General features: G+C 58.2%; 69 protein-coding genes, 1 tRNA gene and 4 pseudogenes (1 of these 74 cut by a window edge). 51 read left to right on the forward strand and 23 right to left on the reverse strand.

Annotated elements, in window-relative coordinates; translation table 11 throughout:
• The 3 genes from BMZ63_RS07130 to cysB form a co-directional block, all read left to right on the forward strand.
• Window positions 1-86, forward strand: partial view of a general secretion pathway protein GspB gene (locus BMZ63_RS07130; protein WP_091703613.1) — the end only. The gene continues 550 nt to the left of window position 1, outside the view; only the last 86 of its 636 coding nucleotides appear in the window; its start codon lies off the left edge, out of view; it ends in the stop codon at window positions 84-86.
• Window positions 86-2287 carry an ATP-dependent DNA helicase DinG gene (dinG, locus tag BMZ63_RS07135; protein ID WP_091703616.1) on the forward strand — a complete coding sequence of 734 codons (2202 nt, stop codon included), beginning with the start codon at window positions 86-88 and terminating at the stop codon, window positions 2285-2287. The genes BMZ63_RS07130 and dinG overlap by 1 nt, the downstream gene beginning before the upstream one ends.
• 132 nt (window positions 2288-2419) lie before the next feature.
• Window positions 2420-3397 (forward strand): HTH-type transcriptional regulator CysB, encoded by a 978-nt coding sequence (gene cysB / locus BMZ63_RS07140; protein ID WP_091703618.1) that lies wholly within the window; start codon window positions 2420-2422, stop codon window positions 3395-3397.
• Here the strand turns inward: cysB and BMZ63_RS07145 are convergent.
• Complete coding sequence (locus BMZ63_RS07145; protein ID WP_091703620.1) at window positions 3369-4106, reverse strand: phosphoadenylyl-sulfate reductase; 738 nt, start codon at window positions 4104-4106, stop codon at window positions 3369-3371. The genes cysB and BMZ63_RS07145 overlap by 29 nt on opposite strands.
• 210 nt (window positions 4107-4316) lie before the next feature.
• Here BMZ63_RS07145 and thrH point away from each other — a divergent pair, with 210 nt between their 5' ends.
• Window positions 4317-4931 (forward strand): bifunctional phosphoserine phosphatase/homoserine phosphotransferase ThrH, encoded by a 615-nt coding sequence (gene thrH / locus BMZ63_RS07150; protein WP_091703623.1) that lies wholly within the window; start codon window positions 4317-4319, stop codon window positions 4929-4931.
• A gap of 107 nt (window positions 4932-5038) precedes the next feature.
• Here thrH and pabB read toward each other — a convergent pair whose 3' ends face one another.
• Window positions 5039-6391, reverse strand: a complete 1353-nt coding sequence (gene pabB, locus BMZ63_RS07155; protein WP_227663536.1) for an aminodeoxychorismate synthase component I — start codon at window positions 6389-6391, stop codon at window positions 5039-5041.
• A gap of 125 nt (window positions 6392-6516) precedes the next feature.
• Here pabB and BMZ63_RS07160 point away from each other — a divergent pair, with 125 nt between their 5' ends.
• From BMZ63_RS07160 to BMZ63_RS07205, 10 genes are all read left to right on the forward strand, one after another.
• Window positions 6517-7560: a DUF58 domain-containing protein gene (locus BMZ63_RS07160; protein WP_091703625.1), complete on the forward strand. Its 1044-nt coding sequence runs from the start codon at window positions 6517-6519 to the stop codon at window positions 7558-7560.
• Window positions 7557-9650: a transglutaminase TgpA family protein gene (locus tag BMZ63_RS07165; protein WP_091703628.1), complete on the forward strand. Its 2094-nt coding sequence runs from the start codon at window positions 7557-7559 to the stop codon at window positions 9648-9650. Before BMZ63_RS07160 ends, BMZ63_RS07165 begins: the two co-directional genes overlap by 4 nt.
• Entirely contained in the window at window positions 9647-10681 is a 1035-nt protein-coding gene (locus BMZ63_RS07170; RefSeq protein WP_091703631.1) for a DNA polymerase III subunit delta', read from the forward strand. Before BMZ63_RS07165 ends, BMZ63_RS07170 begins: the two co-directional genes overlap by 4 nt.
• Before the next feature lie 59 nt (window positions 10682-10740).
• Window positions 10741-11091 carry a PilZ domain-containing protein gene (locus tag BMZ63_RS07175; protein ID WP_091703634.1) on the forward strand — a complete coding sequence of 117 codons (351 nt, stop codon included), beginning with the start codon at window positions 10741-10743 and terminating at the stop codon, window positions 11089-11091.
• Between the two features lie 12 nt (window positions 11092-11103).
• Complete coding sequence (locus BMZ63_RS07180; RefSeq protein ID WP_091703636.1) at window positions 11104-12024, forward strand: alpha/beta fold hydrolase; 921 nt, start codon at window positions 11104-11106, stop codon at window positions 12022-12024.
• The gene (locus tag BMZ63_RS07185) at window positions 12017-12928 is read left to right on the forward strand and encodes a DUF4892 domain-containing protein (protein WP_227663535.1); all 912 of its coding nucleotides are present in this window, start codon (window positions 12017-12019) and stop codon (window positions 12926-12928) included. Before BMZ63_RS07180 ends, BMZ63_RS07185 begins: the two co-directional genes overlap by 8 nt.
• A gap of 8 nt (window positions 12929-12936) precedes the next feature.
• A complete protein-coding gene (locus BMZ63_RS07190; RefSeq protein WP_091703639.1) occupies window positions 12937-14136 on the forward strand; it encodes a patatin-like phospholipase family protein in 1200 nt (399 codons plus the stop codon).
• A 73-nt stretch (window positions 14137-14209) separates the two neighbouring features.
• Window positions 14210-15121 carry a 50S ribosomal protein L3 N(5)-glutamine methyltransferase gene (prmB, locus tag BMZ63_RS07195; protein WP_091703642.1) on the forward strand — a complete coding sequence of 304 codons (912 nt, stop codon included), beginning with the start codon at window positions 14210-14212 and terminating at the stop codon, window positions 15119-15121.
• Between the two features lie 30 nt (window positions 15122-15151).
• The gene (aroC, locus tag BMZ63_RS07200) at window positions 15152-16246 is read left to right on the forward strand and encodes a chorismate synthase (RefSeq protein WP_091703644.1); all 1095 of its coding nucleotides are present in this window, start codon (window positions 15152-15154) and stop codon (window positions 16244-16246) included.
• An 18-nt stretch (window positions 16247-16264) separates the two neighbouring features.
• Window positions 16265-17416: an MFS transporter gene (locus BMZ63_RS07205; RefSeq protein WP_091703647.1), complete on the forward strand. Its 1152-nt coding sequence runs from the start codon at window positions 16265-16267 to the stop codon at window positions 17414-17416.
• Here BMZ63_RS07205 and BMZ63_RS07210 read toward each other — a convergent pair whose 3' ends face one another.
• A complete protein-coding gene (locus BMZ63_RS07210) occupies window positions 17417-18292 on the reverse strand; it encodes a LysR family transcriptional regulator (protein WP_091703650.1) in 876 nt (291 codons plus the stop codon).
• A 541-nt stretch (window positions 18293-18833) separates the two neighbouring features.
• Here BMZ63_RS07210 and leuC point away from each other — a divergent pair.
• The 20 genes and pseudogenes from leuC to cobA form a co-directional block, all read left to right on the forward strand.
• Complete coding sequence (leuC, locus tag BMZ63_RS07220; protein ID WP_091703655.1) at window positions 18834-20252, forward strand: 3-isopropylmalate dehydratase large subunit; 1419 nt, start codon at window positions 18834-18836, stop codon at window positions 20250-20252.
• 17 nt (window positions 20253-20269) lie between these two features.
• Window positions 20270-20917, forward strand: a complete 648-nt coding sequence (leuD, locus tag BMZ63_RS07225) for a 3-isopropylmalate dehydratase small subunit (RefSeq protein ID WP_091703657.1) — start codon at window positions 20270-20272, stop codon at window positions 20915-20917.
• 19 nt (window positions 20918-20936) lie between these two features.
• Entirely contained in the window at window positions 20937-22010 is a 1074-nt protein-coding gene (gene leuB / locus BMZ63_RS07230; protein WP_091703660.1) for a 3-isopropylmalate dehydrogenase, read from the forward strand.
• Between the two features lie 131 nt (window positions 22011-22141).
• Window positions 22142-23257, forward strand: coding sequence for an aspartate-semialdehyde dehydrogenase (gene asd, locus BMZ63_RS07235; RefSeq protein WP_091703663.1), 1116 nt, complete (start codon window positions 22142-22144; stop codon window positions 23255-23257).
• Between the two features lie 262 nt (window positions 23258-23519).
• Window positions 23520-26555, forward strand: a complete 3036-nt coding sequence (locus BMZ63_RS07240; protein WP_091703666.1) for a FimV/HubP family polar landmark protein — start codon at window positions 23520-23522, stop codon at window positions 26553-26555.
• Between the two features lie 85 nt (window positions 26556-26640).
• Entirely contained in the window at window positions 26641-27549 is a 909-nt protein-coding gene (gene truA / locus BMZ63_RS07245; RefSeq protein WP_091703820.1) for a tRNA pseudouridine(38-40) synthase TruA, read from the forward strand.
• Window positions 27546-28175 carry a phosphoribosylanthranilate isomerase gene (locus BMZ63_RS07250; RefSeq protein ID WP_091703668.1) on the forward strand — a complete coding sequence of 210 codons (630 nt, stop codon included), beginning with the start codon at window positions 27546-27548 and terminating at the stop codon, window positions 28173-28175. Before truA ends, BMZ63_RS07250 begins: the two co-directional genes overlap by 4 nt.
• Window positions 28168-29376, forward strand: coding sequence for a tryptophan synthase subunit beta (gene trpB, locus BMZ63_RS07255; protein ID WP_244888388.1), 1209 nt, complete (start codon window positions 28168-28170; stop codon window positions 29374-29376). The genes BMZ63_RS07250 and trpB overlap by 8 nt, the downstream gene beginning before the upstream one ends.
• A gap of 17 nt (window positions 29377-29393) precedes the next feature.
• Entirely contained in the window at window positions 29394-30206 is an 813-nt protein-coding gene (trpA, locus tag BMZ63_RS07260) for a tryptophan synthase subunit alpha (protein ID WP_091703673.1), read from the forward strand.
• A gap of 38 nt (window positions 30207-30244) precedes the next feature.
• On the forward strand, window positions 30245-31174 hold the full coding sequence (gene accD / locus BMZ63_RS07265) for an acetyl-CoA carboxylase, carboxyltransferase subunit beta (protein WP_091703676.1): 930 nt from the start codon (window positions 30245-30247) through the stop codon (window positions 31172-31174).
• Window positions 31155-32468 carry a bifunctional tetrahydrofolate synthase/dihydrofolate synthase gene (folC, locus tag BMZ63_RS07270; RefSeq protein ID WP_091703679.1) on the forward strand — a complete coding sequence of 438 codons (1314 nt, stop codon included), beginning with the start codon at window positions 31155-31157 and terminating at the stop codon, window positions 32466-32468. The genes accD and folC overlap by 20 nt, the downstream gene beginning before the upstream one ends.
• Window positions 32469-32506: 38 nt before the next feature.
• The gene (locus BMZ63_RS07275; RefSeq protein ID WP_091703682.1) at window positions 32507-33166 is read left to right on the forward strand and encodes an SPOR domain-containing protein; all 660 of its coding nucleotides are present in this window, start codon (window positions 32507-32509) and stop codon (window positions 33164-33166) included.
• A gap of 90 nt (window positions 33167-33256) precedes the next feature.
• Entirely contained in the window at window positions 33257-33775 is a 519-nt protein-coding gene (locus BMZ63_RS07280) for a CvpA family protein (protein ID WP_091703684.1), read from the forward strand.
• Between the two features lie 82 nt (window positions 33776-33857).
• Window positions 33858-35381: an amidophosphoribosyltransferase gene (purF, locus tag BMZ63_RS07285; RefSeq protein ID WP_091703687.1), complete on the forward strand. Its 1524-nt coding sequence runs from the start codon at window positions 33858-33860 to the stop codon at window positions 35379-35381.
• A gap of 24 nt (window positions 35382-35405) precedes the next feature.
• Window positions 35406-36638 carry an O-succinylhomoserine sulfhydrylase gene (locus BMZ63_RS07290; RefSeq protein WP_091703690.1) on the forward strand — a complete coding sequence of 411 codons (1233 nt, stop codon included), beginning with the start codon at window positions 35406-35408 and terminating at the stop codon, window positions 36636-36638.
• Between the two features lie 14 nt (window positions 36639-36652).
• A complete protein-coding gene (locus BMZ63_RS07295; protein ID WP_091703692.1) occupies window positions 36653-39217 on the forward strand; it encodes a DNA translocase FtsK in 2565 nt (854 codons plus the stop codon).
• A 13-nt stretch (window positions 39218-39230) separates the two neighbouring features.
• Entirely contained in the window at window positions 39231-39881 is a 651-nt protein-coding gene (gene lolA, locus BMZ63_RS07300; RefSeq protein ID WP_091703694.1) for an outer membrane lipoprotein periplasmic chaperone LolA, read from the forward strand.
• The gene (locus BMZ63_RS07305) at window positions 39881-41218 is read left to right on the forward strand and encodes a replication-associated recombination protein A (RefSeq protein ID WP_091703697.1); all 1338 of its coding nucleotides are present in this window, start codon (window positions 39881-39883) and stop codon (window positions 41216-41218) included. Before lolA ends, BMZ63_RS07305 begins: the two co-directional genes overlap by 1 nt.
• A 236-nt stretch (window positions 41219-41454) precedes the next feature.
• Entirely contained in the window at window positions 41455-42729 is a 1275-nt protein-coding gene (serS, locus tag BMZ63_RS07310) for a serine--tRNA ligase (protein ID WP_091703700.1), read from the forward strand.
• Window positions 42730-42749: 20 nt separating this feature from the next.
• Window positions 42750-43577: pseudogene (cobA, locus tag BMZ63_RS07315) on the forward strand (uroporphyrinogen-III C-methyltransferase); the annotation flags it as partial.
• Window positions 43578-43635: 58 nt separating this feature from the next.
• Here the strand turns inward: cobA and BMZ63_RS07320 are convergent.
• The gene (locus BMZ63_RS07320) at window positions 43636-44709 is read right to left on the reverse strand and encodes a 3-deoxy-7-phosphoheptulonate synthase (protein WP_091703705.1); all 1074 of its coding nucleotides are present in this window, start codon (window positions 44707-44709) and stop codon (window positions 43636-43638) included.
• A 222-nt stretch (window positions 44710-44931) separates the two neighbouring features.
• On the opposite strand from BMZ63_RS07320, the gene BMZ63_RS07325 reads away from it, so the two are divergent.
• Together BMZ63_RS07325 and BMZ63_RS07330 are read left to right on the forward strand one after the other, a co-directional pair.
• Window positions 44932-46665: a DUF1631 family protein gene (locus tag BMZ63_RS07325; protein ID WP_244888381.1), complete on the forward strand. Its 1734-nt coding sequence runs from the start codon at window positions 44932-44934 to the stop codon at window positions 46663-46665.
• A gap of 17 nt (window positions 46666-46682) precedes the next feature.
• The gene (locus BMZ63_RS07330; protein WP_091703711.1) at window positions 46683-47099 is read left to right on the forward strand and encodes a PilZ domain-containing protein; all 417 of its coding nucleotides are present in this window, start codon (window positions 46683-46685) and stop codon (window positions 47097-47099) included.
• Between the two features lie 106 nt (window positions 47100-47205).
• On the opposite strand, the gene BMZ63_RS07335 is transcribed toward BMZ63_RS07330, so the two are convergent.
• The 7 genes from BMZ63_RS07335 to gloB form a co-directional block, all read right to left on the reverse strand.
• The gene (locus BMZ63_RS07335; RefSeq protein ID WP_091703713.1) at window positions 47206-47991 is read right to left on the reverse strand and encodes an enoyl-ACP reductase FabI; all 786 of its coding nucleotides are present in this window, start codon (window positions 47989-47991) and stop codon (window positions 47206-47208) included.
• A 67-nt stretch (window positions 47992-48058) separates the two neighbouring features.
• Window positions 48059-49657: an ABC transporter ATP-binding protein gene (locus BMZ63_RS07340; protein WP_091703716.1), complete on the reverse strand. Its 1599-nt coding sequence runs from the start codon at window positions 49655-49657 to the stop codon at window positions 48059-48061.
• A 1-nt stretch (window position 49658) separates the two neighbouring features.
• Window positions 49659-50681: an ABC transporter permease gene (locus BMZ63_RS07345; RefSeq protein WP_177187046.1), complete on the reverse strand. Its 1023-nt coding sequence runs from the start codon at window positions 50679-50681 to the stop codon at window positions 49659-49661.
• Between the two features lie 2 nt (window positions 50682-50683).
• The gene (locus tag BMZ63_RS07350; RefSeq protein ID WP_091703721.1) at window positions 50684-51769 is read right to left on the reverse strand and encodes a microcin C ABC transporter permease YejB; all 1086 of its coding nucleotides are present in this window, start codon (window positions 51767-51769) and stop codon (window positions 50684-50686) included.
• Window positions 51770-53599: an extracellular solute-binding protein gene (locus BMZ63_RS07355; RefSeq protein WP_091703724.1), complete on the reverse strand. Its 1830-nt coding sequence runs from the start codon at window positions 53597-53599 to the stop codon at window positions 51770-51772.
• Between the two features lie 12 nt (window positions 53600-53611).
• Complete coding sequence (locus BMZ63_RS07360; RefSeq protein WP_091703726.1) at window positions 53612-55318, reverse strand: lytic transglycosylase; 1707 nt, start codon at window positions 55316-55318, stop codon at window positions 53612-53614.
• A gap of 14 nt (window positions 55319-55332) precedes the next feature.
• The gene (gloB, locus tag BMZ63_RS07365; protein ID WP_091703729.1) at window positions 55333-56127 is read right to left on the reverse strand and encodes a hydroxyacylglutathione hydrolase; all 795 of its coding nucleotides are present in this window, start codon (window positions 56125-56127) and stop codon (window positions 55333-55335) included.
• Between the two features lie 73 nt (window positions 56128-56200).
• On the opposite strand from gloB, the gene BMZ63_RS07370 reads away from it, so the two are divergent.
• The 4 genes from BMZ63_RS07370 (at window position 56201) to BMZ63_RS07385 (ending at window position 60109) form a co-directional block, all read left to right on the forward strand.
• Window positions 56201-57037 carry a class I SAM-dependent methyltransferase gene (locus BMZ63_RS07370; RefSeq protein ID WP_425319891.1) on the forward strand — a complete coding sequence of 279 codons (837 nt, stop codon included), beginning with the start codon at window positions 56201-56203 and terminating at the stop codon, window positions 57035-57037.
• A complete protein-coding gene (rnhA, locus tag BMZ63_RS07375; RefSeq protein WP_091703732.1) occupies window positions 57022-57465 on the forward strand; it encodes a ribonuclease HI in 444 nt (147 codons plus the stop codon). The genes BMZ63_RS07370 and rnhA overlap by 16 nt, the downstream gene beginning before the upstream one ends.
• Before the next feature lie 32 nt (window positions 57466-57497).
• Window positions 57498-58208 (forward strand): DNA polymerase III subunit epsilon, encoded by a 711-nt coding sequence (gene dnaQ / locus BMZ63_RS07380; RefSeq protein WP_091703735.1) that lies wholly within the window; start codon window positions 57498-57500, stop codon window positions 58206-58208.
• A 200-nt stretch (window positions 58209-58408) separates the two neighbouring features.
• The gene (locus tag BMZ63_RS07385; RefSeq protein ID WP_091703738.1) at window positions 58409-60109 is read left to right on the forward strand and encodes a FimL-related protein; all 1701 of its coding nucleotides are present in this window, start codon (window positions 58409-58411) and stop codon (window positions 60107-60109) included.
• 69 nt (window positions 60110-60178) lie between these two features.
• Here the strand turns inward: BMZ63_RS07385 and BMZ63_RS07390 are convergent, their stop codons facing one another.
• Window positions 60179-60493, reverse strand: a complete 315-nt coding sequence (locus BMZ63_RS07390; RefSeq protein ID WP_091703739.1) for an SCP2 sterol-binding domain-containing protein — start codon at window positions 60491-60493, stop codon at window positions 60179-60181.
• Window positions 60494-60664: 171 nt separating this feature from the next.
• Here BMZ63_RS07390 and sohB point away from each other — a divergent pair, with 171 nt between their 5' ends.
• Window positions 60665-61723 (forward strand): protease SohB, encoded by a 1059-nt coding sequence (gene sohB / locus BMZ63_RS07395; RefSeq protein WP_091703742.1) that lies wholly within the window; start codon window positions 60665-60667, stop codon window positions 61721-61723.
• A 303-nt stretch (window positions 61724-62026) separates the two neighbouring features.
• Here sohB and BMZ63_RS07400 read toward each other — a convergent pair whose 3' ends face one another.
• The 4 genes from BMZ63_RS07400 to metH form a co-directional block, all read right to left on the reverse strand.
• Complete coding sequence (locus BMZ63_RS07400) at window positions 62027-62533, reverse strand: DUF934 domain-containing protein (RefSeq protein WP_091703746.1); 507 nt, start codon at window positions 62531-62533, stop codon at window positions 62027-62029.
• Window positions 62526-64178, reverse strand: a complete 1653-nt coding sequence (locus BMZ63_RS07405) for a nitrite/sulfite reductase (protein WP_091703749.1) — start codon at window positions 64176-64178, stop codon at window positions 62526-62528. The genes BMZ63_RS07400 and BMZ63_RS07405 overlap by 8 nt, the downstream gene beginning before the upstream one ends.
• Window positions 64179-64503: 325 nt before the next feature.
• On the reverse strand, window positions 64504-64731 hold the full coding sequence (locus BMZ63_RS07410) for a DUF2970 domain-containing protein (RefSeq protein WP_091703752.1): 228 nt from the start codon (window positions 64729-64731) through the stop codon (window positions 64504-64506).
• Between the two features lie 36 nt (window positions 64732-64767).
• On the reverse strand, window positions 64768-68466 hold the full coding sequence (gene metH, locus BMZ63_RS07415; RefSeq protein ID WP_091703755.1) for a methionine synthase: 3699 nt from the start codon (window positions 68464-68466) through the stop codon (window positions 64768-64770).
• Window positions 68467-68689: 223 nt separating this feature from the next.
• On the opposite strand from metH, the gene nfuA reads away from it, so the two are divergent.
• Complete coding sequence (nfuA, locus tag BMZ63_RS07420; protein ID WP_091703757.1) at window positions 68690-69277, forward strand: Fe-S biogenesis protein NfuA; 588 nt, start codon at window positions 68690-68692, stop codon at window positions 69275-69277.
• Between the two features lie 83 nt (window positions 69278-69360).
• Here the strand turns inward: nfuA and BMZ63_RS07425 are convergent, their stop codons facing one another.
• From BMZ63_RS07425 to BMZ63_RS07445, 5 genes are all read right to left on the reverse strand, one after another.
• Window positions 69361-69687: a TusE/DsrC/DsvC family sulfur relay protein gene (locus tag BMZ63_RS07425; RefSeq protein ID WP_091703760.1), complete on the reverse strand. Its 327-nt coding sequence runs from the start codon at window positions 69685-69687 to the stop codon at window positions 69361-69363.
• Between the two features lie 4 nt (window positions 69688-69691).
• A complete protein-coding gene (gene tusB, locus BMZ63_RS07430) occupies window positions 69692-69982 on the reverse strand; it encodes a sulfurtransferase complex subunit TusB (RefSeq protein ID WP_091703763.1) in 291 nt (96 codons plus the stop codon).
• Window positions 69983-69997: 15 nt separating this feature from the next.
• Window positions 69998-70348 carry a DsrE family protein gene (locus tag BMZ63_RS07435; RefSeq protein ID WP_091703765.1) on the reverse strand — a complete coding sequence of 117 codons (351 nt, stop codon included), beginning with the start codon at window positions 70346-70348 and terminating at the stop codon, window positions 69998-70000.
• Window positions 70345-70761, reverse strand: coding sequence for a sulfurtransferase complex subunit TusD (gene tusD / locus BMZ63_RS07440; RefSeq protein ID WP_091703767.1), 417 nt, complete (start codon window positions 70759-70761; stop codon window positions 70345-70347). The genes BMZ63_RS07435 and tusD overlap by 4 nt, the downstream gene beginning before the upstream one ends.
• Window positions 70762-70891: 130 nt before the next feature.
• A complete protein-coding gene (locus tag BMZ63_RS07445; protein ID WP_091703769.1) occupies window positions 70892-71593 on the reverse strand; it encodes a Bax inhibitor-1/YccA family protein in 702 nt (233 codons plus the stop codon).
• 263 nt (window positions 71594-71856) lie between these two features.
• Here BMZ63_RS07445 and BMZ63_RS07450 point away from each other — a divergent pair.
• The 6 genes and pseudogenes from BMZ63_RS07450 to BMZ63_RS07470 all read left to right on the forward strand — a co-directional run.
• Window positions 71857-71947: transfer RNA gene (locus BMZ63_RS07450), tRNA-Ser, on the forward strand.
• A 462-nt stretch (window positions 71948-72409) separates the two neighbouring features.
• Window positions 72410-73066, forward strand: a complete 657-nt coding sequence (locus tag BMZ63_RS07455) for a hypothetical protein (RefSeq protein WP_091703772.1) — start codon at window positions 72410-72412, stop codon at window positions 73064-73066.
• 70 nt (window positions 73067-73136) lie between these two features.
• Entirely contained in the window at window positions 73137-74882 is a 1746-nt protein-coding gene (locus BMZ63_RS07460; RefSeq protein WP_091703774.1) for a DUF6119 family protein, read from the forward strand.
• A gap of 154 nt (window positions 74883-75036) precedes the next feature.
• Window positions 75037-75573 carry a hypothetical protein gene (locus tag BMZ63_RS07465; RefSeq protein ID WP_091703777.1) on the forward strand — a complete coding sequence of 179 codons (537 nt, stop codon included), beginning with the start codon at window positions 75037-75039 and terminating at the stop codon, window positions 75571-75573.
• Between the two features lie 389 nt (window positions 75574-75962).
• A complete protein-coding gene (locus tag BMZ63_RS14870) occupies window positions 75963-76391 on the forward strand; it encodes a hypothetical protein (protein ID WP_143072200.1) in 429 nt (142 codons plus the stop codon).
• 132 nt (window positions 76392-76523) lie between these two features.
• Window positions 76524-77111 (forward strand): annotated as a pseudogene (locus BMZ63_RS07470) (transposase); the annotation flags it as partial.
• 56 nt (window positions 77112-77167) lie between these two features.
• On the opposite strand, the gene istB reads toward BMZ63_RS07470, so the two are convergent.
• Window positions 77168-77971 carry an IS21-like element helper ATPase IstB gene (gene istB / locus BMZ63_RS07475; protein WP_091703778.1) on the reverse strand — a complete coding sequence of 268 codons (804 nt, stop codon included), beginning with the start codon at window positions 77969-77971 and terminating at the stop codon, window positions 77168-77170.
• A pseudogene (gene istA, locus BMZ63_RS07480) lies at window positions 77968-79152 on the reverse strand (IS21 family transposase). Before istA ends, istB begins: the two are co-directional and overlap by 4 nt.
• Before the next feature lie 104 nt (window positions 79153-79256).
• Here istA and BMZ63_RS07485 point away from each other — a divergent pair.
• The 3 genes and pseudogenes from BMZ63_RS07485 to BMZ63_RS07495 all read left to right on the forward strand — a co-directional run.
• Window positions 79257-80315 (forward strand): annotated as a pseudogene (locus BMZ63_RS07485) (transposase); the annotation flags it as partial.
• Between the two features lie 224 nt (window positions 80316-80539).
• Complete coding sequence (locus BMZ63_RS07490) at window positions 80540-82057, forward strand: AAA family ATPase (protein ID WP_091703781.1); 1518 nt, start codon at window positions 80540-80542, stop codon at window positions 82055-82057.
• Window positions 82058-82696 (forward strand): HNH endonuclease, encoded by a 639-nt coding sequence (locus tag BMZ63_RS07495; RefSeq protein ID WP_091703784.1) that lies wholly within the window; start codon window positions 82058-82060, stop codon window positions 82694-82696.
• Window positions 82697-82755: the final 59 nt, after the last annotated feature.

The raw sequence follows: 82755 nt of genomic DNA on the forward strand, positions 1-82755 counted from the left end.
ACATCGGTGATGATGCCGTGGTTTTCCGCAAGGATGACCAGCGTTTTCGCGTGGGCACCCAACGAAACTGGGTGAGTCCGGACTGATGGCTCTGAGTGAAGAGGTCAAACAACAAATCCAGCAAGCCTACCGGGATGTCCTGGCTGGCAAGGATATTCGTGCCCGTTACGGCCAGCGGTTAATGATTGCCGAAATCGCCAAGTACATGGGCGATATTGACGAAAACGACGGTCAGCGCACGTCGCCGCCCGCCACCTGTGTGGTAGAGGCGGGTACCGGCACCGGGAAAACCCTGGCCTACCTGATTGCCGCCATCCCGGTGGCCAGGGCCCTCGGTAAAACGTTGGTGATCTCAACCGCCACTGTCGCCCTGCAGGACCAGATTGTCCTGAAGGACCTGCCGGATCTGCGCAAGCACAGCAAACTGGATTTCAGCTGGACCCTGGCCAAGGGCCGGGGCCGCTACCTGTGCATGTCGCGCCTGGAGAGCCGCCTGCACGATGAAGGTCACGGCGACAGCGACACCATGCCCCTGTTCTTGCTGGACAGTCCGCAGGACGGCGACGCCGCCGACAAGGCCACGTTTGAGCGGATGCTGGCGGCTTACGGCTCCCGTGAATGGGACGGCGACCGGGACCACTGGCCGGAACAGATTCCCGATGACACCTGGCGCCAGGTGACCACCGACCACCGCCAGTGCACCAACCGCCACTGTGCGTATTTTGACAGCTGTGCCTTCTTTGATGCCCGCAAGGAGCTGGATGAAGCCGAGGTGGTGGTCGCCAACCACGATCTGGTGTTGGCGGATCTGGCTCTGGGTGGTGGTGCCATTTTGCCCGAACCCGAAAATGCCCTGTTCATTTTTGACGAGGCCCATCATCTGCCGGACAAGGCGCTGAACCACTTTGCCGCCTCGGTTCCCCTGAACAGCACCCGGCAATGGCTGAAACAGCTGTCCCAGGGGCTCAGCAAAATGCAGCCCTGGGTGCCCGGTGGCTCCCAGGCCGCCAAAGCCATCGAAAAAATCAGCACAGCGGGTCGCGATCTGGACCAGGAACTGGCCAAAGTTTACGAGGAAGTGGAGCAAAACACTGGCTGGGACTTCAACGAAGAACGGCGCAGTGCGCAATGGCGATACCCGGAAGGGGAGTTGCCCGAAGACCTGGCCGCACTGGCGGCCGACACCCGCATTGTCACCGCCGGCCTGGTGCGCCAGCTGGGCGCACTGGTGGATGAGCTGCAGACCGCGTTTGACGAACGCAAGGACCCGGAACTGGACCGCGATACCGCTGAATCCTGGTTTCCTGTGATTGGCAGCTTTCACAGCCGGGCGGAAGACCAGTTGCGGCTCTGGGCCGCCTGGTGTGAAGGCGTGAATCAATCAGACACCGGCAGTGAATCCGGCGATCAGGCGAAAACAGAAGAAGGCGCGAAAAAACCGCGCTACGGCCCGCCACCGGCCCGCTGGGCAATTCGCCAGCGCTGGGACCATGCCGAAGATATCACCCTGTACAGCTCGCCGGTGCTGGCGGACAACCTGTTGTATGCGCGGCTTTGGTCCCGGACTTATGGCGCGGTGCTGACCAGTGCCACATTGACGGCGCTAGGGCGTTTTGACCGGCTGCGTTCCCGTGCCGGTCTGCCCGAAGCCAGCCGGTACATGGTGGTGCCCAGCTCTTTCCGCTATGCCGAAATGGCCACCGTGGAAGTGCCGTTCATGGCCGCCATGCCCACCGACGACGGCTTCGCCGACGCCATCATCCAGCGCTTGCCGGACCTGTGGGCGGGCGAAAAGGCCACGCTGGTGCTGTTCACCTCACGTCGCCAGATGCAGCAAGTGCGGGATGCGTTAGCACCCAATCATCCGGAATTGATCCTGACCCAGGACGACATGGCCCGGAATGAAGTGCTGCGCCAGCACTGCAGTCGTATTGATGAGGGCAAACCCAGCGTGCTGTTCGGCGTGGCCAGTTTTGCCGAGGGCATCGATTTGCCGGGCAAATACCTGCACCACGTGGTAATCACCCGCCTGCCGTTCTCGGTGCCGGACGATCCCATCGAAGCCAGCCTGGCCGAATGGGTAACCCAGCGAGGGGGCAATCCGTTCATGGAAATCACCGTACCGGACGCCTCCGTGAAGCTGGTCCAGGCCGTGGGTCGGCTATTGCGCACCGAACAGGACACCGGCCGGGTGACGATCCTCGACCGGCGCATCATCGCACGCCGTTATGGTCAGCTGCTGCTTGATGCCTTGCCGCCGTTTCGGCGTGTTATCGAATATAGTTGAGAGCTGTCGTTGAAAAGTGGCACTTGGTCTACACTAATGACAGTGTGATAATGTATACCGAAAAAGAATGAAAATCGCTGCCGTTATGCGTAGTATTTGCTCGTTGACTGAATCACGGAGCACCAGATCCCCATGAAATTACAACAATTGCGATACATCTGGGAAGTCGCCCACCACGACCTGAACGTTTCGGCCACGGCCCAGAGCCTGTTTACTTCCCAGCCCGGCATCTCCAAACAGATCCGCCTGCTGGAAGACGAGCTTGGCCTGGAAGTGTTTGCCCGCAGTGGCAAACACCTGACCCGAATCACCCCGGGTGGCGAGATTATCATCCGTGAGGCCGGCGAGATCCTGCGCCGGGTTGAAGGCATCAAAAAAATTGCCCAGGAGTTCAGCAACCAGCGCAAGGGCGATCTCAGTCTCGCCACTACGCACACGCAGGCCCGTTACGCATTGCCACCAGTGATTCGGGGATTCATTGAAGAATACCCGGATGTGTCGCTGCACATGCATCAGGGTACGCCGACTCAGATTTCCGAGATGGCGGCCAGTGGCGCTGCTGATTTTGCCATCGCCACTGAAGGCATGGACCTGTTCAATGACCTGATCATGATGCCGTGCTACAAGTGGAACCGGTGTGTGATCGTGCCCAAGGATCATCCGTTGGCCCAGGGCCAGGAACTGGCCCTCGAAGAGCTGGCCAAGTTCCCGCTGGTCACCTATGTGTTTGGTTTCACCGGCCGTTCAAAGCTGGACGAAGCTTTCCAGAGCAAGGGTCTGGAGCCGAAAGTGGTGTTCACCGCCGCCGATGCCGACGTGATCAAAACCTATGTGCGCCTGGGTCTTGGCGTGGGCATCATCGCCAGCATGGCGTTTGATCCGGAAGTGGACACCGACCTGGTGGCACTGGATGCCAGCAAACTGTTCCGGCCGTCCATTACCCGTATCGGTTTCCGCAAGGGCACCTTCCTGCGCGGTTACATGTACGATTTCATGCACCGCTTTGCGCCCCATCTCACCAAGGAAATGGTGGATCAGGCGGTGGCCCGGCAGGGCAGCCGGGCGGAGATCGAGGAACTGTTCAAGAACGTGGAACTTCCGACGTACTGATCAGATTGCCGGCATGGAGGCCGCACTCCTTGTGAGTGGCTTCTTCCCACCACCAGCGTCCCTCACGTTCATGCTGACCCGGCAACACCGGCCGGGTGCACGGTTGGCAGCCAATGCTGACATACCCTTGCTCGTGCAATTCGTTGTAGGGCGCCTCGGACATGCGGATGTAATCCCAGACCTCTTTTGAGGACCAGTTCGCCAGCGGGTTGAATTTCACCAGGGTTTTACCGGGCGCTGAAAACGTGGTGTCGGCCTGCACCACCGGTACGTCATTGCGGGTGCCGGGGCTCTGGTCCTTGCGCTGGCCGGTAATCCAGGCGTCAACCGTGGCCAGCTTGCGCTTCAGCGGATTGACCTTGCGAATGCCACAGCACTCGGAGTGGCCATCTTTATAGAAGCTGAACAGGCCCTTTTCACTGACCAGTTGCTGGACTTCCCCGGCATCCGGGAACAGGATGTCGATATCAATCCCGTAGTGTTCCCGTACCCGTTCGATAAAGGCATAGGTTTCCGGATGCAGCCGGCCGGTGTCCAGGGTGAAAACCTGCAAGTTGTCGGTGAGCTTGTGAGCCATTTCGATCAGTACCACGTCCTCGGCACCGCTGAAGGAAATGGCAATGTTGTCATACCTGGCCAAAGCCTCTTTCAGGATGGCTCTCGGGCTTTGGCTTTCCAGTTCTGTACGCAGTGTTTCGATATCAGTCATGGTTATCCAGGGGTTGGGATCAAGTGACTCAAGGCTAACACCAAACCTGATATGTTATTAAGAAATCAATAACTATAACTTTATGCGCTTAACCTTGTCGGTTATGGTGGATTTCAATGCATTCCGGCGCTGTTTTTCATATCATACGCGCCATAAATCGGGGATGCCGACCCGCATCCCGAACTTTTCATCATTTTTCAGGAGACCGTTGTGGAACTCGCATGTCTTGACCTTGAAGGAGTATTGATTCCCGAAATCTGGATCGCTTTCGCGGAGAAAACCGGCATTGAAGAACTCAAGGCAACCACCCGGGACATTCCTGATTATGATGTATTGATGCAGCAGCGTCTGCGTCTTCTGGATGAGCATGGCTACGGTCTGCCCGAGATTCAGGAAGTGATCGGCACGCTGGACCCGCTGCCGGGCGCCGCAGAGTTTCTGAACTGGCTGCGTGAGCGCTTCCAGGTGGTGATCCTGTCCGACACCTTCTACGAATTCGCCATGCCGTTGATGAAAAAGCTGGGTTATCCGACACTGCTGTGCCATAAGCTGGAAGTGGCTGAAAACGGCCAGATTACCGACTACCTGCTGCGCCAGCGTGACCCGAAGCGCCAGTCCGTGCGAGCCTTCCAATTGCTGAACTACCGGGTCATCGCGGCGGGGGATTCCTATAACGACACCACTATGCTGGGTCAGGCGGAGGCCGGCATTCTGTTCCATGCCCCGCAGAACGTCATCGACGAATTTCCACAGTTCCCGGCAGTGCACAATTTTGATGATCTCCGGAAGGAATTCCTCAAGGCCAGCGCGGTTCACTCCGAGTAGGCTCCAGTAATCGGGTAGGCCTTTCCAGAACACGCTGTAAAGACATCCATGTCCCGCTCGAGCTCCGCCATCCATGGCTCCGCACGGTTCTGGAAAGGCCTACCCGATCACTTCCGCGTTGAACTCGGTGTTTCCAGAAACCGCATTAACGGCTGCACCTTGGCCAGCGTTTCCTGATATTCGGCTTCAGGGTCGGAGTCGGTAACAATGCCGCCTCCGCCCCAGCAATGAATGCTGCCATCTTCCTCGCATAACAGGGTGCGGATGGCGATATTGCTGTCCAGGTGTCCGTCCAACCCGTAATAAAACACCGAGCCGCAGTAGGGCCCTCGCCAGTGGGGTTCAAGTTCCCGGATAATCTCCATCGCCCGGATTTTCGGGGCGCCGGTAATGGAGCCGCCGGGGAACGCATCAAACAGTGCCTGCAAGGGTGTAACATCGTCCCTGAGTGTGCACCGGATATGACTCACCAGATGGTGAACGTTGCGGTAGGATTCCAGTGCAAACAGCCGGTCCACCGCCACACTGCCTGTCCGGGCATGAAGGCCCAGGTCATTTCTCAGTAAATCGACAATCATCAGGTTTTCAGCGCGGTCTTTCTCTGAAGCCTGCAGGTCCGCTGCCAGTTGTGCGTCTTCCTCCGGCGTTTGTCCCCGTGGGCGGGTGCCCTTGATCGGGCTGGTGATCACCGTCCGGTGGCGTATGTCCAGAAAACGCTCGGGTGAAACCGAGATGACCGCGCGGCCACCCATGCGGATAAAGGCGCTGTAAGGCGTCGGGTTTTGCGCCGTCAGTGCCCGAAACGCGCACCATGGGGCGCCCGTGAATGTTCCTGTAAACGCCTGCGACAGGTTGGCCTGATAACAATCCCCGGCCAGAATGTAGTCCTTCACCCGACCGACTCCGGCTCGAAAGGCCTCGGGAGTTTGTTCCGGCGCAAAGGGGGAGGGCATTTGCCAGCGATCGTGCTGAGGCGTGGCGTCTGCTGACAGCCAGGCCTCAAGGGTTTTCCGGACCGGGGAAGGGCATTGCGGGTGGACCCACAGCCAGTAATCATCCGTTGTCCGGTCATGACTGGCTGTCCAGAGATAGAAGCCGGCATGGATGACCGGAAACGGGCAATCCGGCGTAAGGTTTACCAGGCGCCTTTCCCGTCGATAACCAAATTCGTAGCCCATTACCCCGAGCCAGCCGCCGGGGAACAGCGGTTTGATGTCACCGGGCAACGGGTACTGGCGTCGCAGGTTTTCCATGCGCTCGGCCAGTTCGCGGGTATCGAGTGGCGAACGCTCCGCCGGACATTCGATCTGCTCGATTGCCAGGGCGCTGAAACCGGACAGTTGACCGCGGGCCGCTTCGTTGCCCTCGCTGCCGAGATAGGCAAAATCAGGAGCCTGGCACGCGTGGGCCAGCAGTCTCTGGTAACGTGTTCTATCCAGTTGTCTCAGGCTCGAATGCACGCGGTCACCTTTTGGTTCAGCGAGAACTCCAAGGCGCTTGCCTGGAGGATTCAGCGGGAAATTTCGGGTGGCATTATAACGGATATCGCAGCTGAACTTTTTGCTATTTCAGGGGCCATAACGGCATGCTCAAAAAAACACTGGCCGGCCGTATCCGGCGATGGATCAACCGTCGGCTTCCCCGCGCTGATCGCCAGACCTTCACCCAGAAGACCATCTTCATTCTGCCGACCGGCGCGGGTGTGGTCTTCGGATTGCTGCTGCTGATCATGCTGGTGACCGGCATCAACTACCAGAACAGTCTGATCTATCTGCTGGTGTTTCTGCTCGGTGCCCTGTTTGTCGCGGCCATGCACCAGACCCACCGCAATCTGTCGGGCCTGACCCTGGCCCTGGTGTCGGCAGGAGAAGGCGAGGCGGGTGAGGGAGTCCCCTTTCGTTTCCGGATCACCAGTACCACCGCTGACAGCCTGGCCTTGGCGTTGTCAGTGGCCGATGAGCAGGGTCGTCCGGGGGCCGTCATTGAGGGTGTGCATGTGCCGGCTGGTGAAACCCGCGACGTGACGCTCACTCTACCCACTGCCAGGCGGGGCTACGTGCGACCCGAGCGTGTACGCATCGAAACCCGGTTTCCGTTCGGGCTGCTCAAGGCCTGGTCCTGGCTGCGGCCGGTATCTGCGGGGGTGGCTTATCCCCGCCCGTTACCGGCACCGGATACGGTGAGCACGGTGCAGGAGACAGACAATAACGATACCCCGGTGCGGGTGGCCGGTCAGGACGAGGCGGACCTGAGGCCCTGGCGCGAGGGCGATCTGACTCCACGGGTGATGTGGAAGCGCTACGCCCGAACCGGACAAATGGTGGTGGCCGACTGGCAGGCCAGTGGCGGCAGTCCGCACTGGCTGGATTTTTCCGCGTTTCCCGGTGCTGATACGGAATTGCGCCTGAGTTATCTGGCTTGGCAGGTACGCGACCGGGCTGCGAAAGGCGCCCGTTTTGGTTTGACACTGCCGGGTGAGGTGATCGATCCGGATGCGGGTAATCCGCATGCCCTCCGCTGTCTGCATGCCCTGGCCGTGTGGGGGCAGGAAAAGCCCCGTGATGATGATGCACATGTGCATGGTACGCGGGCTGGCGTGGACAGCGCCGGTGCAGGGAGGGCCGCATGATAAAGGCACTTTTCACACGCAAAGCAGCTTGCCAGGGCGCCCGCACAGACACCGTGCTGCCCGGTTCGGCCCTGAACTGGCTGCTGGTCAGCTTCGCCATACTGCTGGTACCCCAGTGGAACCGTTTACCGATCTGGTTGATCGGTGCCTGCGCGGGCCTCGCCGGCTGGCGCTGGCTGGCGCAAACGGGCCGGGTCCGTCTGCCGGGGCGCTGGTTGCGGGTCGGCATCATGCTGGTATTGATGGCGATCTACATTGCCACCGTGCGAGGGCACTTCTCGGTGGATACGGCTTCGTCTTTCTTTGTCCTGGCGGTGGGGCTGAAATGGCTGGAAACCCGTACGCAACGTGATTTCTACGTGGTGTTTTTTATTCTGGTGTATCTGGCCGCGGTGAACTTTCTGTTCCGCCAGGACATTCTCTGGGCGTTGATGAACTTTTCAGCGATCGGTCTGCTGCTGGCGGGCCTGCAGACTCTCAACGCGCCGGATTTGCCGCCTTCGGCGCGCAGAGGCTGGAAGCGCCTGGCGGGGATGGTGCTGAAAACCCTGCCGGTGGTCATTCTGTTGTTTGTGTTTTTTCCGCGCATGGCACCGCTGTGGAGCGTGCCCATGGTGTCTGACCAGGCGCGCACCGGTTTGTCGGACACCATGACCCCGGGGGACATTTCCAGCCTGGCCCAGAACAGCGAACGGGCTTTTCGAGTCAGTTTTGGTGGTCAGGTGCCGGCTTACCGGGACCGCTACTGGCGCGGCCTGATTCTGGACTACCTGGATGGCGAAACCTGGCGCCGCCGGGAGCAGGACGATTTCACCCGGCCGGGCCGGATTGACCTTGATGGTGGAGTCGGGGAGCTCGAACCGAATCAATACGATGTTCTTCTCGAGCCCACCGACCGTAAATGGGCCTTCACCCTGGAAAATTCCAGGGCTGTGTCGGATAACCTGGTGGAGACGCCACAGGCGCTGTTTGAGTTTCGCCGCCCGGCAGACACGTCGGTGCGCTACCGGATGGCATTGGAGCCTTCCGTCCGGATTGTGTCCGGCAGTCCGGAGACCCTGTCGTCAGCACAAAAACGCCGATACCTGCAGTTGCCCGGCGAAGGCAACCCGCAAGCCCGGGCTCTGGCCCGGGAGCTGGCAACCCAGGGTTCCGATGAGCAGGTGATCCGCAGACTGCTGGAGCGTTTCCGCGAGCAGGAGTATTACTACACCCTGCGACCGCCACGTATGCCGGAAAACGGCATTGACCGTTTGCTGTTCGAGGAAAAACGGGGGTTCTGTGCCCATTATGCCGGCGCCGCCACGTTTGTTTACCGGGCAGCCGGCATTCCGGCCCGGGTGGTCACCGGTTACCAGGGGGGTGAGCCCGGGGCCGGCGGGGAGTACCTGATCGTTCGCCAGTACGACGCCCATGCCTGGGTGGAAGTCTGGCTGGAAGGCCGGGGCTGGGTAAGAGTGGACCCGACGGCGGCCATCGCCCCTGACCGGATCGAGTCGGGCCTGCGCGATGCCATGGCCGAGGAGGGCTCGTTTCTGGAGGATGACCCTCTGTCACCCCAGCGCTACGGTGATCTCCCACTGGTTCAGTGGGCGTCCCTGCAACTGGACCGCATCAACTATCAATGGCAGCGCTGGGTGGTCGGTTACCAGGGGCAGAGCCAGATGGACCTGATGTCGCGCCTGCCCGGTGGGCTTGGACTCAAGGAACTGGGGTATCTGACGGCCGGGATTGTCGGTGCGGCCCTGCTGTTTGCTGGCGTGATCTCCGGGTGGAAGCGCCGTGGCGGGCCGAAACAGGACCGTTTCCGTCGGTTGGTGGCTGCCTGGCATCGCTTCTGCGAGCAATCGGGTGTACCGGTTCGGGCCGGGGAAACACCGGACTTTCTGGCGGGCCGTCTGGCCCGGGCCCTGCCGGAAGTTGCCGACACTGCCGCAAGCTTTGCCCGCCAGGTTAACAGGCATTACTATAGCCGGCCGGAAGGCGTGGCCACGGAACAGGAACTCCGGCATCTGAAACACTTGCTGCGCACCATGAAACGCCAGCGCCGCCAACGGCAGACCTCATCAATACGGACCCGGAACCCATGACTGACATCGCCCGCAACATGCCCTGGTTGGCCAAAGCCTGGTCAGCGGTCCAGCACCGTCTGGCGGCTGACCGGTTGCCCCACGCCTTGCTGGTAACCGGTGAATGCGGCGTGGGAAAGCGGGCCTGGGCCGAGGCAGTTGGCCAGTTGCTGCTGTGTGAACATCGCCTTGAAACCGTCTCCGGCGAGCCTGTTCCCTGCGGCCAGTGCAAGCAGTGCGAACTGATCGCCGCTGGCAGTCATCCGGATTTGCGCATTTACGCGCCGGAAAAATCCCGAATGGTTCGGGTGGACCAGATCCGGGCGCTGTCCACCTTTGCGGTAGCCTCGCCCCAGGTGGCACATCACAAAGTTGCGATCGTTGACCGGGCGGACCAACTCAATATCAATGCGGCCAATGCCCTGTTGAAAACCCTGGAAGAGCCGTTGGCGGACGTTACCTTGCTGTTACTCCAGGAGAGTGGTCGGCCGGTGTTGCCAACCATTCGCTCCCGTTGCCAGGCCCTGACCATCCCTTTGCCAAATCGCGAGCAGGCGGAAGCCTGGCTGACCGCTCAGGCGGCAAAACTGCCCGAGGAGACCCGTCCGGACAGCCAGCTTCTGGCCAAAAGCCTGATGCTGGCGGGCAACGCCCCCAGGCTGGCGCTGGAGTACGCGACGGGTGAGTTTCCGGCTCTGCGGGACAAGGCGTTCGACGCCTTCCGGCAGTTCATGAAAGGTCGGATCACGGTTGGCGAGGCTGCCCGGGAATTCAAGGCCATTGGCCTGGAAGACAGCCTGTGGCTGTTTGAATCCTGGGCAGCGGACCTCGCCCGTTGCTGTGCGGGTGGGCAGCCGAATGACGAAGAAGCCCGGGACATGCTGGCCTTTCTGGCTCGCAGTAATCCGCCGTGGCGAGCCCATGAACTGCTTCAGAAAATTCGTGAGAGCCGGGAAGCGCTGGTTTACAACGCCAGTGCCGAACTGGAGGCCAGCCACCTGTTGATGGCCTGGCAGGCGTTGATGCCACGAAAGCGGCCCGCGGGTGCTTGAGCTTTCCGGGGCAACAGCTGCTATCATTGTGAAATATCCAAGAAATCAAGGTGTTTGATATGGGGCCCGGATTCGGAGCGCGCAGCGGTATTCTTACCCTGACCATCAAGGACAAGGCTGTTCTGTATGCGGCTTACATGCCGTTCATTCGCCAGGGCGGGATGTTCATTCCGACCCAGAAGCAGTACCAGCTTGGTGACGAAGTCTTTCTGTTGCTCAACCTGATGGACGAGCCGGAAAAAATACCGGTTGCCGGCAAAGTCGTGTGGATAACCCCCAAAGGTGCCCAGGGCAACCGTGCCGCCGGCATTGGCGTGCAGTTCAATGGGGACGACGAAACCGCCCGCACCAAAATCGAGTCCTACTTGGCCGGGTCTCTCAGCTCCGATCGCCCAACCCATACGATGTAGAGTTTCCGCACCATGACAGACGCTGTGTTGGCGGCCGGAGAAGACAGCGAACTGGCTGGTGGCCGGGAAACCCGTTGGACTTTGAAGGCAATTACCCTGGCCGGCATTCACTGGCGCTGTGTCACTCAACAGCGGGTACAGCCGCCGGTTCTGATGCTGCACGGCTGGCTCGATAACGCCATGAGTTTCGTGCATCTGGGGCCGCAACTGGCGGGTTCCCGGGAGGTATACGCCCTCGATATGGCCGGCCACGGCTTCTCCGGGCACCGGCCTGAAGGGTACAGCTACTGGTTGATGGATTACGTGGCCGATCTGGCCGAATGCATTGACCGGTACTTTTACAGCAGCGGTCAGCGAACCGTCGACCTGGTCGGCCATTCACTGGGAGGGATTGTCTGCGCGCTATACGCAGCGGCATTTCCCGAGCGGGTGCGCCGGTTGGTGATGATCGACAGCCTGGGCGCCCTGAGCCGTTCGGCAGACGAAACCATTCCCCAGTTGCGCAAGGCCATCCGAAAACGTTTGAGAGGTTCGTCACCGTCGGCGGTGTATCCGGACCTGGCCACCGCCGCGCGTATCCGTGAGCGGGGATTCAGTCCATTGAGTGCCGAAGCCGCCTTGACGCTGGTGTCCCGTAGTATGCGCCGCGAGGGTGACGGATGGGTCTGGCGCACCGACCCAAGGCTTCGCCACCCCTCGGCCCTGATGATGACAGAGGAACAGGTGCAGGCATCGCTGGCTGCCGTGAAAACCCCGGCTCTGTTCATCAAGGGCGAAGATGGCCTGTTGTCTGAACGACAGAACCTGTCGGGCCGTGAACACCTGATTCCCGGGTTAACGATTGCCGAGGTTCCCGGCGGTCATCACTGCCACCTGGATGGCGACCCGCTATCCGTTGCCACCGCTATCGAGAGGTTTTTCGCCGATGCCTGAGTGCACCCGCATGTTTGTGTTCGCACCGTTGTTGTGGGCGTTGTCCCTGTTGATGGCGGCGCCGGCCATGGCCAATCCGTATGCCGAGCCACCGGAGCCTTTCAGGCAATCCAGCCTGGAAAAGTCCACGGAAATTGAGTCATCCGGCCACCTGGTTCTGTTCAGTCCGTTGCGTGAGATTCGCAGTGAGATTCGTTCCGAGGTCATGGCCCGGTTGCCGGTCAGTGGTACCGGTCAGTTGTTTGAAGTATCCGCCGATGCCAGCCGGGAAGAAGCCCGTGACCATTACCTGCAAGTTCTTGGAGAGCGTGGCGCCGCCATTCTGTTTCAGTGTGAGGGCATTGCCTGCGGACGCAGTAATGTCTGGGCCAACCAGGTGTTTCAGCAATCGGAACTCCTGGGCCGGGATACCAACCAGGATTACCTGGTGGCCGGGGCAATGGATTCCACGGGAAAACGCTGGCTGACACTGGTTTATACTGTTACCAGGGGCAACCGCCGGGAATACGTCTGGGTCGAACACCTGGGCGTCAGTGCCGGGGCGGTGGTGCCGGGCATGTCCGGCATGCCGGAGCGGATCAGTGGGCCGTTAATCGTACCCTGGGAGGGGGGCATCACTTTCCGGTTCGATCTGCCCAGCACCGAGCGCAGGCGCCTGCAGCAGTGGGCGGAAGACGAGCAGACCGAGGTTATCCTGGCCGGCTTCAGCCGTCTTGAAGACGATGAAACCTTCGGGCAGGCCCGGGCGCGGGCGGCAGACGCGGTGGATTCACTGACCGAGTTGCTGGCCAAAACCGGCGTTCCACGGGATCAGATCCGTAAACTGCCGGTTGGTCCCGGGGTGCAGGTACCAGGGCCGGACAGGCAGGGTAATCGCATTGAGATTCTGGTCATAAGGAGGTAGAGCAGATTATGTCCGGAAAACAGGAGAACACCGACACTTCCCGGGATTCGGCCGCTTCCGACGCGCCCGAGCACGGCATGGATACGGTATTGCACAGCTCCGACATCACGTCGGCACAATCGCCGGCCAGGCGGCGTAAGCCGGGCAAGGGTAAAACGGTAGCACTGACACTGGGCAGCGGCGGCGCCCGGGGCTATGCGCACATCGGCGCCATTGAAGTGCTCGAAGAACGGGGCTACGACATCATTGCCATTTCAGGCTGCTCGATGGGCGCGGTCATCGGCGGCATGTTTGCGGCTGGCAAAATGCAGGAATACAAGGACTGGGTGACAGGCCTTGGTCAGTTTGATGTGCTGAAACTGCTGGATGTCACCTTCAGCTCGGTGGGTGCCATCCGGGGCGAAAAAGTGTTTTCCGTGGTGCGGGATATTCTGGGCAAGACCCGCATTGAGGACCTGCCGCTCGCCTATACCGCAGTGGCGACCGACCTGCTGGCCCACAAGGAAATCTGGTTCCAGGAAGGTCCGCTGGACCGGGCCATTCGCGCATCCATTGCCATTCCCGGCCTGGTGACCCCCCTGATCATGGGCAACCGGGTGTTGGTGGATGGCGCCTTGCTCAACCCACTGCCGATTATCCCCACCATCTCCGCCCATGCCGATATGGTCGTGGCCGTTAATCTGGCGGGTGAGGATGAAGACATGCGCCGGTTGCCGGACGCCGTGTTTCAGGAAGAAGAGGAAGGCGCCGGCGACATGGAGGAACTGGTGGATACCCTGCGCAGCAAGGCTTCGCACTGGTTCGACTGGGACACCCTCAAGTCTCTGGCCACCCGCAAACCGGATAATGGCGACACACCCGAGGAAAAAATCACCCGCGAGGTGGCCAGAAAAGCCCAGGAGAAAGACAAGCGTCCGGTGAATGGGCCGTCTGCGGCGGACGACCATGAAACCATTGACTGGGACAAGCTGGGGATTGGCAAATTCGACGCCATGAACCTGGCCATCGAGACCATGCAGAGTGCGCTGGTGCAGTACAAGATTGCCGGTTACCCGCCGGATCTTCTTGTCAACGTGCCGAAGAATGTTTGTCGCAGCTACGATTACCACAAGGCACCAGAGCTGATTCAGCTTGGCCGCGAGCGTATGGCCCATGCACTGGATCGCTACGAGCAAAAACAGGGCGGCACCGGCGTCCATTCGCTGTGAAGCCGGGCTGCAGGTTGGCCGCCGGGTGCGTATAATGCCCGCTTCCACTTTTGTTGAATCAGGACAATCCATTGTGACCAGCCCTGTCGAAGATTTGCACACCATACGTGATCTGCTGCGCTATGCCGCGTCCCGGTTTGCCGCCTCACCCCTGTATTTCGGCCATGGCACTGACAATGTCTGGGACGAGGCCGTGCAGCTGGTGCTACGCAGCGTGCACCTGCCGCTGGAGAACAACCAGATTTTCCTGGACGCCCGGCTGACTCACGCCGAGCGGAAAACCATTATTGAACGCATCGAACGCCGCATTGATGAACGCGTGCCCATTGCCTACCTGCTTGGTGAAGGCTGGTTCATGGGCATGCCCTTCAACATTGATGAGCGTGTACTGGTGCCCCGCTCGCCGCTGGGCGAGCTCCTGGAAAACGGCCTGCAGCCCTGGATTGGCGGTACCGAGGTGACCCGCATTCTGGATCTCTGTACCGGCAGTGGCTGTATTGGCATCGGTGCTGCCTCGGTGTTCGACCAGGCCGAAGTGGATTTGTCGGACGTGTCGGAAGACGCATTGGCCGTGGCTGAATCGAATATTGAATTACACGGTCTGGAAGGGCGGGTACGAACCGTGCGTTCCGATGTCTTTGAAAGCATTGAAGGGCGCTACGATGTCATACTGAGCAATCCGCCTTATGTCGATGCCGAAGACCTGGCCGACATGCCGCCGGAGTACCATCACGAACCGGCCCTGGGGCTGGCTGCGGGGAACGATGGCCTGGACATTGCCCATCGCATCATCGCCGGCGCGGCCGACCACCTGAGTGAGGACGGTTTGTTGATTGTCGAGGTTGGCAACTCCTGGGGTGCGATGGACGACGCCTACCCGGACTTGCCCCTGACCTGGCTGGAATTTGAAAACGGCGGTGACGGCGTGTTTCTGATCACCGCCCGTGATTTGCGCGAATGGCAGGCTGAAAACGTTAAGGCCTGATCTTACAAAAACTGGTTAAAGTGCTGAAATATGTCGGGAAATACCTTTGGTAAGCTCTTCTCTGTGACCACCTTCGGTGAAAGCCACGGCGCTGCTCTGGGGTGCATTATTGACGGTTGTCCTCCGGGGCTTGAACTGTCTGAAGCCGACATGCAGCGGGATCTGGATCGCCGCAAGCCCGGCACCTCCCGTCACACCACCCAGCGCCGGGAAGCGGACGAAGTGCGCATTCTCTCTGGTGTGTTCGAGGGCAAGACCACGGGCACGCCCATCGGCCTGATCATCGAGAACACCGACCAGCGCTCCAAGGATTACTCGAAAATCGCCGAGCAGTTCCGCCCGGCCCACGCCGATTACACCTACATGCACAAGTACGGCACCCGGGATTATCGTGGCGGTGGCCGGTCCTCCGCCCGTGAGACGGCCATGCGCGTGGCCGCCGGTGCCGTCGCCCGCAAGTTCCTGGAACAGCGCCTGGGCATCCGGATTCGTGGCTACCTGTCCCAACTGGGCCCCATCAAAGCTGAAAAGCTGGATTGGAACCAGGTGCATGAAAACCCCTTTTTCTGTCCGGACGCCGACAAGGTGGCAGAAATGGAAGCCTACATGGACGCCCTGCGTAAAGAAGGCGATTCCATTGGTGCCCGCATCAACGTGGTGGCCGACGGCGTGCCCCCGGGCCTGGGCGAGCCGATTTTTGACCGGCTGGATGCCGACCTGGCCCATGCCCTGATGAGCATCAACGCCGTCAAAGGCGTGGAAATTGGCGCCGGATTTGAATGCATCGAGCAAAAAGGCACCGAACACCGGGACGAGATGACCCCGGACGGCTTTTTATCCAACAACGCCGGCGGCGTGCTGGGCGGTATTTCCTCCGGCCAGCCGATTGTTGCCAGCATTGCCCTGAAACCGACCTCCAGCCTGCGTATTCCCGGAAAGGGTATCGACGTTCACGGCAATGCCACCGAGGTGATTACCACCGGTCGTCACGACCCCTGCGTGGGTATCCGGGCCACACCAATTGCCGAGGCCATGATGGCCATCACCCTGATGGACCACTACCTGCGCCACCGGGGGCAGAACGGCGACGTTCAGGTAAGCACGCCCGTTCTCGGCCAGCTTTAAGCAAGGGGAGGAGGCAGCATCTACTGGCGGCTTTCCAACCTCTACTTCTGGTTCTTTGCCCTCCTTGGAGGGCTTTTGCCTTACTGGTCCCTTTACCTGGAGGGCCAGGGCTTTTCCTACCTGCAAATCGCCACCCTGATGGCCACTATCCAGCTCACCAAGGTAGTGGCCCCCAGTGTCTGGGGCTGGCTGGGTGACCGCAGCGGCCAGCGCGTGCGGCTGGTGCGTTTCGGCGCCATCACCGGTTCGCTGTTTTTCGCCGGCGTGTTCCTCGAACCCGGCTTTTATGGCCTGTTGCTGGTCATGCTGGCCTTCACCTTTTTCTGGAACGCCATACTCCCGCTGTATGAAGTGATCACCCTGCGCGCCCTGGGCAAGCGCAGGGACAAGTACGGCAAGGTGCGGCTGTGGGGCTCGGTGGGGTTTATCGGATCAGTGGCGTTGATTGGTGGTTTGCTGGAATTCGTGCCCATCCAGTCCTTGCCCTGGTTGCTGTTGCCGGTATTTGCGGGCATTGCGCTGTCGGCGTTTCTGGTGCCATCGGAGCGGGGCGAGCGTAAACCGCCGGCGCCCAAGGGCAGCCTGAAAGCCATCGTCACCCATCCCTCGGTGGTGGCGTTTTTCCTGATGAATTTCCTGTTGCAGGTGTCCCACGGGGCTTACTACACCTTCTTCAGCATTCATCTGGAGCAACACGGCTATGGCAAACTGGCCATTGGCCTGTTGTGGTCACTGGGTGTGATTGCGGAAATCGGGCTGTTTCTGGTGATGCACCGACTCACGGCCCGATTCACCGTGCGCCAGATTGTCATTGGTGCGCTGACCCTGACCATGATCCGCTGGATGCTGATTGCCGAAATGACCGGCCTGTTGCCGGTATTGCTGTTCGCGCAGCTTTTGCACGCGGCCTCCTACGGCGCCTTGCATGCGGTGTCCGTGCAATACATCCAGGGCTTCTTCGGCAAACATCACCACGGCCAGGGACAGGCGCTATACAGCGGCCTGACCTTCGGTGCGGGTGGAGCGCTTGGCGCCTGGTTGTCAGGCTTTCTGGTGGATGGATTCAGCACATCCGCCGCCTTCTGGGGCGGTGCTATGGCCATGGCGATTGCGACGGTGATCACCTGGCGAAAACTCCAGCCGCCACCGGCAGAAACCGCTGACGCCTGATCAGCCCCGGGTTTCCTCGGCTTCAATAATCGCCAGCATGGCCCGGGCACTGTTACTCAACTGTCGGCCGGAAAGCGCAATCGCCCCCAATACCCGGGTGACCGGATGCCCAACCTCCAACACGGTCAGACTGCTGTCCAGCATACTCACCGGCAGCACGCTCCAGCCCAGTCCCACGCTGGTCATCATCTTGATGGTTTCCAGGTAATTGGTGGGCATCAGCGGCGCCAGCGGCAGATTGGCTTCCAGGAACAGCCGGCTGACCACCCGGTAAGTGGCCGTGCTGGTATCCGGCAGCAGCGCCGGATGCCCGGCCAGATCGGCCAGTGCTGGTTTCTTCAGTCTGGCCAGTGGATGATCCGAGCCCACCACAAACGCCATCGGATCCGGCCACTGGGCGTGAATCCGGAAATCCGGGTTCATGCTGTCACTCAGGGTGACAAAGGCCAGCTCGGCATGGCGTTTGTTCATCTGATGGTAGGCGGCGTCAGACTCCATGAATTGCAGGTCCAGTGTGACTTGCGGATAAGCCTTGCGGAATCGCCGCAGCCAGTTAGGCAGGTGATGCAGACCAATGTGGTGGCTGGCAATCACTGAAAGCTCGCCTTCCACAGTGTCGGCATCTGGTGACAATGCCAGCCGGGCATTGTGGATCTCATCCAGAATCCGGCGGGCGTGTGGCATGAGCCTGGCTCCGGCATCCGTCAGGCGGATATCCCGGTTGCTGCGGTCGATCAACCGGGCGCCCAGCTGCGTTTCCAGGGCGGCCAGGCGTTTACTGATCGCCGGCTGCGTCAGGTGCAGGATCTCGGCCGCTTCCGAGAATGAGCCCTGGTCCACGATGGTGAGGAACGCTTTTAGCGAGTTTGAGTCCATGGTTTATGCCTGTGAGTTGCCTACTTCGTTTTAGCCTGCTCAGTTATGGCGGTTGTCGTGGTTTCAGGACCCTCCTCCCAAAAACCGCTACGAGCACCCGCAAGCGGGTCCGGCCAGCAATCATAGATTGCTGTCGTTCGGCTGCACATGAAGCTTCGCTTCATAAACGCTTGCCTCACCCATGTGCGCTTCTCTCAGGCCATCCATGGCCTTCGAAATTTTTGGGAGAAGGCCCCTGAAGCCGCTTTGCGGAATTGGGCGTTTCGCACTGATATCTAACAGCGGGGTGGCGGGGAACGCTTTCCAAAAGTATCGAGGGCCAAGGATGGCCCGAGTTAAGCGCATAGGGACATGCTTGTAGCGTCTTTTGGAAAGCGTTCCCCGCCGCCGCGCGTCCGGCACTTAGTCGAAAGCCAATGATTTAGGATTCCTTAATGGAATTCAATGAATAAAAAACATGAATTGAGGTTATTCAGTAACAAAGGGTAAACTCTTCGGAAAGCGTCATAAAACAGAAACCCCCAAAGAGTGAGAGAGAACCATGGCGGGCAAGACCTTATACGACAAATTGTGGGACGACCACTTGGTCAAACAGCGGGACGACGGCTCCGCGTTGATCTACATCGACCGGCAATTGCTGCACGAAGTGACCTCCCCGCAGGCGTTTGAAGGCCTGCGCCTGGCTGGTCGCAAGCCGTGGCGTCTCGACGCCAACATCGCCACCCCGGACCACAACGTACCGACCACCGATCGCGACAAGGGCGTGGAAGGCATTGTTGATCCGGTATCGCGCATCCAGGTGGAAACCCTGGACAAGAACTGCGACGAGTTTGGCATCCTCGAATTCAAGATCAAGGACCAGCGCCAGGGCATCGTGCACGTGATCGGCCCTGAGCAGGGCGCCACTCTGCCGGGTATGAGCATTGTCTGTGGTGACTCCCACACTTCGACCCACGGCGCGTTTGGCTGTCTGGCCCATGGCATCGGCACCTCCGAGGTGGAGCATGTGCTGGCCACCCAGTGCCTGGTGCAGAAGAAGATGAAAAACATGCTGGTCAAGGTCAACGGCAAGCTCGGTCCCGGGGTCACCGGCAAAGACGTGGTGCTGGCGATTATCGGCAAGATCGGCACTGCCGGCGGCACCGGTTACGCCGTTGAATTCGGTGGCGAAGCCATTCGCGGCTTGAGCATGGAAGCGCGGATGAGTATCTGCAATATGTCCATCGAAGCGGGTGCCCGTGTGGGCATGGTGGCGGTGGACGACACCACGATTGATTACGTAAAAGGCCGTCCGTTCGCGCCGAAAGGCGAGACCTGGGACAAGGCCGTGGACTACTGGCGCACTCTGCACAGCGATGACGACGCCGAGTTCGATAAGGTTGTGGAGCTGGATGGTTCCGCCATCAAGCCGCAGGTAAGCTGGGGTACCTCTCCTGAAATGGTGACCGGCATTGACGGCAGCGTGCCCGATCCCGACCGGGAAGCGGATCCCATCAAGCGTGAAGGCATTGTGCGCGCCCTGAAATACATGGGCCTCAAGCCGAATCAGAAGATCACCGACATCCAGCTGGACCGTGTGTTCATTGGTTCCTGCACCAACAGCCGGATTGAAGATCTGCGCGAGGCGGCCGCCGTGGTTAAGGGTCGCAAGGTATCCCCAAGCCTCAAGCAGGCGATGGTGGTGCCGGGTTCCGGCCTGGTGAAGGCCCAGGCGGAGCAGGAAGGCCTGGACAAGATCTTCATCGAAGCCGGTCTGGAATGGCGCGACCCGGGTTGCTCCATGTGTCTGGCCATGAACGCCGACAAGCTGGGGCAGGGCGAGCATTGTGCCTCTACCTCCAACCGGAATTTCGAGGGGCGTCAGGGCTTTGGTGGTCGTACCCACCTGGTGAGCCCGGCCATGGCGGCGGCCGCGGCGGTCACCGGCCATTTTGTTGATGTCCGCGAATTGATGCACTGATCCACAGGAGAGACACCATGCGCGCATTCACGCAACACCAGGGCGTTGTCGCCCCCATGGACCGGTCCAATGTGGATACGGACATGATCATTCCCAAGCAGTTTCTGAAGTCGATCAAGCGCACCGGCTTCGGCCCGAACCTGTTCGACGAGCTGCGCTATCTGGACGAGGGCAAGCCGGACCAGGATTGTTCCCAGCGCCCGATCAACCCGGATTTTGTCCTGAACCAGGACCGCTACAAGAACGCCAGTGTGCTGCTGGCCCGGGCCAACTTTGGTTGTGGTTCCAGCCGCGAGCATGCCCCCTGGGCGCTGGATGATTTCGGCTTCCGGGTGATTATTGCCCCGAGCTTTGCCGACATTTTCTACAACAACTGCTTCAAGAATGGCCTGTTACCCATTGTTCTTCCTGAAGAAGTGGTTGACCAGCTGTTCCGTGAAACCGAAGAGAGCAAAGGCTACCAGCTGTCGGTGGACCTGGAAGCAAAAACCGTTACCACGCCGTCGGGCGAGGTGTTCAGCTTTGAGGTGGACGACTTCCGCCGGCACTGCCTGCTCAACGGTCTGGACGATATCGGTGTCACCCTCGAGGACGCCGACCTGATCAGAGATTACGAAGAAAAGCGCAAGCAAACCGCGCCCTGGCTGTTTAACGCCGGACACTAATCAACAAGGACAAGAGACTATGCCCCGTAATATTTTGTTGCTGCCGGGTGACGGCATTGGCCCGGAAATCGTTGCCGAAGCCGAAAAGGTGCTGAGAAAGGTTAACGACGATTTCAAACTGGACCTGCACTTCGAATCTGCCCTGGTGGGCGGTGCGGCTCTGGACGAGCACGACGATCCGCTGCCGGACGAAACCCTGGACAAGGGCCGCAAGGCCGACGCCATCCTGCTGGGCGCCGTGGGTGGCCCGAAGTGGGACAGCCTGCCCATGGCAAAGCGTCCGGAAAAGGGCCTGCTGGGCCTGCGCTCCAACCTGGAGCTGTTCGCCAACCTGCGCCCGGCCATCCTGTATCCGCAGCTGGCTTCGGCTTCATCGCTCAAGCCGGAAGTGGTATCAGGCCTGGACATCATGATCGTCCGTGAACTGACCGGCGGTATCTACTTCGGCCAGCCTCGCGGCATTCGCAATCTGGAGCACGGTGAGCGTCAGGGCTACAACACCTACGCCTACACCGAATCGGAAATTCGTCGTATTGGTCGTGTGGCCTTCGAAACCGCCCAGCAGCGCGGCAAGAAGCTGTGCTCCGTGGATAAGGCCAATGTGCTGGAAGTCACTGTTATGTGGCGGGAAATCATGGAAGACCTGAAGCGCGAATACCCGGATGTGGAACTCACCCACATGTACGTGGATAACGCCGCCATGCAGCTGGTTCGTGCCCCCAAGCAGTTCGACGTGATTGTGACTGGCAACATGTTTGGTGATATTCTTTCTGACGAAGCGGCAATGTTGACCGGTTCCATCGGCATGCTGCCGTCGGCGTCACTGAACTCCGACAAGCAGGGCATGTACGAGCCGTGTCACGGTTCTGCACCGGATATCGCCGGGCAGGGCATTGCCAATCCGCTGGCCACCATTCTGAGTGCTGCAATGATGTTGCGCTACAGTCTGGATGAGGAAGAGGCTGCCAAAGCGATCGAGGCAGCGGTCAGCAAGGTGCTGGATCAGGGGCTGCGCACCGCCGACATCATGTCTGAAGGCGGCCAGAAAGTATCCACCCGCGAGATGGGTGAAGCGGTACTGAACGCCCTTTAAAACCGGTCCGGCACTACCAGCAACAACCAAGACCCGACAGTGGCGGGATGCAGCCACTGCGGGATCATCCATCCGGTCCCAGCCAGCGATAACGGCAAGGGGTCGGCACAAAAGAGGTTCAAAGGTCGCACATGAAGCGAGTTGGACTTGTAGGTTGGCGCGGCATGGTGGGCTCGGTCCTCATGCAGCGCATGCGTGAAGAAAACGATTTTGCCGATATCGATCCGGTGTTTTTCTCCACTTCCCAGACCGGGAAGCCGGCCCCGGACGTTGGCAAGGATGGCGTTCCGCCTCTGCAGGACGCCTTCGATATCGACACTCTCAAAACCATGGATGTGATTGTCACCTGTCAGGGTGGCGACTACACCGGCGAGGTTTACCAGAAACTGCGCGATGCAGGCTGGGACGGCTACTGGATTGACGCCGCCTCCACGCTGCGCATGGTGGACCATTCCGTGATCGTGCTCGATCCGGTGAACCGCAATGTGATCGACGAAGCGCTCGACAAGGGCGTGAAGGATTATATTGGCGGCAACTGCACCGTCAGCCTGATGATGCTGGCCCTTGGCGGCCTGCTGGAGCAGGATCTGATTGAGTGGGTCTCTCCGATGACCTATCAGGCGGCTTCCGGTTCCGGTGCCAAGCACATGCGTGAGCTGCTGGACCAGATGGGCGCCCTGAACGGCGCGGTGAAGCCCGAGCTGGAAGACCCGTCTTCCGCTATTCTGGAAATTGACCGCAAGGTGACCGACACCATGCGTTCAGGCGATTTCCCGACCGCCAACTTCGAGGTGCCCCTGGCCGGCAGTCTGATTCCGTTCATCGACAAGCAGCTCGACAACGGCATGAGCAAGGAAGAGTGGAAAGCGGGCGTTGAGACCAACAAGATCCTGGGCCGCAGCGATAACCCGATTCCCATTGACGGTATCTGTGTTCGTATCGGTGCCATGCGTTCCCACAGTCAGGCCCTGACCATCAAGCTCAAGAAAGACATTCCGGTGTCTGAGATCGAGAGCATCCTGGCCAAGGCCAATGACTGGGTGAAAGTGATCCCGAACGAAAAAGAAGCCACCATGCGCGAACTGACACCGGCGAAAGTCACCGGCACGCTCAGTGTGCCGATTGGCCGTATCCGCAAGCTGTCCATGGGTCCGGAATACATTTCCGCCTTCACCGTGGGTGACCAGCTGCTGTGGGGTGCTGCTGAGCCCCTGCGCCGCATGTTGCGGATTCTGCAGGAACGTTAACAGTCGGCAATTAATGCCAACTGTGTCCGGTTTTTTAAAACCGATCAGGGGCGGGTGCTGCTTTCAGTGCTCGCCCCTGTTATTTTTCAGCGAGGTTAACAAGTTCCGTCTGATATATCTCAAAACAGTGCAAGGAATGCGTCTGATTGATTGATAAAAGGGAATTAATCAACAATACTTGCTTGATCTAACAATATTTAACCTCGTCCGATTCTGTTGATATTCAGCAGTGAAGAATAACGGAGACTGGAAAGGAAAAAGCATGAAGGTACGCAAGCTTGCGGTTGCCCTGGCGCTGGCGGGAGGGCTTGGCTCCGGGATGGCAAATGCCCTGGGACTGGGCGAAATTGAACTCCAGTCATGGCTGAATGAACCCCTGGATGCGGAAATTACGCTCCGACAAAGCCAGGGCGTCAATCCTGCCGATGTGTACGTCAACGTGGCGCCGGAAGAAGCTTACGAGCGGGTCGGCCTTGATCGTGACGCCTTTCTGAGCAAACTGAAATTCAATGTGGTCACCGGCCCTGATGGTGGCCTTCGCATCGATGTGACCTCCCGCGAACCCCTTCGCGAACCCTACCTGAACTTCCTGCTGGAATTGACCTGGCCGAATGGCCGGCTGATGCGCGAATACGCGGTACTCGTGGACCCGCCGGTTTACGCGGAAGAATCCGGCATGGAGGAGTCCGTGGCCGCACCGACTGCTTCCGCAAGGGAACCGGAGCCCCGGCGCAGTGAGGAATCTCGCCGTCGTCAGGCTGAGGCCGAGAGCTCCCTGTCGCGCGGTTACGGTGATGGTGAGGCAGACAGTTACGGGCCGACCCGGGCATCGGATACCCTGTGGTCCATTGCCAGGGAGATGCGCCCCGATTCGTCCGTGTCCATGCACCAGATGATGCTGGCCATTCAGGACGAGAACCCCAATGCGTTCATGGGCGGCAACATTAACCGGCTGATGCAGGGGCAGGTTCTGCGCGCTCCGTCCGAGGAACAGATTCGCAGCCGCAGCCGTGCCGAGGCTGACCGCCTGGTAGCCCGCCAGAACCAAGAGTTCCGCGCTCCCGCACAGGAGGCCACACCGGAATCTGCTCCGGAAGGGGAAACCCAGCAAGCAGCCGGCGGGGCGGGTGAGGCCGCAGCCCAGGACAGCGAACTGAAGCTGCTGGTTGCGGAAGAGACCGAAACCGAGGCCCGCGATACGGAAGACGGTGCTTCTGCCGGTGGTGATGGTGAACAGGCCGGCGGACAGGACGCCGGTGCTGCCGTGGCGGCGGAAGAAATGGACGCTTTGCGCCGGGAAAACCAGGAGCTGGACAGTCGCCTGCAGGATTTGCAGGAGCAGGTCCAGACCCTGCAACGCCTGCTTGAGCTGAAAGATAACCAGTTGGCTGATTTGCAGGGCATGACGGCGGAAGAAGCCGAGCAAGCTGAACAGGCTGCTGCGCCTTCCGGCGCAACGGAAGAAGACACTTCCGGGCAGGCTGGGGTGTCCGGCGATGACAGCGAACAGCCGAGTGCCGACCAGCCGACCGCCGGTGAGGACGAATCTTCAGAGGCGGAAGGCCAGCCGACCCAATCCGGGGACGAGTCAGCCGCTCAGCAGGCGGATGATCAGGAAACCTTCGCTGATGAGTCTGACGCTGCAGCAGAACCTCAGGCCCAGGAGCAGCAGGCAGCTCCTGAAACCGCGCCGGAACCGGCCCAGCCCGCAGCACCGGCCCAGAAGCCATTCCCGGGCAACATTATTGACGCCATCATGACCAACCCCATGTACCAGATGGCGCTGGGTGGTGTTCTGGTGCTGCTGCTTCTGGTGTTGCTGTTGCTGCGTCGCCGGCAGGCCGCCAAGGAAAAGGAGTTCTTCGAGCAGTTTGCTGACGAGGAAGCCCAGGATACCGGTGAAGGCAATATTGATCTGGAATCCGGACAGGAAGCGGCGCCGGCGGTTGCCGAAGAGCAGCCGGATGCAATGGCGGAGGCCGACAAGTACCTGGGCTTTGGGCAGTACCCGCAGGCTGCCCAGGTGCTGGAAAACGCCATCTCCCGTGAACCGAGCCGCAGCGATCTGCGCCTGAAACTGCTCGGTGTTTACGCCGACAGCCAGGACGCCGAGTCGTTCGACAAGCAGTACAACGAACTGGCAGCGCTGGAGGATGAAGAGGCCACGGCCCGTGCTGACGAGCTGCGCAATCGCATGGAAGAGGACGAGGCAGGTCCCAGCATTGATGACCTGGAGTCCCAGCTTCGTTCGGAAAATGTATTTGAAGGTGAAGAAGAGCAGGCCCCGGAGCCGAGCCTCGAAAACGAATCCGCCGAAAGCTTTGAGAAAGATCTGGAAGAACGTACCGATGCCTCTGAGGAGTCGATGGAGTTTGATCTTTCTCTGGATGAGCTGGAGGACGAAACCTCGAAAGAAGAGGCCGAAGATTCCGATCTGGAGGAGCCGGACTTCGGTTCACTGGATTTTGATCTGAGTGACGAGGAAAGCTCTGAGAAGCCGAATGAAGGAACGGAAGCCACTGAAACGCAAGTGGCTGACGACAACGCTCTGGAATTCGAGCAGAGCTCCGAATTTGAGCTGGATGAATCGCCCGAATTGCAGGACCTGGCGTCGGAATTCGAAGAAACTGAATCGGAAAAGCCGGAGGCCGCAGAAGCCGACTCCCTTGAAGACGAGCTCTCCGTTGGTCCGCAAACCCTGGACGACTCCTTCCTGGATGAACTGGATGCGGAAATCGACAAAGTATCCGGCGAGGACGATCAGCCCTCAGGCGCCGAAGAAGTGTCGGGGTTGACACCGGAGCAGGACCAGCACGAGGAACCGGAACAGGCTGTTGAGTCCCTCGAAGACGAGTTTGACAGTCTGGACATGGATCTGTCCGAGGAAGACCTGGCAATCATGGACGAACTCTCCGACGAAGACGATATTCCGTCTCTTGATGAAGAGGTGGCAGCATCCGACGAAGGATCTGGTCAGGCCGAAGCGGAACCCGGGGAAACTGAAGAGAGCGACAACGGTGATCAGGAATCGCCTGAATCACCGGTCGAAGCCGGCTCTGAATCCGGGGAAGGTGAGCCGGCATCTCCGCTTGACCTGGATGAAAGCGATCTCGGCGACGATGACGACTTTGACTTCCTGGCTGGTACCGATGAAGCCGCCACCAAACTGGACCTGGCCCGTGCCTATGTCGAAATGGGTGACAGCGAGGGTGCCCGTGATATCCTTGAGGAAGTCGCGCTGGAAGGTAATGACGAGCAGAAAGCCGAAGCCCAGGAGCTTCTTAAAAATCTTTCCTGATTCGTTATAATCCTTCTCAGCAGGCAAAGCGCCGGCCATGGGCCGGCGCTTTGTGTTTCTGAATTTACATTTTCCGGGTCAAAATTTGTTTCTTACCCCTCAGCCCCTGATATCCGATCACGACATTGGTAATGGCCGCGTTGCGATTGCCTTCGAGTACGACGGCCGCGCTTTCCATGGCTGGCAACAGCAGAAAAGCGGCGTGCGCTCCGTTGAAGCGGAATTGTCCAAGGCCGTCGCCAGGGTGGCAGACCATCCGGTGGATCTGGTCTGTGCAGGGCGCACCGATGCCGGTGTGCATGCCAGCTTTCAGGTAGCTCACTTCGACACCCCGTCGGTGCGCACGCTGCGCTCCTGGGTGATGGGCATAAACACAGCACTGCCGGACGATATTGCGGTACACTGGGCCGGTAACGGTGTTGATGACTTCCACGCGCGTTTTTCCGCCATTTACCGCCGGTACCGATACGTTATCTACAACCATCCGGTGCGCCCGGGCATACAGCGCGGCCAGGTGAGCTGGACCTTCCGCCCGCTCGACGAGGATAAAATGCACCGCGCCGCCCAGGCGCTGCTGGGTGAGCATGATTTCTCTTCTTTTCAGGCGGCCGGCTGCCAGTCCCGGACACCGGTCCGGTATATGGAGAAGATAACGGTAACCCGTTGTGGCAGTTTTGTCGTAATAGATGTGCAGGCCAACGCCTTCCTGCACCACATGGTACGCAATATCGCCGGTGCCCTGATGGCGGTTGGTTCCGGCAAGCAGCCCGAAAGCTGGGTCGCAGAGGTGCTGGAAACCAGGGATCGGCGCAAGGCAGGGGTGACTGCGCCGGCGCCGGGTCTTTATCTGGTGGATGTTGGCTATCCCGAACAATACCGGATTCCCGCTGCTGCCTGCGGACCGGCTTTTGTTGCACCCTGGATGGGCGAGCAGGCCAATCGGCCGATTGCACCAACCCATATTCATCCCAAACGCAAGGTGACGGCGGAATGATCACACGGGTGAAAATCTGCGGGCTAACCCGCCCCGAAGACATTGATGCGGCCGTTGCAGCAGGTGCCGATGCCATCGGTCTGGTGTTTTACCAGCCCAGCCCGAGATCCGTGACTATCGATCAGGCTAAGGCGCTGGCCGCCCGCGTTCCGGCCTTTGTCACTCTGACCGGTCTGTTTGTCAATCCCCCGGTCGATGAGGTGCGGCAAGTGCTGGACCAGGTGCCACTGGATCTGCTGCAGTTCCATGGTGATGAATCCCCGCAGTTCTGTAACAGCTTTGGACGGCGCTGGATCAAAGCCGTCCGGGTGCGCGAGGCGGGCCAGATCGAGATGGCATTCGGGCAATATGCAAATGCCTCCGGTTTGCTTGTCGACGCCTGGGATCCGCAACGTTACGGCGGCACCGGGCAATCTTTCAACTGGGACCTGATACCGAAGGAAAGGCCCATTCCGCTGATATTGGCCGGTGGTTTGTCATCTGCTAACGTGGCCGGCGCCATCGGGCAGGTTCGCCCCTGGGCGGTTGATGTCAGCGGTGGAGTGGAATCCGCCAAGGGCAAGAAAGACGCCACCAAACTAACTGAATTTTTCAACGAGGTACGCCGTGTCTGTAAAACTGACTGAAGAAATGTTGAAGGCGTTTCCGGATGCCCGGGGCCACTTTGGTGACTTTGGTGGCCGTTTTGTCTCGGAAACCCTGATGGACTCGTTGATGACGCTGGAAAAAGAATACCTGCGTCTGAAAGAGGATCCCGACTTCCAGGCCGCATTCGACCAGGACCTGGCCGATTACGTGGGCCGGCCGAGCCCGCTTTATTTTGCCGAGCGACTGACCCGGGAAACCGGTGGTGCGCAAATCTGGCTCAAGCGGGAAGACCTCAACCACACGGGTGCCCACAAGGTGAACAACACCATTGGCCAGGCGCTGTTGGCCGCGTTCCTGGGCAAGAAACGTATCATTGCCGAAACCGGTGCGGGACAACATGGCGTGGCCACCGCCACCGTGTGTGCGCGATTGGGGCTGGAATGCCATGTGTTCATGGGTGCTTCCGATGTGAAGCGGCAATCCCTGAACGTGTTCCGCATGAAGTTGCTGGGCGCAACTGTTCATGCGGTTGAAAGCGGCACCAAAACCCTGAAAGATGCCATGAATGATGCCATGCGCGACTGGGTGGCGAACGTGGACGACACCTTCTACATCATCGGCACGGTCGCCGGCCCCCATCCGTATCCGCTGCTGGTGCGGGATTTCCAGTCGGTGATTGGCCGTGAAACCCGCCGCCAGTGCCTGGAGAAAACCGGCAAACTGCCGGACGCTCTGGTGGCCTGTGTGGGTGGCGGCTCCAACGCCATCGGTATGTTCTACCCGTTCCTTTCCGACGAAAGTGTTGAACTGTACGGCGTGGAAGCGGGCGGCCTGGGCATCGAAACCGGCCAGCACGCCGCGCCCCTGTGCGCCGGTCGCCCCGGTGTATTGCATGGCAACCGCACTTACCTGATGGAAGACGAGAACGGCCAGATTGCCGGCACCCATTCTGTCAGTGCCGGGCTGGACTATCCGGGGGTTGGTCCGGAGCACTCCTGGCTGAAAGACATCGGTCGTGCCAATTATGTGTCCGTGACCGACGACGAGGCCCTCGCTGGCTTCCGGACCCTGACCCGCGTGGAGGGCATCATGCCGGCACTGGAAACCTCACATGCCGTCGCTTATGCCCAGAAACTGGCCGCCGGCATGGACAAAGACCAGATCGTGGTGATCAATATCTCCGGCCGGGGTGACAAAGACATCCACACCGTCGCGGAACTCGATGGCATAGAGATCTGATTGCAACAGGAGCAGGCATGAGCCGTATTGAAGGCGTATTAAAATCCTTGAAAGAGCAGGGTCGCAAGGCCCTGATTCCCTATATCACCGCCGGTGACCCGCACCCCGATCAGACCGTTGAACTGATGCACACACTGGCGGCTGCCGGCGCGGATATTATCGAGCTGGGCGTACCATTTTCCGACCCCATGGCCGACGGCCCGGTGATCCAGCTGGCCTGTGAACGGGCCCTGAAGCATGGCACGTCGCTGCGGCAGGTGATCGGCATGGTCCGGGAGTTCCGCAAGACCGACACCAAGACGCCGGTCGTGCTGATGGGGTACCTGAACCCGATGGTGGCCATGGGGTATCGGGAGTTTGCCGATGCCGCTGCGCAGGCAGGCGTTGATGGTGTGTTGACCGTGGACTTGCCCCCGGAAGAGGCGGACGAAGTCGCGCCGCTGTTCGCCGAGCGTGACCTTGATCCCATTTTCCTGCTGGCACCGACCACCACCGACGATCGTATCCGCGCTATTGCTGAGCATTCCTCCGGATATGTGTATTATGTATCCATCAAGGGCGTGACCGGCTCCGCCAGCATTGATGTTGATGAAGTGGCCAGAAAAGTGGCCCATGTACACGAATTGACCGCCCTGCCGGTTGGCGTGGGTTTCGGTATTCGCGATGCAAAAACAGCCGCCGCTGTTGGCAAAGTATCCGATGGTGTAATTGTTGGCAGTGTTCTGGTGAATACAATAGCGGTACATCAGACAGATCCCGCAGCCCTGAATCAGGCGCTCACTGATCTGTTGCACCCGATGCGTGAAGCTCTGGACAACCAGGTCACCTGAGCAGACACCATCCAGGCTTCAAAGGACAGGATGAGAGCATGAGTAACTGGCTTGAAAAGATTATGCCGAGCAAGATTCGCTCGGAATCACGGCAACGTACCGGCGTACCTGAAGGTTTGTGGAAAAAGTGTCCCAAGTGTGGCGCGTTCCTTTACAAGCCCGAGCTGGAAAAGAACCTGGACGTGTGTCCGAAGTGTAATCATCACCTGCGCGTACCGGCCCGTCGCCGGCTGGATATATTCCTGGACGCTGATGGCCGGGAAGAAATCGGTGCAGAACTCGAGCCATACGACCGCCTGAAGTTCAAGGACAGCAAGCGCTATAAAGACCGACTGTCCGCGGCCCAGAAGGCCACCGGTGAGAAAGACGCGCTGGTTGCCATGCGCGGCACCACCATGGGTGTGCCGCTGGTGGCATGCGCGTTCGAATTCAACTTCCTGGGTGGTTCCATGGGCCAGGTCGTGGGCGAGAAATTCGTTCAGGCCGCCAACGTGGCCCTCGAACACCGCATTCCGCTGGTTTGCTTCTCCGCCAGTGGTGGCGCGCGTATGCAGGAAGCAATCCTGTCGCTGATGCAAATGGCCAAGACCTCCGCTGTCCTGGAGCGCTTGAAGGAAGAAGGTATTCCTTATGTGTCGGTGATGACCGATCCGGTGTTCGGTGGCGTGTCCGCCAGTCTCGCCATGCTGGGTGATCTCAATATTGCCGAGCCCTACGCACTGATCGGCTTTGCCGGTCCGCGGGTGATCGAGCAAACCGTTCGCGAGAAACTGCCGGAAGGCTTCCAGCGCGCTGAATTCCTGCTGGAACATGGTGCCATCGACATGATCCTGCACCGCCACCAGATGCGCGAGCGCATTGCCCACCTGCTGGCCAAGTTCAACAACCAGGAAAAGCCGGGCACTGAAGAACCCATCGAATTTGAAGTTTCCGAAAAACCGGAATCCGATGAATCCGAAGGGCAGTGAGTCCCGGGAGGCGTCGGTGTCCCGTCCGGGGGCCGGCGCTTCCGTCGATCAATGGCTTCAGTATCTTGAAGCCATCCATCCCGCCGAAATTGAGCTTGGCCTGGACCGGGTGCTGGTTGTCTTGCGCCGGTTATTCCCCCGCAATCCCGGCGCCCGGATCATCACCGTGGCAGGCACCAACGGTAAAGGTACGGCGGTAACCACACTCGAGCGGTTACTGCTGGCCGCCGGCCGAACAACCGGTGCCTATACCTCTCCCCATCTTGAGCGATACAACGAACGGGTTCGCCTGAATGGCGCTGATATTGACGACGCGTCACTGATTCGTGCCTTCGGGCAGGTTGAGGAGGCCCGGGGCAGCGTTCCATTAACCTATTTTGAATTTGGCACACTGGCGGCGTTCGTGGCATTTGCCGAGGCCGGTGTGCAGGACTGGATCCTCGAAGTAGGCCTGGGCGGCCGGCTGGACGCGGTGAACGTACTGGACGCCAACTACGCCATGATCACGGCGGTGGATATAGATCATATCGGGTTCCTTGGCGATAACCGGAACGTTATCGGCTTCGAAAAGGCCGGTATTCTGCGCCCGGGTATTGATGCAGTGTGTGCGGACCCGTCCCCGCCGCCATCGGTGCTCCAGCAGGCTTCGGCCCAGAAAGTGCAACTGCAGCTCACGGGCCGTGATTACCAGATACAGCCCCTGCCCGAGCGGGACCGGGTGGCGCTGGTGCTTGGCTCTGAGAGTTACCGGCTGCCGGCCGGCCCGCTGCCGGTCGAAAGCGTGGCCGGTGCTGTTGTGCTGGCCAGAAAACTTGTACCGCAGTTGTCGGCTGAACAGATAGAAGCCACCCTGGCCGGTATCCGTGTGCCCGGACGCTTCGAGCAGTTGCAAAACTCGCCGCTGGTGGTGCTGGATGTGGGGCACAATCCTCATGCAGCCCGATGGCTGGCCGGTAAGCTGGAAGCATTACGTGCTGATTACGGTACCGTTCGGGGTGTTTACGGTGCGCTCGCCGACAAGGATACTGCGGGAGTGATGGCCGCCATGAAGCCGGTGGTGGACATCTGGTACTTTGCTGGTCTGGATGTGCCCAGGGGGCTGAGTGCCGATGAGCTGCAGGCCAGGGCAGCCCAGTCTGAAATCGGGCCCGGTCATGCTTTTGTCAGCGTGGCGGAGGCGCTTGATCAGGCCAGACGCGATGCAGCTCCGGAAGACATTGTGATTGTCTTCGGATCGTTTTTCACCGTGGCGGAGGCCAGGGCGCTTTGCCAGCATCACGCTGAAATCTGCTAGTATCATACTGAAACAGGTTACCGACGGGAGTCTTCCTGGTGGACGGATTAAAGCAACGCATCATTGGCGCGCTGGTTCTGGTGTGTCTGGCGGTGATTTTCGTACCCATGATTTTCGATGAGCCGCATTCCGAGCGGCAGTCTACACCCATCACCATCCCCGAGGAGCCGCCTTTCCCGGAAGTGGATATGCCCGAGGAGCCCGCATCGGAGACCAGGGATTACGGCCTGGACAATGAGCCGGCAACCGTTCAGCAGAGCGGTCAGCAGCGGGACAGTGACCTTGCGGAAGCCACGGAACAAGCGCCTGTGGTCGAGACCGAAGGAGCGCCGGCCGGGCAGGAGGGCTCCGGCGACTACCGCCTGATTGAAGACCCGGAACAACTGGAAGATGCCACCGAAATGGTGGAGGAAACTCCGGCCGAAGCGCCCGGTTCCGCCGAATTTACCCGCTCGCTGGAAGGTGCCTGGGTGGTCCAGCTCGGCAGTTTTGGTAATGCTGACAACGCGCGCAACCTTCGTGATGAAGTGATTGAGCTGGGCTACGACGCCCACCTTCAGGTGAGCAATCGGGGGGATAAGCAGCTTACCCGCGTGTTCAGCGGCCCATTCGCCGATAAAGCTGACGCCGAGAAGGCCAAGAAACGCCTGGACGATGCCTTCAAGCTCGACAGCCTGGTCACTCGGGGTGGCAAATAACGGGAAATCGGCCCCGCCGCACTGCCGACAGTTTGGTGTGACCCGGTTTCCTGTTAAAATCCGCGTCTTCTCAATGCCACCAGGATTCTCATGCAAGCGCTGATCTGGATTGACTGGGTCATAATCACCCTCATTACCGTTTCCACCCTCATCAGTCTGAAGCGGGGTTTCGTCAAGGAAGCGCTGTCGCTGGTGACCTGGATTGGCGCTTTTATCATTGCCCGTGCCTTTCACCCGCAGATGCAGGGCCTGCTGGCAAGCACCGTGGAGACCCCGCTGGTGCGGTTGGTGGCGGCGTTCGCCATTCTGTTCTTCGGAACCCTGATTGTCGGCGCCATCATCAACAACATGATCGGTACGCTGGTAAAGGCCACCGGCCTGTCGCCCACCGATCGTGTTCTGGGGATGGGGTTCGGCCTGTTGCGGGGCGTGGTGGTAGTGGTTGTGGCCATTGCCTTCACCCGTTATACACCGCTGTCGGAAGATACCTGGTGGCGGACGTCGGTTATGATCAATCATCTGTCGGTGGTCGAGGATTGGTCACGCCGCACCTTCGGTGACGAGTTTGGTCGCTGGCTTGCGCCGGCGCCGGAAAGCGCCGAAGGCTAGTGGAAGTTCAGAAATAACGGGTACGTACGGCGTGCCCGCAAGCCGTTAACATTCAGTTTTACACTCGGAGATTTGTCCAGCCATGTGTGGCATTGTCGGTATTGTCAGCAGTTCCAACGTCAACCAGCTTCTCTATGATGCACTGACTGTGCTTCAACACCGTGGCCAGGACGCAGCGGGTATCGTTACCTATCAGGATAACCGCTTTTTTCTGCGCAAGGACAACGGCCTGGTTCGGGACGTGTTCCATACTCGCCACATGCGCCGGCTGGTGGGCAATGTTGGTATCGGTCATGTGCGTTACCCGACAGCCGGCAGCTCCAGCTCCGCCGAGGCCCAGCCGTTTTACGTCAACAGCCCCTATGGCATCACACTGGCCCATAACGGCAACCTGACCAATGCCGACGAGTTGAGCAGTGACCTGTTCCGCACCGATCTGCGGCACATCAATACCAATTCCGACTCCGAGGTGCTGCTCAATGTCTTCGCACACGAGCTGCAGAAACAGGGCAAGCTGAACCCCACCAAAGACGAGATTTTTACCGCGGTTCGCGCTGTCCACAAGCGTTGTCGTGGCGCCTACGGCGTGATTGCCATGATCACCGGTTACGGCATTGTCGGTTTCCGTGATCCGAACGGCATTCGCCCGGCCTGTTATGGTGTCCGGGAAGACGAGAATGGCCAGAAGGAGTACATGATCGCCTCGGAAAGCGTTGCCCTGAACGCTGCCGGTTTCACTCTGGTCCGTGATATCGCGCCGGGCGAAGCGGTCTACATCGAAACGGATGGCACCCTTTACACCGAACAGTGCGCCGAAAACCCCAAGCTGTATCCCTGCATTTTCGAGCACGTGTATTTTGCCCGGCCGGACTCCATCATGGACAAGGTGTCGGTGTACAAGGCACGGCTGCGCATGGGTGAAACCCTGGCAGAGAAGATCCAGCGTGAGCGGCCGGAACACGACATCGACGTGATCATGCCCATCCCCGACACCAGCCGCACCTCCGCTATGCAGATGGCCCATGAGCTGGGCGTAAAATATCGCGAAGGGTTTATCAAGAACCGGTACATCGGCCGCACCTTTATCATGCCGGGCCAGAAAATGCGCAAGAAGTCGGTGCGCCAGAAGCTGAACCCGATCGACCTGGAATTCCGGGGCAAGAATGTGATGCTGGTGGACGACTCCATCGTGCGTGGCACCACCTGTAAGGAAATCGTGCAGATGGCCCGGGATGCCGGTGCCCGCAAGGTGTACTTCGCCTCCGCCGCGCCCCCCGTGCGTTACCCGAACGTGTATGGCATCGACATGCCGTCCGCCAATGAGCTGATTGCCCATGGCCGCACCGTTGAGGAAGTGGGTGAGCTGATTGGTGCCGACTGGCTGGTGTATCAGGACCTGGAGGACCTGATTACCTGTGTGAACGATGTCAATGACGACATCGATGGCTGGGAATGTTCGGTTTTCACCGGCAACTACGTCACCGGCGATGTGAACGAGGCCTATCTGGGCAAGCTGGAAGACATGCGCAATGATGAGAAGCGCTCTTCCGGGCAGATGATGGATTCGGATAACGGCATCATTGACCTGCACAACGATGAAAACTGATCCGGTAACCAGCGGGAGCCTTGTATGACCTTTGGCCGTGATGAACACCAGTGGATTCCCGAATCCGACCTGGAAGATATGTCCCTGGATACCCTGGCTGTAAGGGCGGGACAGATCCGCACCGCGCAGCTCGAGCACAGTGATGCCATCTTTCCCACATCAAGCTTTGTCTATGGCAGTGCGGCCCAGGCAGCCGCGCGTTTTGGTGGCGACGAGCCGGGAAATATCTACTCCCGCTTTACCAACCCCACGGTGCAGGCTTTTGAAGGCCGCATAGCGGCGATGGAAGGCGGAGAAAAAGCCGTGGCCACGGCTTCTGGTATGGCCGCCATCCTGAGTACCTGCATGGCGTTGCTGCAGGCCGGTGATCATGTGGTCTGCTCCCGGGGCGTTTTTGGTACCACCAACGTCCTGTTCCAGAAATACATGGCCCGTTTCGGAGTGGAAACCACTTTCGTCAGCCTGACGAACATGGACGAGTGGCAGGCCTCGGTGAGACCTGAAACCCGTATGCTGTTCCTGGAAACACCCTCAAACCCGCTGTGCGAAGTCGCCGATATGGCGGCGCTGTCGGCGCTGGCAAAAGCCAGCGATGCCTTGCTGGTGGTCGACAACTGCTTCTGCACGCCAGTGTTGCAGCGGCCACTGGAGCTGGGGGCGGATCTGGTGATTCATTCCGCCACCAAGTATCTGGATGGCCAGGGCCGCTGCGTGGGCGGCGTGGTGGTGGGCCCGGCCCGCTACCTGGATGAGATCTACGGCTTTATCCGTTCCGCCGGTCCGACCATGAGTCCGTTCAACGCCTGGGTGTTCCAGAAGGGCCTGGAAACCTTACCGATCCGTATGCGCGCCCACTGCGACAATGCGTTAGAGTTGGCCCAATGGCTCGAACAGCAACCCGAGGTGGCACGTGTTTATTACGCAGGCTTGCCAAGCCACCCCCAGCACGACCTGGCCAAACGCCAGCAAAGCGGTTTTGGCGGAATAGTGTCGTTCGAGCTGGCCGGTGGTCGCGAACCGGCCTGGTGTTTTATCGACGCCACCCGGATGATATCGATAACCGCTAACCTGGGGGATGTGAAAACCACCATCACCCATCCGGCGACCACCACGCATGGCCGTCTGTCGCCCGAAGACAAAGACAAGGCGGGCATTACCGAGGGCCTGATCCGGCTGTCGGTGGGCATAGAGGCAATTGACGACCTGAAAACCGATTTGCAACGGGGCTTTCAGGCACTGCAAGACGAAACCCATTAACCAATAGAGCATCCATGGCGGAATCCGGCAAAGCGAACCAGGCAGACGCTGAACAGAACCACAAGCAGCTGCGCTTTCGCCGCCTTATGACACAGGGCGCAAGGGAAGGCGCGGTTATTGCCTTGATTGTACTGGCTATTTACCTGGTGATGGCCCTGTTCACCTTCAGCCCATCCGATCCGGGCTGGGCCAGCGTGGGTCACGAAACCCAGGTGTCCAACCACGCCGGGCGTTCCGGTGCCTGGCTGGCCAGCCTTCTCATGGACCTCTTTGGCCATGTGGCCTGGCTGTTCCCCCTCACCATTGCCGGTTGGGCCGTGGCCCTGATCCGCCTGCGCACCCGTCCGCTGGATATCCACTGGCCGCTGGTGATGGTGCGTTTTGGTGGTTTCGTGCTCATTCTGCTTTCAGCCACCAGCCTGTTGTCCTTGTATTCCGTATTTGGATTGGGTGTATCTTCCGGAGGCGTACTGGGCACCGCCGTGTCCGAATCCATGATCCGGTTTTTCAACCTTCCGGCCACCACGCTCCTGCTGATCGCTATTTTCCTGTTCGCCCTGACGGTCACCACTGGTTTGTCCTGGTTCTGGCTCATGGACAGGATCGGTGCGCTGACGCTGGCCGCCGGCAAGCGCCTCAAGGCGCTCACCGAGCGCCGGGAAACCGATGGCGAACGGCCGGAAAAGCCGATGACTCAGGAGCGCCTGGGGGTCGACCAGCCCGGAGACAGTGCCCGGGCTCTGCGCTGGTGGCAGCGTCTCCTGCGCCGGGACAGTGCTCACGGGGGGAATGACAAAACCGGCAACGAGCGTAAAGAACCGGCGTTCGGAGCCGAGGCGCCGGAACCGCCCCTGCTCGAGCGCTTCAGCGCCGTAGACATTTCCGCGGACAGTGCCGGGCACAGCACCGTGGATGATGAAGGGGCCCGAGAGGAACCGTCGACCGACAGCGCCAAAAAAGCCGGCCGTTCACTGAAGATCTCGCCATTCAAAAAAGACGACGACAAGACCTCGGCCAGGCCTGACAAGAAATCGAAAAGCCGGCAGGGGTCCCTGCTGGAAGACGTGGAGTCCACCATTCCGCCGCTGTCCTTGCTGGACCCGCCGGAACAGAACAAGCAGATGGGCTATTCCGAGGAGTCGCTCGAACACATGTCGCGGCTGCTGGAAGAAAAACTGGCGGACTTCGGGGTGTCCGTGGAAGTGGTGGAAGTCAACCCGGGCCCGGTCATCACCCGGTTCGAAATCAAGCCCGCGCCGGGGGTGAAAGTCAGCAAAATCTCCAACCTGGCGAAGGATCTGGCGCGCTCACTGGCGGTACTGAGCGTGCGGGTGGTGGAAGTGATCCCCGGCAAGTCCGTGGTGGGTATCGAAATTCCCAATGAGCAGCGGGACATGGTGCGCCTGAGCGAGGTGCTGGGCGCCCGGGTGTTCACCGAGTCCGCCTCGCCACTGACCCTGGCGCTGGGTAACGACATCGGCGGTAACCCGATGGTGGCCAACCTGGCGAAAATGCCGCATTTGCTGGTGGCCGGTACCACCGGTTCCGGTAAATCGGTGGGCGTGAATGCCATGATTCTGAGCATGCTGCTGAAAAGCACGCCGGATGAGGTGCGCTTCATCATGGTCGACCCGAAAATGCTGGAACTGAGCATTTACGAGGGCATCCCGCACCTGCTGGCGCCGGTGGTGACCGACATGAAGGAAGCCGCCAACGCCCTGCGCTGGTGTGTGGCGGAAATGGAGCGGCGCTACCGGCTGCTGGCCAGTCTGGGGGTGCGGAACATAGCCGGCTATAACAAGAAGGTCCGGGATGCGCGGGCCGAGGGCGAGCCGCTTCTGGACCCCTTGTGGAAGCCGGATGACCACCTGGCCAATGACGAACAGGAACGCCCGGAACTCGATACCCTGCCGTTCATCGTGGTGGTGATTGATGAATTCGCCGACATGATGATGATCGTCGGCAAAAAAGTGGAAGAGCTGATTGCCCGAATCGCCCAGAAGGCGAGGGCGGCCGGCATTCACCTGATCCTGGCCACCCAGCGGCCGTCCGTGGATGTCATCACCGGTTTGATCAAGGCCAATATCCCGACCCGCATCTCGTTCCAGGTGTCGTCCAAGATCGACTCCCGGACAGTCCTGGACCAGGGCGGCGCCGAACAGTTGCTGGGGCATGGTGACATGCTTTACCTGCCGCCGGGTTCCGGACTGCCGGTGCGTGTACACGGCGCATTTGTGGACGACGATGAAGTGCATCGCGTGGTCAGCGCCTGGAAAGCCCGGGGCGAACCGGAATACGTTGACGACGTGCTCAACGGGGCCGAGAGTGAGCATCTGCCGGGCGTGCCGACCCTCACCGAGGGTGGTGGTGGCGATGAAGGCGATGCCCTGTTCGATGAAGCGGTGGCGTTTGTCACCGAAGGGCGTCGGGTCTCCATCTCCTCGGTCCAGCGAAAATTCAAAATCGGCTACAACCGCGCGGCCAACCTGGTGGATGCCATGGAAGCCGCCGGCGTTGTCAGCCCCGCGGGCCACAATGGCGCCAGAGAAGTACTGGCGCCACCGCCTCCCAAAAACTAGGAGCCGAACGACCATGATTCGACGTTTCACTGCCGTGTTTGCCTGGATGCTGGTAATGCTGTCCCCGATGGCGGTTGCCGCGGAAAACGAAGCCTCCAGGGCTTCCGCCGGCCAGCTTGCCGAGATGCTCCGCGATTATGAAAGCTATCAGGCGGACTTTATCCAGATCGTTGTGGACGACAGCGGCTCCCAGGTACAGGAAACCCGGGGTGAGCTGAAAGCCAGCCGGCCGGGCCGCTTCTACTGGGAAACCGGCGCCCCACTGAAACAGTTTATTGTCAGCAATGGCGATACGGTGGAAGTGTACGACCCCGACCTGGAGCAGGTAACCATCCACCAACTGGACGACCAGGTGCAAAGCACCCCGGCGCTGCTGTTGAGTGGCGAGGTTGACAACCTGCACGAGACCTATGAAGTTTACCAGCGCGGTGTTGGCAGCCAGGTCCGGGAATTCCGCCTGGTGCCCCGTTCGGCGGATTCACTGTTTACCTCGCTTCGCCTGAGTTTCAGCGACGGCGTCTTGCAGGAAATGCGCATGGAAGACTCACTCGGTCAGCTCAGTATTCTCAGCTTCGAGAACGTCACCCTGAACGAGGCCATTGATAACGACGTGTTCCGCCTGGATTACCCGGAGGGCGTTGACGTTATCCGGGACAACCCCTGATGCAGGACAGCCTGTTCGCCCCGGACACCGGCTTCCAGCCGCTGGCAGCCCGCATGCGGCCTGCCACCCTGGACGATTATGTCGGTCAGACTCACCTCGTGGGCCCGGGCAAACCACTGCGCAAGGCCGTGGAACAGGGCCAACTGCATTCCATGATCCTGTGGGGGCCGCCGGGGGTAGGTAAAACCACCTTCGCCCGCCTGTTGGCGAATGTCGGCAACCTGTCGTACGAGACGCTCTCGGCCGTGCTCAGTGGCGTCAAGGACATTCGCGAGGTGGTCGAGCGGGCCCGCAACCGCAAGCAGTCCCACGGCCAGGACACCCTGTTGTTTGTTGACGAGGTGCACCGCTTCAACAAAAGCCAGCAGGACGCCTTCCTGCCGCACATTGAAGACGGCACCTTCATCTTCGTGGGCGCCACCACCGAAAATCCGTCGTTCGAGCTGAACAGCGCACTCCTGTCCCGAACCCGCGTGTACGTGCTGAAGAACCTGGAGCGGGACGACATCCTGCGCCTGCTGGACCGGGCGCTGAACGACCCGAACGGCTTTAACGGCAGCCTGGCCGTGGAGCAGGAGGTTCTTGAAACCATTGCCGAAGCCTCCGGTGGCGATGCCCGCCGCGCGCTGAATATCCTGGAGATCTCCGCCGACCTTGCCGAGCCGGACGAGCAGGGCCTGAACCGGGTCACCGCCCACACCCTCGAGCAGGTGCTGCAAACCAGCCTGCGGCGCTTCGACAAGGGCGGTGACGTGTTCTACGACCAGATCTCCGCCCTGCACAAATCCGTGCGCGGCTCCAGCGCCGACGGCTCCCTGTACTGGCTGTGCCGGATGCTTGATGGCGGTTGTGATCCGCTTTACATCGCCCGCCGGCTGGTACGCATCGCCAGCGAAGACATCGGCAACGCCGACCCCCGTGCCCTGCAAATCACCCTGCAGGCCTGGGACGCCCAGGAACGCCTGGGCTCCCCGGAAGGCGAACTGGCGCTGGCCCAGGCGGTCACCTACATCGCCCTGGCGCCAAAAAGCAATGCCGTCTACAAAGCCTTCAACCAGACCATGGCCGATGTACGCCTGGATCCGGATTACGAAGTCCCGGTACACCTGCGCAACGCCCCCACCAAACTGCTGAAAACCCTGGGTCACGGCGACGAATACCGCTACGCCCACGACGAGCCGGACGCCTACGCCGCCGGCGAATGCTACCTACCGGAAGCCATTCACCAGCGCCGCTATTACCAGCCGGTGAAACGGGGGCTGGAAATCAAACTGGCGGAGAAGCGCGAGCGTTTGGAAGCGATGGATGCTAAAAGTGCCAGACGGCGGTACTCCTAGGTCAGGAGGCGGTGGGTAGCGCTTTCCAAAACCGTGCGGAGCCATGGATGGCGGAGCTCGAGCGCTACAGGGATGTATTCACAGCGTGTTTTGGAAAGCGCTACCCACCGACTCCGTGCGGGCAACTCCATTGGTGAATTCAGACTCCCGCCCCCCACAGGTGGTGTTCAGGCCGTTCCGTGCAGGTATAATGCGCCTTTAACCTTACATTCGCTCACCGGAAAGTCAGGAACACCATGCTCGATCCGAAACGTGTCCGCAGCCAGACCGAAGAAATCGCCCGCCGCCTGGCCATCAAGCATTACACCTTTGAAACCGAAACTTTCGAGAAGCTGGAAGAACGTCGCCGTGCTATTCAGGTGCGCACGGAAACCCTGCAGAGTGAGCAAAACAAACGGTCCAAGTCCATCGGCAAGGCCAAAGCCGCCGGGGAAGACATCCAGCCGTTGCTGCAGGAAGTGGAAGACCTGAAGCGCCAGCGGGGCGAAGCGGAGGACGAGCTGCGCTCCGTTCAAGAATCCCTGAACGCCTTCTTTGCCGGTATTCCGAATGTTCCCGACGAAGACGTGCCGCCGGGTGAGAGCGAAGACGACAACGTGGAAATCCGCAAATGGGGTACGCCGAAGGAATTCAGCTTTGAACCCAAGGATCACGTGACTCTGGGCGAGCAGCTCAAGGGGCTGGATTTCGAGAAGGCCACCCATCTGGCCCATTCCCGCTTTGCCGTTATGCAGGGGCAAATCGCCCGCCTGCATCGGGCCCTGGCGCAGTTCATGCTGAACCTGCACACCGGTGAGCACGCCTATACCGAGGCCTACGTGCCTTACCTGGTTAATGCCAATACTCTCTTCGGTACCGGCCAGTTGCCCAAGTTCGAGGCCGACCTGTTCCGTACCGCCGGCGATAACCCGCTGTACCTGATTCCCACCGCGGAAGTGCCAGCAACCAACCTGGTGGCCGACACCATTCTGGATGATGCGGAACTGCCACTGCGCCTGGTTTGCCACACCCCGTGCTTCCGCAGCGAAGCCGGCTCTTACGGCCGCGATGTGCGGGGTATGATTCGCCAGCACCAGTTCGACAAGGTGGAGCTGGTGCACGTGGTGCGTCCTCAAGACTCCGAACAGGCACTGGAAGAACTCACCGGCCACGCAGAGAAAGTGCTGCAGATGCTGGAATTGCCTTACCGCGTCATGACCCTGTGCGGCGGCGACATCGGCTTCTCGGCCGCCAAGACCTACGACCTGGAAGTGTGGCTGCCGGGGCAGGGCAAGTACCGCGAGATTTCCTCCTGCTCCAACACCCGTGATTTCCAGGCCCGGCGCATGCAGGCACGCTGGCGTAACCCGGAAACCGGCAAGCCGGAACCGGTGCACACCCTGAACGGTTCTGGTCTGGCCGTTGGCCGAGCCATGATCGCCGTGATGGAAAACTACCAGCAGGAAGACGGCAGCATTCTGGTGCCGGAAGTTCTCAAGCCCTACATGGGCGGCATTGAGCGCATCCAATGAGCAAAAAGCCGACCCCTCCGGAGGACATTCAGTCCGGCCCTGTGGCACCCCCCAAGGGGCAGAGCAACCCGGTGACCGGCAACGCCAACGATTCCGCCGGTGAAGTGGCGTTGGTGGGGGCCGGTCCTGGTGATCCTGAATTGCTGACGCTCAAAGCCTGGCGGTTGATCAATGCCGCCGACGTCATCCTGCATGACAACCTGGTGTCAGCGGAAATCATGGCGCTGATTCCTGAACATATTGAAACCATCCATGTGGGCAAGAAGCGTTCTCACCACACCTTGCCCCAGGAACAACTGAACCAGCGGCTGGTGGAGTTGGCCCGGGAGGGTCGGAAGGTTGTCCGGCTGAAGGGCGGAGACCCGTTCATCTTCGGCCGGGGTGGCGAGGAAATTGAAACCCTGGCCGAGGCGGGTGTGCGCTTTCAGGTGGTGCCGGGCATTACTGCTGCATCCGGCTGTGCCGCTTACGCCGGCATTCCGCTCACACACCGGGACCATGCTCAGTCGGTGCGATTTATTACCGGTCACCTCAAGAACGATAGCTGCGATCTGCCCTGGTCCGATTTCGTCCAGAACAATCAGACTCTGGTGTTTTACATGGGCCTGGTGGGGCTGCCCATTATCTGTCGGCAGCTGATTGCCAGCGGCATGACGGAAGACATGCCGGTTGCACTGGTGTCCAAGGGGACAACGCCGGAGCAGCAGGTGGTTACCGGTACCCTGAAGACAATCGTCGGGAAGGTGGAAAGCGGTGGCGTGAAGGCGCCGACGCTGGTGATTATCGGGCAGGTGGTCACCTTGCGCAGCAAGCTGGACTGGCTGGGGGTCGAGCCTGCGAATTATTGATGCCAGCGCACCCTGAGGTCCTGGCCCGTGCCGGTGGACGGCCCGGGCCAGTTGCGCATCACTGGTTGCGCTTGGGCAGCACGTCTTTCAGCTTGGCGCGCATATCACGGATGGCCTTTTCCGTGGTTTCCCAGTTGATACAGGCGTCGGTAATGGATACGCCGTATTTCAGGTCTTCCAGATTTTCCGGAATCTTCTGATTGCCTTCGTTGATATGACTTTCCACCATCAGGCTCTGGATGGAGGTGTTGCCTTCCAGAATCTGGTGAGTCACATCCTGCATGACCAGCGGCTGAATGGCCGGATCCTTGTTGGAATTGGCGTGGCTGCAGTCCACCATAATGGACTTGCGCAGGCCGGCTTTCTCCAGTGCCTGTTCACACAGCGCCACACTGACCGAGTCGTAGTTAGGCTTGCCGCCACCACCACGCAGCACCGCGTGACCGTACTGGTTACCCTTGGTGCGGATAATCGCGCCTTTGCCCTGCTGGTCAATGCCCAGGAAACTGTGCGGGTGGGAGGCGGATTTCATGGCGTTGATGGTCACGTCCAGGCTGCCGTCGGTGCCGTTCTTGAAGCCGATGGCCATGGACAGGCCGCTGCTCATTTCCCGATGGGTCTGGGATTCGGTGGTGCGGGCGCCGATGGCGGACCAGGCAATGGTGTCCTGCAGGTACTGGGGGGAGATCGGGTCCAGCGCCTCGGTGGCGGCCGGCAGGCCCATCTCGTTAATGTCCAGCAGCAGGCGACGGCCAATGTGCAGGCCTTCCTCGATATCGAAGGTGTCGTTCAGGTGCGGGTCGTTGATCAAACCTTTCCAGCCGACCGTGGTGCGGGGCTTTTCAAAGTAAACACGCATCACCAGCAGCAGGGTGTCGCTCACTTCATCGGCCAGTTTTTTCAGACGCTGGGCGTAATCCCTGGCGGCTTCCACATCGTGGATTGAGCAGGGGCCAACCACAACAAACAGACGATGGTCCTTGCGATCCAGAATGTCATAAATGGCCTGGCGACCATTGGCGACGGTTTCGGCGGCCTTGTCTGACAACGGCATCTGCTCTTTCAGAGCTTCCGGCGTAATCAGTGATTCCTGACTGGCCACATTCAGGTTTTCCAGTTTCTTCCCGGACATCTAAACTCACCCGATGGATATTTGAAGACTTTTGTTGGTGGCGCCGGCGCGCAGTTGCGGCAGACCCCGGCGAGTTGGTTATACTGCGTCATTTACAGCGCCTTTTCAACGCTTCCACAGAACGGGGCCCGGATGTCATCAGCTCAAACGAAACCGCCACGCACCCGTGCAACAAGGGCGCAGGTTTCTTCCTGTATAAACAAGATACTGGCCTGTATCCGGGTGCCGGATTTGCCCTATCCGGCCGGAAAGGTGCCGCCGGAAGCCGAGCCTGAATGGCATTCCTTACTGTTGTCATGCTGGACAGAGCAGCGGGACGAGCGGGTCACCGACGTGCTCGGGTCGGTCAACGTGATCTGGACCACCCGACAGGTAAACGCGGCGTACCTTTCCGATCGCATTATGGACCTGTTTCTGAAATCCAGTGGCCTGCATGCCACACTGGTGGGACGTATCGCGCGGCTTCGTTTCTGGCTGGCCTGGCGACTGGATGTGGCCGAATCCGCCGCGTTTACGCCCGTGCTGCTCGACTGGCTGGACCACCTGCAGGAGTGGCGGGGCTGGAGCGATACCGGTGGCCGCTCCGCACGGGCCTTACTCGATCAGCTGGACGCCATGAAACACGCGGTGGCGGACAGCTTTCTGCACCAGACCGCCGAACCGGTAGACCAGTTCTGTGAACACTGGCTGATTGATTCGGAAAAGCGCATGGGCCAGGTCAGCCGTTTGCGCGAGCGTCTGCTGGAAACCGAGCAGGGAGCCGCGCGTCAGCGCCTGGCTGATCAGGTGGCCCGGGCACTCATTGGCCGGGCACTGGCCGGTCGGCACCTGCCAGTGTCCATTAGCCGGTTTGTACTGGACCATTGGTACAACGTGCTCAAACAGAGCGTGTGGCTGGAAGGCACGGAAGGCGAATTGCATCGCCATGCCAACAAGTTGATGGAATGGCTGGTGTGGGCCGGTGATCCGGAACTGTCGAAAAACGATCGTAGCCGGCTCTATCACGTGGGTGAACAGATAGAAGAGCGCATTCGCGATGTCTGGGCCCGGGCACTGGGCTCGGAGCCGCCTTCCGGCATTGTTGAGCCGGTGCAGGCGGAGATTGTCGCCCGGGTGCGGGGAGACGAGCCGGTGCTGGAACCGGCTCTGCCGGAAAACGGCGGATTCACCTGGGATGCCAGCTGGCTGTCGATGGCGCCGGTGGACCCGGCATCTGCAAAGCCGTTCACCCAGCACTGGTACGTGGAGGGAGAAGGCGCCAGGGAGCAGAGACGTTTTTTCTTCGCCCTGCTGGAACCCACCAACGAGATTCTCTGGACCAATGGCGTCGGGGCCAGGCTGGGGCTGCAATTCTGGCACAGTTTTGCCCGCAGCCTTGAGCAGGGCACCCTGAAGGCGCTACCAGAGCCCACGCCGTTTGGCGAGGTGCTGGAAGAGTCTGTCCTGGTACTGGCGCGGGTTTGCAGCAAGCAGAAAAAACAACGGGAAGCGGCCGCGGCCCAGGCCCGGGAGAGGGCAGACACCCTGCGCCGGCAAAAGGAGCAGGAAGAACAGGAGCGGCAGCAGGCTGAAGCCCGCCGTCAGGCGGAGCTGGCCGAACAGAAAGCCAATGCCGAACGCCAGCGCCTGGAAGACGAACAGGCCAGACAGGCCGAGCAACTGCGGCAGCAGGAGCAGGAGGTCGGCAAACTGGTGGGCAGCCTGGGACTGGGCGGATGGATCGCGGTTACCCGCGACACCGGTGAAGAACCGGTTCGCCTGAAACTGGCGGTCAAGATTGCCGCCTCCAACAAATTCGTATTTGTTGACAGACTCGGGCTCAACCGGACCGAATACCTCTTTGATGAGCTGGTGAGCGGAATTATTGACGGCTCCATTCGCCTGCTCGGGAAATCCGCGGAATTTGATGACACCCTCAGCCGCGTCGTCGGCCGTATTCGCGTGGGGCGAAGCTGAACCATTAGGGAAGAACCATGACGGACCAGAATTACACCTTTGGCACCGGGCCGGAGTTGCCCAGAGGACACGACGACCGTGCCTCCTACCGGCTGACGGCTCGTGCCGTTGCCGGAATTCAACTGGAAGCGCCGGAGCCTTCCTCCGTGCCTCTGGCCGGCGCAGATAAACCCCGGATTGCCCAGTGCCGGATTCGCGATATTTCCACGGATGGCTTCAGCCTGTTGGCACGGGAGCCATTAATGGCGGATTCCATCCTGGGCGCCAGCATTGATCTGGGTAACGGCAGGGCGCCGTTTCAGCTGATGATCGAAGTGGTCTGGTGCCGTCCGGTGAAGGAGGGGTACCTGGTGGGGGTGCGGGTGCTGGAATCAGACGAGACCGATTATCTGGAATGGATGGACGCGGTGGCGCAAGCACTGGCCGAAAGCTGACGCACCCGGCTCTGAAAACGACCGGATCAACCCCCGTCTCCAATAAAAAAGGGCCGGCGCTGACGCCGGCCCTTTCGGTATTGGCAGCATGAACACAGGCTGCGTATCAGTCTTCCAGCTCGCCCATGCCGGTGATGTTGAAACCACCATCCACGTACATGATCTCACCGGTGATACCGGAGGCCAGGTCGGAACCCAGGAAGGCGGCCGCGTTGCCCACTTCCTCGGTGGTCACGTTACGACGCAGCGGTGCGCGCTTGGCGTTCTCGGCCAGCATGCGACGGAAGCTGGCAATACCGGAAGCGGCCAGGGTCTTGATCGGGCCGGCGGAAATGCCGTTCACGCGGATACCGTCTTTGCCCAGGCTGGCTGCCATGTAACGAACGTTGGCTTCCAGGGAAGCCTTGGCCAGGCCCATCACGTTGTAGTTCTGCAGGACACGCTCGGCGCCCAGGTAGCTCAGGGTGACCAGGCTGCTGCCTTCGTGCATCATGTCGCGGGCACCCTTGGCCAGCGCCACGAAGCTGTAGGAGCTGATGTCGTGGGCGATCTTGAAGCCTTCCCGGGTGGTCACGTCCACGTAGTTGCCATTCAGCTCGTGGGCCGGGGCATAACCGACTGCGTGGATGATGATGTCGATGTTGTCCCAGTGCTTCTTCAGCTCGGTAAAGACGTTATCGATCTCTTCATCGCTGGCCACGTCGCACGGGAAAGTCAGCTTGCTGCCCCACTGGTCCGCGAACTTCTCAACGCGGGATTGCAGTTTTTCATTCTGGTAGGTGAAGGCCATTTCGGCGCCTTCACGGGCAAAAGCCTCGGCAATGCCGTAGGCAATGGAGTGTTTACTGGCAACGCCAACAATCAGTGCTTTCTTGCCACTGAGCATACCCATGGGTTCGAACTCCCTATGTTCTTTGGTTTCAATAAATTATCCCGGACCACCGGGGCCCGGGTAACGATCAATTGGTCGTAGACTGATGAAACAACGCCGCGCTGAGCAGATCCCGCGTATAGGCCTGCTCAGGGTTCCGGAAAATGGTCTCGGCGGTGCCATATTCGACAATCCGACCCTGCTTCAATACCAGCAGTTTGTGACTGAGGGCCCGGACCACAGCCAGATCGTGACTGATAAAGATATAGGATAACCCATATCGGGCCTGAATATCGCGTAGCAGTTCAATAACCTGCTTCTGAACCGTGCGGTCGAGCGCCGAGGTTGGTTCGTCCAACACGATGATGTCCGGCTGCAGGACCAGTGCGCGGGCAATGGCGATGCGCTGGCGCTGGCCGCCGGAAAACTCGTGGGGGTAGCGGTGCCGGGCTCCCGGGTCCAGACCGACGTCGGTGAGGGCCCGGATAACCATCGCCTCGTGTTCCGCAAGCTTGTCGGGCGAGTGAATCGCCAGCCCCTCGCCGATAATCTCGGCCACCGACATGCGCGGGCTCAGGCTGCCGAACGGATCCTGGAAGACGATCTGGATTCGCCGGCGCCACGGCCGGAACTGTTTCTGGCTCATGCTGCCCAGATCCGTGCCATCCAGGCTAATATTGCCGGTGGCGCCGGTCAGTTTCAGCAGGGCATGGCCGATGGTGGTCTTGCCGCTGCCGCTTTCACCGACAATGCCCAGGGTTTCCCCTTTGCGCACGGTAAAACTGACGTCCTGCACCGCGTGGAAGGCTTCCCTGACCCGCCCCAGCAGGTTTTTACGGATCGGAAAGCGCACGTTCAGGGTGTCGACCGTCAGCAGCTCCGAATGGCTTCCTGCAATGGTTTCCGGGCTTTCCGGCGGCTCGGCATCGATCAGTTTGCGGGTGTAGGGGTGTTGCGGGTTGCGGAACAGCGCTTCGCAGTCACCGGCCTCCACGGCTTTGCCTTTTTCCATCACCACCACCTGATCGGCGTAGCGCCGCACCAGCGTGAGGTCGTGGGTGATCAGCAGAAGGGCCATGCCCATTTTGTGCTGAAGGGATTCGAGCAGCTCCAGCACCTGCTTTTGCACCGTTACATCCAGCGCGGTGGTGGGTTCGTCGGCAATCAACAGTTCCGGTTCGTTGGCCAGGGCCATGGCAATCATCACCCGTTGCTTCTGCCCGCCGGAGAGCTGGTGAGGGTAGCTCTTCAGCCGCCGTTCCGGTTCGGGAATGCCCACAAGGTCGAGCAGTTCCAAGCAACGCTCGCGGGCCTGGGGCCCACGCAGGCCCTTGTGCAGCTCCAGGGTTTCGGTAATCTGCTTCTCCACCGTGTGCAGTGGATTGAGCGAGGTCATCGGTTCCTGGAAGATCATGCTGATTTTCCAGCCCCGGATCTGGCGCAGGCGCTTCTCGGAGGCTTTGAGCAGGTCCTCGCCGTGATACTCGATTCTGCCGGACGGATACCCGGCGTGGCGTTCATCCAGCAGGCGCAGCACTGACAACGCCGAGATGGACTTGCCAGAGCCGCTTTCACCGACCAGCGCCAGGGTCTGTCCGGGTTGCAGGGCAAACGACAGGCCGTCGACCACCGGTGGGCCGTTGTCAAAACAGATGGAAAGATCCGAGACGGTCAGCAGGTCACTCATATCAGCTCTTTCTCGGGTCGAAGGCATCACGAACCGCTTCGCCCACAAACACCAGCAGGGTCAGCATGATCGACAGGGACACAAACGCGGAAATCCCCAGCCAGGGCGCGTGCAGGTTGGCCTTGCCCTGGGCGATCAGTTCGCCTAGCGAGGGCGAGCCGGAGGGCAGGCCAAAGCCCAGGAAATCCAGCGAGGTCAGGCCGGTAATGGCGCCGGTGAGGATAAACGGCAAAAAGGTGAGGGTGGCCACCATGGCGTTGGGCAGAATGTGCCGGAACATGATGCGCCGGTTATCCAGCCCCAGGGCCCGGGCCGCTTTCACGTATTCAAAGTTGCGGGCACGCAGAAACTCGGCGCGTACCACATCCACCAGCCCCATCCAGCTGAACAGCAGCATGATGCCCAGCAGCCACCAGAAGTTGGGCTGAACGATGGCCGACAGGATGATCAGCAGGTACAGCATGGGCAGCCCGGACCAGACCTCGATAAAGCGCTGGCCGAACAGGTCCACCTTGCCACCGTAGTAGCCCTGGATGGCGCCCACGGTGACCCCCACCACGCAGCTGGCGAGAGTCAGGGTCAGGCCAAAGAGCACGGAAATACGGAAGCCGTAAATCACCCGGGCGGCCACATCCCGGCCCTGGTCGTCGGTGCCGAGCCAGTTTTCGGCGCTGGGTGGGGCCGGCGAGGGTACGTCCAGGTCGTAGTTGATGGTGTCGTAGCTGAAACGGATGGGTGGCCAGAGCATCCAGCCGTTGGCCTGGATTTCCCCGGCGATAAAGCTGTCCCGGTAGTCCGCCTCGGTGGGGAGGAAACCACCAAAGGTTTCCTCCGGGATGGTTTCCACGACAGGAAAGTAGATCTCATCCTGATAGGAGACCACCAGCGGTTTGTCGTTGGCGATCAGTTCGGCGCACAGGGACAGGCCAAACAGGATCAGGAACAGCCAAAGGCTCCAGTAACCCCGGCGGTTATTGCGGAAATTGCGCAGGCGACGTTGCTGGATTGGCGAGAGGTCAAGCAGGCTCACGCGCCCTCCCGGCTTTCAAAATCGATACGCGGGTCCACCAGCACGTAGGTGATGTCGCTGATCAGCTTCAGCACCAGCCCCATCAGGGTGAAGATGAACAGGGTGCCGAAAATCACCGGATAGTCGCGGTTCAGTGCTGCTTCAAAGCCCAATAGTCCCAGGCCGTCCAGCGAGAAAATAACCTCGATCAAAAGCGAACCGGTGAAGAACAGGGACACCAGCACGCCGGGCAGGCTGGCGATGACAATCAGCATGGCGTTGCGGAAGACATGGCCGTACAGCACCTGTTTTTCTTCCAGGCCCTTGGCCCTGGCGGTGACCACGTACTGCTTGCCAATTTCATCCAGGAACGAGTTCTTGGTGAGCAGGGTGAGGGTGGCAAAGCCGCCGATTACGTTGGCGGTTACCGGCAACGCCAGGTGCCAGAAATAATCCGCGACTTTCTGGTACCAGTTCAGCTCTTCAAAATTGGATGAGGTCAGCCCCCGTAGCGGGAACCAGTCAAAGTAGCTGCCGCCGGCAAACAGCACGATCAGCAGAATGGCGAACAGGAAGCCGGGAATGGCGTAACCCACCACAATGGCCGAGCTGGTCCAGACATCGAAACGGGACCCGTCGTGCACCGCCTTGCGGATGCCCAGCGGTATGGAAATCAGGTAGATAATTAGGGTGGACCAGAGCCCGAGGGAGATGGAGACCGGCATTTTGTCGATGATCAGCTCCACCACGGAGCGGTCGCGGAAAAACGAGTCGCCAAAATCGAAGGTGGCGTAGTCCTTGAGCATCTTCAGGAAGCGTTCATGGGCAGGCTTGTCAAAGCCGTACATCTTCTCGATTTCTTCCAGCATTTCCGGCGGCAGCCCGCGTGAACCCCGGCTGTCACCGGAGGTGGAAGCCACCTCGCCGCCGGTATCGCCGCCGCTGGCCCGGGCCAGTGCGCTGCCGCCATGGCCCTCCATTTCAGCGATCAGCTGCTCAACCGGCCCGCCGGGAGCGGCCTGCACAATGATGAAATTGAGCAGCATGATTCCCACCAGGGTGGGAATAATCAGTGCCAGCCGCCGGAGTATGTAGATGCCCATTCAGGGGGTGATCCACCAGTTATTCAGGTCAATACCGTTTTTCGGTGTGACCTCGGGGCGTTTGAGTTTGTTCCAGTAGGCAATCCGGTCCTTGCTCAGGTGCCAGTGGGGGATCACGTAGTGGCCATGCAGCAGAACACGGTCCAGTGCCCGAACCCGGTGAATGAGTGCCTGGCGATCCGGTGCCTGAATAACCTGGCTGACCAGCTCGTCAACCACCGGATCTTCAATGCCCATGTAGTTGCGTGAACCAACCACGTCGGCGTTGTCGGAGTGCCAGTATTCGCGCTGCTCGTTGCCCGGGGAATCGGATTGCGGCAGCACCTGGGTAATCATGTCGAAATCAAAATTACGCACACGCTGCACGTACTGGTTGCTGTCCACCAGCCGCACGGTTACCTCGATTCCCAAACGCTCAAGGTTACGTTTAAACGGCAAAACGACCCGTTCAAAACTCTTCTGGAACAGCAAGACCTCGAACGACAGCGGTTCGCCGGTGGCCTGGTGCACCATCCGGCCATCTTTGATGCCATATCCGGCTTCGCGCAGCAGGCTCAGCGCCTGGCGCAGATTGTCCCGGAGGGTGTTGCTGTCGCCGGTGCTTGGGGGCGAGTAGGGTTCGTTGAATACATCGGAACTCAGCTGGTCGCGGAATGGCTGGAGAATTTCCAGTTCCCGGCCTTCCGGCAAACCGGAGGATGCCAGTTCGCTGTTCTCGAAATAACTTTTGGTGCGGGTGTACTGGTCAAAGAACAGGTTGCGGTTGGCCCATTCAAAATCGAAGCCGTAGCTGAGTGCTTCGCGCACCCGCCGGTCCTGGAAGACCTTTTTGCGGGTGTTGAAAACAAAGCCCTGCATGCCAGCGGGTCGGTGGTGTTCCACGGCTTCACGGGTAATATTGCCCTGGTCAAAGGCATTGCCGGTGTAGGCGGTGGCCCAGTTCTTGGCCGAGGTTTCCTGGCGGAAATCAAAGTTGCCGGCTTTGAAGGATTCCAGCGCCACGGTGTCGTCGTTGTAGTACTCGTAGCGGATCTCGTCGAAATTGAATCGCCCCTTGCGCACGCCCAGGTCCCTGGCCCAGTAGTCGTCCACTCGATGATAGGTCACCGAGCGGCCGGCTTCGTAATCACCAATACGGTACGGGCCGCTGCCGACGGGAACGTCCAGCCCGTTGCTGCTGAAGTCACGATCCTGCCAGTAATGGGCGGGCAAAATTGGCATCTGACCGAGAATCAGGGGCAGCTCACGGTTCTCGGTGTCGCCAAAATCAAAGCGGACCCGGTGGCTGTCCTCAACGGTGACGTCACTGACTTCCGCATAATAATTGCGGTAAAACGGATGGCCCTCGGTGGTCAGGATGCGGTAGGAAAACGCCACATCCTCCGCGGTAATCGGCTCGCCATCCTGGAACCGGGCCTCTTCACGCAGGTTGAAGATGACATAGCTGCGGTCTTCGGGAACCTCAAGGCTTTCGGCGATCAGGCCGTACTCGGAAAACGGTTCGTCCGCTGAGGGCTCCAGAAGGCTGTCGTACAGATAACTTGAAACCCCGGCGGCGGCCACTCCACGCACCACGTACGGGTTGAAACTGTCGAAGCCGTTGGCCACCACGGACAGCCGCAGGGTGCCTCCCTTCGGCGCCTCCGGGTTTACATAGTCAAAATGACTGAAATCCGGCGGGTATTTCACCTCACCGTGCATGGCAATGCCATGCACCGGTTCCGGGGTGGCCAGGGCGGGAGCCGAGGAGAGCGACAGCGCCAGGGCGCCGACCAGGCCAGCGGCTGCCTGAAGCAGGGTGAGCGACGGAGCGGTCCGTTTTTTTGTCATGATTCTCGCACGTTAGGGACTGTTTCTCACATCCACGTAGAGTACCAGACTTTCACCCGGTTGCAGGTAGCGGTCGGTATTAAGATCGTTCCATGAAGCGATGTCCTGAACGTTAACGGCAAAACGATCGGCGATGGCATACAGCGAATCCCCGCTGCGAACCCGGTAGCCAACCTTCCGCACCATGTTATCGCGACCGGACGAGCGGCTGGCGACGGAGGCGTTGCTATTTTTCGACCAGATCACCAGCTCCTTGCCGGGGATCAGCGGGTCGCCTGGGGCCATGCCGTTCCAGGCCGCCACTTGCCGTACCGATACCTTGTGTTCGCGGGCAATGTCCCAGAAGGTGTCGCCACTGCGGACCACATGGCGCAGTTTGTTGCCCTCGCGCTGGCGGTTCTGTTTGCGCTGCAGGCGTTGTGACTGGCTGAGGGCATAGGCGGCATCGCCCCGGGCGGCGGATGGAATCAGCAGTTGCTGGCCCACGCGAATCAGGTCGCCATCAAGCTTGTTAACCTCGCGGATGACGCTGGCCCTGGTGGAGAAACGCTGGGCAATCGCGCCGAGATTGTCACCGGGTTTGACTGTGTAATCCTGCCAGGACACCCGCTGTGATGTCGGGAAATTGGCCAGAGCGGTACGGAAAGTGTCGGCATTCTTCGCCGGCACCAGCAGCCGGTGCGGGCCGGCCGGCCGGGTGGCCCAGCGGTTATAGGAGGGGTTCAGCAGGTAGATTTCGTCAATATCCACGCCGGCCAGCTCGGCGGCCTGGGCCAGATCCAGCTGGGAGCCGGTTTCCACCACCTCGAAGTAGGGCTTGTTGGGCAGCGCCGGCAGTTCGATGTCGTAGGCCTCCGGGTTGTCGAAGATTTTCGCCAGAGCGATCAGCTTGGGCACGTAATGGCGGGTTTCTTTTGGCAGGGACAGAGACCAGAAATCCGTCGGCCGGTTGGCGTTGCGGTTTCTGCGCATCGCGATGGACACTGTGCCGCCGCCGGCGTTGTAGGCGGCCAGCGCCAGCGTGTAATCGCCGTCAAATCGCTTGGTCAGGCGCTCCAGATAGGTGAGGGCGGCATCGGTGGCGGCCAGAACGTCCCGGCGGTCATCGTGCCACCAGCTCTGGGTCAGGCCGAAGTACTTGCCGGTGGACGGAATAAACTGCCAGAGGCCGGCTGCCCGCCCGTGGGAATAGGCGAAAGGATCAAACGCACTTTCCACGATCGGAAGCAGTGCCAGCTCCGTGGGCAGGTCACGGGCCTCAGTCTGTTCGATGATGTAATGCAGGTATCGGGCGCCCCGTTCGGCCACGCGATCAATGTAGCGTGGGTGTTTGGTGTACCAGTTCAGCTGGGCCTGTACTCGCGGGTCGTCAATATCGTGATCCATGGCAAAGCCCGCTCGCAGGCGGGCCCACAGATCGTTCTGGCTTTCGGCTTCCGCGTCGTCGGCTTTGGGCTTTTCCAGGTTTTGCCGGGCGTCTTTCGCACGGGCCCTGAGCTCCGGCGATATGGCATCGTCAAGGGGCGCCTCAACACTGTTGTCGGCATTGTTGTTCTCGACAACCGATGCTTTCAGGTTGTCGTCACCACTGGCGACCATCACTTCTCTGGAGTCCATGGGGTTGCCGGAGGCATGGTCGCTGTCGTTCTGCTGCAGGCCGGCGCAGCCGGCCAACAGGCCAGACGTGAGCACCAGCGTGGAAAAATATTTGACCGACATGATGATAGGGGTCCTCAGAAATTGTCCTTACCGTGCCTGATTGCGGCGAAAATATCGGCATCGGATGCTACCGGTAAACCGTGTTCGGCGCCATAACGCCGGGCAACGGCCATCACGGCCGGATCGTCCCAGCGCAGGAAAGGGTTCAGTGCCTTTTCTTCGGCAAGGGTGGTCGGAATGGTGGGGAGATCCTGCTCACGCATTTGCTGGCAGCGCTGCTCGAATTCGCGCAGGCCCTCGTCGTCCGGCAGCCAGCTACGGGCGAAACGCAGGTTGGCCAGGGTGTATTCGTGGGCACAGTAAACAGCGGTTTCCTCAGGCAGTTCGCGCAGGGTGGCCAGCGACCGGTGCATCTGCTCGGCGCTGCCCTCGAACAACCGACCGCAGCCGCAGGCGAACAGGGTGTCGCCGGCAAACAGTAGCGGCCGGCCACTGATCAGGTTGTCCGTGAAGTAGGCGATATGGTCCAGCGTGTGCCCCGGTACGGCCATGACGTTGAACGTCAGCCCTTGCCAGACCACTTCATCACCCGGATGCACCACATGATTCACTCCCTTGAACGGAGAATCAGCCGGGCCGGTAATGCGCACGTCCGGGAATGCCTGCTCAAGCTCCCCGACGCCGCCGGTGTGGTCAGGGTGGTGATGGGTGACCAGAATGGTGTCGGCGGTCAGCTGCTGGTCTTTCAGATATTGCAGGACCGGCCCGGCCTGGCCGGGGTCAACAATCAGCGCCCGGCCAGAGTCGTCGTGAGACAGGCACCAGATATAGTTATCGTTGAACGCTGGTATGGCACGAATGCTGAACATCGAAACCCCATGTGATCGTCGAGTGTGGCTGGTATCATAAAACATCATAGTGGCTATCCCAAGAAAGGGACGTGTGGCTAACCGCCACAAGGGGGAAATACCTGTGACCGGCTCGCTCGATAACGAATACAAAGCCCGCCACGAAAGCTTTGAACGCTGGTTTCAGAGCTCACTGGGGCGCGCCATGCTGGCCAACCAGCGCCATGTGCTGGATCAGGCAACGGCCCCGCTTACCGGCGCCCGGCAATTGCAGGTAGGGTTGAGCCACCGGCTGCCGCTGGCCAGCGGTTCGGATTTCGTCCAGAAAATCATCACCACGCCGGGCTGGCACGCCCACATGCCGGATAGTGTGGCGGTGGCCGACGCCGACGAACTGCCATTTCCCGGCGATTCCATGGACCTGGTGATACTGCACCACACCGCGGATTTCTCGCCCGACCCTCATCAGGTTCTGCGGGAATCCGCCCGTGTGCTGAGGGGGGAGGGCAAGATTGCCCTGATCGGCTTTAACCCGGTGAGTCTGTGGGGATTACGGAAGCTGGTGTCGCGGCACCACGAGGGCCCCTGGGGCGGGCGTTTCCTGTTCCGCAAACGCATGGAAGACTGGCTGCGGCTGCTGGGATTCCAGATAGACGACTCGGCCACCCATTTCTGCGCCCTGCCGCTGCAGAATAACCGTGGCCATCGCCGGACCCGGCAGAGGAATCGCGACTGGCTGCCGATCGGCGCGTATTACTGTATCCTCGCCCGCAAACGGGTGGTCGGGCGCGTGCCACCGCGCGCGCGCTGGCAGAAAGCCAAGGTGATGCCCATTCCCGGCACCCTTGGCGCGCCGGGCGGCTGTGCCAGCCGCAGTGGCACCATGAGCAACAACCGGAAACAACAGGAGAAGCAATGGCCGGCAAGGTGATCATGTATACCGATGGGGCCTGCAAGGGTAATCCCGGGCCGGGCGGCTGGGGTGTGGTGCTGCGTTACGGTGATGCCTGCAAGACCCTGCACGGGGGCGAAGCGCAAACCACCAACAACCGCATGGAACTGATGGCGGCCATTCGCGGCCTTCGAGCCCTCAGCCGGCCGTGCCAGGTGGAACTGTTCACGGATTCCCAATACGTGCGCAAGGGCATCACAGAGTGGATGGACGGCTGGAAACGCAAAGGCTGGAAAACCGCGGCCAAAAAGCCGGTCAAAAATGCCGATCTCTGGAAGGAGCTCGACGCCGAAACCGCTCGCCACCAGATCAACTGGCACTGGGTGAAAGGCCATTCCGGCGAGCCGGATAACGAACTGGCCGACGAACTGGCCAACCGGGGCGTAACCGAGCTGGCCACCTCCTGAATCCTGCAGCGTAAAAAGACACTGGAAAGGCAATGCGACAGATAGTACTGGATACCGAAACCACCGGCATCGACCCGAACGATGGCCACCGGATTATCGAAATTGGTTGTGTGGAAGTGGTGGAGCGGGAGCTCACCGGCCGCAACTACCACGTGTACATCAACCCCGAACGGGAAGTGGAAGCCGAGGCGATCTCGGTACACGGCATTACCAACGAATTCCTGGCCGACAAGCCAAAATTCTCCGAAGTGGCGGACGAGTTCTTCGAGTTCATCAAGGGCGCCGAGCTGGTCATCCATAACGCCGCGTTCGACGTTGGCTTCATGGATGCCGAATTCGCGCGCCTGAAACCGGTACGCAAAACCGCCGACCATTGCGGTATTGTCGATTCCCTGGCCATCGCCCGTGCCAAGCACCCGGGCCAGAAAAACAGCCTGGATGCCCTGTGTAAGCGCTACGGGGTGGACAACAGCAACCGGGAACTGCACGGCGCCTTGCTGGATGCCGAGATCCTGGCCGATGTCTACCTGCTGATGACCGGTGGCCAGACCGCGCTTTCCCTGGATGCCGACGGCGGCGAAGCCGGTGGTGCCGGCCGCATCCGGCGGGCCAGTAGTGACCGCCCGGCCCTGGCCGTGGTGCGGGCCAGCGAAGAGGAGGATTCGGCCCACCGGGAGTTTATGGATATGATGGCCAAACAGGCCGGTGAAACCGTTTGGGCACGCCTGGAAAACGGGGAATGAGAACCAGATCAGAGTCTGTTGTTTTTCCGGTTGCCGTTTGTTGAGCAACTTCAATAATATGTTATAAATACTGGCTAGCTAATCAGTTTTTGCACACTGGAGTAACGCCGGCACCGGTTTTTTCCAGCGCAGGGAAGGCTCGGGCCCGACAGGGTCATCAACAGGACGCGGTAGTTTCCGCAAATTAACAGGAAGCGTTTATGGTTCAAGCATCTCTGGCGACGAGATCTCACTCGTTTGATCTGGTCCGGAATGAAATCGATCAGACCATCAAGCAGGCGGAAACCAGTCTTGAGCGCTTCCAGGAAAACCGCGATCAGCCGGAAGAGCTGCAAAACTGCGCAGACTACCTCAACCAGCTGCGTGGTATTTTCATTCTGGTGGAACTCAAAGGCGCCAGCCGTCTGTGCCAGGAAACCCTGGCGCTGACGGAGGACATGCCGGCAGGGGCGGAGGCCGACACCCGCCTGACCGCCATGAACAGTGCGTTGTTCACCCTGCGCCGTTACACCGAGTATTACCACCAGCAGCGGGAAGACCACCCGGAACTTCTGTTGCCGGCCATCAATGACCTGCGTGAGGCCCGGCAGGAGAAACCCTACCCGGAATCCTGGTTCTTCAACCCGGGCGTGGGTGAACACCCCAATTTCTGCGCCGATCTGCCCCTGGCTCCGCTGGCGGACAAGGACGGCGAACAGGAAGCCTTCACCCGCCGCATGCGCCTGACCTTCCAGATTGCCTTGCTGGGCATTCTCAAAGACCGTAACCCGGAAATCAGCAAAAAGCTGATGGCCCGTGCCGCCCGGGGGTTTGCCCGCCTGACCCAGGGCACCCCAAAAGGCCAGTTATGGTGCCTGTTCACCATTGTTGCCAATACCATGCTTGACCGGGCAATGGGCTTTACCAAGGCCCGCAAGCGCCTGCTGATGCAACTGGAAAGACAGGCCCGGGACATCGTTTATGTGGGCAAGCCGGCCATGGACAAACCAGCACCCGACAGCCTGCTGATGGAACTGGTTTACCTGCTGTATCGCTCCGGCTCCGGCAACCCGGAAGTAGTGCGTGTGCTGTCCGCCTACCAGCTGGCTCCGTCGAAGTTCCCCGACAGCATGATGGAGGCCCACGCCCGCCGGCTCTATGGCCTCGGAGCCGATGTGCTGAAATCCCTGTCCCAGGCCCTGCAGGAAGAGCTGAACCAGCTCAAGGACCGGCTGGATATCATTGAACGTGGCCTGGAGCCGGATCTTGCCGAACTCTCGGCCATTGGCGAAGGGCTGGACCGCGTGGCCAACACCCTTCGAATGCTCGATCTGGACCAGCTGGCCCGCCTGTCGGCTGACGAAGCATCCCGGTTGCGCCAGTGGGAAGAGGAAGACCGTCTGCCGGGCGAAGACGAGCTGTACCGGCTGGCCGGCTCGGTGCTGGCGATCGAAGATGCCGTCATGCAGTTTGTGCATCGTGGTATCACACCGGAAACCGATGCCATGGCGGCGGCTGCCAACACCGGCGAGGCGTCGGTGTACCTGCAGGAAGCCATCTGGGTGGTCGCCGATGAAGCACGCAGTGCGCTTACCCTGGCCAAACGCGCCATTACCGCCTTCCTGGAATCGGATTACGACAAGCTTCACCTGGCCAACCTGCCGGGCACCTTGCACAGCATCTGGGGCGGGCTGGAACTGATCAGCGATTCCCAGGCGGCGCAGGTCATCGCCCGGATTGCCGGCTCCATTCAGCAACAGTTGCTGGACGCCCGCGAAGCGCCCAGTGAACAGGTGCTGGAAGCCCTGGCTGATGCCCTGACATCCCTGGAGTACTACATTGAAAGCATTGGCCGGAACGAAGAGCGCAACCCGGACCTGCTAAGGCTGGCGGAAAGCTCCCTGGACGGCGTCGGCCTCTAGAGCCGCTGATCTCCACACACAAAAAAACCTGCGCCGAAACGCAGGTTTTTTGCATCCAACGGGCAGTGCTCAGCCCATATTGAACAGCTCGCCCAACTTGGTGGCCAGCATCATGTCGCCCTCGGCCCGCAGCTGCCCGGCCATAAACGCCTGCATGCCGTCGGTCTCGCCGGAAACAATGCCCTTGAGCGTTTCAGAGTTCATGATCAGGGTAACTGAAGGATCGTCATGGGCGCCTTCAACCAGCTTGCAGGTACCATCCTTGACCACCAGGTGGTAGGTCTTGTCGTCTTCCACATCGAACTGGAAAACCAGATCGAGACCCTGGGCGGCTTCTGCGTTAAAGTTGTTTTCCAGTTTTTCAAAAACCTGATCTACAGACATTGTTATACCTTTGCTGCTGTGAGTGTTCTTGTGCTTCGACTTTATGGTGACTGTCAGGTTGGTGTCAAGAACAATCAAACGTGTGTTTTAAATTTCAGCGGACGGCTTTGTGGCGCCTTTACCGACAAGGTACACTGCCATGTTCGCAAATGACCCTGTGGAGAGCATAGCTTGGAATTTCTGACTGAATACGGCCTGTTTCTGGCCAAAATCGCCACCTTCGTCATCGCCGCCGTTGTACTCGCGTCGGTTGTCGTGTCCCTGACCCGAAAAGAGTCGGACGAACACGGTGACGACGGCGAGCTGAAAATCGGCAAGCTCAACGACCAGTACCGCAAACTCCGCGAATCCATCCAGAGCCGCCTGATGTCCGAAGGCGAGCGCAAGGCCTGGCAGAAACAGAAGAAGAAAGAAAAGAAAGCGGAGAAAAAAGCCGCCAAACAGGGCAGCGACACCGAAGAAAAAGACAGCAAAGGGCGCATCTTTGTCATCGACTTCGATGGCGACATCAAAGCCAGCGACACCACCACACTGCGCCGCTCCGTCTCCGCCATCCTCAGCGTGGCCGACCCGGACACCGACGAAGTGGTCATCCGCCTGGAAAGCGGCGGCGGTTTGGTCCACGCCTACGGCCTGGCCGCCGCCCAGCTTGACCGCATCCGCAGCAAAGGCATCAAACTCACCGCCTGCGTCGACAAAGTCGCCGCCAGCGGCGGTTACATGATGGCCTGCGTGGCCGACCGCATCATCGCCTCACCGTTCGCCGTGCTCGGCTCCATCGGCGTCGTTGCCCAACTGCCCAACTTCCACCGGGTACTGAAAAAGAACGACATCGACTTCGAAGTACTCACCGCCGGCGAACACAAACGCACCATGACCATCTTCGGCGAAAACACCGAAGGCGGCCGTAAGAAATTCCTCGAAGACCTGGAAGACACCCACACCCTGTTCAAAGACTACGTCAGCGAACGCCGCCCGAACCTGGACATCAAAGCCGTGTCCAACGGCGACATCTGGTTCGGCAAACGTGCCCTGGAAGTCAACCTGATTGACGAGGTGAAAACCTCCGACGAATACCTGATCGAAGCCTGTGACCGGGGAGAAGTAGTTTCAGTGTCCTATCAGCGCAAACGCACGCTGCCGGAGAAACTCGGCCTGGCGACCAGTGCCGCTGTAGAACACAGTATCTGGAAAGTTCTGAGCGTGTTCCGGAATCAGAAGATGCAGTGATAGGCGAGTCAGATTTCGAAGCGGGTGCCCCTTAACGGAGGGTGCCCGTTTAAGCCGGCGTATTGAGTGAAGTGTTGCTTTAGGCGGGCGAACAAAAAGTCTGAATAGAAGGGCGGGAATGGCCTTTCCAAAAATTTCGAAGGCCAAGGATGGCCTGAGAGAACGCACGACCGCCATGGATGGCGGAAGTGCAGATTTTGCAGGAGCAAAAATCTGCCATGGATGTGCTCGTAGCGGTTTTTGGAAAGGCCATTTCCGCCCTTCGTACCCCGAGCTTGAGGTACGAAGGGCCAGAGGCGAACTCTAAGAAGCCCGCCGCCGAAACAACGGCAAGTCGGTATCCCAAGCTGCCTGATAAGTCTGGCTGAAGAAATCCAGATACCGTGCCGCCTGTGAGGCATCCTTATCCGCCCGCAGCACAAACGTGCTGAAACCACAACGCTTCATAAACTGAAGCTGATCCAGCAGCACATCACCAATGGCCCGCAGATCGCCCTCATAGCCAAAACGCTCCCGCAGCAGCCGGCCAATGCTGTAACCACGGCCATCCACAAAACGCGGGAAATTCACCGCAATCAGCGGTACCTCGTTAACCTTACCGGCAAGAATCTCCGGCTCGTCGTGGCTGTCGAACCACACGCCAATATCGGCACGGTTGGCAAAAGTGGATTCGTTTTCCAGCCACAGATCCGCCGGCACCAGCGCCGGCTTGTCATCGGGCAGGGCCAGGGCCTCGCCCTCTTCAGGGCGGGGCACCACAACCCAGTCATCCTGGCGCAACGCGCCGTCCGCAGTAATTAACTCAGGCATAAACCCGCTCCTTGAAAGGCTTGATACCGATCCGGCGATAGGTATCCAGGAAACTCTCTTCACTGGTACGTTGCTCAACGTACACATTCACAATGTTCGAAATCACATCCGGCACTTCCTCGCGGGCAAACGACGGCCCCAGGATCTTGCCGATCTGTGCATCGTGGTGGGACGAGCCGCCCAGACTGATCTGGTAGAACTCATCGCCTTTCTTGTCCACGCCCAGCACGCCGATGTTGCCCACGTGGTGGTGACCACAGGCGTTCATGCAGCCGGAGATGTTCAGGTCGATCTCACCCAGGTCATACAGGTAATCCATGTCGTCAAAGCGACGCTGGATGGCTTCCGCCACCGGAATGGATTTGGCGTTGGCCAGGTTGCAGTAATCGCCACCCGGGCAGCAGATGATGTCGTTCAGGGTGTGCAGGTTGGCGGTGGCAAAACCCTTCGGCTTGAGGGACTGCCAAAGCTCGAACAGGCGGTCCTGGCGCACATCGGCCAGCACCACGTTCTGGTGGTGCGTCACCCGCGCCTCGCCAAAGCTGTACTCATCGGCCAGGTCGGCAATCTGGTCCAGCTGCTCATCGCTCACATCGCCCGGCGGTGTGCCGGTCTGCTTGAGCGTCAGCGTAACAATCGCGTAGCCCGGCTTCTTGTGGGTGTCCACGTTATGGGCCAGCCACTGGTCAAACTCGCGATTTTCGAAACGCTGGCTGGCCAGCAGATCGGTGGCGTTTTCCAGCTGCTCGTAGGCCGGCTCGGTGAAGAAGCCCTTGATGTGCTCAATGGCCTCCGGAGTCAGGCGAGTCGGGGAATCCTTGATGTGGGCCCACTCGGCTTCCACCTTCTCGGCAAAGCCTTCCGGGGTCAGCGCCTTCACCAGAATCTTGATACGGGCCTTGAACTTGTTGTCCCGGCGGCCATAGCGGTTATACACCCGCAGCACCGCTTCCAGGTACGTCAGCAGGTCCAGCTCCGGCAGGAATTCCCGGATCACCGGCCCCACCATGGGCGTGCGGCCCAGACCACCGCCCACGTGAACGCGGAAACCCAGCTCACCGGCGTCATTGCGCACCAGCTGCAGGCCAATGTCGTGCACCTGGATGGCGGCCCTGTCGGTCTTCTCGGAGGCGTTCACCGCCACCTTGAATTTACGGGGCAGGAACGCGAATTCCGGATGGAAGGTGGACCACTGGCGAATCAGCTCGCAATAGGGGCGCGGGTCGGCGATTTCATCGGACTGAACGCCGGCGAACTGGTCAGTGGTGGTGTTACGGATGCAGTTACCGCTGGTCTGGTTGGCGTGCATTTCCACTTCCGCCAGTTCCGCCAGAATATCCGGCACCTGTTCCAGCTCCGGCCAGTTCAGTTGCAGGTTCTGGCGGGTGGTGAAGTGGGCAAAGCGCTTGTCGTAATCGCGGGTAATGCGCGCCAGGCGGCGCAGCTGGTCGGAACGCAGCATGCCGTAAGGAACACAAATCCGCAGCATGGGTGCGTGGCGCTGAACATAGAGCCCGTTCTGCAGGCGCAGCGGCAAATACTCTTCTTCTGCCAGCTCACCGGCCAGCCGGCGGCGTGTCTGGTCGCGGAATTGTTCGACCCGCTCGGCGGCCATTTTTCGATCGTGTTCGTCGTATACGTACATGGAGTAAAAATCCTGCCTGTTATTACTGAAATGCAGGATACCACTGTGTTTTTATTCTCAAAATGATTATTTCAACATAACATTATCGATTCAGGCGATAAGTAGCCCCGCACCGTTATTGGACGAAAAGCACTCTGGCGGCTTAAATGAGAATGAGACCGGTCACAACAAGAACTTTACCGGAGCGACCGGAAGGAGAGGTGTTATGAAGAAGTCCATGCGTTCAGACAGCCAGGCGGATGCCGTAGCCGCTGTTTTACTGGTGGTACTGGCGGTGGCATTTGCCGTGGTGTGGGTGTCGGGCCAGTGAGGGCGCGTTTGAAGCCTACTGGCTCGCCAGCACGAGTTTGACAATCACGATCAGCGACACCACAAACACGGTGGTGAACAACAGCCCGGCAATAATGTAAGGCACCGGGCTGTGGCTGGAAAAATCTTCCTGCCGGCGTTTTTCCGATTGAACACCCAGCGCGCCGGCCAGCACGCTCTGCAGGATTTTGCCCACCCCGGGTTTGCGGGGTGGACCATCTTCGCGGTTATCCGGGTTGCTCATTGAACGCCCCTTGTTGAACCCATGCCGGCCCGGTTGTTACTCCGCCGGGTCGTAAGCCAGGCTTGGCATCAGCCAGCGCTCGGCCTCGGCTTTGGACCAGCCTTTACGTTCAGCATAGTCCTCAACCTGGTCAACGCCAATCTTGCCCACGGCAAAGTATTTTGACTCCGGATGGGCGAAGTACCAGCCGGACACCGCTGCCGTCGGGTACATGGCAAAGTGCTCGGTCAGCTCAAGGCTGGTATTGGCCGTGGCATCCAGCAACTTGAACAGCGTGGCCTTTTCCGTGTGGTCCGGGCAGGCCGGGTAGCCGGGAGCCGGGCGAATGCCGCGATAGCGTTCCTTGATCAGGTCTTCGTTTTCCATCTGTTCGTCGGTGGCATAGCCCCAGAATTCCTTGCGCACGCGCTCATGCATGCGCTCGGCAAAGGCTTCCGCCAACCGGTCGGCCAGGGCCTGGACCATGATGGCACTGTAATCGTCGTTGGCGGCCTTGAACTCTTCAGTCAACTCGTCCACGCCAATGCCGGTGGTCACGGCAAAGCCGCCCACGTAATCCCCCAGGTGTGAGCTCTCCGGTGCGACAAAGTCGGACAGCGCCATCATTGGCTTGCCCGGTGCCTTGTCATCCTGTTGGCGCAGGTGGTGCAGGGTGGTCAGCTCCTCGGTGCGGGACTCGTCGGTATACACCACAATGTCGTCGCCCCGGCGATTGGCCGGCCAGAAACCGATCACGCCCCTGGCGGTGACCCGTTTCTCCTCGATCATGCGCTTGAGCAGCTTCTGGGCATCGTCGAACAGGTTCCGGGCCGCTTCCCCCCGTTTGGGATCGTCGAAAATCGCCGGATATTTGCCGGCAATGTCCCAGGAGATGAAAAACGGTGTCCAGTCGATGTAATCCACCAGCTCCTCGAGCTTGTAGTCGTCGAACACCCGCACACCGGTAAACGCCGGCTGAACCGGCTGATAGCCGTCGAAGTCGATTTCCGGTGCCCGCTGGCGCGCTTCCTCCAGGCTGACCAGCTTGGTGCGGTCGCCCCGGTTCTTGCGGCGCTCGCGGATCTCGTCGTATTCGGTGCGGGCCGCCGCCACGAACTCGTCCTTGGTTTTGCGGCTCAGTAGCTGCGAAGCCACGTTCACGCAGCGGGAGGCGTCCGACACGTACAGGGCGATGTCGTTCTTGTACTGGGGCTCGATCTTCACCGCCGTGTGGGCCTTGGAGGTGGTGGCGCCGCCGATCATCAGCGGGATGTTGAAGTCCAGGCGCTGCATTTCGCGGGCCACGTGCACCATTTCATCCAGCGACGGGGTAATCAGGCCACTCAGGCCGATGAGATCAACGTTTTCTTCCTTCGCCTTTTCCAGGATCTTGTCGCAGGGCACCATCACGCCCATGTCGATCACTTCGTAGTTGTTGCACTGCAGCACCACGCCCACGATGTTCTTGCCGATGTCGTGCACATCGCCCTTGACCGTGGCCATCAGGATCTTGCCCTTGGCCTGCTGGCCTTCGGACTTCTCCGCCTCGATGTAGGGGATCAGGTGCGCCACGGCCTGCTTCATAACCCGGGCGCTTTTTACCACCTGGGGCAGGAACATCTTGCCGTCGCCGAACAGGTCGCCGACCACATTCATGCCAGCCATCAGCGGGCCTTCGATCACCTCGATGGGGTGCTCGGCGTTCTGGCGGCAGGCTTCGGTGTCGTCAATGATGTAGCTGGTAATGCCTTTGACCAGGGCATGCTCCAGGCGCTTCTCCACCGGCCATTCGCGCCAGGCCAGGTCTTCTTCCTTTGCCTGGCCGCCCTTGCCCTTGAACTTCTCGGCCGCCTCCAGCAGGCGGTCGGTGGAATCCTCGCGGCGGTTGAGCACTACGTCTTCCACCAGTTCTTTCAGATCCGGCTCGATTTCGTCGTAAATCACCAGCTGGCCGGGGTTCACGATGCCCATGTTCATGCCGGCCTTGATGGCGTGGTACAGGAACACCGAGTGGATGGCCTCGCGCACCGCGTCGTTGCCCCGGAAGGAGAAGGACACGTTACTCACGCCGCCGGAGATGGAGGCGTGCGGGCAGTGCTCCCGAATCCAGCGGGTGGCGTTGATGAAGTCCACCGCGTAGTTGTTGTGCTCCTCGATGCCGGTGGCAATGGCAAAGATGTTTGGGTCGAAAATGATGTCGGCCGGGTTGAAGCCGATGCCCACCAGCACGTCGTAGGAGCGTTTGCAGATTTCGGTCTTGCGCTCGAAGGTGTCGGCCTGGCCGTCCTCGTCAAAGGCCATGACCACCACGGCGGCGCCGTAGCGCATGCAGTCTTTCGCGCGCTTGATGAACTCTTCCTCGCCTTCCTTCAGACTGATGGAGTTCACCACCGCCTTGCCCTGGATGCAGCGCAGGCCGGCTTCGATCACGTCCCACTTGGACGAATCGATCATCAGTGGCACGCGGGAAATGTCCGGCTCCGAGGCCACCAGGTTCAGGAAGGTGACCATCACCTCTTTCGACTCCAACATGCCCTCGTCCATGTTGATGTCGATGATCTGGGCGCCGTTTTCCACCTGGTCCCGGGCCACGCTCAGGGCCTCTTCGTACTGCTCTTCCTTGATCAGGCGCAGGAAGCGCTTGGAGCCCGTAACGTTGGTGCGCTCGCCCACGTTGATGAACAGGGTGTTCTCATCCCCGGTGAACGGCTCCAGGCCGGACAGCCGCAGCGCCTTCGGGCGCTCGGGAATCTGGCGGGGCGGGTATTTGGAAACCGCCTTGGCAATGGCTTCAATGTGGTCCGGGCGGGAGCCACAGCAGCCGCCGATGATGTTCAGAAAACCATCGCGGGCAAAGCCTTCGATGATCTCGGCCATTTCCTCGGGGGTCTGGTCGTATTCGCCAAACTCGTTGGGCAGCCCCGCGTTGGGGTGGGCGGAGACGTAGGTTTCCGCCTTGTTGGACAGTTCTTCCACGTACGGGCGCAGTGCGTCGGCACCCAGGGCGCAGTTCAGGCCCACGGAAATGGGCTTGGCGTGGGCAATGGAATTGTAGAAGGCCTCGGTGGTCTGGCCGGACAGGGTGCGGCCGGAGGCATCGGTAATGGTGCCGGAAATCATGATCGGCAGTTCGAAGCCTTCATCCTCGAAGAACTGCTGGATGGCGTAAATGGCCGCCTTGGCGTTGAGCGTGTCGAAAATGGTTTCGATCAGGATCAGATCAACGCCACCCTCAACCAAACCGGACACCGCTTCGTAGTAGTTATCCACCAGCGTCTGAAAGTCGATGTTGCGGTAGCCGGGGTTGTTTACGTCCGGCGACAGAGACGCGGTGCGGGACGTGGGGCCAACGGCGCCGGCAACAAAACGGGGCTTGTCCGGGTTCTTTGCGGTAAACTCGTCGGCGATTTCACGGGCGAGCTTTGCGGAAGCCACGTTCAGCTCCCGGGCCAGGTCCTCCATGCCGTAATCTGCCTGGGACAACCGGGTGGAGTTGAAGGTGTTGGTTTCGATGATGTCGGCGCCGGCATCCAGATAGTCGGCGTGGATGTTTTTCAGCAGCGCCGGCTGGGTGAGGTTGAGCAGGTCATTGTTGCCCTGAACCTCACGCTCGTAGTCTTTGAACCGATCGCCACGGAACGCCGCTTCATCCAGTTTCTGGTTCTGGATCATGGTGCCCATGCCGCCATCAAGAATCACAATGCGTTCTTTGAGGGCCGTGTGCAGTTGTTGCAGGCGGGTTGTGCGATCGGTCATAAGGAAATTCCAGAAATCGTTAGTAAAAAGGTGTTTCAGAACCGGCGCCGGATCATAGCAAAAAAGGCCGGAAAGGTCTCAGGCATGTTGACGAACGTCATTTCGCCGGCTGGTTGATACGTAAAACTCATTAGGCAGTTAATGCCCGACTATTTTACTTGGTCTTTCAAGTTACCGCCAAGTCTCTTAAAATGGTCTCAACACTTGATAACAGGTAGGTCGTATGGCTTTGGTAACAGTAACTGATTCAGCAAGGGACTATCTTGCACAACTGATCGAAAAACAGGACGTTGAAGGCATGGGCGTGCGTATTTTCGTGACCCAGCCGGGCACTCGAAACGCAGAAACCTGCCTCGCCTATTGCCCGCCGAACGAGATCGTGCCGACCGACGAGCAGGTGGACCTTGAGAAATTCACCCTGTACCTGGACCACAACTCGGTGCCGTTCCTGGAGGATGCCTACGTGGACTACTCCAAGGACCAGATGGGCGGCCAGCTGACCATCAAGGCGCCGAACGCCAAGGTACCCCAGGTGTCTGACGACGCACCGCTGCCAGACCGCGTGAACTACGTGCTGGCCACTGAAATCAACCCGAACCTGGCGGCCCACGGTGGTGATGTGCAACTGGTGGAGATTGTTGACGAGTCGGTTGCGGTACTGCGCTTTGGCGGTGGTTGCCAGGGTTGCTCCGCCGTCAGCCTGACCCTGAAGCAGGGCGTTGAGAAAACCCTGAAGGAAGTGGTGCCGGAAATCACCGAAGTGCGTGATGTGACCGACCATTCCTACACCGAGAACGCTTACTACCAGTAAGGTTTACCCGCACTGGTACGCAAAAGCCCGCAGAGCCTGTGCGCCCTGCGGGCTTTTTTGTGCCCGGATAATTCCCGGGGGATTTACAGGCAGTTGGTCGGGCGGGGCAGGCCGGCAATGCGGCAGGCGGTTTTGGCTGGGGTGCCGGGGAACAGCTGCATCAGGTAGATGCTGTTGCCCTTGTCTTCGCCCAGGCTTTCCTTCACGGCTTTGACAAACAGCCGGTTCGACGGCGGCGACATTTCATGTTCGCTGTAAAAATCCCTCAGAAACTCTATGATTTCCCAGTGTTTTTCGTCCAGCTTGATGCCGTCTTCACCGGCAATGGCAACGGCGACATCTCGGTTCCAGTCGCCGGCGTTTTCCAGAAAACCTTCGTTGTTGCGCAGTGGCAGGGTGGTGTCTGTCATGGTTTTACCAGCTGATGATGCGTGGGTTGTCGGCGGTCAGTTGAACCAGTTCCTGATAATCAATCAGGGTATGCCGGCCGTTCAGTGTGCTCAGCCCCCGGGCCCGGACATCGGCCTGCAGCGCATAACACGGCTCTGGCAGGGACAGGCCTGAGTTCGCCAGTGCCAGAACGGCGTTTTCCATCAACACCAGGCTGTCGCCGGGCTGCAGGCTTTGCAGGCAACGGGCAAAGCGTGAATGTTCGGGCGCCTTGTTCAGCAAGTGCAGGGTATGAGTATTCGGTGTGTCCGTCATGGGTTCCTCGCGGGGTTAGCCGGCAAACAGCACGTCTGTGTGGCGGGCGATGATCGGTTCTACCGCTTCCACCCGGGTAACACCGGCCAGCAGGTTGCTGTCGTCCAGACCGTAGCGCTGGCAGGCGGGGCCATCGGCCAGAATGGCTTCCACACCGAACATGGGCGCGGCCGCCAGGTTTTTCTCCACGGTTTTCTGGCCCAGCTCCGTGGCCTGCTGGCCCTGGCGCAGCCAGTTCACCCCGGCGTCGCAGAACAGCAGGCTGACGGGCTGGTCAAACGCCGCCAGGGAAAAAGCCATATCCAACGCTTCGCGGCCACTCCAGCTGCCGTAGGGCGCCTGGTCGATCACAATCAACGTAGTCATGCGCCGCTCCCGTGGAAATACACCGTACGATCAGTCTTTAGCCGGCCCTCGACCCACTCGCCCAGCCCGGCAATCTCAAACGGGGCGAGCAGGTTACTGGCCGGCAGTTCATAGCGCGCCTGCTCGGTTTCATTCACCAGCCCCCGGCGCAGGGTCGAGGCAATGCAGGCCACCGCCGGCACCTGGTGTGCCGCCAGAAACTCCGCCCACTGGCGCGGCCAGTTGGGCTCGTCAGACGGGGGCGTGGCCAGGGCGGAGGCCAGGTGAATGCCGTCGCCATACAGAAAAACGCGGTCCAGCCGGTGGCCGGCAGCCAACAGCGCGCGGGCAAACTCCAGAGCCGTTTGCGGCGCCTGCGAGGCCCAGGGTGCGCCGGTAATCACCAGTGTGTAACTCAAAGCCGTGGAAGACATGCGGGCAGGGTTCCCGGTAAGTTCAACAAAACCGTTTGAAAGAAAAAGCAGTGTACCGAACGAAGAAACCCCGGCAAAGGCCGGGGTTTCGGGAGTCCCGGGTTCAGGGAACCCGGTGAGGGCGGTTAACTCAGTCTTCGCCGCTGAACGCAGCCAGCAGGTGCAGCAGGCTTACAAACAGGTTGTAGATGGACACGTACAGGCCCACGGTGGCAATGATGTAGTTGCGCTCGCCGCCCTTGATGATCTGGCTGGTCTCAAACAGGATCATGATGGAGGCGAAGATGGTGAAGCCGGCAGACACCGCCAGGTGCAGCGCGGAGCTTTCCATAATGAACGCCAGAACCATGGCACCAATCAGCACGAATGCGCCAGCGGTCAGGAAGCTGGACATGAAGCTGAAGTCTTTCTTGGTGATGAGGGCGGTGGCAGACAGACCCACAAACGCCACGGCAGTCAGCGTTAGCGCCTGGGCAACAATTTGCGAAGCGCCGGCGGCCACAAACGCGCCGATGATCGGACCCAGGGTGTAACCCATGAAGCCGGTCAGAGCGAAGGTGGTCACAATGCCCCAGGGGCTGTTCTTCAGTTTATAGGTGGCAAACAGCAGGCCGATGTAACCGACGATGGTGATCAGAAAGCCGGGGTGAGTGCCGTTCATGTTCAGGAACGCAGTCACGGCAGAGAAGGCCAGGGTCATACCCAGCAGCATGTAAGTGTTGCGCAGAACCTTCTTGGCGTCATCGCTGATGCCAATGCCGGTACTGGCGCTTTCACTGGACGGCGAATAGGCCGCCTGGTTGTTCTGAACGCCGAAACGTTTGTCTTGCATGGTTCTCTCCGTTCAATGTAACTGGTTTCTGTGACTCATCATAAGGTCGAAACCGCAACTTTCAAACATTTACGACAGAAAAAGCGAGAATGGATTCCATTACACCGCAGTAATCCTTCGCCACAACCGCCCAACAGCGCCGAAACACCGGATTTGTCTTGTTTTTTTAGTCGGGGCGTTGACACGCCAAGCGATTCCGGTATGATTCTCACCGCTGTCGCAAGGCAGCACGGAAACGGGCTCCCGTTTCCATCAAAAAAGACGGTGGGCTGGCAGAGTGGCTGAATGCAGCGGTCTTGAAAACCGCCGAGGGTTAGTAGCCCTCCCGGGGTTCGAATCCCTGGCCCACCGCCATTTTCTTTTCTGATCTATCCCCTTGATTTTCCAGATTTAAATAGTGATTTTCCCGCGATGTCATGGTCGGCTGTTGACCGTTTTGTTGCTCCCACTTTATCTGATGCTGTCTCTTACCTCCGTTTCCGCGTTTTTTCCAAACTAGCTTTATTGGCTCAGGTCAAATTTGAGCGGAGTTATACGAACGGATTCGCAACAGGCCCGGGAAATCGCGATAACCTTCTGATAAGGTTGATAACAGCAAAGGACATGGGCGGAGTTATACGCCCACGATAGTGAGCAGGGGTGGCTCAGAACAGGGCGCATAACTCCTGCGGTAGCCGTGGTGGATTGGGGTTAGCTGCTTGTTTCCCTTCAGGAATTCCCTTCTTATTCTCCCCGGAAAATTGCGGAATTATGCGAATGCGTGAAAGGCGAATGGGTTCGTATAATTCACTGTTATGAGTAAAAAGGAGCCACAACTTGGGCCTCAGTGAATTTTTAGCTCTGATGCTAGGCTGGTTACTTGGGCTCCTAGCCCCAGCAATTCAGCAGCATATCTCGGTAAAACGGAAACTTCCGGCGGTTGAGCAACAGGTCGCGGTTGAGATGAGAGAGCTCTCCCGGCAGTTAGTAATTATCTCTTTCCTTTGTGCGAGTCGCTCATTGAACTTGTCGAAAGACATGGTGGTCTGGTGCCGAGATGAATTTGAACGGCTTGGAGATAATGGCGACAACTACTTCCAAGAACTAGCCGCCCAGATCGGTGAAACAGCTGAATTGTCATCGGCTCAGATCGATCAGCGGAATACTAGGGAAGCGCAAAAAAACTTTGTCGGGCTGAGTCTCAAAAAGTATGAATTGCCATATACGGCAGCTAACGCTCAATTCATCTTGAACTTTGATAGCGATACTCAAACAGTAATTTGGGAAATATCAAATAGAATCAATACGCTGAACCAAGAGATCGACTTGGTCAGGCAGTATCAGATGATGACCTTTGACGAGTCGATAAGTGCTCAGAATCATCGAATTATTATTGACCAGATAAAAGAAAAATATCGGTTCATCTCAACGTATAGTAGGCAGCTCGTTGAGAGGGCATCACTCATAACCAGTGCAGGCAAGGGACGCTCCTGACGTCGCGCCCCTGCTGCTGGCGTTATACGTCATGGCGGAAATATAGCACGGTGGATCAAGGGGGGGCTGCATGGCTAGCGAGCTAGGGAAAATATCAATATATTTAGCAAAGGAGGGGAAGACCTTTGCTGATGTTATAGATGAAGCCAAGCTACCAAATGAGAGCGATCATTTTAAAATCAGAGATTTTGAAGTCGATGGGTATCCGGTTAGGTTTTTCTGCAAACATGCCACCACTGTCAAACCAGAAAACCCCCCGTGGCTAGATTTCGTAAATAGTAAACTGAATGAAGATGGCCAAAAAATATACTTTGATTCATATTCAAAGCGGCCGAGCGGGCTATTACTGATTAATATCGAAGCCAGAATATTGGCTGCTTCTTTTGGAATAGGAGGAGGCACCCTTCTAAGGAAGTTTCAATTTCTTGATGATTTCGGCATTAAGGCCGCAATGAATATGTGCGGCAATAAAGAGCTGAGGCAAACCAAAAGCAGCACGCACGCCATAACTACTCAAAATATTGATCGACAACTTAGCAAGCCGTCCGACTCATTTTCTTTTGGTTTAAATGAAACCGAATTTCTGCAATATATATCCGCACACCTTCCGGATAATAGCAAAGCGACACTGCAGGGAAAAGACAGTTTAACTCTTAAGATAATAGGTGATGAAAAGCTGTCTTGGGATAAACTTATTGAGTATGGAAAGATTTTTATAGAGGAATATGGAATCGAAAAATATAAGGAGCTTTTCCCGAATTATCCGAATCTTCAGAATATAGAAAAAGAAAAATCAGAAGAGCTTGATTTAATGCTCGCCGAGAAGATTAAAGCTGAAGAGTACGACCGAATTCACTTATCTATTCCAGAGTTTGTCGCCGACGATGAATTTAGCTTTTCCTACACAAACTACAACAAAAAAGAAAACAAAATATACTCCCATATAGACGTTTCTCAACTAAATACCAATAACGTACTGGATTTCAATGCTCTCACGCCAGACGATATCAAGAAAAAGTATATTTATGCGTATTCCCATGAGCAAGACCAAATCCTTGGTTATAAAAAATGGGAGTTATATCGTTGCATGGTCGCGGAGATTGAGTGTGAAGGAGAATATTTTGTATTGTCAAACGGTGTTTGGAGGAAAGTTGATGATGAGTTCTATAACCTAATTACTAGCTTTATAGATGACGTCATCGAAGAAGAAGATATTTCTGATCAATTTAAGAACATTAGCATTGCAGATCGTGAAAGAAACCAAAACAGGGAGGAGGTTTTCAATAAAAAATACTGTGAAATGAATGACAACGCCATTCTATTTGATCAGGCAAAGTTGCGCATAGGTCAAGGATCTAAAGATAAAGAGTTTTGTGATATTTTTGAGTATAGGGAAAATGATCCTGCGTGGATTATTCATGTAAAAAAGCATGGTGGCGCGGATGCGATAAACTACCTATTTTCCCAAGCACGGTTCTATTGTGAATTTTTCCTAGGAGACGAAGTTTTTCTGAAGGAAATACGAGATCACATTAGTAATTCCGGTAACGGTAATGCGGGTGCTGTTCTTCAGCATGTTAAAGAAAACCAGCCTGAGGTTATTGGAAAAGATTATTCAGTTAAAATGTGGATTTTGTTCGACAACAAAAAGCCGGCTCCAAAAAAGGCTGATTTGCCTCTGATGGCAAAATATGATTTGAAGCTGACTTATGAGCGGCTAAGGAATGTTTTGAAATACAACGATATAAAGCTTAGCATGGTCCCTGTTGAGCTCATTAACTTTACAATATCAAAAAATAAAAACGGTGATAAATAAGTGGATATAAGATGGTGGTAGGATTCTTTCACTGCATACAGAAAGTCACGTATAACAATCGCAGTCACAGCGACGTCTTTGCCATTGCGGCTTCGCCTTCATTCCAAAGCCGCGCGTGCTGCGGGCGTTAGAAGCTCGATGTAGGGAGATATCTTTGATTACAGAGCTTCGCGGTTGGTTGATGTTGGGGCTTGGCGTGATTGGTGGGGTAGTCGCACTACTCACCTACTCCCGGGGGCAGAGCCAGCGCAGGCTTGAAAACAGCTTCCGTATGATCCAGCTTTTCCGAGATAGCATACCAACACAGGATTTTGAGCAGTGGATTAAGCTATTCCATGCTGCATCTGAGCCAGCGGGTGCCAAGCCGGGCCATTTTGTTTCTGAAGATGGACGTCAAATCCCATTTTCAGCCTTGTACACGGAAGGGCCACCCGATGATGGGGCGATAGACCGAATAGCTCAGGTTTTAGATTTAGTTTCTGAGCAAGCTCTAAAACGTACGCTCGATCTCAGAATTTTCTACCATGAGTATGGCCAGCTGATGGATACCATTCATTCATGTCTTTCTGCAGACGTCGGTTCAGATGGGAGGACCTTGCTTGAAGACCTCTATCCAAACTTCAGATTGCTATATGAAAAAAACAAAATCGCCACGGATTGGAATTGTCGCAGGTATGTCTATTACGGCTAGCAACAGTGCTTCTAACCAGTAGTTCCAGTTCGTTCCGGGCCTCGCGGCCCTCCACCGGATGCCCTTTTCGCTGCGCTACAAGGGCACCGCTGAACAAAAGCGTTATGTTTTAGGAGTATGTGATTGAGAATTTTAGGTATCACTTTTTTCTTGGCTCTACTAATTCCCGTTTATCTTTACGTAAGCCAATTCGGAATCGGATTGTGGAGCGATCATACAAAATGGGCTGAAATGGGAAGTTTCTTTGGTGGCATTTTAGGTCCAATAATTACTGTTATATCTGTTAGCTTTCTATATTTTCAGCTCAGAGATCATCAAAAGCAGCAGCAATACACACTCGACACTTTAAAGTTACAAAAATTGAATCTGATATCGAGTTTTTTGCATCGGTGATTAAGTCTGAGTTAAAACGTGAAATACCGACAATGGATGGTAGGACGCTGAATAGTATTTTAAGTCATCATGCTGCTGAGTTTTGTTCAGTTCATACTCATTATCAAGGCAACGAAGACCCGAACCTGATCATCAAAGAATTTGGTCGCCGGTCTTTTGATTTTTTGGTGTGCTATGAGAGTCTTTTTGCATCTTGGCGCGCCATAAATGCACATCTTCACTCATTAAAAGTGCTCGATGAGCTTTTGGGTATGGAGAATTATAAATCACAGATTGCTCGTGTCTTTACTACTCTGGACAGCTACATATGCTCTCATTTAGACACCATATCGATGACATTAGAGCAAGAGTTTGAGCCACATTTTCGATCATCGTTTGAAGAGTCTCGTGCTAAAGTTCAGGCGACAATGGATACGCCAACATAACAAGTGGCTGTTGGCGGACGCACCTGCGCTGGCGCTCCGCTGCGCCGCAAAGCCAAGACGTTAGGCTGTAGAAAAACTCCGAATCAGAGGGTCAGTTTGGTAGGATCAGGCAAACGGACAAGGAGCTGTCAGATGCCTCGCTTCAAGCACTACAACTACGACCAGGATGCCATGGTCGTGATCAACTACCAGGAACAGCTGCAGCCCGGCACCTTTGAACACGCGGTGCATTACCTGATCGAGCACAAGCTGGACCTGTCGGTGTTTCACCCCAAGTATCGCAACGAAGACACGGGCCGCTTGGCCTACGACCCGGCCATCCTCCTGAAGATCATCCTGTTCGCCTATTCCAAGGGCATCACCTCCAGCCGCGAGATGCAGTGGTGTTGCGAGACCAACATCATCTTCAAGGCACTGTCCTGCGATACCGTTCCGCACTTCACCACCCTGGCCAAATTCGTCAGCAGCCATGCTGACGAAATCGAAGAGCTGTTCGAGCAGATTCTGCTGGTGTGTCACGAGCAAGGTCTGTTGGGCAATGAGCTTTTCGCCATCGACGGCTGCAAAATGTCCTCGAACGCCGCCAAGGAATGGTCTGGCACCTTCAAGGAACTGGGCGAAAAACGAGATAAGCTGCGGCGCTTGATCCGCCACCATCTAAAGGAACACTACGAAAAGGACGAGGCGGAAACCGAAGCCGAACTGGATCGCGATATCCGCTGTCAACAACGGTGAGTTTTGACCGCATTTTATCAGTTTAGATTGTCCGGTTTTCATCAGTTTTCAGTGACCGCTTTTTGATTGTCTGTGTCGTCAGATTCCTCCTGTTGTTGAGTAGTACCGGGAACGAGTCCGGCTTTCCGTTTGTCCTTCAACCGGTAGCTTTCGCCCTTGATGTTCAGTGTCGTTGAGTGGTGCAGCAGCCGGTCCAGTATTGCGGTGGCGATGACCTGATCCCCGAACACCTCGCCCCAGTCCATAAAACTCTTGTTCGAGGTCAGGATGGTGCAGGCGCGCTCATAACGACGATTGATCAGCCGGAAGAACAGGCTGGCTTCCTCCCGGGTCATGGGCAGGTAGCCGATCTCGTCCAGGATCAGGACCTTCGGGTAGCTCAGTTGCTGCAATTGCCGGTCTAGCCGGTTTTCCTGCCGCGCTTTCATTAGGGTGCTGACCAGGCGGTCCAGAGTCATAAACAGAACGCGATGCCCCGCTTCGGCAGCCTTCACGCCAAGTGCGACAGCCAGGTGGGTTTTACCCACCCCGGGCGGGCCCAGTAATACAACGTTCTCATTGCGCTCCACGAACCCCAGCCCTGACAGGTCCCGGATCAGCTTGCGGTCGATGCTCGGCTGGAAGCTGAAGTCGAACTGCTCCAGGGTTTTGATCCAGGGCAGACGGGCCTGTTTCAGGCGGGTATCCAGGCCTTTCTGGTGGCGACCACCCCATTCCTGGGCCAGGGCCTGTTCCAGGAACTCCCGGTAGTTCAGGTCTTTCTTGCTGGCGTGTTCACAGAGACTGTCCAGCGTGGCTTGCAGGTGGTCCATCTTGAGCCGGTCGAGGAGTTGGTCAAGGTTCATTGCAGTACCTCCTCATACACCGCCAGGCTTCGGTGCTGCACCGGCATCACGTCCTGCCACAAGGGACTATGGTGGTCCTCAATGGCCTGCCAGCCGTCCTTGCGATCCGTGAGTCGGTGGCGAGCCATTTACTGGCCACGGATGTCGTAGACGGTCAGTTCATCGTCCAGGCTGATGCGGATCGTGACCTGCTGCCCACAGCACTGAGCGGGCACACTGTACCGATTTCCCCGCACATCGATGTAGGCATCCCAACTAACATGGCGGACATCGTAATATCGGGTGTCGAAGTCCGTTGCTGGCCTTGCCAGCAGGTGTGGCTTCTCGGCGTCGAACCGCTCCAGCGGTGTTTGCTGGAACTGCCGCAGCAGACGTTGATGGGCACAGGTTGTTAACCATTGCTCCAGCAACTGGTTCAGGTGTGCGTAGCTGTCGAAGCTGCGGTACCGCTGGAAGAAGTGGTGCTTTACGTAGCCCACCATCCGCTCGGTCTTGCCTTTGGTTCTGGGGCGCTGAGGGCGACAGGCTTTGGCAACGAACCCATAATGATTGGCCAGCTCCAGGAAGCCGGTATTGAACGTGACCTTGCCATCACGGTCGTGACGAACCACCGCCGCCTTCTGGTTATCCACCAGAACACTGGCCGGGACGCCATCAAAGTACCGGAAGGCCTGCACCAGGGACTCGTAGGTGTGTTCGGCATCCTGGCGCGGGCCAGCCCAGACGTGAAGGTATCGGGAGTAGCCCAACACGTTCACCGCGATGTTGACGGTACAGATCCGGCCACCGACTTCGGTCCGGATCTGGCCCCAGTCATGCTGTAGCTGCTTGCCCGGCTGCGTCTCGTATCGAACCGTTTGCTTACTGGCCCGCAGGGGACGCTTGGGTTGGATGTACTCGCGAACCAGGGTCGAGGAACCGCTGTACCCTTGTTCCCGCAACTGCTGGAAAATGACCTCGGCGTTCCAGACCTCGTTAGCCAACTGCTGATCGATAAATGGCTTGAAGGGGTCCAGCTTGCTGGGCCGACGCGTTTTGGGCTTGCCCGTAGGCGGTGCCGGTAGAGCCAGATACCGGCGCACCGTGCGCTCTGAACAGCCAATCCGATGGGCAATGTCCACGATGTGTGCCCCTTGTACCCGTAGTTGCTTTATCATGAGAAAGTCCTCTCGGCTTTGCATGAGTCTTTTCCTTTCAGGTTTCGTCACCTTCAAGAAAAGGCCATGCGGGTCGGGAGGACAATCTATCCTGACAATTTACGGACTTTTAGCACTGTTACTGACACCGCCGGGCGAAAACGATCCTCTCGCTGGATGAGTCCCTGAACAAAGTGGACCGCTTCCTAAAGACGAACCGCCCAAGGATGGGCCGGGGGAAGCCGAGCAAGGAAGTGAAGAGCAACCTCACCGATAACGAAAGCGCCAAGATGACCACCAGCAAGGGCACGATCCAGGGCTATAACGGCGTGGCCACGGTGGACAAGAAACACCAGATCATCATTGATGCCCAGGCCTTCGGGGAAGGGCAGGAGCACCACACCCTGCAGCCGGTGTTGGAAACCGTTGAAACCCGCTTCAAGAAGTTGGGCATTGCCGAAAACATCTACCAGCAAGGCGCCATCGTTACGGCGGATACCGGCTTCGCGAATGACAAATTTGATGGGAGCAAATTTGAACAGCCGCAGGCTGGCCCGCAGGGCGAGTCTCATGGAAGAGACGAGTAACCCAATATGAAGTACCTGCATGAGCGCCAGATCAATGGCTACGTGCCGGACAACAAATTCCGGAGCCGGGACCCAAAGTTCGCACAACAGAAAGACAAGTACGGCAAGCGGCACCAGAACCTGCCGAGCACAGGTTGGAAAGAAACCATTCCGGCCGGTGAGTTCCAATTCGATCCGGTAAGCCTGACCTGTATTTGCCCAAGCGGCGAAACTCTTACTTACCGCGGCCAGCGGGAAGCCGAGAATGGTAAGACCCGCGTTCACTTCGAAGGTCGCCTGCTCCAGTCCCGGTATTGCCCGAAGAAACAACGATGCATGCAAAACCCGGCCTCCGCCAATCACCGTAAGGGCTCCGGACGCCAGGTGTCATTCACCATCGAAAAGAAGCGGTCTCCGAACTACACCGACTGGATGAAGCACCGGGTGGATAGCCCGAGAGGCAAAGAGATCTACAGTCACCGAATGTCAGTGGTAGAACCCGTGTTCGGCAACATCGGCACAACCAAGCGCCTGAATCGCTTCAGTCTGCGCGGTAAGAAAAAAATACAGGGCCAGTGGCAGCTGTATTGCCTAGTGCACAACATCGAGAAACTGGCGAATTACGGACAGTTGGCGGCATGAATGCGCGAAAAAGGCCGATAATTAGCCCCATTTAGGGACAAAATCTGCTCTTGGTCATTGCTGATGCAATGATTTAGCTGATCGAATGAGCAAAACACGATGGCCAGACTGATTACTGGCCGGGTCGAATAAACGAACAAGAGGGCAGTAGAGCTGGCTCGGAAATGAGTTTTTCTACAGCCTCGTTAGAGCGCTATAAATATATTAATTAGTTGAGATCTAAAATGGGTTTCAGAATAAATAGTTTTTCGGTTGAAGGGGAAAGCCTTAAAACTCCCTCGGTATCATTATTTAAGAACAGCAAAAATACTACAGGTAATTATTTTACTGTAATAATAGGCAACAACGGGACAGGAAAAAGCAGGTTTGTTTCAAGTCTCGTCGAAGCCTTTAGAGATATAGGTGAAGGAAAAAGACGAGCGCGAATTTATTATAATTTAAACTATTTAGTTGGAGATAAAAACCACATTGTTGAGAGAAAGATTGGTCAAAAAGTACTTGACAGAAAACTAAACAAGAGCCTATGGCCTGAAGATAATATCGAGATTCCGTCCAAGGTTATAGCCATTACTACAAGCATATCCGATAAGTTTTCAGTTGACGACTATAATAGGCGTAGACAGCTAGAAAGAAGCTCTCCAAAAAAAAGGGATTACTATACATATTTAGGTCCGAAGTTTATGAGCGGGGCATCAAACAGAGCTCTTATGGATCGAGCAGTTACGACGTTTCTCTCTCATGTGGGTGATTACGGCCACAACGAAAGCTTTAGACACATTTTTGATTATCTCAACTACGAGCCAGTAATGAAGCTCGCTTACGAAGTGAGGAAGCCTAGGATTATTCAAAACGAAAGTCAGGATCTAACAGGGGCATCATTCAAAGAACACATAGTTGAGTATGCTCTGAGGCGGGGAGGGTTTAGGGAGAGCTCTATTTATAAATTAATTGAAGAACAAGATGATTCATATTGGTCCCAGATGGCTGAGACTTATAACTTAATTTTAGCTCATTCAGATATTCCCAAGAAGAGATTGGAGTTTTCTTTCTTGGTGAATTTTTCAGAAGAGAATGAAATTAGAGAAAAAGGCAAACTAGGCTCTCAACAAGCTCGACTATATTCTTTATTGGAAGACCTTAGGCGATTTGAGTTAGTAAGAGGTCCTCAGATCAGGTTATACAAAAAAGGCGGCGGAGAATTTGATTTTTCAGATGCAAGCTCTGGTGAAGCGAGTATATTATCTACATTGATAGCTCTAGTGCCAAATCTAGAAGACAACTCATTAGTTGTTATTGATGAGCCGGAGATTAGCTTGCACCCTTCGTGGCAATATAGATATATAGAGTTAATAGATAGAATTATAAGTCTGAGAAAGGGGTGCCATGTTGTAATAGCAACGCACTCTCATTTTCTTGTTTCTGATCTGCCGTTGGAGCGCTCAAGTGTCGTTCATTTCAAGGAAGGAAAGCACTCTTCAATAGCTGTAGATTATATAAATGGAGAGACACAAGGCTTGTCAGCCGAAGATGTTCTTCTTAACGTATTTGATCTACCATCTACTAGAAATTATTACCTTTCAAAAAATATTTCTGAAGCTTTGGAGCTTGTGGCTGAGGGGAAGCTGAGTAGCGATAGATTTTCACATCTACTGTCAATATTAAAAAAGCATTTGCCAAACCTTAAAAAAGTTGATCCTCTTAAGGACGTGATTGTGACGTTGATTGATTTGAAGGGTAGCTAGATGTATACAAAAATATCCGAACCTTATTTGCTCTCTAAATGGGAGGCTGATATTGTTAAAAATCACTTTAGATTCCACAAGGACTGGGATAAAGTAACGTTTGAATCAATTAAGAAAAATATTATTAAACACCTGAGAGTGAAGCAAGACAATCAGTGTTGCTACTGTAGAGGGGTTCTTGGCTTTGATATAAAAGAGGTCGATATTGAACATGTGATTCCAAAGTCAAAATACCCAGCGTTTACCTTCCATGCAAAAAATCTTGCGCTTTCCTGTCCTGGCTGCAATACATCCAAGGGTACTAAAAACGTCTTACGTAAGGAAATAAAGTATTATCCAAGAACGGGGTCAAATATTACAATTATTCACCCTCATTTTGATGATTATTTTGTTAGCATAAATATACATGAAGGAGTTATTTTTGAAGGTCGGGACGATAAAGGCTGTGAAACTATTAAGTTGTGCAAGCTATACAGGTTGAAAGATGTGCTTGAAAAGAAAAAGAAAATCTCTACGAGTGTGTCGCCGATTCAAAAGTTAATAGAAGATATTAGAAATGCGGATGAGTCTGAAAAAAATCAACTTTTAGAAGAAATTCAAGCTCTAACAAGTGACTGTGGTGTCAATTCCATAAATTAAGCCATTTCAGCCCGCCATGGTTCCTGGTTTTTGATCATGGTATTGAGCACCACAATCAT

The organism is Marinobacter persicus (genome assembly GCF_900114155.1).
In the GTDB taxonomy this organism is placed as follows: domain Bacteria; phylum Pseudomonadota; class Gammaproteobacteria; order Pseudomonadales; family Oleiphilaceae; genus Marinobacter; species Marinobacter persicus.

Coding starts and splice junctions, on each gene's coding strand:
- serS (WP_091703700.1), top strand. CDS start 41,455: ATGCTCGATCCGAAACGTGTCCGCAGCCAGACCGAAGAAATCGCCCGC.
- tusD (WP_091703767.1), bottom strand. CDS start 70,761: ATGTCTTCCACGGCTTTGAGTTACACACTGGTGATTACCGGCGCACCC.
- trpA (WP_091703673.1), top strand. CDS start 29,394: ATGAGCCGTATTGAAGGCGTATTAAAATCCTTGAAAGAGCAGGGTCGC.
- gloB (WP_091703729.1), bottom strand. CDS start 56,127: ATGTTCAGCATTCGTGCCATACCAGCGTTCAACGATAACTATATCTGG.
- BMZ63_RS07445 (WP_091703769.1), bottom strand. CDS start 71,593: ATGCAAGACAAACGTTTCGGCGTTCAGAACAACCAGGCGGCCTATTCG.
- BMZ63_RS07175 (WP_091703634.1), top strand. CDS start 10,741: ATGGGGCCCGGATTCGGAGCGCGCAGCGGTATTCTTACCCTGACCATC.
- folC (WP_091703679.1), top strand. CDS start 31,155: ATGAATCCGAAGGGCAGTGAGTCCCGGGAGGCGTCGGTGTCCCGTCCG.
- accD (WP_091703676.1), top strand. CDS start 30,245: ATGAGTAACTGGCTTGAAAAGATTATGCCGAGCAAGATTCGCTCGGAA.
- BMZ63_RS07400 (WP_091703746.1), bottom strand. CDS start 62,533: ATGCCTGAGTTAATTACTGCGGACGGCGCGTTGCGCCAGGATGACTGG.
- purF (WP_091703687.1), top strand. CDS start 33,858: ATGTGTGGCATTGTCGGTATTGTCAGCAGTTCCAACGTCAACCAGCTT.
- rnhA (WP_091703732.1), top strand. CDS start 57,022: ATGGCCGGCAAGGTGATCATGTATACCGATGGGGCCTGCAAGGGTAAT.
- BMZ63_RS07490 (WP_091703781.1), top strand. CDS start 80,540: ATGGGTTTCAGAATAAATAGTTTTTCGGTTGAAGGGGAAAGCCTTAAA.
- BMZ63_RS07250 (WP_091703668.1), top strand. CDS start 27,546: ATGATCACACGGGTGAAAATCTGCGGGCTAACCCGCCCCGAAGACATT.
- BMZ63_RS07410 (WP_091703752.1), bottom strand. CDS start 64,731: ATGAGCAACCCGGATAACCGCGAAGATGGTCCACCCCGCAAACCCGGG.
- asd (WP_091703663.1), top strand. CDS start 22,142: ATGAAGCGAGTTGGACTTGTAGGTTGGCGCGGCATGGTGGGCTCGGTC.
- BMZ63_RS07435 (WP_091703765.1), bottom strand. CDS start 70,348: ATGACTACGTTGATTGTGATCGACCAGGCGCCCTACGGCAGCTGGAGT.
- cysB (WP_091703618.1), top strand. CDS start 2,420: ATGAAATTACAACAATTGCGATACATCTGGGAAGTCGCCCACCACGAC.
- BMZ63_RS07330 (WP_091703711.1), top strand. CDS start 46,683: ATGACGGACCAGAATTACACCTTTGGCACCGGGCCGGAGTTGCCCAGA.
- BMZ63_RS07290 (WP_091703690.1), top strand. CDS start 35,406: ATGACCTTTGGCCGTGATGAACACCAGTGGATTCCCGAATCCGACCTG.
- BMZ63_RS07190 (WP_091703639.1), top strand. CDS start 12,937: ATGTCCGGAAAACAGGAGAACACCGACACTTCCCGGGATTCGGCCGCT.
- BMZ63_RS07425 (WP_091703760.1), bottom strand. CDS start 69,687: ATGACAGACACCACCCTGCCACTGCGCAACAACGAAGGTTTTCTGGAA.
- BMZ63_RS07210 (WP_091703650.1), bottom strand. CDS start 18,292: ATGGACTCAAACTCGCTAAAAGCGTTCCTCACCATCGTGGACCAGGGC.
- BMZ63_RS07340 (WP_091703716.1), bottom strand. CDS start 49,657: ATGAGTGACCTGCTGACCGTCTCGGATCTTTCCATCTGTTTTGACAAC.
- BMZ63_RS07360 (WP_091703726.1), bottom strand. CDS start 55,318: ATGTCGGTCAAATATTTTTCCACGCTGGTGCTCACGTCTGGCCTGTTG.
- BMZ63_RS07305 (WP_091703697.1), top strand. CDS start 39,881: ATGCAGGACAGCCTGTTCGCCCCGGACACCGGCTTCCAGCCGCTGGCA.
- dnaQ (WP_091703735.1), top strand. CDS start 57,498: ATGCGACAGATAGTACTGGATACCGAAACCACCGGCATCGACCCGAAC.
- BMZ63_RS07390 (WP_091703739.1), bottom strand. CDS start 60,493: ATGTCTGTAGATCAGGTTTTTGAAAAACTGGAAAACAACTTTAACGCA.
- BMZ63_RS07355 (WP_091703724.1), bottom strand. CDS start 53,599: ATGACAAAAAAACGGACCGCTCCGTCGCTCACCCTGCTTCAGGCAGCC.
- BMZ63_RS07460 (WP_091703774.1), top strand. CDS start 73,137: ATGGCTAGCGAGCTAGGGAAAATATCAATATATTTAGCAAAGGAGGGG.
- leuC (WP_091703655.1), top strand. CDS start 18,834: ATGGCGGGCAAGACCTTATACGACAAATTGTGGGACGACCACTTGGTC.
- BMZ63_RS07335 (WP_091703713.1), bottom strand. CDS start 47,991: ATGGGTATGCTCAGTGGCAAGAAAGCACTGATTGTTGGCGTTGCCAGT.
- BMZ63_RS07145 (WP_091703620.1), bottom strand. CDS start 4,106: ATGACTGATATCGAAACACTGCGTACAGAACTGGAAAGCCAAAGCCCG.
- metH (WP_091703755.1), bottom strand. CDS start 68,466: ATGACCGATCGCACAACCCGCCTGCAACAACTGCACACGGCCCTCAAA.
- BMZ63_RS07165 (WP_091703628.1), top strand. CDS start 7,557: ATGATAAAGGCACTTTTCACACGCAAAGCAGCTTGCCAGGGCGCCCGC.
- tusB (WP_091703763.1), bottom strand. CDS start 69,982: ATGACGGACACACCGAATACTCATACCCTGCACTTGCTGAACAAGGCG.
- dinG (WP_091703616.1), top strand. CDS start 86: ATGGCTCTGAGTGAAGAGGTCAAACAACAAATCCAGCAAGCCTACCGG.
- leuB (WP_091703660.1), top strand. CDS start 20,937: ATGCCCCGTAATATTTTGTTGCTGCCGGGTGACGGCATTGGCCCGGAA.
- BMZ63_RS07320 (WP_091703705.1), bottom strand. CDS start 44,709: ATGTCCGGGAAGAAACTGGAAAACCTGAATGTGGCCAGTCAGGAATCA.
- BMZ63_RS07170 (WP_091703631.1), top strand. CDS start 9,647: ATGACTGACATCGCCCGCAACATGCCCTGGTTGGCCAAAGCCTGGTCA.
- BMZ63_RS07160 (WP_091703625.1), top strand. CDS start 6,517: ATGCTCAAAAAAACACTGGCCGGCCGTATCCGGCGATGGATCAACCGT.
- aroC (WP_091703644.1), top strand. CDS start 15,152: ATGTCGGGAAATACCTTTGGTAAGCTCTTCTCTGTGACCACCTTCGGT.
- BMZ63_RS07185 (WP_227663535.1), top strand. CDS start 12,017: ATGCCTGAGTGCACCCGCATGTTTGTGTTCGCACCGTTGTTGTGGGCG.
- nfuA (WP_091703757.1), top strand. CDS start 68,690: ATGGCTTTGGTAACAGTAACTGATTCAGCAAGGGACTATCTTGCACAA.
- BMZ63_RS07405 (WP_091703749.1), bottom strand. CDS start 64,178: ATGTACGTATACGACGAACACGATCGAAAAATGGCCGCCGAGCGGGTC.
- BMZ63_RS07295 (WP_091703692.1), top strand. CDS start 36,653: ATGGCGGAATCCGGCAAAGCGAACCAGGCAGACGCTGAACAGAACCAC.
- BMZ63_RS07385 (WP_091703738.1), top strand. CDS start 58,409: ATGGTTCAAGCATCTCTGGCGACGAGATCTCACTCGTTTGATCTGGTC.
- leuD (WP_091703657.1), top strand. CDS start 20,270: ATGCGCGCATTCACGCAACACCAGGGCGTTGTCGCCCCCATGGACCGG.
- lolA (WP_091703694.1), top strand. CDS start 39,231: ATGATTCGACGTTTCACTGCCGTGTTTGCCTGGATGCTGGTAATGCTG.
- BMZ63_RS07495 (WP_091703784.1), top strand. CDS start 82,058: ATGTATACAAAAATATCCGAACCTTATTTGCTCTCTAAATGGGAGGCT.
- BMZ63_RS07180 (WP_091703636.1), top strand. CDS start 11,104: ATGACAGACGCTGTGTTGGCGGCCGGAGAAGACAGCGAACTGGCTGGT.
- istB (WP_091703778.1), bottom strand. CDS start 77,971: ATGAACCTTGACCAACTCCTCGACCGGCTCAAGATGGACCACCTGCAA.
- BMZ63_RS07350 (WP_091703721.1), bottom strand. CDS start 51,769: ATGGGCATCTACATACTCCGGCGGCTGGCACTGATTATTCCCACCCTG.
- BMZ63_RS07280 (WP_091703684.1), top strand. CDS start 33,257: ATGCAAGCGCTGATCTGGATTGACTGGGTCATAATCACCCTCATTACC.
- BMZ63_RS07240 (WP_091703666.1), top strand. CDS start 23,520: ATGAAGGTACGCAAGCTTGCGGTTGCCCTGGCGCTGGCGGGAGGGCTT.